The 115343-nt window shown below is 65.5% G+C and carries 98 protein-coding genes, 4 tRNA genes, 1 pseudogene and 1 riboswitch (2 of these 104 cut by a window edge); of the genes and pseudogenes, 34 read left to right on the forward strand and 69 right to left on the reverse strand.

Annotated features, from left to right (window positions below; genetic code table 11):
- Both AC56LU_RS06900 and AC56LU_RS06905 read right to left on the reverse strand, forming a co-directional pair.
- Positions 1 to 12 carry the start of a GH36-type glycosyl hydrolase domain-containing protein gene (locus AC56LU_RS06900; protein WP_497174853.1) on the reverse strand. The gene continues 8148 nt to the left of window position 1, outside the view, so 12 of the gene's 8160 nt are visible here — the first part of the coding sequence; it begins with the start codon at positions 10 to 12; its stop codon lies off the left edge, out of view.
- 193 nt (positions 13 to 205) lie between these two features.
- A complete protein-coding gene (locus AC56LU_RS06905; RefSeq protein WP_497174854.1) occupies positions 206 to 2191 on the reverse strand; it encodes an aminotransferase class V-fold PLP-dependent enzyme in 1986 nt (661 codons plus the stop codon).
- 150 nt (positions 2192 to 2341) lie between these two features.
- On the opposite strand from AC56LU_RS06905, the gene AC56LU_RS06910 reads away from it, so the two are divergent.
- The 6 genes from AC56LU_RS06910 (at position 2342) to AC56LU_RS06935 (ending at position 10010) form a co-directional block, all read left to right on the forward strand.
- Positions 2342 to 2827, forward strand: coding sequence for an Lrp/AsnC family transcriptional regulator (locus AC56LU_RS06910; protein WP_497174855.1), 486 nt, complete (start codon positions 2342 to 2344; stop codon positions 2825 to 2827).
- Positions 2828 to 2885: 58 nt separating this feature from the next.
- Positions 2886 to 4010 carry a branched-chain amino acid ABC transporter substrate-binding protein gene (locus AC56LU_RS06915; protein WP_497174856.1) on the forward strand — a complete coding sequence of 375 codons (1125 nt, stop codon included), beginning with the start codon at positions 2886 to 2888 and terminating at the stop codon, positions 4008 to 4010.
- Between the two features lie 16 nt (positions 4011 to 4026).
- Positions 4027 to 5832 (forward strand): DUF885 domain-containing protein, encoded by a 1806-nt coding sequence (locus AC56LU_RS06920; protein ID WP_497174857.1) that lies wholly within the window; start codon positions 4027 to 4029, stop codon positions 5830 to 5832.
- Positions 5833 to 6381: 549 nt separating this feature from the next.
- Positions 6382 to 7518, forward strand: coding sequence for a non-hydrolyzing UDP-N-acetylglucosamine 2-epimerase (gene wecB / locus AC56LU_RS06925; RefSeq protein WP_497174858.1), 1137 nt, complete (start codon positions 6382 to 6384; stop codon positions 7516 to 7518).
- The gene (wecC, locus tag AC56LU_RS06930) at positions 7502 to 8779 is read left to right on the forward strand and encodes a UDP-N-acetyl-D-mannosamine dehydrogenase (protein ID WP_497174859.1); all 1278 of its coding nucleotides are present in this window, start codon (positions 7502 to 7504) and stop codon (positions 8777 to 8779) included. Before wecB ends, wecC begins: the two co-directional genes overlap by 17 nt.
- A 16-nt stretch (positions 8780 to 8795) precedes the next feature.
- On the forward strand, positions 8796 to 10010 hold the full coding sequence (locus AC56LU_RS06935) for a TIGR04063 family PEP-CTERM/XrtA system glycosyltransferase (protein ID WP_497174860.1): 1215 nt from the start codon (positions 8796 to 8798) through the stop codon (positions 10008 to 10010).
- Between the two features lie 46 nt (positions 10011 to 10056).
- Here AC56LU_RS06935 and AC56LU_RS06940 read toward each other — a convergent pair whose 3' ends face one another.
- Genes AC56LU_RS06940 through AC56LU_RS06955 form a run of 4 tightly spaced genes read right to left on the reverse strand, consistent with a single transcriptional unit; the run spans position 10057 to position 14903 of the window.
- A complete protein-coding gene (locus AC56LU_RS06940; RefSeq protein ID WP_497174861.1) occupies positions 10057 to 11745 on the reverse strand; it encodes a M14 family zinc carboxypeptidase in 1689 nt (562 codons plus the stop codon).
- Positions 11746 to 11762: 17 nt separating this feature from the next.
- Positions 11763 to 13286: a sensor histidine kinase gene (locus tag AC56LU_RS06945; protein WP_497174862.1), complete on the reverse strand. Its 1524-nt coding sequence runs from the start codon at positions 13284 to 13286 to the stop codon at positions 11763 to 11765.
- The gene (locus AC56LU_RS06950; RefSeq protein ID WP_497174863.1) at positions 13283 to 14245 is read right to left on the reverse strand and encodes a hypothetical protein; all 963 of its coding nucleotides are present in this window, start codon (positions 14243 to 14245) and stop codon (positions 13283 to 13285) included. The genes AC56LU_RS06945 and AC56LU_RS06950 overlap by 4 nt, the downstream gene beginning before the upstream one ends.
- A 7-nt stretch (positions 14246 to 14252) precedes the next feature.
- Positions 14253 to 14903, reverse strand: a complete 651-nt coding sequence (locus tag AC56LU_RS06955) for a response regulator (protein ID WP_497174864.1) — start codon at positions 14901 to 14903, stop codon at positions 14253 to 14255.
- Between the two features lie 335 nt (positions 14904 to 15238).
- Between AC56LU_RS06955 and AC56LU_RS06960 the strand changes: the two genes are divergently transcribed.
- From AC56LU_RS06960 to AC56LU_RS06970, 3 genes are all read left to right on the forward strand, one after another.
- Entirely contained in the window at positions 15239 to 15910 is a 672-nt protein-coding gene (locus tag AC56LU_RS06960) for an energy transducer TonB (RefSeq protein ID WP_497174865.1), read from the forward strand.
- Positions 15911 to 16001: 91 nt separating this feature from the next.
- Entirely contained in the window at positions 16002 to 18284 is a 2283-nt protein-coding gene (locus AC56LU_RS06965) for a M28 family peptidase (protein WP_497174866.1), read from the forward strand.
- A 65-nt stretch (positions 18285 to 18349) separates the two neighbouring features.
- On the forward strand, positions 18350 to 20002 hold the full coding sequence (locus AC56LU_RS06970) for a M28 family peptidase (protein ID WP_497174867.1): 1653 nt from the start codon (positions 18350 to 18352) through the stop codon (positions 20000 to 20002).
- A gap of 37 nt (positions 20003 to 20039) precedes the next feature.
- Here AC56LU_RS06970 and AC56LU_RS06975 read toward each other — a convergent pair whose 3' ends face one another.
- From AC56LU_RS06975 to AC56LU_RS07090, 24 genes are all read right to left on the reverse strand, one after another.
- A complete protein-coding gene (locus tag AC56LU_RS06975; protein ID WP_497174868.1) occupies positions 20040 to 20981 on the reverse strand; it encodes a bestrophin family protein in 942 nt (313 codons plus the stop codon).
- 112 nt (positions 20982 to 21093) lie between these two features.
- Positions 21094 to 21798, reverse strand: coding sequence for a LamG-like jellyroll fold domain-containing protein (locus AC56LU_RS06980; protein WP_497174869.1), 705 nt, complete (start codon positions 21796 to 21798; stop codon positions 21094 to 21096).
- A 57-nt stretch (positions 21799 to 21855) separates the two neighbouring features.
- Complete coding sequence (sodC, locus tag AC56LU_RS06985) at positions 21856 to 22377, reverse strand: superoxide dismutase [Cu-Zn] SodC (protein WP_497174870.1); 522 nt, start codon at positions 22375 to 22377, stop codon at positions 21856 to 21858.
- A gap of 101 nt (positions 22378 to 22478) precedes the next feature.
- On the reverse strand, positions 22479 to 23468 hold the full coding sequence (locus AC56LU_RS06990) for a helix-turn-helix transcriptional regulator (RefSeq protein WP_497174871.1): 990 nt from the start codon (positions 23466 to 23468) through the stop codon (positions 22479 to 22481).
- A 74-nt stretch (positions 23469 to 23542) separates the two neighbouring features.
- Positions 23543 to 26308 carry an ATP-binding protein gene (locus tag AC56LU_RS06995; RefSeq protein WP_497174872.1) on the reverse strand — a complete coding sequence of 922 codons (2766 nt, stop codon included), beginning with the start codon at positions 26306 to 26308 and terminating at the stop codon, positions 23543 to 23545.
- Between the two features lie 107 nt (positions 26309 to 26415).
- Positions 26416 to 28035 carry a hybrid sensor histidine kinase/response regulator gene (locus AC56LU_RS07000; protein ID WP_497174873.1) on the reverse strand — a complete coding sequence of 540 codons (1620 nt, stop codon included), beginning with the start codon at positions 28033 to 28035 and terminating at the stop codon, positions 26416 to 26418.
- Positions 27998 to 28801 carry an alpha/beta fold hydrolase gene (locus AC56LU_RS07005; RefSeq protein WP_497174874.1) on the reverse strand — a complete coding sequence of 268 codons (804 nt, stop codon included), beginning with the start codon at positions 28799 to 28801 and terminating at the stop codon, positions 27998 to 28000. Before AC56LU_RS07005 ends, AC56LU_RS07000 begins: the two co-directional genes overlap by 38 nt.
- Positions 28802 to 28953: 152 nt before the next feature.
- On the reverse strand, positions 28954 to 33201 hold the full coding sequence (rpoC, locus tag AC56LU_RS07010; protein ID WP_497174875.1) for a DNA-directed RNA polymerase subunit beta': 4248 nt from the start codon (positions 33199 to 33201) through the stop codon (positions 28954 to 28956).
- Between the two features lie 225 nt (positions 33202 to 33426).
- Entirely contained in the window at positions 33427 to 37536 is a 4110-nt protein-coding gene (gene rpoB, locus AC56LU_RS07015; RefSeq protein WP_497174876.1) for a DNA-directed RNA polymerase subunit beta, read from the reverse strand.
- 323 nt (positions 37537 to 37859) lie between these two features.
- A complete protein-coding gene (gene rplL, locus AC56LU_RS07020; protein WP_497174877.1) occupies positions 37860 to 38234 on the reverse strand; it encodes a 50S ribosomal protein L7/L12 in 375 nt (124 codons plus the stop codon).
- A gap of 63 nt (positions 38235 to 38297) precedes the next feature.
- The gene (gene rplJ, locus AC56LU_RS07025) at positions 38298 to 38828 is read right to left on the reverse strand and encodes a 50S ribosomal protein L10 (RefSeq protein WP_497174878.1); all 531 of its coding nucleotides are present in this window, start codon (positions 38826 to 38828) and stop codon (positions 38298 to 38300) included.
- Between the two features lie 270 nt (positions 38829 to 39098).
- On the reverse strand, positions 39099 to 39794 hold the full coding sequence (gene rplA, locus AC56LU_RS07030) for a 50S ribosomal protein L1 (RefSeq protein ID WP_497174879.1): 696 nt from the start codon (positions 39792 to 39794) through the stop codon (positions 39099 to 39101).
- Positions 39794 to 40225 (reverse strand): 50S ribosomal protein L11, encoded by a 432-nt coding sequence (gene rplK, locus AC56LU_RS07035; protein ID WP_027868021.1) that lies wholly within the window; start codon positions 40223 to 40225, stop codon positions 39794 to 39796. The genes rplA and rplK overlap by 1 nt, the downstream gene beginning before the upstream one ends.
- A gap of 107 nt (positions 40226 to 40332) precedes the next feature.
- Positions 40333 to 40956 carry a transcription termination/antitermination protein NusG gene (nusG, locus tag AC56LU_RS07040; protein ID WP_497174880.1) on the reverse strand — a complete coding sequence of 208 codons (624 nt, stop codon included), beginning with the start codon at positions 40954 to 40956 and terminating at the stop codon, positions 40333 to 40335.
- Complete coding sequence (gene secE, locus AC56LU_RS07045) at positions 40956 to 41345, reverse strand: preprotein translocase subunit SecE (RefSeq protein ID WP_497174881.1); 390 nt, start codon at positions 41343 to 41345, stop codon at positions 40956 to 40958. The genes nusG and secE overlap by 1 nt, the downstream gene beginning before the upstream one ends.
- A gap of 36 nt (positions 41346 to 41381) precedes the next feature.
- Positions 41382 to 41457: transfer RNA gene (locus AC56LU_RS07050), tRNA-Trp, on the reverse strand.
- 100 nt (positions 41458 to 41557) lie between these two features.
- A complete protein-coding gene (gene tuf / locus AC56LU_RS07055; RefSeq protein ID WP_497174818.1) occupies positions 41558 to 42748 on the reverse strand; it encodes an elongation factor Tu in 1191 nt (396 codons plus the stop codon).
- 85 nt (positions 42749 to 42833) lie between these two features.
- Positions 42834 to 42908 (reverse strand) — tRNA-Thr (locus tag AC56LU_RS07060).
- A gap of 35 nt (positions 42909 to 42943) precedes the next feature.
- Positions 42944 to 43017 (reverse strand) — tRNA-Gly (locus AC56LU_RS07065).
- Between the two features lie 41 nt (positions 43018 to 43058).
- A tRNA-Tyr gene (locus AC56LU_RS07070) sits at positions 43059 to 43143 on the reverse strand.
- 161 nt (positions 43144 to 43304) lie between these two features.
- Positions 43305 to 44855, reverse strand: a complete 1551-nt coding sequence (locus AC56LU_RS07075; RefSeq protein ID WP_497174882.1) for an HDOD domain-containing protein — start codon at positions 44853 to 44855, stop codon at positions 43305 to 43307.
- 33 nt (positions 44856 to 44888) lie between these two features.
- Positions 44889 to 46547, reverse strand: a complete 1659-nt coding sequence (locus AC56LU_RS07080) for a response regulator (RefSeq protein ID WP_497174883.1) — start codon at positions 46545 to 46547, stop codon at positions 44889 to 44891.
- A 161-nt stretch (positions 46548 to 46708) separates the two neighbouring features.
- Entirely contained in the window at positions 46709 to 47701 is a 993-nt protein-coding gene (locus AC56LU_RS07085; RefSeq protein ID WP_497174884.1) for a J domain-containing protein, read from the reverse strand.
- A gap of 93 nt (positions 47702 to 47794) precedes the next feature.
- A complete protein-coding gene (locus tag AC56LU_RS07090) occupies positions 47795 to 48943 on the reverse strand; it encodes a class I SAM-dependent methyltransferase (protein WP_497174885.1) in 1149 nt (382 codons plus the stop codon).
- 59 nt (positions 48944 to 49002) lie between these two features.
- Here AC56LU_RS07090 and AC56LU_RS07095 point away from each other — a divergent pair, with 59 nt between their 5' ends.
- From AC56LU_RS07095 to AC56LU_RS07120, 6 genes are all read left to right on the forward strand, one after another.
- A complete protein-coding gene (locus tag AC56LU_RS07095) occupies positions 49003 to 49794 on the forward strand; it encodes an SDR family oxidoreductase (protein ID WP_497174886.1) in 792 nt (263 codons plus the stop codon).
- Positions 49795 to 49804: 10 nt separating this feature from the next.
- Positions 49805 to 50203 (forward strand): dihydroneopterin aldolase, encoded by a 399-nt coding sequence (locus tag AC56LU_RS07100; RefSeq protein ID WP_497174887.1) that lies wholly within the window; start codon positions 49805 to 49807, stop codon positions 50201 to 50203.
- Positions 50200 to 51120, forward strand: a complete 921-nt coding sequence (ttcA, locus tag AC56LU_RS07105; protein ID WP_497174888.1) for a tRNA 2-thiocytidine(32) synthetase TtcA — start codon at positions 50200 to 50202, stop codon at positions 51118 to 51120. Before AC56LU_RS07100 ends, ttcA begins: the two co-directional genes overlap by 4 nt.
- 83 nt (positions 51121 to 51203) lie before the next feature.
- Positions 51204 to 51713, forward strand: a complete 510-nt coding sequence (locus AC56LU_RS07110) for a phosphoglycerate mutase family protein (RefSeq protein ID WP_497174889.1) — start codon at positions 51204 to 51206, stop codon at positions 51711 to 51713.
- A gap of 123 nt (positions 51714 to 51836) precedes the next feature.
- Positions 51837 to 53054, forward strand: coding sequence for a helix-turn-helix transcriptional regulator (locus tag AC56LU_RS07115; protein ID WP_497174890.1), 1218 nt, complete (start codon positions 51837 to 51839; stop codon positions 53052 to 53054).
- Complete coding sequence (locus AC56LU_RS07120; RefSeq protein ID WP_497174891.1) at positions 53051 to 54013, forward strand: GlcNAc-transferase family protein; 963 nt, start codon at positions 53051 to 53053, stop codon at positions 54011 to 54013. Before AC56LU_RS07115 ends, AC56LU_RS07120 begins: the two co-directional genes overlap by 4 nt.
- A 13-nt stretch (positions 54014 to 54026) precedes the next feature.
- Here AC56LU_RS07120 and AC56LU_RS07125 read toward each other — a convergent pair whose 3' ends face one another.
- The 3 genes from AC56LU_RS07125 to AC56LU_RS07135 form a co-directional block, all read right to left on the reverse strand.
- Complete coding sequence (locus AC56LU_RS07125) at positions 54027 to 55787, reverse strand: M14 family metallopeptidase (protein WP_497174892.1); 1761 nt, start codon at positions 55785 to 55787, stop codon at positions 54027 to 54029.
- A gap of 110 nt (positions 55788 to 55897) precedes the next feature.
- Complete coding sequence (locus tag AC56LU_RS07130; RefSeq protein ID WP_497174893.1) at positions 55898 to 57469, reverse strand: S41 family peptidase; 1572 nt, start codon at positions 57467 to 57469, stop codon at positions 55898 to 55900.
- A gap of 158 nt (positions 57470 to 57627) precedes the next feature.
- Positions 57628 to 61197 carry an indolepyruvate ferredoxin oxidoreductase family protein gene (locus tag AC56LU_RS07135; protein ID WP_497174894.1) on the reverse strand — a complete coding sequence of 1190 codons (3570 nt, stop codon included), beginning with the start codon at positions 61195 to 61197 and terminating at the stop codon, positions 57628 to 57630.
- A 171-nt stretch (positions 61198 to 61368) separates the two neighbouring features.
- Here AC56LU_RS07135 and AC56LU_RS07140 point away from each other — a divergent pair, with 171 nt between their 5' ends.
- Positions 61369 to 61884, forward strand: coding sequence for an Lrp/AsnC family transcriptional regulator (locus AC56LU_RS07140; protein WP_036246406.1), 516 nt, complete (start codon positions 61369 to 61371; stop codon positions 61882 to 61884).
- Here AC56LU_RS07140 and AC56LU_RS07145 read toward each other — a convergent pair whose 3' ends face one another.
- Together AC56LU_RS07145 and AC56LU_RS07150 are read right to left on the reverse strand one after the other, a co-directional pair.
- Positions 61885 to 63204: a sensor histidine kinase gene (locus AC56LU_RS07145; RefSeq protein WP_497174895.1), complete on the reverse strand. Its 1320-nt coding sequence runs from the start codon at positions 63202 to 63204 to the stop codon at positions 61885 to 61887.
- Positions 63201 to 63962, reverse strand: coding sequence for a response regulator (locus AC56LU_RS07150; RefSeq protein ID WP_497174896.1), 762 nt, complete (start codon positions 63960 to 63962; stop codon positions 63201 to 63203). Before AC56LU_RS07150 ends, AC56LU_RS07145 begins: the two co-directional genes overlap by 4 nt.
- On the opposite strand from AC56LU_RS07150, the pseudogene AC56LU_RS07155 reads away from it, so the two are divergent.
- Positions 63924 to 64103: pseudogene (locus tag AC56LU_RS07155) on the forward strand (alpha/beta hydrolase); the annotation flags it as partial. The gene AC56LU_RS07150 and the pseudogene AC56LU_RS07155 overlap by 39 nt on opposite strands.
- Positions 64104 to 64136: 33 nt before the next feature.
- On the opposite strand, the gene AC56LU_RS07160 reads toward AC56LU_RS07155, so the two are convergent.
- The 6 genes from AC56LU_RS07160 to AC56LU_RS07185 all read right to left on the reverse strand — a co-directional run bounded on the left by AC56LU_RS07160 (position 64137) and on the right by AC56LU_RS07185 (position 71657).
- Positions 64137 to 64799: a GNAT family N-acetyltransferase gene (locus AC56LU_RS07160; RefSeq protein WP_497174897.1), complete on the reverse strand. Its 663-nt coding sequence runs from the start codon at positions 64797 to 64799 to the stop codon at positions 64137 to 64139.
- 50 nt (positions 64800 to 64849) lie between these two features.
- The gene (locus AC56LU_RS07165; RefSeq protein WP_497174898.1) at positions 64850 to 66397 is read right to left on the reverse strand and encodes a DAHL domain-containing protein; all 1548 of its coding nucleotides are present in this window, start codon (positions 66395 to 66397) and stop codon (positions 64850 to 64852) included.
- A gap of 181 nt (positions 66398 to 66578) precedes the next feature.
- Positions 66579 to 67811 (reverse strand): multifunctional CCA addition/repair protein, encoded by a 1233-nt coding sequence (locus AC56LU_RS07170; protein ID WP_497174899.1) that lies wholly within the window; start codon positions 67809 to 67811, stop codon positions 66579 to 66581.
- Positions 67812 to 67814: 3 nt separating this feature from the next.
- Positions 67815 to 68534 carry a glutathione S-transferase family protein gene (locus AC56LU_RS07175; protein ID WP_497174900.1) on the reverse strand — a complete coding sequence of 240 codons (720 nt, stop codon included), beginning with the start codon at positions 68532 to 68534 and terminating at the stop codon, positions 67815 to 67817.
- Between the two features lie 42 nt (positions 68535 to 68576).
- Entirely contained in the window at positions 68577 to 69545 is a 969-nt protein-coding gene (locus AC56LU_RS07180) for a complex I NDUFA9 subunit family protein (RefSeq protein WP_497174901.1), read from the reverse strand.
- A 51-nt stretch (positions 69546 to 69596) separates the two neighbouring features.
- Positions 69597 to 71657: a lytic transglycosylase domain-containing protein gene (locus tag AC56LU_RS07185; protein ID WP_497174902.1), complete on the reverse strand. Its 2061-nt coding sequence runs from the start codon at positions 71655 to 71657 to the stop codon at positions 69597 to 69599.
- A 95-nt stretch (positions 71658 to 71752) separates the two neighbouring features.
- Here AC56LU_RS07185 and AC56LU_RS07190 point away from each other — a divergent pair, with 95 nt between their 5' ends.
- Positions 71753 to 72295, forward strand: a complete 543-nt coding sequence (locus AC56LU_RS07190; protein WP_497174903.1) for a 5-formyltetrahydrofolate cyclo-ligase — start codon at positions 71753 to 71755, stop codon at positions 72293 to 72295.
- A 206-nt stretch (positions 72296 to 72501) separates the two neighbouring features.
- On the opposite strand, the gene metF is transcribed toward AC56LU_RS07190, so the two are convergent.
- The 4 genes from metF to metK form a co-directional block, all read right to left on the reverse strand.
- Positions 72502 to 73332, reverse strand: a complete 831-nt coding sequence (metF, locus tag AC56LU_RS07195; RefSeq protein ID WP_497174904.1) for a methylenetetrahydrofolate reductase [NAD(P)H] — start codon at positions 73330 to 73332, stop codon at positions 72502 to 72504.
- Positions 73319 to 73675 (reverse strand): phage holin family protein, encoded by a 357-nt coding sequence (locus tag AC56LU_RS07200; RefSeq protein ID WP_497174905.1) that lies wholly within the window; start codon positions 73673 to 73675, stop codon positions 73319 to 73321. Before AC56LU_RS07200 ends, metF begins: the two co-directional genes overlap by 14 nt.
- 102 nt (positions 73676 to 73777) lie before the next feature.
- On the reverse strand, positions 73778 to 75190 hold the full coding sequence (gene ahcY, locus AC56LU_RS07205; protein ID WP_497174906.1) for an adenosylhomocysteinase: 1413 nt from the start codon (positions 75188 to 75190) through the stop codon (positions 73778 to 73780).
- Between the two features lie 28 nt (positions 75191 to 75218).
- A riboswitch (S-adenosyl-L-homocysteine riboswitch) is annotated at positions 75219 to 75291 on the reverse strand.
- 93 nt (positions 75292 to 75384) lie between these two features.
- Complete coding sequence (metK, locus tag AC56LU_RS07210) at positions 75385 to 76551, reverse strand: methionine adenosyltransferase (RefSeq protein WP_497174907.1); 1167 nt, start codon at positions 76549 to 76551, stop codon at positions 75385 to 75387.
- Between the two features lie 189 nt (positions 76552 to 76740).
- On the opposite strand from metK, the gene AC56LU_RS07215 reads away from it, so the two are divergent.
- The 4 genes from AC56LU_RS07215 to AC56LU_RS07230 all read left to right on the forward strand — a co-directional run bounded on the left by AC56LU_RS07215 (position 76741) and on the right by AC56LU_RS07230 (position 79837).
- A complete protein-coding gene (locus tag AC56LU_RS07215) occupies positions 76741 to 77592 on the forward strand; it encodes a lysophospholipid acyltransferase family protein (protein WP_497174908.1) in 852 nt (283 codons plus the stop codon).
- Positions 77589 to 78452 carry an LpxL/LpxP family acyltransferase gene (locus AC56LU_RS07220; protein WP_497174909.1) on the forward strand — a complete coding sequence of 288 codons (864 nt, stop codon included), beginning with the start codon at positions 77589 to 77591 and terminating at the stop codon, positions 78450 to 78452. Before AC56LU_RS07215 ends, AC56LU_RS07220 begins: the two co-directional genes overlap by 4 nt.
- Before the next feature lie 51 nt (positions 78453 to 78503).
- The gene (gene dapF, locus AC56LU_RS07225; RefSeq protein WP_497174910.1) at positions 78504 to 79355 is read left to right on the forward strand and encodes a diaminopimelate epimerase; all 852 of its coding nucleotides are present in this window, start codon (positions 78504 to 78506) and stop codon (positions 79353 to 79355) included.
- An 86-nt stretch (positions 79356 to 79441) separates the two neighbouring features.
- Positions 79442 to 79837, forward strand: coding sequence for a hypothetical protein (locus tag AC56LU_RS07230; protein ID WP_497174911.1), 396 nt, complete (start codon positions 79442 to 79444; stop codon positions 79835 to 79837).
- Between the two features lie 7 nt (positions 79838 to 79844).
- Here the strand turns inward: AC56LU_RS07230 and AC56LU_RS07235 are convergent, their stop codons facing one another.
- Positions 79845 to 81440 (reverse strand): tetratricopeptide repeat protein, encoded by a 1596-nt coding sequence (locus AC56LU_RS07235; protein ID WP_497174912.1) that lies wholly within the window; start codon positions 81438 to 81440, stop codon positions 79845 to 79847.
- A 346-nt stretch (positions 81441 to 81786) separates the two neighbouring features.
- Here AC56LU_RS07235 and AC56LU_RS07240 point away from each other — a divergent pair, with 346 nt between their 5' ends.
- From AC56LU_RS07240 to AC56LU_RS07290, 11 genes are all read left to right on the forward strand, one after another.
- Positions 81787 to 82839, forward strand: a complete 1053-nt coding sequence (locus tag AC56LU_RS07240) for a porin (protein WP_497174913.1) — start codon at positions 81787 to 81789, stop codon at positions 82837 to 82839.
- 213 nt (positions 82840 to 83052) lie between these two features.
- Positions 83053 to 84333 (forward strand): porin, encoded by a 1281-nt coding sequence (locus tag AC56LU_RS07245; RefSeq protein WP_497174914.1) that lies wholly within the window; start codon positions 83053 to 83055, stop codon positions 84331 to 84333.
- 108 nt (positions 84334 to 84441) lie between these two features.
- Positions 84442 to 85107 (forward strand): DUF484 family protein, encoded by a 666-nt coding sequence (locus tag AC56LU_RS07250; RefSeq protein ID WP_497174915.1) that lies wholly within the window; start codon positions 84442 to 84444, stop codon positions 85105 to 85107.
- A gap of 5 nt (positions 85108 to 85112) precedes the next feature.
- Positions 85113 to 86069 (forward strand): tyrosine recombinase XerC, encoded by a 957-nt coding sequence (gene xerC / locus AC56LU_RS07255; RefSeq protein WP_497174916.1) that lies wholly within the window; start codon positions 85113 to 85115, stop codon positions 86067 to 86069.
- A gap of 127 nt (positions 86070 to 86196) precedes the next feature.
- Positions 86197 to 87267, forward strand: a complete 1071-nt coding sequence (locus tag AC56LU_RS07260; protein WP_497174917.1) for a CobW family GTP-binding protein — start codon at positions 86197 to 86199, stop codon at positions 87265 to 87267.
- A gap of 238 nt (positions 87268 to 87505) precedes the next feature.
- Complete coding sequence (gene dksA / locus AC56LU_RS07265) at positions 87506 to 87958, forward strand: RNA polymerase-binding protein DksA (RefSeq protein WP_497174918.1); 453 nt, start codon at positions 87506 to 87508, stop codon at positions 87956 to 87958.
- A 173-nt stretch (positions 87959 to 88131) separates the two neighbouring features.
- Complete coding sequence (locus AC56LU_RS07270) at positions 88132 to 89475, forward strand: STAS domain-containing protein (RefSeq protein ID WP_497174919.1); 1344 nt, start codon at positions 88132 to 88134, stop codon at positions 89473 to 89475.
- Positions 89476 to 89585: 110 nt separating this feature from the next.
- The gene (gene hslV / locus AC56LU_RS07275) at positions 89586 to 90122 is read left to right on the forward strand and encodes an ATP-dependent protease subunit HslV (RefSeq protein WP_497174920.1); all 537 of its coding nucleotides are present in this window, start codon (positions 89586 to 89588) and stop codon (positions 90120 to 90122) included.
- Positions 90123 to 90136: 14 nt separating this feature from the next.
- Positions 90137 to 91474 (forward strand): ATP-dependent protease ATPase subunit HslU, encoded by a 1338-nt coding sequence (gene hslU, locus AC56LU_RS07280; RefSeq protein ID WP_497175132.1) that lies wholly within the window; start codon positions 90137 to 90139, stop codon positions 91472 to 91474.
- A gap of 25 nt (positions 91475 to 91499) precedes the next feature.
- Positions 91500 to 91703, forward strand: a complete 204-nt coding sequence (locus AC56LU_RS07285; RefSeq protein ID WP_497174921.1) for a hypothetical protein — start codon at positions 91500 to 91502, stop codon at positions 91701 to 91703.
- A 157-nt stretch (positions 91704 to 91860) separates the two neighbouring features.
- Positions 91861 to 92595, forward strand: a complete 735-nt coding sequence (locus AC56LU_RS07290; protein ID WP_497174922.1) for a helix-turn-helix domain-containing protein — start codon at positions 91861 to 91863, stop codon at positions 92593 to 92595.
- A gap of 77 nt (positions 92596 to 92672) precedes the next feature.
- Here AC56LU_RS07290 and AC56LU_RS07295 read toward each other — a convergent pair whose 3' ends face one another.
- The 7 genes from AC56LU_RS07295 to AC56LU_RS07325 all read right to left on the reverse strand — a co-directional run bounded on the left by AC56LU_RS07295 (position 92673) and on the right by AC56LU_RS07325 (position 98855).
- On the reverse strand, positions 92673 to 93287 hold the full coding sequence (locus tag AC56LU_RS07295) for a hypothetical protein (RefSeq protein WP_497174923.1): 615 nt from the start codon (positions 93285 to 93287) through the stop codon (positions 92673 to 92675).
- Between the two features lie 135 nt (positions 93288 to 93422).
- Positions 93423 to 94244 (reverse strand): hypothetical protein, encoded by an 822-nt coding sequence (locus AC56LU_RS07300; protein ID WP_497174924.1) that lies wholly within the window; start codon positions 94242 to 94244, stop codon positions 93423 to 93425.
- 405 nt (positions 94245 to 94649) lie between these two features.
- Entirely contained in the window at positions 94650 to 95207 is a 558-nt protein-coding gene (locus AC56LU_RS07305) for a TMEM175 family protein (protein ID WP_497174925.1), read from the reverse strand.
- Positions 95204 to 95884 carry a YoaK family protein gene (locus AC56LU_RS07310; RefSeq protein WP_497174926.1) on the reverse strand — a complete coding sequence of 227 codons (681 nt, stop codon included), beginning with the start codon at positions 95882 to 95884 and terminating at the stop codon, positions 95204 to 95206. The genes AC56LU_RS07305 and AC56LU_RS07310 overlap by 4 nt, the downstream gene beginning before the upstream one ends.
- Before the next feature lie 9 nt (positions 95885 to 95893).
- Positions 95894 to 97771 (reverse strand): amidohydrolase, encoded by a 1878-nt coding sequence (locus tag AC56LU_RS07315; protein WP_497174927.1) that lies wholly within the window; start codon positions 97769 to 97771, stop codon positions 95894 to 95896.
- Positions 97772 to 97831: 60 nt separating this feature from the next.
- On the reverse strand, positions 97832 to 98524 hold the full coding sequence (locus AC56LU_RS07320) for a hydrolase (RefSeq protein ID WP_497174928.1): 693 nt from the start codon (positions 98522 to 98524) through the stop codon (positions 97832 to 97834).
- Positions 98525 to 98594: 70 nt separating this feature from the next.
- Positions 98595 to 98855, reverse strand: coding sequence for a XapX domain-containing protein (locus AC56LU_RS07325; protein ID WP_497174929.1), 261 nt, complete (start codon positions 98853 to 98855; stop codon positions 98595 to 98597).
- Positions 98856 to 98890: 35 nt separating this feature from the next.
- Between AC56LU_RS07325 and AC56LU_RS07330 the strand changes: the two genes are divergently transcribed.
- Entirely contained in the window at positions 98891 to 99091 is a 201-nt protein-coding gene (locus AC56LU_RS07330; protein ID WP_497174930.1) for a hypothetical protein, read from the forward strand.
- Positions 99092 to 99203: 112 nt separating this feature from the next.
- Here the strand turns inward: AC56LU_RS07330 and AC56LU_RS07335 are convergent, their stop codons facing one another.
- From AC56LU_RS07335 to AC56LU_RS07410, 16 genes are all read right to left on the reverse strand, one after another.
- A complete protein-coding gene (locus AC56LU_RS07335) occupies positions 99204 to 100481 on the reverse strand; it encodes a Xaa-Pro dipeptidase (RefSeq protein ID WP_497174931.1) in 1278 nt (425 codons plus the stop codon).
- Positions 100482 to 100663: 182 nt separating this feature from the next.
- Positions 100664 to 101407, reverse strand: a complete 744-nt coding sequence (locus tag AC56LU_RS07340) for a hypothetical protein (RefSeq protein ID WP_497174932.1) — start codon at positions 101405 to 101407, stop codon at positions 100664 to 100666.
- Positions 101408 to 101428: 21 nt separating this feature from the next.
- Positions 101429 to 102649: a type II secretion system inner membrane protein GspF gene (gene gspF / locus AC56LU_RS07345; RefSeq protein WP_497174933.1), complete on the reverse strand. Its 1221-nt coding sequence runs from the start codon at positions 102647 to 102649 to the stop codon at positions 101429 to 101431.
- Between the two features lie 11 nt (positions 102650 to 102660).
- Complete coding sequence (gspE, locus tag AC56LU_RS07350; protein ID WP_497174934.1) at positions 102661 to 104094, reverse strand: type II secretion system ATPase GspE; 1434 nt, start codon at positions 104092 to 104094, stop codon at positions 102661 to 102663.
- Between the two features lie 6 nt (positions 104095 to 104100).
- The gene (gene gspD / locus AC56LU_RS07355; RefSeq protein ID WP_497174935.1) at positions 104101 to 106488 is read right to left on the reverse strand and encodes a type II secretion system secretin GspD; all 2388 of its coding nucleotides are present in this window, start codon (positions 106486 to 106488) and stop codon (positions 104101 to 104103) included.
- Positions 106488 to 107261: a type II secretion system protein N gene (gspN, locus tag AC56LU_RS07360; RefSeq protein ID WP_497174936.1), complete on the reverse strand. Its 774-nt coding sequence runs from the start codon at positions 107259 to 107261 to the stop codon at positions 106488 to 106490. The genes gspD and gspN overlap by 1 nt, the downstream gene beginning before the upstream one ends.
- On the reverse strand, positions 107258 to 107788 hold the full coding sequence (locus AC56LU_RS07365; protein ID WP_497174937.1) for a type II secretion system protein M: 531 nt from the start codon (positions 107786 to 107788) through the stop codon (positions 107258 to 107260). The genes gspN and AC56LU_RS07365 overlap by 4 nt, the downstream gene beginning before the upstream one ends.
- On the reverse strand, positions 107785 to 109041 hold the full coding sequence (gene gspL / locus AC56LU_RS07370; RefSeq protein WP_497174938.1) for a type II secretion system protein GspL: 1257 nt from the start codon (positions 109039 to 109041) through the stop codon (positions 107785 to 107787). The genes AC56LU_RS07365 and gspL overlap by 4 nt, the downstream gene beginning before the upstream one ends.
- A 16-nt stretch (positions 109042 to 109057) precedes the next feature.
- Positions 109058 to 110137 carry a type II secretion system minor pseudopilin GspK gene (gene gspK, locus AC56LU_RS07375; protein ID WP_497174939.1) on the reverse strand — a complete coding sequence of 360 codons (1080 nt, stop codon included), beginning with the start codon at positions 110135 to 110137 and terminating at the stop codon, positions 109058 to 109060.
- Positions 110137 to 110760, reverse strand: a complete 624-nt coding sequence (locus AC56LU_RS07380) for a PulJ/GspJ family protein (RefSeq protein WP_497174940.1) — start codon at positions 110758 to 110760, stop codon at positions 110137 to 110139. The genes gspK and AC56LU_RS07380 overlap by 1 nt, the downstream gene beginning before the upstream one ends.
- Positions 110757 to 111137, reverse strand: a complete 381-nt coding sequence (gspI, locus tag AC56LU_RS07385; RefSeq protein ID WP_497174941.1) for a type II secretion system minor pseudopilin GspI — start codon at positions 111135 to 111137, stop codon at positions 110757 to 110759. Before gspI ends, AC56LU_RS07380 begins: the two co-directional genes overlap by 4 nt.
- Positions 111138 to 111150: 13 nt before the next feature.
- Positions 111151 to 111639: a type II secretion system minor pseudopilin GspH gene (gspH, locus tag AC56LU_RS07390; RefSeq protein WP_497174942.1), complete on the reverse strand. Its 489-nt coding sequence runs from the start codon at positions 111637 to 111639 to the stop codon at positions 111151 to 111153.
- A gap of 9 nt (positions 111640 to 111648) precedes the next feature.
- The gene (gspG, locus tag AC56LU_RS07395) at positions 111649 to 112092 is read right to left on the reverse strand and encodes a type II secretion system major pseudopilin GspG (RefSeq protein WP_497174943.1); all 444 of its coding nucleotides are present in this window, start codon (positions 112090 to 112092) and stop codon (positions 111649 to 111651) included.
- Between the two features lie 136 nt (positions 112093 to 112228).
- Positions 112229 to 112984 (reverse strand): HesA/MoeB/ThiF family protein, encoded by a 756-nt coding sequence (locus tag AC56LU_RS07400; RefSeq protein WP_497174944.1) that lies wholly within the window; start codon positions 112982 to 112984, stop codon positions 112229 to 112231.
- 156 nt (positions 112985 to 113140) lie between these two features.
- Positions 113141 to 114628 carry a S41 family peptidase gene (locus AC56LU_RS07405; protein ID WP_497174945.1) on the reverse strand — a complete coding sequence of 496 codons (1488 nt, stop codon included), beginning with the start codon at positions 114626 to 114628 and terminating at the stop codon, positions 113141 to 113143.
- A gap of 30 nt (positions 114629 to 114658) precedes the next feature.
- Positions 114659 to 115343: the end of a murein hydrolase activator EnvC family protein gene (locus tag AC56LU_RS07410; protein ID WP_497175133.1), read on the reverse strand. 758 nt of this gene lie beyond the right edge of the window; only the last 685 of its 1443 coding nucleotides appear in the window; the start codon falls outside the window, past its right edge — the gene reads right to left on this strand; it ends in the stop codon at positions 114659 to 114661.

Consider the following 115343-nt stretch of genomic DNA (forward strand, 5'->3'; position numbering starts at 1 on the left):
CTCTTGCTTCAACAGCAACCTCGCAGGGACTTCGACACAGAGGCGCGCGCTGTCGACCGCCGGCACGCTGTGCGCCTGAAGCAGGTCAATGGGAAGGGAAACGCAGGGCGCGCACGGCCACCGCCATGCTAGAAGAAGCCAGCGGTAGCTACTGTGCGGTGACGTACACAGGGAGCGGATCCGCCCAGCCGGCAGACGCCGGCATCTACCCGGCCAGCGCCAGCCCGCCGGTGACGTGCCAGGCCTGGGCATGGCCGAGGCGGCGCAGCAGGCGTGCGGCGCGCGCGCTGCGGTTGCCGCTGCGGCACAGGAATACCAGCGGACGCGGCTCGCGCAGCCAGTGCGCGGCCTGTCCGGCCAGCTGCGACAGCGGCACGTGCTGTGCCGCGCGCCCGCGCAGCTGGGCGCTGCCGGCCACATGCTCCGTGAGCTCGCGCACATCCACCAGCAGCGCCTCCGGGTGGGCCGCCAGGTAGGCGGCGGCCGTGGTGGCATCGAGGTCGATGCCCTCGTCCGCCAGCGCAGCAGCCTTGACGTGCGACACGGCGGGCTCGCCGGCCCGGTGGCAGCACAGGGCCGCATCCAGGCCGGCATCGGACGGCACCGCACCGAACACGAAGCGCACCGCATCGGCGGCCAGCGCGCCATGTTCCGGACGCCCCAGCAGGTAGCCGTCGCCGGCTTTCGCCAGCACGTCCTGGCCGAGCGCGATGGCGTCGAGCGTGCGTCCGGCGAACCGCACCTGCTGGGCCGGGTCTGCATGATTCGGCCAGCCCGGCGTCATTCCCAGGATGTCGCACAGTGCATCGGCGCCACTGGCCCCCATGCCGGTATCGAAACAGGCCAGCAGGCGGCAATCGCGCGTACACAGGTCGGAAGCGATGCGCGCCGCCAGCGCCGCCGGCGGATCGATCGCGATGCAGTGCCGGCCTTCGTCATCGAACAGCAGCCAGCCGCTGGCGCCGCCCGCCTCTGCCTGCTGCAGCCGCGCCGCCGAATGCGCCGCGGACTTGGCCTGTGCCAGTGCGCGGCCGCAGTGTGCGATACGCGCGCAGGCGTCCTCGATAAAGGCCTCGTCCGCCAGTGGGCCGAACGAGAGGCGCACGGCGGACTCGCTGCGCTCTACCGGCACGCCCATGGCATCCAGCACGTAGCTGGGCGCCGCCTTGGCGGCCGAACAGGCCGAGCCCGCGCTGACGCGCAGGCCGGCCGCGTCGAACAGGTCGAGCAGCTCCTTGCTGCCCAGGCCCGGCACCGAGAAATTCAGCGTGGTCGGCAGCGCGTGCTCGAACGGGGCGTTGAAACCCAGGCCAGGGAAGGCATCCACCAGGGCGGTGGCGAGGCGGCCGCGGTAGTCGCGCAGCTGGGCGTGGGTGCGGAAAGTGCCGCCTTCTTCCAGTGCGCCGAGCACCGCGCCGAGGGCGGCGATGCCGCCCATGTTTTCGGTGCCGGAACGCTGCCCCGCCTCCTGGCCGCCGCCGCACATCAGCGGCGTATAGGGGGCGCCTTCGCGCACATACAGCAGGCCGATGCCTTTCGGGGCATACAGCTTGTGGCCGGAGAACGGCGCGTAGTCGATGCGGGTGGCGTCGAGGTGCAAGGGCAGCTTGCCGAGCGCCTGCACGCAGTCGGCCATCCACAGCGCCGGACTGCCGGTTTCCTCCAGCACGCGCGCGATGCCGTCCAGGTCGGACACGACGCCGGTTTCGTTGTTGGCGGCCATGGTGCAGACAAACGCGGCGCGCGGCGCCAGTTCGCGCAACACGTCCAGGCGATGGCGGCCGTCGCCGTCGACCGGCAGCATCCGCAGTTCCAGCCCGGTGCCCAGCAGGCGGTTCCAGTGCGCCAGGCTCTCCGGCACGGCCTTGTGCTCGGTGGCGCCGACCAGCAGCAGGTTGCCGCAGGCTTCACCGCGCTCCCTCCGCTCGCGCACCGCGCACAGCGCCGACAGCACGGCGGTCTGGATGCCTTCGGTCGCGCCGCTGGTAAACATCACCCGCCCCTTGGAGGCGCCCAGCACGCGGCGTGCCCTGGCCCGGGTGGCGTCCAGCAGCGACCTGGCGCGCAGGCCGCAGGCATGGCTGCTGCTCGGGTTGCCGAAACAGGCCTGCATGGCGGCCGTTGCAGCCTCGATGGCTGAAGGCAGGACAGGCGACGTGGCATTGGCGTCGAGGTAAAGTTCAGTGTTCATGATGACAATTACAAAAAAGTAATTAGTTGCTTCGGATCGTGTTATCGTAAGTAAGTATGTTACGGAGCCGTGCCGGTAAGCGCATTCCATTTTGTTCGTTTTATCGCACGGAATTGGCATGTGCATTCTCGATATATCGACATAGTGAAAATGAACTCACTCGACAAGTTTGACTGCGCTATTCTTGCTGCATTACAGGCAGATGCCACCCTCTCCATTTCCGGCCTCAGCGAAAAGGTCGGCCTGTCCAGTACGCCGTGCTGGAAGCGCGTCAAGCGCCTCGAGGAAGAGGGTTACATCGAAAGCCGGGTCAGCATCGTCAACCGCGAGAAGGTGGGCCTGCCGGTGACGGTGTTCGTCAGCGTGCGCACCACCGAACACGACGAGAAATGGCTGGCGCGCTTCGCCGCGGCCGTCGTCGCGCTGCCGGAAGTGCTCGAGTTCCACCGCATGAGCGGCGACGTCGACTACCTGCTCAAGGTGGTCACCACCGACATCGCCGGCTACGACCGCTTCTACAAGAAGCTGATCAAGACCGCACGCCTGACCGGCGTGTCGTCGGCGTTCTCGATGGAGCAGATCAAGTGCAGCACGGCGCTGCCGCTGGAGCTGATTTCGCACGGCTTGCCTGCTTAACCCCTGGCGGGTTTCATGCGATGATGGCGTCCGTTAGAACACAACGGAGATACCCTGAATGCCATCCAAACTGCACCTGGCGCCGCTCGCGCTGGCACTGTTAGCCATCCACGCCGGCGCCGCCGAACAAGTCGTCAAGATCGGCGTCAGCGGCCCGCTGTCGGGCGCTAACGCCTTTGCCGGCAAGGACAACGAGAACGGCGTGCGCCTCGCCATCGAGGAACTCAACGCACAGAAGCTCCAGGTCGGCGGCAATACGCTGCGCTTCGAGCTGCAGTCCGAAGACGACCAGGGCGATCCGAAACAGGGCGTGAACGTGGCGCAGAAGTTCGCCGACGCCAAGGTGAAGTTCGTGCTCGGCCCCTACAACTCGGGCGTGGCCATCCCTGCTTCGCGCGTCTACAACGACAACGGCATCCTGATGTCGACCGTCGGCACCAATCCCAAGATTACCCAGTCAGGCTACCCGACGGTGTTCCGCATCGTCGCCAGCGACACGCAGGTGGGCGGCTCGGTGGCGGCCTATGCGGCCAAGGAGCTGAAGGTGAAGAACGTCGGCGTCATCGACGACCGCACTGCCTTCGGCCAGGGCATCGCGATGGAGTTCAAGCGCCAGGCGCAGACCAACGGTATCAAGGTCGCGGGCCACGAGTACACCACCGACAAGGCCACCGACTTCGCCGCCATCCTCACCTCGCTGAAGGCCAAGCGCGTGGACGCGGTCTTCTTCGGCGGCTATGCCCCGCAGGCTGCGCCGATGGCGCGCCAGATGAAGGCGCTCGGCCTGAACGTGCCGCTGCTGGGCGGCGACACCCTGTGCAGCCCCGAGATGGCCAAGCTCGGCGGCCCGGCCGTCGGCGAGAACGTGCGCTGCGCCCAGGCCGGCGCCATCGTCGCCAAGCAGCCGGGCGGCCCGGCATTCATCAGCGCCTACAAGGCCCGCTTCAAGCGCGACCCGGACGTCTACGCGCCCTCGTTCTACGACCAGACCAAATTCATCGCCCAGGCCATGAAATCGGCCAACTCGGTCGATGCCGCCAAGGTCGGCGCGGCCATGCACACCATCAGCTACCAGGGCGTGATCGGTACCTACGGCTATGACCCGAAGGGCAACCTGAAGAAGACCGCCGTCACGGTCTACACCTTCAAGAACGGCGCATTGACGCCGCTGGCCAGCTACTGATTCACAAGGAAACACCATGAATGCCATGTTCAAGCTCGCAGCCCTGGCTGCGGCGGCGCTGCTCGTGTGCGCGCCGGCCGCAGCGGCGCAGGCCGACAGCCCCAAACCCGCCGCCGCCGCGGCGACGCTGGAAAGCCGCCAGATCAACGCCCTGGCCGACGAATACTACGAATCGCTGGCGCGCTTCGAGCCGGTCTGGGCCACCGAGAACGGCGACAGCCGCTTCAACGACAAGCTGGGCCTGTCGATCTCGCCCAAGCTGCGCGCGCAGCAGTTCGCGCTGTACCGCAGCTATCTTGCGCGCCTGTCGACAATCCCGCGCGAACGCCTGGGCAGCCGCGACCAGACCAGCTACGACATCCTCAAGTTCGACCTGGACAGCGCACTGCGCCTGGCCGCCTTCCCCGAGCACCTGATCCCGATCGACCAGATGGTCAGCATGCCGGTGATCCTGGCGAACTACGCCGGCGGCCAGGGCGCCCAGCCCTTGAACACCCCACGCGACTACCGCGCCTACCTGAACCGCCTGGCGCAGCTGGTGCCGCACATCGACCAGTCGATCGCCAACATGCGCGAAGGGGTCAGGCGCGGCATCGTCCAGCCGCGCGAGCCGATGAAGTCCGCGCTACCGCAATTCAAGCAACTGGTGGCGGCCAAGACCACGGACAGCATCTTCTACACGCCGATCAGGAACATGCCGGCGTCGTTTACCAGGGCCGAGAAGCGCAGCCTGACCGACGCCTACCGCAAGACGATCGCCAACAAACTGAATCCGGCCCTGAAGCGCCTGTCGACCTACCTGGAAAAGGACTACCTGCCGAAAACGCGCACCAGCGCCGGCTGGGCCGCCCTGCCCGGCGGCGCCGCCTGGTATGCGGCGCGCGCGGCGGCGATGACCACGACCAATCTCACGCCGGAGCAGATCCACGAGATCGGCCTGAAGGAGGTGGCGCGCATCCAGGGCGAATACGCCGTGACCGGACCGAAGATGGGCTACACCGGCCCCGCCGCCGGCCTGCCGCGCTGGGTGTCGGAACAGCCGAAGTTCAAGCCCTTCACCTCCGACCAGCAGGTGATCGCCGTCTACCGCGACCTGGACGCCAGGGTGCGCGCCAAGCTGCCGGCCCTGTTCACCTTGATGCCGAAGGCGCCGCTCGACCTGCGCCTGGAGCCCGAACTGTCGCGCGCCACCGCCTCGGACCACTACACCCCGCCGGCTGCGGACGGCTCGCGTCCCGGCGTGTTCTGGTCGGTGGTGAACGATCCGAAGCTGTACGGCAGCACCGGCATGGTGACGCTTTACCTGCACGAAGGCCAGCCGGGCCACCATTTCCACATCGCGCTGGTGCAGGAGCTGGGCCTGCCGAACTTCCGCAAGTTCGGCGGCAACAACGCCTTTACCGAAGGCTGGGCGCTGTATGCAGAGACCCTGGGCAAGGAGATGGGCCTGTTCGAGAAGCCGGAAGACTATTTCGGCCACCTGAACGACGAGATGCTGCGCGCGGCGCGCCTGGTAGTGGATACCGGCCTGCATGCGAAAGGCTGGAGCCGCGCCAGGGCGATCCGGTATTTCCAGGACACACTGGGCTACTCGGAAGCCGAGGCGCGCGCGCAGATCGAGCGCTACATGGTGTGGCCGGGGCAGGCGCTGGGCTACAAGATCGGGTCGCTGAAGATCATGGAATTGCGCAAACGCGCCGAAGCGGCAATGGGCGCGAAGTTCAGCCTGCCGAAGTTCCACGAGATCGTGCTGGGGGAAGGCACGCTGCCGCTGGCGGTGCTGGAGGCGAAGGTGGATCGGTGGATTACCGCGAACAACTAATTCCGTGCTGAGCCTTGCCTGTCCACCCAGGCCGCACGGCGCAACCGCGCCTACCTTCGACATGGTCCTAGCTTGGCTAATTCAGGCATCAATCGACTCGGCGCGCGTCTGCTTTGATTCTGCTCGCTTGACGATCAACGATCACCAGGCCCAGAACCTTACTTTAATGCACCCCAACCAGACGCCAGTCTTGCGAAAAAACATCTACACTATTGATTCAAATCAACTCATGATGTAGCTGCATGGCATGGAGGATTGGTTCTGAAAGTTGCATTTTATGCAGGTATGCAGACTTAAAACGTTGCATATACGCATACAAATAATGCTTTCGATGGTGCGGGAGTGACTTTCTGGCACCCGTCAGTGTAGAGTAGTAAAAGCGATTTTTGTTGCGATACGGAAAGCATGTGATACTTTTGACAATCCCATGCTTTTCAGGGACAATGTACCGATCAGTTTACTTAAATATATAAAAAGCAACATTGTTGGGTAGTCGAGCTTGCCTTGAATACCTGCGCTAATCACAACGCACATAACCAGTAATAGCAGATGACCCTCAGGATACTCACCGTCTTCGGCACCCGGCCAGAGGCGATCAAAATGGTGTCGGTAGTGCGTGAACTTGCTGCCGCTCCCGACTTCGACGTCAAAGTCTGTGTCACCGCCCAGCACAGGTCCATGTTGGATCAGGTACTCGAGCTGTTTTCCATCAAGCCTGATTTCGATCTCGACATTATGACTCCCGGTCAGGACCTTTCCGACATCACCGGCAAAGTACTGACCGGAATGCGCACCGTGCTGCGCGAGTGGCGGCCGGATTATGTATTGGTGCATGGCGATACCACGACGACCATGGCGACCAGCCTGGCAGCGTATTACGAGCGCATCGCCGTCGGCCACGTGGAAGCCGGACTACGGACCGGGAATATATATTCCCCATGGCCAGAAGAAATCAACCGTAAGCTGACTGGGGCAATTGCCAAAGTGCATTTTGCACCGACTGAGCATGCAAAACAGAACTTGCTCAACGAAGGCGTTTCCGCACAAAATATTTGCGTCACTGGCAACACCGTCGTGGATGCCTTGCTGGATGTTGTCCGGCGCCTGGAGACCGACCCAGCGCTCCGGCGCCAGATGGAATCGCAGTTCAGTTTCCTCAACAGCAAGAAAAAACTGGTACTGGTGACTGGTCATCGCAGAGAAAACTTTGGTACAGGGTTTGAGAACATCTGCCGAGCGCTAGACGAAATCAGCCAGCTTGATGACGTAGAGGTTCTGTATCCGGTGCATTTGAATCCCAATGTGCAGGAACCGGTACAACGCATCCTGAAGGGCAATCCCAATATCCACCTGATCGATCCGGTCAGCTACCTGCCTTTCGTCTACCTGATGAACCGCGCCTCCATCCTGCTGACCGATTCCGGCGGCATCCAGGAAGAAGCGCCATCGCTGGGCAAACCGGTGCTGGTCATGCGCGATACCACCGAACGTCCCGAGGCCGTGGCCGCAGGCACCGTGCGCCTGGTCGGCACGTCCGTCCGTTCGATCGTCGACGGCACGCGCGTCCTGCTGACCGATCCCGCTGAATACACCCGAATGAGCAACGCCGCCAATCCCTATGGCGACGGTACTGCCGCTTTGCAAATCGTAAACTTTTTAAGAGAAAATCATGACCAGCTCGTTTGATACTATCGCAATGATTGGCTTGGGATACATTGGTCTCCCCACGGCTGCAATGTTTGCTTCTCGCAAGAAGAATGTTATCGGCGTCGACATCAACCAGCATGCGGTCGACACCATCAACAGCGGCCAGGCCCATATCGTCGAACCCGATCTGGACATGATCGTCAGCGCCGCGGTCAACCAGGGATATCTCAAGGCCACCACCACCGTGCAGCCTGCCGATGCCTTCCTGATTGCCGTGCCGACCCCATTCCGCGACAATCACGAGCCGGATATTACCTATGTCGAAGCCGCGGCGCGCTCGATCGCCCCGGTGCTGAAAAAAGGCGACTTGGTCATCCTTGAATCGACCTCGCCGGTCGGCACGACCGAGAAACTGGCGGAATGGCTGGCTGAAGAGCGCCCCGACCTGAAGATTCCCCAGGGTCCGGACGACGCCACCGATATCAACATCGCTTACTGCCCTGAGCGCGTGCTACCAGGCAAGGTCATTCACGAACTGGTCTCGAACGACCGCATCATCGGCGGCATCACCAAGGATTGCTCGGCACGCGCCATCGCGCTGTACCAGACCTTCGTGCAGGGCGAGTGCATCGAAACCAATTCGCGCACCGCGGAGATGTGCAAGCTGACCGAAAACTCCTTCCGCGACGTGAATATCGCGTTCGCGAACGAGCTGTCGATCATCTGCGGCAAGCTGGGCATCGACGTATGGGAACTGATCGCACTGGCCAACCGCCACCCGCGCGTCAACGTGCTGCGTCCGGGCCCGGGCGTGGGCGGACACTGCATTGCCGTGGACCCGTGGTTCATCGTGCACAGCGCGCCGGAAGAGGCAAAGCTGATCAAGGCCGCGCGCGAGGTCAACGACCACAAGCCGCACTGGGTGCTGGAAAGCGTCAAGCAGGAAATCGACCGCTTCGTCGCCGCCCATCCAGGCCGCCAGGAATCCGACGTCACCATCGCCTGCTTCGGCCTGGCATTCAAGCCGGACATCGACGATCTGCGCGAAAGCCCGGCACTGGACATCGTGGCGGCCATCACCGCGGCGCACAACTGCCGCGTCATCGTGGTCGAGCCGAACATCTCCGCGCTGCCGGCCAGCCTGGACAAGGGCGAGTTGCGCACGCCGCAGGATGCGCTGGCGCGCTCCCAGATCGCGGTCATGCTGGTCAACCACAAGCCGTTCCTGGCCCTGAAGCAGGAACTGTTCGCGGGTAAGGTCGTCGTCGACACCTGCGGCTACGCCAGCACCCGCCGCTGAGTGAAGAAGAACTGATATGCGCGTCCTCCACGTACTGGATCACTCGATACCACTGCATAGCGGCTACACCTTCCGTACCCGCTCGATCCTGCGCGAGCAACGTGCGATGGGTTGGGAAACCTTCCATGTCACCGGGTCCAAGCAAAATTCCGATAGCGCACTGGAAGAAACCGTGGACGGCCTGCATTTCTATCGTACGCCGGCCAGCGCGGGCTTCCTGGGCAAGCTGCCGGTACTGAACCAGAAACAGGTCATCGATGGCCTGGAGCGCCGCCTCGCGGAAATCATCCCGGCCATCCGCCCGGACGTGCTGCACGCGCACTCCCCGTCGCTGAACGCGATCGCCGCGCTTCGCGCCGGCAAGAAGTTCGGCATCCCGGTGGTATATGAAGTGCGCGCCTTCTGGGAAGACGCCGCGGTGGACCATGGAACGGCCACCGAGAACGGCCTGCGCTATCGCCTGACGCGGGCGCTGGAAAGCTACGCATTGAGGCGCGCCGATGCCGTGACCACGATCTGTGAAGGCCTGCGCCGCGATATCGTCGCGCGCGGCATCCCGGCTGACAAGATCACGGTGATCCCGAATGCCGTCGATATCGACAAGTTCGCCGTCGGCGGCGTGGCCGACCAGGACCTGAAGGCGAAACTGGGCCTGACGGACGCGCGCCTGATCGGCTTCATCGGTTCGTTCTATGCCTACGAGGGCCTGGACATCCTGCTGCGCGCGGTTCCCGCGCTGAGCGCCGAGCGGCCCGACCTGCGCGTGCTGCTGGTGGGTGGCGGCCCCGAAGACGCGCGCCTGCGCCAGATGGCAAAGGACCTGGGCATTGCCGACAAGGTCGTCTTTACCGGCCGCGTGCCGCACGACCAGGTGCAAAAATACTACGACCTGCTCGACGTGCTGGTGTATCCGCGCCTGTCGATGCGCCTGACCGATCTGGTCACGCCGCTCAAGCCGCTCGAAGCGATGGCCCAAGGCCGCGTGCTGGCCGCGTCCGATGTCGGCGGCCACCTCGAATTGATCGTGGACGGCAAGACCGGCGTGCTGTTCAAGGCGGACGATCCACGCGCGCTGGCCGACAAGGTCGGTGGACTGGTAGATGCCCGGACCGAGTGGCCGAAGCTCCGCGCCGCCGGCCGCGAGTACGTGGAAACCGAGCGCAACTGGAAAGCCAGCGTCAATCGTTACAGCGGAATCTACGGCCGCCTGACCGGGGCCGACGCTTCATGAAGATCCCTCGCCAGGGCCGGCGGCCGGCCCTGGCCTGAGGCCCCAGTCAGGCCAGCATGAAGACCGGATAGCGCCTCCACTCCGGCTCGCGATAGCGCTCGCAATTCGCGAAGATGAAGTCCAGCACCGCCTCCTGGTTCGACAGCAGCGCCGGATTCGCCTCCTTCCACGCAACGAACTTGACCGCCAGCGCCGGCTCGTCGTTGAGCAGTTCGGCGGCGTGGTCCTCGAACACGTAGTCCGAATACGCTTCTTTTTTCTCCAGCACGCTGTTGAAGAAACCCCAGCGGAAGAAGCTGTCGTGACCCAGCGGCTCGAGCGTTTCGACCGCGTAGCGCGCATTGTCCTGGTCGAGCGGCACGATGAAGTCGCCCGCACGCAGCGTTACCTGTCCGCGGCGCTTTTCCAGCACCACGTCGTCATGGAACATGTGGCCCTCGTAGGCATTCGGGCGCGAGGTCACGGACACGATGTGGTAATAGTCCACCTCTTCCACGCGATCGGCTTCCACGCGCTCCATGCGCACACCGTTCCACTGCAGGCGCTCGATCGCCTCACGCCACTGCTGCGGCACGACATAGGCGCGTGGCGCCCGCACGTGGATGTCGGCCGGGAAGCGGTTGTACCAGGCGATGTCGCGCTCCCACGGCTTGGTGCGGTCGTACCACAGGCGCGAATACGTCCCCAGCACGCTCGGTTTGTACCCGGCTTCGTAGCCCTTGAAGCGGAAGCTGTCCGGGTTGGTCTCGTCCATCGCCCAATGAATCGGCCACTCGCGGCGCGCGCCGCTGGCCTGCTTCGCCGCACGGCGCAGCGCCTGAATCCGATCCGCATGACGCACCGTGAAGTCGAGCGCAGTCTCCACCAGCGCACGCATCGACTCGTAGCGGTCCTTGAACGGCTTGAGCATGTGCGTCTCCGGCATGAAGCCGATCGTGTGATGCAGGGCCGCGTAGCCGGTCGAGAAGCGTGCGGTCTCGAGGAAGTCGGCGATGCCGTCGTCCGGGCTGTCCTTGACCGGGTTCACATACGGGCAGGTCGGCCAGCCGCGCGCTTCCATGCCGGCGTACATGGCCGGCAGCATGGTCGAACGCAGGAACTCGCCCAAGTCGCCGCCCAGCTTGTCCGGCTGGGTATGGATCAGGGTCATGGTGTAGCTGTAGTCGGCGCCGTTGGAGGTGTGCGTGTCCACCATGACGTCCGGGTCCCAGGCCGTGAACAGCCGGTTGAACACCTGCGCGGTCAGGCTGTCGCACTTGATGAAGTCGCGGTTCAGGTCGAGGTGGCGGCTCATGCCGCGGAAGCCGAACTGCTCCGGGCCGTCCTGGTTCACGCGCGAGGTGTCTGCGCGATTCAGGCTGCCGTCGACGTTGTACAGCGGGACGAACAGGAACACGGTCTGCTGCAGCCCCGCCAGGCGCTCGGGCTGGGTGCAGAAGTCGCGCACCAGCGCCATGCAGGCGTCCACGCCTTCCGGTTCGCCCGGGTGGATGCCGTTGTTGTTGAAGAAGACCGGGCGGCCGGCGGCCTTGATGGCCTCACGGTCGAACACGCCGTCGCTGCTCACCACGCCCGCGTGGATCGGCACGCCGGCGTCCGACACGCCCACCTGCTGGAAGCGCAGCACGTTCGGATGACGGCGCGCGAGCTCGTCGTACCAGGCGATGCAGTCGGCATGCGTGGTGGTCTGGTTGAGATTGCCCTTCTCGTAGGGCGTCAGCAGTTCAATGGACATAATGATTCGTAGTTGGGTTAAACCGTAGGAACAGGCAGGACGGTCGCCGGCGCATGCAGCGGCAGGGTGATCGCCAGCACCGTGCCGCCGCCCGGGCTGGAACGCACGTCCATTACCCCGTGCACGGCGTACACGCGCTCGCGCATGCCGATGATGCCGATGCCTTCCGAAGCGCTGGCCGGGTCGAAGCCGTTGCCGTCGTCCGCAACCACGATGCGCAGGGTCTGGGCGCCTTCGTCCAGCACCAGGCGCACCTGGGCCGACGTGGCCTGGGCGTGCTTCATGACGTTCGACAGCGCTTCCTGCACGATGCGGTAGGCGGAAATCGCCAGTTCGTTCGACAGGCGCGAAAAATCGCCCTCGCCGTGGAATTCGAAACCGCAGCCCGAGCTGCCGTCGTAGTGGCGCACCATCTCTTCCACCGCGCCGTGCAGTCCGAGCATGTCGAGCACCTCGGGGCGCAGGCGCCGCACCAGCCGGCGGCCGTTGGCGTACAGGTCGAGGGCCAGCTTGGTGATGGCCTGCGACTTGCGCCCGATCTCTTCGATCTCCGGGGTCGCTGCCACCTTGGCTGCCTTGGCGGCCAGCGCGCCGATGGCCTGGGCCTCGAGGCGCGCGGCGATCAGGGACGCGTTCAGTTCGTCGTGGATCTCGACCGCGATGCTCTTGCGCTCGTCCTCGATGATCGAGTTCACCTTCTGGATCAGCTTGCGCTTGTCGGCGTCGGCGCGCAGCGCCTCGTTGCGCGAGGCCAGCAGGTCGCGGGTGCGCTCGGCCACCTTGTTTTCCAGGTCGCGCTTGGATTCCTCCAGCGCCAGCGACATCTGGCCGATCGAGGCCTGCAGCTCGCCGACTTCGCCGCCGGTCTTGACCGGCAGGTGTACGCGGAAATCGCCGTTGCGGATGCGGCTCAGCGCGCCGATCGCCTCGCGCAGCGGCACCGTGAGCGAGCGCGCCAGCACCCATGCCATCACGCCGCTGGCAGCCAGCGCCAGTGCGGCCATGCCCACCTCGAAACGGAAGCGGCGGGTCTGCTTGGCCATCATGTTCGAGGGCGACATCGTGACCCGCACCCAGCCCACGATCTCGGTGGTGAGGGTGGGCGGGCGCAGGTCGCTCGAGGCCGAGACGTGCGGGGTGCCGTTGTCGGTGAACAGGTTGATCCACACCACCTGCTTCTTGATCGGCGCCTCGTAGTGGTGCGACTGGGCGTCGATGGCCGACTCGGAATCGACCCGCACGGCCTGGGTGCCGTCGGTGCCGGTCACCTCGATGCGGTAAATGCTGCTGTCGGACTGCACCAGGCCGTTGATGGTCAGGCGCAGGTCGGACAGGTTGCCGGAGATGACGTTGTATTCGCTGGTCTCGGCCAGCGCACGCGCCAGGGTGCGTCCGCGCTCGGCCAGTTCCTCGGCCACCTGGGCCCGGTGCGAATAATACGAGTACCACACGAAGGAGGTGAACAGGAAAGTCACCGGCAGCATGGTGATGAAGGCCATGCGCCGGCCGATGCTCCAGCCGCGCCAGAAACGCAGCGTCATGGCCGGGGCGCCAGTCGCGCGGTCGGGCGCGCAGGCAGTCGTGTAAACCTGCGCGCATTGTCGGTCACCCGCACGTCGAGCGAGCGCGCCACGCCTTCGTTGACCACGGTGCGGAAGTAACGCGGAAATTGCGGCGGCGGCAGGTCGCCGGTGATGACGAAGGCGGCCGCGATCTCGGCCACCTGGGTGTTGATGTCCTCGATCTCGGAATAGGTTGTGGCGAGCGCGCCGACCTTCACCATGTCGGCCGAGAAGCCGATCACGCCCTGCTTGCGGCGGTAGGTCGAGAGCAGGATGTTACGCACGTTCTCGGGGTTGTAGACGTCGCCGTCGGGCATCGCCAGCAGCACCTCGGCGCGCGTCATGCGGTTGAGCGTGTGGTTGATGTCGTCGCCCGGGGCGATCGATTGCACGTCGACCTCGGCTTCGAGCGCCGGGCGCAGGAAGGCGGTGTCGCCGCCGAGGATGGCGCCGACCCGCACCGGCCGGCCGTACAGCAAGGTGGCCAGGCGCAGCTGGTCGGCCGGCGCCGGCTCGGCATACACGGCGGTGATCAGGCCGGCGCGCGCGACCGGCGTCTTTTCGGTGAGCGCGCGCCACACCTGGCTCGAGGTGAAGGCCGAGATGATCACGCAGTCGCAGTTGCGCGCCACGGCGTCGCGCAGCGCAGCCGGGCCGATCGCCACGTACAGCATGCGGCGGCGCTGGCCCAGTTCGGTGCGGAAGGCGGCGAAGGTCGGCACCAGCCGCTTGTACAGGTCTTCGGCAATGCGGCGCGTGACCTCGCTGTCGTCGCCGGTGAGGATCTGGAAGCGAAAGCCGGTCACTTCCTCGTCCTTGGGCGCGCCGGCGCCGTCCGCCAATTGGGGAGCGCCTGCCTGCGCGGCGGCGGCGTGCGCCGGCGCGGCAAGGAACGCAAGCGCGGTAGCTGCCGCGCACAGGAAGCCCAGGTGACGCATCAAGACCTCAGGGCTCGATCAGGCCGTGCTTCACGGCCAGCAAGGTGATGTTGGCCTGGCGGTGCACGCCCAGCTTTTCCTTGATCGACTGGCTGATGTTGCTGATGGTCTTGGTCGACAGATCGAGTTTCTCGGCGATCTCGGCATTGGTCATGCCTTCGGCCATCAGCTTGAAGATCTCGAGTCCGCGCTCGTCCAGCTGCGACTGCGGCGTCACGTCGCCGCGCACCGCCATGCTGGCCAGGCGCGAGGCGATCTGCGGCAGGAAGTACAGCTTGCCGTCATGGGCATGGCGCACCGCCGTCACCAGGTCGGACGGATCGCAATCCTTGGTGACGAAGGCGTGTGCGCCCATGCGATAGGTTTCCTTGATCAGGCTGTCCTGGTCAAACTGGCTCAGGAAGATGATCTTGGCGCGCGGATCGTCCTTCAGGATGCTCTGCGCGGCATCCAGGCCGGTCAGCTCGGTGCCGAAGCGCATGTCGAGGATGACGACGTCGGGCTGCTGCGCCGCATACAGCGCCACCGCCTCGCTCGGGGTCTTGGCCTGCCCTACCACCTGCATGCCGGCCGCTTCGAGCGACATGGCGAAGCCGGTCATGACGATCGGATGGTCGTCCGCAAGCATCACGCGGATCGGTTTTTTCTGTTCGGACACCACTTTCACTCCTGTGTATCACCCGCCCATGCGGCGCACGTATTTGCACATTGTCGTTCGCTTACCAATCTCTGGCAGGACACTGTGCCAAGCGACAGAAAGCAAGCGGGTTGTACGAGGATTATTTCATACAACGGGCCGCGACGCGAGACCCCATCCATTCCCTCTTGTGCGCCAAGAAGACTGACAACCGGAAGCAAAATTACTACGAATTAGCTTTACACACTACCAAGCCCTAGCATATATTAATTCCATCAACTGTCGGATGCATATCTTTCCCTAGGCACTAATTCCTGCGATCCACTCGCCGGAACCAACAAGAAGAGGAGATCGCCATGCACTTCACGCAACTTAACGATGGAACCGGCGGCAAGGCGGGCAAGTTCGCCCTGGTCACCGGCCTGCACGTGCTGGTGGGGCTGGGGCTGATCAACACCCTGGATTCGAAGACCATCAGCCTGCCCAAGCTGATCGACGATGCCACGGTGTGGATCCAGCCTCAAACGCCACCACCGCCCCCGCCGCCGCAACCACCGCAGCCGCGGGTAGAGGCCGTCAAGCCGCCGATCGTGGTGCCGGCGCCGGAAATCGACATCCCGCCGCCTCCGGTGGAGCAACAGGTGCAGGCCACTACCGAAGCCCAGCCGACCGTCGAACAGGCCCTGCCCGCGACCGTCGAGGCGCCCCCGGCCGAACCGGCACCCGCCGCCAGCAGCGGCGCCGGCCAGATGGGCAGCGCGGTGCTGGCCAGCGCCGACGGCTGCGCCAAGCCGGACTACCCGGTGAGCGCGGCGCGCAACGGCGACACGGGCACTGTCACGCTGGCGCTGCTGGTCGGCCCTGACGGCCGCGTGCAGGATGCGCGGGTCCAGAAGTCGAGCGGCCACCGCGAACTGGACCGCGCCGCCGTGAACGCCCTGAGCCTGTGCCAGTTCAAGCCGGCCATGAACAACGGCGTCGCCCAGGCCGGATGGGGCCAGATCGCCTATGTCTGGACGCTCGACTAAGTCTTACCGTTTCCCTTTTCCACCCGCATTCCACCGCGGGTTTTTTTTCGCCCGCGGCACTGACAACAATACAAATAACGAGGAGAGACCCATGCTTACCGCTGGAATACCGACGGCGCCGTCGCGCGCCCTGCCTTGGGTTGCGCTTGCCGCCGCCGTGCTTGCGGTGCTGGCCTGGAGCGCCATCCGCGCGCCGGTACCCACGCAGACCGCGCCGCCGGCGCTGGACCGGATGATGCGGCACGTGTCGGCGCTGGCCGCGCAGCCGCGCCCGATCGCCACCGCCGCCAACGCCGGCGCGCGCGACTACATCCTCAAGCAGCTGCGCGGCATGGGCCTGCAGCCGCAGGTGCAGACCACCACGGTGCAGAAGTCCACCATCCGCTTCTGGGGCGGCACCGACGTGACGCTCGGCGTCGTGCACAACATCGTGCTGCGCCTGCCCGGTAGTGCGCCGGACCGCCAGCGCCGCCCGGCGCTGCTGCTGGCGGCACACTACGACAGCGGCCTGGCCACACTGGGCGCGGCGCGCGGCGCGGCGCAGGTGGCGGCGATGCTGGAGGTCGCGCGCAAGCTGCACGCCGGCCCGGCCCACCCCAACGATATCGTGATGCTGTTCGCCGACGGCGAGGAGGTCGGCGGCCTCGGCGCCAAGGGCTTCGCCGAGCAGCACCCGCTGGCGCTTCGAATCGGCCTGACGCTGAAGTTCGACGCCGCCGGCAGCGCCGGTCCGCTGGTGCTGTACGCCGCCAGCGGCGCGGGCGGGGGCGCGCTGGGAGGCTGGACAGGGGCGACGCCCAACATAGCCGGATCATCGCTGATGGCGCGCTTCTACAAGATGCTGCCGGACACACCGCGCATCGGTCCGCTGGCCGGCATCGATGCCCCGGTCCTGCTGTTCGTGAACACCGGCCATCGTTTCGACGGCGCCCGCACCCTGGATTCCGTGGAACGGCTCGACCCGGCCATGCTGGCCCACCTGGGCGACACCATGCTGCGCCTGGCGCGCCACTTCGGGGCGGAATCGCTCACCCGCGGCACGCGCCAGCCGCGCGCGTATTTCGCCCTGCCGCTGGCTGGCAACGTCCAGCATTCGGCCATCCTGTGCTGGAGCCTGGCGGCGCTGGCCGGCCTGCTGCTGGTGCGCGGCTACCGGCGGGCGCTGGGCGAGACCGGCACCACCGTGGCGCCGCTGGTGCAGGGCTTCTTCGGCATGGCGCTGATCTTGCTGGCGGCGCGGATGCTGCTGTGGGAGCGGCGCGCCGAACTGGGCGCGCTGGCGCTGGCGCAGGCGCAGGACGCCAGCCAGGCGGTGGTGTTCCTGGTGGCCGGGGGCTGCCTGTTCACGGGTGCGCTCTATTTGCTGCGCAGGTTCACGGGCGCACACGCCGTGTTCCTGGGGGCGATGGCCTGGCTTGGCATCGCGCTGCTGCTCGCCCTGTTGTCGGCGCCCGAGGCAGCCTGGCTGCTGGCCTGGCCGCTGGCCGCCGCGCTGGTGGCCTATACCTTGTTGCAAACGCCGCGGCCCTTCGCGCTGCGCCTGCTGATCCTGGGTGCCGGCCTGCTCCCTGCGCCGCTGCTGTTCGTGCCGGCCCTGCGCGACGCCTGGACCCTTGCTCCGCAAGGCCTGTACGTGCTGGCGGTGGTCATGGCGCTCATGCTGCTGTGCTTTGCCAGCCTGTTCCTGCTGCTGCCGCTGGGGCGCCTGGTGGGCGTCGGGGTGGCGGCCTCGCTGGCCGCCTGCATGGCGCTGCCGGGCCAGGCTTCCGCTCCGGCCCCGCAGGAGCGACCCGGCCTCGAGCCGAACCGGCTGGTCTATTTCAAGGACATGAACAGCTGGCGCGCCTACTGGCTGCTGCCGCCGCAGCCATTGGACAGCTGGTCGAAGCAGCTCTTTCCCACGCTGGACAAGCCCGCGATCTACGTCGACGTGTTCGGCTGGCACAGTCCGCGCCAGTGGTTCTCGATCGCGCCGCGCGATGACGGCATCGCCTTCCCGGAAGCCTATATGCTCAGGAACCCGGCGCTGGCCCTGCCCTCGCTGAACCCTCCGCTGCGGCGGGTAGAGTTCACGCTGCGCTCGAAGAACCGGGCGCCGCACGTCAAGATGTGGGTGGCCGGCACCAAGCCGCACCGCTCCACCCTGAACGGACGCGTTTTGACGTCGAAGGAAAGCCCGTGGTCGCTGTCGCTGTACGGCATGGAAGACCGGGTGCTGCGCTTCACGATCGACGCCCCGGCGGACGACGTGCTGGCGGTGATGGTCCACGAACGCATGCCCGGCCTGCCGGAGCACCTGCTGCCGCCCGGCGCGCCGCCGCGCATGCCGGGAACGGGGATGACGGTGTCGGCGGATGTGTTGCGGTTTTACTGAGCGCTTGGCATACAATGGTCGGCGCACGCCGTGCACTACCCAATCAACCCAAGCAGCAGGAAGCCATGCACAAGATCGTCTCCTCCGTTGTCCTTACCGCCCTCGCAAGCAGCCTGGCACTGGCCTACCCGGCCATCGCCGCCGGCGCTGCCGACACGCCGCAGCCAGCACAGGCTACAGCCGTCAAGGAAGCGCCGCTGCGCGCCCACCTCGCCTTCCTGTCGTCCGATGCCGTCGAAGGCCGCGGCACCGGCCAGCGCGGCGGCGAACTGACCGTCACCTATCTCGAAACCCAGGCCGCCGCGGCCGGGCTGCTGCCGGCCAATAACGGCAGCTTCCGCCAGCCGGTCAAGATCGCCGGCGTGCGCTCGCTGCCGCAGAAGAGCAACATCGCCCTGGTCGCCGGCGGCAAGAAGCTGCCGCTGCAGTTCGGCGCCGACTGGGTCTGGGGTCCGGGCGATGCGAAGGCCGACCACAACCTGGATTCGGAGCTGGTCTTCGTCGGCTATGGCATCAATGCGCCGGAAGAAGGCTGGGACGATTTCAAGGGCCTGGACGTCAAGGGCAAGGTGCTGGTGATGATGGTGAACGATCCGAAGCCGACCGCCGCGGAGCCGAAGCGCTTCAACGGCGACGGCCTGACCTACTACGGCCGCTGGACCTATAAACTGGAAGAAGCGGCGCGCCAGGGCGCGGCCGGGGTCCTGCTGATCCACACCGACGCTTCGGCCTCGTACGGCTGGAGCGTGGTGCAGAACAGCTGGGCCAATGCCGAGCGCTTCCAGCTGGCCGAGGGCAAGCTGGGCACCGGCCTGCAGGGCTGGATGACCGACGCCACCGCGCGCAAGCTGTTCGCCGCCGGCGGCCAGGACCTCGACAAGCTGCGCGCCGCGGCCGAAGACAAAGGCTTCAAGCCGGTGGCACTGAAAGCCCGCGTCAAGGGCCAGGCGCGCGCCGAGGTGCGCACGCTGAACGAATTCAACGTGGCCGGCATCGTGCCGGGCACCGATCCGGCGCTCAAGGACGAGCTGGTGGTGTACAGCGCGCACTGGGACCACATGGGCAAGCAGGGCAGCAGCGGCGACACCATCTTCAACGGCGCGGTCGACAATGCCTCCGGCACCGCCGCCCTGCTGGCGATGGCGCAGGAAGCGGTGCGCAACCCGGCCAAGCGCAGCCAGATGTTCCTGTGGGTGGCTGCCGAAGAACAGGGCCTGCTGGGCAGCGCGGCCTATGCCGCCAAGCCGCTATGGCCGATCGAGAAGACCGTCGCCAACCTGAACCTGGACAGCCTGAACTTCGTCGGCCTGGTCAAGGACGTGAATACCCCGGGCAGCGAGCGCACCGACCTGGGCGAGATGGCAGCCGCCACCGCGCAAAGCATGGGCCTGAGCATTGCCCCGGCCAAGCCTGACCTGGGCGGCGGCTACTTCCGCAGCGACCACTTCAGCTTCGCCAAGGCCGGCGTGCCGGCATTCTCGGTGGGCGCGGGCCACGGCTGGGTGAAGGATGTGGAGGCCAGCAACGCCAAGCAGAAGGCCTACCGCGAGCGCTACCACCAGGTGAGCGACGAATACGATCCGGCCTGGGATCTGGCGGGCATGGTGCAGCAGGCGCAGTTCACGCTGAACCTGGGCCGCATGGTGGCCGATTCGCCGAAGGCGCCGGCATGGAAGGCGGGCGATCCGTTCGGCAAGGCGCGTACGGCCGCCAAGTAAGCAGTTGCAGGGCGCACGGTCGCCGTGCGCTGCGTTCTTACATCAGGCAGAAATCGACCGGCACCAAAGGCGGCGGGATGTCGTCGTCTTCCAGCGCGGTGCGCAGGTCGATCTCGATCGCGCGGCAGATGGCGTCCAGCGGCAGGTCGTTGGGCTCCATGCCGAACGGCTCCTCGAGCTCGTCTCCCAGCGCATCGAGGCCGAAGAAGGTGTAGGCCACGATCGCCACCACCACCGGCGTCATGAAGCCGATCGTGTCGACCAGGCCGAAGGGCAGCAGGAAGCAGTACATGTAGGCAGTGCGGTGCAGCAGCACCGAGTACGAGAACGGGATCGGCGTGTTCCTGATGCGTTCGCACGCGGCGCCGGCGGCCGTCATCGCGGACAAGGTGGCGTCGATGTTGGCGGCCAGGCAGGCGTCGATGCGGCCATCCTTCACGCACTGGCCGAGGTCCTGGCCCATCTGCCGCATCAGGTAGTCGGGCTTGTTGTGCTGCCGCTGCATGCGCTCGAACTCGCATGGTGCCAGCAAGTTGCCCAGCACCGGGTCGCCTGGCCGGTTGCGCAGCTGGTCACGCAGGCTGCAGCAGAAAGCGAGGCCGCGCAAGACCATGCGTACCCGCACGTCGTGCATGCCGTTGCGGGCCAGCGCCGGCCCGTCGCCCGCGATGAGGCCCGTGCACTGGCGCGCCAGGCTGCGGCTGCGCAGCACCAGTTCGCCCCATTGCTTGCGCCCTTCCCAGAAGCGGTCGTAGGCCGAATTGTTGCGGAAACCGAGGAAGATCGCGATCGGCAGGCCGATCAGGGTGAAGGGAATGGCGGTCACCGTGATCTTCAGGCCGCCGAGCACCCCATGCGTCCAGGTGACCAGGATGGCGATCGCCACGTTGACCGCAAGGGTGGGCAGGATGCGCGGCAGGACCGAGCCGCGCAGCAGCAGGAACAGCTTGAGGCCGGACGGCCTGTCTCGGATAATCACGATCGATGTCGCTGATATGTTCGCAAGTTAATCACGAACATCTTAGCGCGAACTGTGTGAGCTGTGCCATATCCCGAACCCGAGCATGGCCCCTGCCCTGCCCTGCCCTGGCTTACTTGCGGCGGCGCCGCGTCCAGCCCATCATGGCCAGGCCGGCGCCCAGCAGGCCGTAGGTCGCCGGCTCGCTGACGTCGGTGGACGGCGGCGCCAGCACCTTCACCTCATCGGCGCTCAGCGCCGTGCTGTAGATGCGGATGTAGTCGACGGCGCCAGGATTTGCCTCGTTGCCGTTTCCGCCATTATTGTCGCGGAAGAACCAGGCGACGTTCTGGCCGAAATCGGTGATGTTGTTGGGGTCCGAGACGCTCAGCACCAGTTCGCCGTTCTGGTACACCTTGAACATCTTTGCAGCGTCACGGGTAAGCGTGACGCGGCTGTCCACGTTCGCCGTGAGATAGCCGTTGCTGCCGGTGACCGGACCAGTGGAGCCGAAGACGCGGAAGATGTGGTTCTGCGCGTAGAAACCGTTATCGCCGACCAGGTTCGTGAAATTGAGGATCCGGCCGTAGTTGCCGAAGCTGTCGAAGTGGAACGCCATGTCGATGGTGTACTCGCCGCCCAGTTGCGCATCGAGGCGCAGTCCCTCGTTGGCGTCGAAGACGTAGGCGCTGGCGGTGAGCTGGCCATCGCCCTGCAGCGTTGCCGTTCCTACTGAATCGTTCAGTGAGCCATCCAGGTTGAATTGGTGGATCAGCGCCGCATGGCTGCTTGATGCCGCGCACAGCAATGCCGCCGCGATCAGGGAGTGAAATTTCATTTCGTTTTAACCCTATAATTGAAATTTTATTTCATCCCTGACCGTGCCAGGGATGGCTTACTGAATGACGCCGCAGGCCATCCGCCCGCCCCCGCCGCCGAGCGGCGCCGGGTGGTCGGCGTGGTTGTCGCCGCCCGCGTGGACCATCAATGCCTTGCCTTTGACGTCCGCCAGCTTCAGGCGCGGCGCCAGCACCGGGTTGGTGGCGGCGCCCTTGTCGTCGACCGTCAGGGCCGGCAGGTCGCCGAGGTGGCCATCGCCCCAGGGCAGACCGTGCTTGGCGGTCTTGGCCGGGTCGAGGTGGCCGCCGGCGGCGCCCGCGGGCACCGTCTTGCCGTCCTTCTGGTTCGGTCCGCAGCTGCCGTTTTCATGCACGTGGAAACCATGCAAGCCGGCCGGCAGCCCCTTCAATTCCGGGGTGAACACGAGTCCGTAACGCGTTTCGCTGATGGTCACGGTGCCGATCCCCTGGCCCTCTCCCTTCTCGGTCGCCATCTTCATGGTGACCTTCATGTCGGCAGCATTGGCAAGAGCACAGGTAGCGCCCAGCGCGACAGCGCACATCCATCGAATGTTCATACAAACCTCCTTGGGAACGGTTGAGATAATAGACAGCCAGGCAAGTGTATTCCATCCCCCTTGGTGGGGGATGTTCAGGAGAACACGCGCGCGAACGCAGCTTACATGCGCGAGATGGCGGGACGCAGGATGGCCAGCAGGCCGGCTTCGGACGTACAGCCGAACTTCTCGTAGACCGCCTTCACGCAGTCGCGCAGCACGGCGTCGCTGACGTCCATGCGGCTCCGGGCAGCGTCGCGGCCGCCGCCCAGGCCCATCCAGAACGCCACTTCCATCTGCTGCGGCGACAGCTCGACGCTGCCGAGCGCGCGCCAGATCCGCAGCGGCATGGGGACCACGAATTTCAAAAAGATGCCGACGGTGCGGCTGTGGATGGCATCGTAGGAACCGGCGCTCATCCACTGCGCACGCGCTTCCAGCACGCCGCCGGCCAGCTCCAGCGTGCCCGCCGGCAGGCGCCAGGGATAGCGCTCGCCGTACACCACCGATTCCACCAGGCGCAGGCAGAACGGCGGCAGCGTGCGGCGGTCGAACACCTGCTGCTCCTGCGAAGCCAGCTGGCCGAGCAGCGCGCCGGCCGAATCGCTCAGGAACAGGATGTCGCCACCGGTCGTGGCCAGCAGCATGGCCTCGTCCTCGATCACGCCACTCAGGCCGTTGCCGGCCGTGACCGCGTTGCGCATCGCGTGGTCGAAATAATTGGCGACGCGCCCCAGGTCTTCCTCGTCATCAAGGTCGAAGGGCGGGCCCTCGTCGCGCAGCAGGGTCAGGGTGCCGAACGGGTTCGATGCCGGGCCGAGGCGCACTTCGAGCACGTGGGCCGCACGCGCCCGCGCTTCACTCGGGGCCACACCGAAGTCGACCGAATCGCCATAGAAGTAGCCGTTCGGCGGCGGCAGCACGCCCAGCACGTTGGCTTCCTGCACGTCTTCCGGCGCGCGCGCGGCGAGCAGGAACAGCTGGGACGCGCTGTTGGGAATCAGCTCGCGCACCAGCTCCAGTGCATCGGGAATGAGGGTCATCAGGTGCAGGCCGCCGGAACACAGGATTCGCAGGCGCGCCCACTGGCGGCTGTTCTTTTTACGGGACACGGCTTGGTACGGATGATGTCGGGGATTTAACAATAGTGCTGACTAATAGAAATAAAGTCAAGACAACGAGAATTTCAGCTGACGCCGGCAATATCCGCTTCTTTTGGCCTGTTCGCCGCCGGCTGGCACTGCGGCAGCCTGGCCAGGATATCGGCCAGGGCACGGAATTCCACCGGTTTCACCAGATGGTGGTCGAAACCGGCCTGCTTCGACAGGTCGCGGTCGCGCGCCTGGCCGTAGCCGGTGAGCGCGATGAAGCTGGCGTCCGGGTGCTCGCGGCGCAGGCGGCGCGCGAGTTCGTAGCCGGTCATGTCGGGCAGGCCGATGTCGAGGATGAAGGCGTGGGTGTGAAGGATCTCGCTGGAGGCGAGCGTGCGCATGGCGCCGTCGAACACGTGGACGGTGTGACCCTGCTCGCGCAGCAGCACCGCCAGCGACTGAGCCGCGTCGACGTTGTCGTCGACGATGGTGAGCGTGCATGGCGCCACCGGACGCGTATTCGCTTTTGGAAGCAGCGCCGCAGGGGCCGTGCGTCCTTCGGTTTCGGAAGCCTCGGTTGCCAGCGGCAGCAGCACCGACACCGACGCCCCCAGATTCGGTCCGTCGCTGTGCGCCTCGACCTGGCCGCCGTGCATCTGGACGATGGTCTTCACCAGCGCCAGGCCGATGCCGAGGCCGCCCTGCGAGCGGTCCGGCGTGCGCTCTGCCTGGGTGAACAGGTCGAACACGTGCGGCAGCAGCTTGGCGTCCATGCCGGCGCCGTTGTCGATGACGCTCAAGCGCGCCTGTTCGGGGCCGGCCTCGAGCCGCAGGGTGATCCGCCCGCCGGCCGGCGTGTACTTGGCCGCGTTGTTCAGCAGGTTGACCAGCACCTGCACCAGGCGCGTGCGGTCGCCGACGACCTCTACCTTCCGCAACGGCGCTTCCACGCTCAAGAGGTGGTTCTTGGCCTCGATGTGCGGGCGCGCCTGCTCCACGGCGGCGCGCAGCACGGCGTTCAGCTCGAGCGTTTCGGTGTCGAGTTTTACCAGGCCGCGGGTGACGCGCGAGACGTCCAGCAGGTCGTCCACCAGTTCGGTCATGTGGCGCACCTGGCGCGAGATGATGCTGCTGGCCTTGAGCCGCAGGTTCTCGTCCACCGTGGGCATGCGCAGCAGCTGGGCCGCATTGGTGATGGGGGCCAGCGGATTGCGCAGCTCGTGCGCCAGCATGGCCAGGAACTCGTCCTTCATCTTGCTATGGCGCTCGGCCTCGGCGCGGGCGGCGCGCTCGCTGGCCAGGATGCCGTCGCGCTCCTTCGCCGCACGTTGCGCCAGGTCGTAGAGGCGTGCATTGTCGATCGCCACCGCGGCCTGCGCCACGAAGCCGGAGATGAGCTGCTCGGTGCGCTCGTCGAACATCTTCGGCTGCGAATGACCGAAGAACAGGCCGCCCAGCACCTCGCCCGAGCGCGAGCTGACCGCGGCGGCGAGATAGCTGCGCACCGGCAGGTGCCCCTTCGGCATGCCGTGGTGCGGGCCCATGCGGCCGTAGCGCGGATCCTTGGTGATGTCGTCGCTGCGGATCGGCGCGCCGCCGTTGAAGGTGGGCGCGAAGATCGCGGTCGGACGCGGATGGCCGAAGTTCTCGAAGGCTTCGCGCGGGGCGCCGGAGAGCGTGTACAGCAGGTAGGCGTCGCCGTTGGCGTCCTGGCCGTTGTAGAAGAAGGCGCCGAATTCGGCGCCGGTCAGCGCGGTGGCGGCGTCGGTGAGCGACTGCAGCAGGGTGTCGATGTCGAGCGTGGACGCGAGCACGCTGCCGGCGCGGTTGAGCAGTTCGAGCATGCGCGTCTCTTCGCGCAGCGCTTCCTCGGCGCGGATGCGGCGCAGCGCTTCCCAGGTGCGGCGCGCCAGGTCTTCGGCCAGGGTGCGCTCATCAACGGTCCAGCGGTAGGGATGGTCCTTGTACAGGAAGCCGGCGCCATGCAGGCGGTCGCCGTCCTTGAGCGGGATGACCACCACCGAATGAATGCCGAGCATCAGGCAGGGCTTGGCCACCGCCGCGCATTCGGGGTCGGTCGAGACGTCGTCGATGCAGATCGTGATGCCGGCACGCAGCGCATCGAGCTGCGCCGGCGACAGCATGTCGACCGGCAGCGTACCCTGCGCACCGCCGGTCTCGACACCGTCCTTCCACTCTTCTTTCACAGTAAAGGTGCGCTTCTGCTCATCCAGCTCGACGTAGGCGACGTTGGAGCCGGTGAAGTACTCGCTGGTGAGGTGGATGGTCGCCTTCAGCATCGGGCCGAATTCGGTCTCGCGGCGCAGCGTGTCGGCCAGCTTGAGCTGGTAGGCCTGGCGCCGCTCGCCCAGCACGGCCTTCGTAGTTTCGACGCAGGTGGCCAGCAGGCCCTCGGCACGGCCGGTGTCGCCGTACACGGGGCTGTACGAATGGCTGAAGTAGCAGGTTTCGGGGTAGCCGTTGCGGTGCAGCGTGATCTGGAATTCGTCGTCGCCCAGCGGCGTGCCCTGGTACACCTGCTCCCACAGGGGCGCGAGCGTGGGCCAGGCTTCGGGCCAGGTGACGCGGGTGTCGTTGCCCAACGCGCCCTCGAGCTTGGTGCCGAGAATGGGAATGTAGGCGTCGTTGAAGAACTGGACGTATGAGTCGCCCCAGGCGAGATAGGCCGGCATGCGCAGGTCGAGCACGGTGCGCACGACCTGTTTCAGGCTGTGCGGCCAGTCCGCCACCGGGCCGACGGCCGTGGTCTCCCAGGGAAAGGCGCGCATGCGGCGCTCCATCTCCGACATGGTGGTGGAGGCGCTCGGGGCGTCCAGGGTCGCGTCAAAGGGCCAAGGCATGGTGCTCGCGGGGCAGGAAATATGGATAAACAGCTAACTCAGCTGCGAATCATAGCAGTCATTACGCGGGATGCGTGTTCGGATGCGTGACGTGCGCAACAGACCGGTCATCCGCGCTTCAATGCCAGCAGGGAGCGCAACTGCGCGACATCGATCGGTTTGGTCAGGTGGTGGTCGAAGCCGGCGTCGAACGCCAGCTGGCGGTCCTTTTCCTGGCCCCAGCCGGTGGTGGCGACCAGGGTCATGCGCGCCCCCGCCTCGGTCGCACGCAGGCGCCGCGCCAGTTCGTAGCCGGTCATGTCGGGCAAGCCGATATCCAGCAGCGCGACCTGCGGCCTGGAAGCGGCAGCCATGTCCAGCGCGGCGCTGGCGCTGTGCGCCGCCTGCACCTGGCAGCCGACGTGCTCCAGCGCCATCGCCAGCATCTGCGCGGCATCTTCGTTATCGTCGACCACCAGGATGCGCAGGCCGCTCGGGATCGCCTCGTCCGACGGCCCGGCCGGCCGGCAAACCGTTCCCTCCGCCAGCGGCAGGCGCAGCGAGAACCGGCTACCCATGCCCGGACCCGCGCTGTCGGCGGCCACCGTGCCGCCATGGAGTGCGACGATGCCGCGCACCAGGGCCAGGCCGATGCCCAGGCCGCCCTTGGCACGCACCAAAGCCGGCTCCAGCTGGGAGAACATGTCGAACACGCTCCCCAAGGCATCCGCCGGGATGCCGATGCCGTTGTCGCACACCCGGATCTCGGCATGGCCGCCCTCGCACAGCAGCGCGAGCTCGACCTCGCCGCCATCCGGCGTGTACTTGGCGGCGTTGGTCAAGAGGTTGAGCACGACCTGCAGCAGCCGCGTAGCGTCGCCGTTGACGATGACGGGCGCCGGCGCCACCGCCAGGTGCAGCGTATGGCGCGCCGCGGCCATGAGCGCCGCGACATCCTGGGCGGCGCTGTGCACCAGCGCGCTGAGCTCCACCGGCTCGCGGCGCAGCTGCATGCGTCCCTGCGTGATGCGCGACACTTCCATCAAGTCGTCCACCAGCCGGGTCAGGTGGCGCAGCTGCCGGTCGAATGCCGACAGGAGCCGCTCGTCCGCCAGGCCCTGGAACTTCATCGTCAGGATGTCGAGCGCGCTGCGCATCGGCGCCAGCGGATTGCGCAGTTCGTGCGACAGCGTCGCCAGGAACTCGTCCTTGCGGCGGTCCGCCGCGGACAGCTGGTGATTCAGCGCCTGCAGCTGCGCCTCGGCTCCGTGGCGCGCTTCCAATGCCGCCTCCGCAGCCTTGCGTGCGGCCAGCAGCTCGCGCTCGTACTGGCGCCGGTCGGACGCCTTGAACAGCGCCCAGTGGTCATGGGTGCCGGCGCCGTCCTGCAGGCGCAGGATGTTGACCAGCATCGGCAGGCGCTCGCCCTGCCGGTTGCGCAGGTCGATCTGGACTTCGGCCACCGAGCCCTGGACCTGCAGGATCGGCAGGCAATGGGTGTGATAGAACAGGCGGGCGCCGACCGGCAGCAGCTCGAGCATGCGCAGCTTGCCCACCAGCTCGCCCGCTTCAAAGCCGAGCCAGCGCAAGGCGGTGGCATTGGCTTTCAGGATCAGGCCATTCGTGTCGGTGAGTACCAGCGCACAGGCGGCGCTCTCGAACAGCAGCTCGCTCGACGGGAGCGCGATATTCTCGCACCCCGCCCCGGCCTCAGCGCAGGGTAGCGGCGAGGAAGGCGTCGATGGCACGTGAACTCTCGGTGGGCGCGCTCATGTGCGGGCAGTGGCCGACGTTCTCGATCACATGGAGGGTGCTCTTCGGTAGATGACGGTGGAGATAATCGCCCACGCTGCGCGGCGCGATCAGGTCATCGCTGCATTGCAGGATGAGTGCCGGCACCGTCGACAGCGGCACGTCGGCGCGGTGATCGGACAGGAAGGTCACGCGCGCGAAGTGCTTCGCGATCTCCGGGTTGTTGCGGCAGAAACTGTTCGTCAGCTCCTCGCCCAACTCGGGCTTGTTCGGTGCGCCCATGATGACCGGCGCCATGCTGCTGGACCAGCCGAGGTAGTTGGCCTCGAGCGTCTCGAGGAGTTCGTCGATGTCGTCGCGGTTGAAGCCGCCGAGGTAGTCGCCGTCGTTGATGTAGCACGGCGATGGCCCGACCATGACCTGGGCCACGAAGCGCTCCGGCGCCTTGATGCTGGCGAGCAGGCCGATCATGGTGCTGACGGAATGGCCGACGAACACGACCGGGCCGGTAGCGCACTCGTCGAGGATCTCGAGCAGGTCGTCGGCGTAGCCGTGCAGCGTGCCGTATTTGCTGCGGTCGTAGGCGCTGAGGTCGGAACCGCCGCTGCCGACCAAGTCGAAGGTGATCGTGCGGAAGCGTTCGCTGAAGGCGGGCGCCATGAATCGCCACATGGTCTGGTCGCAGCCGAAGCCGTGGGCGAAGACCATGGTCGCAGCGCCGCTGCCGGCGATCTGGACGTTATTTCGGGTGATGACGGACATGGGCTTTACCGAGAAGGGGAAACGATGACAGGACAAGCAAAGGCGATTGTACTGGGAAAGGGATGAGTGCGGTCACACGCGAGATGATCATTCGACCATAAAAAAACGGCACCCCGCAGGGTACCGTCTTCATTTTCCGCTAGCTACAGCGATTACTCGCCATCCCCATGATGCTGCTCCGCCGGAGCTGCAGCATTCTGCTGGTCTTCCATCGCCTGCAGTTCGGCAGCCATGTTGGCCTTCTCCTGCTGCAGCAGTGCCTGGCGCTCTTCCGCCTCCCACACTTCCTTCTCTTTACGAGCGCGGTGGAATGCCAGGCCGGTACCGCCTGGGATCAGGCGGCCGACGATGACGTTTTCCTTCAGGCCGCGCAGACCGTCGCGCTTGCCCATGATCGCCGCTTCGGTCAGCACGCGGGTTGTTTCCTGGAACGATGCGGCCGAGATGAACGAATCGGTCGACAGCGATGCCTTGGTAATACCCAGCAGTACGTTCTCGTAGGTTGCCGGCAGCTTGCCGGCGGCGTTCATGCGGTCGTTCTCTTCCAGCAGTTCCGAACGCTCCACCTGCTCGCCGACGATGTAGTCGGTGTCGCCGGCTTCGACGATCTGTACGCGGCGCAGCATCTGGCGAACGATCACCTCGATGTGCTTGTCGTTGATCTTCACGCCCTGCAGACGGTACACGTCCTGCACTTCGTCGACGATGTAACGTGCCAGCGCTTCGATACCCAGCAGGCGCAGGATGTCCTGCGGATCGGCCGGACCATCGACGATCATCTCGCCCTTGTTCACGACTTGACCATCATGGACCAGAACCTGCTTGTCCTTGGTGATCAGGAACTCGTGCTTGTTGCCGTCCATGTCGGTGATTTCCAGGCGCTGCTTGCCCTTGGTCTCTTTACCGAACGCGACGGTACCGGTGACTTCCGCCAGCATGCCGGCGTCTTTCGGCGAACGTGCTTCGAACAGTTCGGCAACGCGCGGCAGACCACCGGTAATGTCACGGGTCTTCTGCGATTCGGTCGGGATACGTGCCAGCACTTCACCCACCGTTGCCTGCTGGCCGTCCTTGACCATGATCAGCGCGCCGACCTGGAAGCCGATCGTCACGGCGTGCTCGGTGCCGGCGATCTTCACTTCCTGGCCTTCTTCGTTCAGCAGCTTGACCTGCGGACGCAGGACCTTGCCCGAACCGCGGCGCTTCGGATCGATTGCCACCAGGGTCGACAGGCCGGTCACTTCGTCCACCTGGCGAGCGACGGTGACGCCCTCTTCCACGTTTTCGAACTTGATGGTACCTGCGTACTCGGTGATGATCGGACGGGTCAGCGGATCCCAGGTCGCCAGGGCGATACCGGCCTTCACGACCTGGCCATCCTTGACGATCAGGGTCGCGCCGTACGGCACCTTGTGACGCTCGCGCTCACGGCCGTGGTCATCGGTGATCAGGACTTCGCCCGAACGCGAGATGACGATCTGCGAACCCTTGCCGTTGGTGACGTAACGCATGGTCGCGGTGAAGCGGACCGTGCCGTTTGACTTGGCTTCGACCGACGATGCCACCGCTGCACGCGATGCCGCACCACCGATGTGGAAGGTACGCATGGTCAGCTGGGTACCCGGCTCACCGATCGACTGTGCCGCCACGACGCCGACTGCTTCGCCGCTGTTTACCAGCATGCCGCGGCCGAGGTCACGGCCGTAGCACATCGCGCACAGGCCGAAGCGGGTGTCGCAGTTCAGCGGGGTGCGGACCTTCACTTCGTCGATGCCGAGGCGTTCGATCTCTTCGACCATGTCTTCGTCCAGCAGGGTGCCGGCTTCGAACACGGTTTCCTGGGTTTCCGGATTGACGACATCGTTGCCGGTCACGCGGCCGAGGATACGGTCGCGCAGGGCTTCGATGACTTCACCACCTTCGACCATCGCCTTCATGTGCGTGCCGTTGTTGGTGCCGCAATCGTCCTCGGTCACCACCAGATCCTGGGTCACGTCGACCAGGCGGCGGGTCAGGTAACCCGAGTTCGCGGTCTTCAGCGCGGTGTCGGCCAGACCCTTACGGGCGCCGTGCGTCGAGATGAAGTACTGCAGAACGTTCAGGCCTTCGCGGAAGTTCGCGGTAATCGGCGTTTCGATAATCGAACCGTCCGGCTTGGCCATCAGGCCTCGCATACCGGCCAGCTGGCGGATCTGGGCTGCCGAACCGCGGGCGCCCGAGTCGGCCATCATGTAAATGGCGTTGAACGATTCCTGGGTGCCTTCGGTGCCGTCACGCTTGGTGACCGGCTCCACTTTCAACTGGTCCATCATCGCCTTGCCGACTTCATCGGAGGTCTTGCCCCAGATGTCGACGACCTTGTTGTAACGCTCGCCGGCGGTGACCAGACCCGAGCTGTACTGCTGCTCGATCTGCTTCACTTCCGCTTCGGCGGTCGCGATCATGCCCTTCTTGACGTCCGGGATCTTCATGTCGTCGACGGCGATCGAGATACCGGCGCGGGTCGCCAGGCGGAAGCCCGACTGCATCAGCTTGTCGGCAAACACGACGGTGGCACGCAGGCCGCACTTGCGGAACGACGTGTTGATCAGCTTCGAGATTTCCTTCTTCTTCAGCGAGCGGTTCAGCACGCTGAACGGCAGGCCTTTCGGCAGGATCTCGGACAGGATGGCGCGGCCGACGGTGGTCTCGTAGCGCGTGACGGTACGATCGAAGCCGCCTTCGGCGTTCTTCGGGAATTCGACGATACGCACGGTGATGCGGGTCGCCAGTTCGACTTCCTTGTTGTCGTACGCGCGGATCACTTCCGACACGTCCGGGAACAGCATGCCCTCGCCCTTGGCGTTGATCGCCTCGCGCGATGCGTAGTACAGACCCAGCACGATATCCTGCGACGGCACGATCGACGGTTCGCCGTTCGACGGGAACAGGATGTTGTTCGACGCCAGCATCAGGGTACGCGCTTCCATCTGCGCTTCGATCGACAGCGGCACGTGGACTGCCATCTGGTCACCGTCGAAGTCGGCGTTGAACGCCGCGCAGACCAGCGGGTGCAGCTGGATGGCTTTACCTTCGATCAGGACCGGCTCGAACGCCTGGATACCGAGACGGTGCAGGGTTGGTGCACGGTTCAGCATGACCGGGTGTTCCTTGATGACTTCTTCAAGGATGTCCCAGACCACCGGTTCCTGGATTTCGACCAGCTTCTTGGCGGCCTTGATGGTGGTCGCGAGACCCATCAGTTCGAGCTTGTTGAAGATGAAGGGCTTGAACAGTTCCAGGGCCATCAGCTTCGGCAGGCCGCACTGGTGCAGTTTCAGCTGCGGACCGACCACGATGACCGAACGGCCCGAGTAGTCGACGCGCTTGCCCAGCAGGTTCTGACGGAAACGGCCGCCCTTACCCTTGATCATTTCAGCCAGCGACTTCAGCGGACGCTTGTTGGCGCCGGTCATCGCTTTGCCGCGACGGCCGTTGTCCAGCAGCGAGTCCACTGCTTCCTGCAGCATGCGCTTCTCGTTACGCGTAATGATTTCCGGCGCGCGCAGTTCCATCAGGCGCTTCAGGCGGTTATTACGGTTGATGACGCGGCGGTACAGGTCGTTCAGGTCGGAGGTCGCGAAACGGCCGCCGTCCAGCGGGACGAGCGGACGCAGCTCCGGCGGCAGGACCGGGAGCACTTCCATGATCATCCAGTCAGGCTTGATGCCCGAACGCTGGAACGCCTCGAGCACTTTCAGGCGCTTGGCGTATTTCTTGATCTTGGCTTCGGATTTCGATTCTTTCAGCTCGACGCGCAGGGCTTCGGCATCGCGGTGGATGTCGATCGAGCGCAGCAGTTCACGGATGCCTTCGGCGCCCATGAATGCGGTGAAGTCGTCGCCGTATTCTTCGTACTTGGCGGCGTAGTCGTCTTCCGACATGATCTGCGACTTCTTCAGCGGGGTCATGCCGGGATCGGTCACGACGTATGCTTCGAAGTACAGCACGCGTTCGATATCGCGCAGGGTCATGTCCAGGACCATGCCCAGGCGCGACGGCAGCGACTTCAGGAACCAGATGTGGGCGGTCGGCGAGGCCAGCTCGATGTGGCCCATGCGCTCACGGCGCACCTTGGCCAGCGTGACTTCGACGCCGCACTTCTCGCAGATGACGCCGCGGTGCTTCAGGCGCTTGTACTTGCCGCACAGGCATTCGTAGTCCTTGATCGGGCCAAAGATCTTGGCGCAGAACAGGCCGTCGCGCTCAGGCTTGAAGGTGCGGTAGTTGATGGTTTCCGGCTTCTTGACTTCGCCGTAGGACCACGAACGGATTTTCTCGGGCGACGCCAGGCCAATCTTGATGGCGTCGAAGGTTTCGTTCGTTTGAACTTGCTTGAATAGATCGAGCAGTGCTTTCATGTATCACTCCAGGTGATTGAATTCTTTACTGAGTACTACTGCCGCCGCTTCTCACCGATTTTCGCCGGTGCTTGCTGAGCTGCTGCCCTTGAAAGCGTCATCCCCGCACAGGCGGGGATCCAAGTTTGCCAGCTTTTCCGCTGGGCTTGCGCCACGGCCTGCGCCGGGGCGACGTGTCAAGGACAGCAGGCCCAGCCCGAAGGCTGGCGGCCATGCTGGCCCTGCTTAGTTGCGCTCGAGATCGATGTCGATACCCAGCGAACGGATTTCCTTCACCAGCACGTTGAACGATTCCGGCATGCCGGCATCGATCACGTGATCGCCCTTGACCAGGTTCTCGTACACCTTGGTACGGCCATTCACGTCGTCCGACTTCACAGTCAGCATTTCCTGCAGCACGTAGGACGCGCCGTAGGCTTCCAGTGCCCACACTTCCATCTCACCGAAGCGCTGGCCACCGAACTGGGCTTTACCGCCCAGCGGCTGCTGCGTCACCAGCGAGTACGGGCCGGTCGAACGCGCGTGCATCTTGTCGTCCACCAGGTGGTGCAGCTTCAGCATGTGCATGAAGCCGACGGTGACCTTGCGCTCGAATGCTTCGCCGGTACGGCCGTCGAACATCGTGACCTGGTTCTTCGACGGGGTCATGCCGAGGTTGGCGGCGATGTCGTCCGGGAAGGCCAGGTCGAGCATGCGGCGGATTTCGGTTTCGTGCGCACCGTCGAACACCGGGGTCGCGAACGGCACGCCGTTCTTGAGGTTGTTCGCCAGGGTCAGGATCTCTTCATCGCTGAAGCTGTCGAGGTCTTCCTTGCGGCCGGTCTCGTTGTAGATCTTGCCCAGGAAGCCGCGCACTTCTTCTGCCTTCGCCGAGGCGCGCAGCATGTCACCGATACGCAGGCCCAGGCCCTTCGCCGCCCAACCGAGGTGGGTTTCGAGGATCTGACCGACGTTCATACGCGACGGAACGCCCAGCGGGTTCAGCACGACGTCGGCAGGCGTACCATCCGCCATGAACGGCATGTCTTCCACCGGCACGATACGCGAGACCACACCCTTGTTACCGTGGCGGCCCGCCATCTTGTCGCCCGACTGCAGGCGGCGCTTGACGGCCAGGTAGACCTTGACCATCTTCTGCACGCCAGGCTGCAGCTCGTCGCCTTGCGTCAGCTTCTTGCGCTTCTCTTCGAAGGCCAGGTCGAACTGGTGGCGCTTCTCGTTGATCGATTCCTTGATCGCTTCCAGGGCGTTCGCGGTGTCGTCGTCGCTTGGGCGGATGTCGAACCAGTGGAACTTGTCCAGGTCCGCCAGGTATTCGGCGGTGATCGCCGCGCCCTTGGCCAGCTTCTTCGGACCGCCGTTGACCACTTTACCGATCAGCATGCGCTCCAGACGCTGGAAGGCGTCGCCTTCCACGATACGCATCTGGTCGTTCAGGTCCAGGCGGTAGCGCTTGAGCTCATCGTCGATGATCTGCTGGGCGCGCTTGTCGCGCTGGATGCCTTCGCGGGTGAACACCTGCACGTCGATGACGGTGCCGACCATGCCCGAAGGCACGCGCAGCGAGGTATCTTTAACATCCGACGCCTTTTCACCGAAAATTGCGCGCAGCAGCTTCTCTTCCGGGGTCAGCTGGGTCTCGCCCTTCGGGGTGACCTTACCGACCAGCACGTCGCCAGCCTGCACTTCGGCGCCGATGTACACGATGCCCGATTCATCCAGGCGCGCCAGCTGGTTCTCGGCCAGGTTCGAGATGTCGCGGGTGATTTCTTCCGCGCCCAGCTTGGTGTCACGTGCGACGACGCTCAGCTCTTCGATGTGGATCGAGGTGTAGCGGTCGTCCTTGACCACGTTTTCCGAGATCAGGATCGAGTCTTCGAAGTTCAGGCCGTTCCACGGCATGAACGCCACCAGCATGTTCTGGCCCAGGGCCAGCTCGCCCAGGTCGGTCGAGGCGCCGTCGGCGATGACGTCGCCGCGGGCCACGCGATCGCCCACTTGCACGATCGGACGCTGGTTGATGTTGGTGTTCTGGTTCGAACGGGTGTACTTGATCAGGTTGTAGATGTCCACACCGACTTCGCCGGCTTGCGCCTCGTCGTCGTTGACGCGGATGACCACACGGCCCGCATCGATGTAGTCCACCACACCGCCACGCAGCGCCTGCACGGTGGTGCCCGAGTCGACTGCCACGGTGCGCTCGATGCCGGTACCGACAAAGGCTTTTTCCGGACGCAGGCAAGGCACGGCCTGGCGCTGCATGTTGGCGCCCATCAGTGCACGGTTCGCGTCATCGTGCTCGAGGAACGGAATCAGCGAAGCTGCAACCGACACGATCTGGCCTGGAGCCACGTCCATGTACTGGATGCGCTCTGGCGAGACCAGGATGGTTTCGCCGGCTTCACGTGCCGACACCAGTTCGTCGACCAGCTGGCCTTCTTCATTGATCGCGGCGTTCGCCTGCGCGATGATGTAGCGGCCTTCTTCGATCGCCGACAGGTATTCGATCTTGTCGGTGACCTTGGAGCCGTCGACCTTGCGGTACGGGGTTTCCAGGAAGCCGTATTCGTTCAGGCGGGCGTACAGTGCCAGCGAGTTGATCAGGCCGATGTTCGGGCCTTCAGGCGTTTCGATCGGGCACACGCGGCCGTAGTGGGTCGGGTGCACGTCGCGCACCTCGAAGCCTGCACGTTCGCGGGTCAGGCCGCCCGGGCCAAGTGCCGAGACGCGGCGCTTGTGGGTGACTTCCGACAGCGGGTTGGTCTGGTCCATGAACTGCGACAGCTGCGACGAACCGAAGAATTCGCGGATCGCGGCCGAGATCGGCTTGCTGTTGATCAGGTCGTGCGGCATCAGGTTGTCCGCTTCGGCCTGGCCGAGGCGTTCCTTGACGGCGCGTTCCACGCGCACCAGGCCGGCACGGAACTGGTTTTCGGCCAGTTCGCCGACGCAACGCACGCGGCGGTTACCCAGGTGATCGATATCGTCGACTTCGCCGCGGCCATTGCGCAGCTCGACCAGGATCTTGATCACGGCCAGGATGTCTTCGTTCGACAGGGTCATGTCGCCCACGAGTTCGTCACGGCCGATACGGCGGTTGAACTTCATGCGGCCGACAGCCGACAGGTCGTAGCGTTCCGGCATGTAGAACAGGCCGTTGAACAGCGCTTCGACCGATTCTTCGGTTGGCGGTTCGCCAGGACGCATCATGCGGTAGATCGCCACGCGTGCGGCGGTCTGGTCGGCGGTGTCGTCGGTGCGCAGGGTCTGCGAGATGTAGCCGCCCTGGTCCAGGTCGTTGGTGTACAGCGTCTGGATGTCGGTCACGCTGGCGTCGCGCAGCTTGCCCAGCAGCTCTTCGGTCAGCTCGTCGTTGGCGACGGCGATGATCTCGCCGGTGTCCTGGTCGACGATGTTCTTGGCCAGCACGCGGCCCAGCAGGTAGTCTTCAGGCACCGAGATGCTCTTGATGCCGGCAGCTTCGATGTCACGGACGTGCTTGGCGTTGATACGCTTGTCCTTGGTGACGATGGTCTTGCCCGACTTCGGATCGACGATGTCGAAGCGCGCAACTTCGCCGCGCAGGCGTTCGGACACGAACTCCAGCTCGCCGCCTTCACTGCGGAGGGTGAAATTGTCGAAGACGAAGAAGTTCGCCAGGATCTGCTCCGGCGTCATGCCGATGGCCTTCAGCAGGATCGTGACCGGCATCTTGCGGCGGCGGTCGACGCGGAAGAACAGGATGTCCTTCGGGTCGAACTCGAAGTCCAGCCACGAGCCGCGGTAAGGAATGATACGGGCCGAGAACAGCAGCTTGCCCGACGAGTGGGTCTTGCCGCGGTCGTGTTCGAAGAACACGCCAGGCGAGCGGTGCAGCTGCGAGACGATGACGCGCTCGGTACCGTTGATGACGAACGAACCGTTCGTGGTCATCAGCGGCAGTTCGCCCATGTACACTTCCTGCTCTTTCATTTCCTTCACGACCGGCTTGGTCGGCGATTCCTTGTCCAGGATCACCAGACGCACCTTGGCGCGCAGCGGCGACGCGAAGGTCAGGCCGCGCTGCTGGCACTCTTTCACGTCAAACGCAGGGTCGCCCAGCACATAGGACAGGAACTCGAGGCGCGCAAAACCATTGTGCGAAACGATAGGGAAGATGGAGCTGAAGGCCGACTGCAGGCCCTCGTTCTTGCGCACGGAGGGAACGGCGTCCGCTTGCAGGAAATTCTCGTAGGATTCGAGCTGGGTAGCCAGAAGATAGGGAACGTTGTGAACGTTGGCGCGCTTCGCGAACGACTTGCGAATGCGCTTCTTCTCAGTAAATGAGTAGTGCATGGACACTCCGTGAGTGACAGAAAGGATGAGAATTCAGGAATTGCCAGTGGTGGAGTCACCACACGCAAGGCCTGAAGCCTCTGCTTTCCCGCCAGATGATTAAGACAGCCGTACTGCTGTGTTACGATATTTCTGAAGCCGGTGCTGCTGGGTGTTGCCTGAACCTGCTTTTTTACTACCGGTGATACGGAACACCCGGATGTCGTTTGCGTTTGCCGCAGGGACGACAAAAGAGCCAAAGCAGCTTCCCCTTCCTTTCGGAAAGTTCCGCAAGCTTTGACTCCCGCGCTGGGCACCCATCAAGAGTGCCCAATGCATATGTATTACTTCAGCTCGGCCTTGGCGCCAGCTTCTTCCAGCTTCTTCTTGGCGGCTTCAGCGTCTGCTTTCGGCAGGGCTTCTTTCACGGTCTTCGGTGCGCCGTCGACGACGTCTTTGGCTTCCTTCAGACCCAGGCCGGTGATTTCGCGGACTGCCTTGATGACGCCGACCTTGTTGGCGCCGACTTCGGTCAGGACCACGTTGAACTCGGTCTGCTCTTCGACAGCAGCAGCAGCAGCGCCGCCGCCAGCTGCCGGTGCTGCCATTGCAGCTGCCGACACGCCGAACTTCTCTTCGAATGCCTTGACCAGTTCGTTCAGGTCCATGACGGACATTTCGCTCACTGCGTTCAGGATATCGTCTTTGCTAATTGCCATTTGAAACTCCAAATATGTTGTGTGTGTAGTTCAGGTTGGTACTTGAGAAAAAAGGCGCGGCTATTAAGCTGCGGCGGTTTCTTCGGCTGCTGGAGCAGCTTCCGAACCTTCGCCTTTTTTCGCTGCCAGGGCAGCCAGACCACGTGCAAAGCCCGAAACCGGTGCCAGCATGACGCCCAACAGCTGCGAGATGAGGACTTCACGGGACGGGATGCTTGCCAACGCGGTAACGCCAGCTACATCGAGCTGCTTACCTGCGTAGTTACCGGCTTTCACGACCAGCTTGTCGTTGGTTTTAGCGAAGTCATTGATGACTTTTGCTGCAGCAACGGCGTCGTCCGAGATCGAATAGATCAGCGGACCGGTCATGGAATCAGCCAGCGAGGCAAACTGCGTGCCTTCGACAGAGCGACGAGCCAGCGTGTTCTTCAGAACACGCAGGTACACGCCCTGGGCACGTGCGGTTGCACGGAGCTTGGTCAAGTGAGCAACCTGGATGCCACGGTACTCAGCCACGACGATCGTTTGCGCGGTTGCTACTTTCGCGCTCACTTCTTCGACGACGACCTTTTTGTCATTCAGATTAAGACCCACGGTCAATCTCCTTAAATGATGCAAGCAACAGCGCCTGCATCGGTTCGAACACGGCGTCCGAAGTTAAGAAGCCAATCTGACGCGGATGCACTCACGCAGCGTGGACTACAAAACTTGTTCGGGTACACCATCTGCGTTGGGTGGTCTATTAACCTCCAGCCTGCCTGCTGCCTTTGGCCCAACGGTCTTTGACTGCCTGGCGAGACGTTGCCGCCTCACCAGCCCAAAGATGCGCTTCGCCATTTCTGGCGAAGACTGAATTCAATACTATTAAGCAGCGATCGAAGCGTGATCGACACGGACGCCAGCGCCCATGGTCGACGACAGGGCGACCTTGCGCAGGTACACACCCTTCGAGCTTGCCGGCTTGGCCTTGTTCAGGGCTTCCAGCAGTGCCGACAGGTTGGTCTTCAGCTGCTCGTCCGAGAACGACTTGCGGCCGATCGTCGCGTGGACGATACCTGCCTTGTCGGTACGGTACTGGACCTGACCGGCTTTGGCGTTCTTGACGGCGGTTGCGACGTCCGGGGTCACGGTGCCGACCTTCGGGTTCGGCATCAGGCCGCGTGGGCCCAGGATCTGGCCCAGGGTACCGACGATACGCATGGTGTCTGGCGAAGCGATGACGATGTCGAACGGCATGTTGCCGGCCTTGACCATCTCGGCCAGATCTTCCATACCGACGATGTCGGCGCCGGCTGCCTTGGCAGCTTCAGCCTTGTCGCCCGAAGCGAAGACAGCGACGCGCACGGTCTTGCCGGTGCCTGCTGGCAGAACGACCGAACCGCGGACAACCTGGTCCGACTTCTTCGGGTCCACGCCGAGCTGGATCGACACGTCGATCGACTCGTTGAACTTGGCGGTTGCGAATTCCTTGATGATCGACACTGCGTTGTCGAACGCGTAGACCTTGTTACGGTCCACTTTTTCTTTCATTGCCTTGACGCGCTTGGACAGCTTAGCCATTACACACCCTCCACCGTGATGCCCATCGAACGTGCCGAACCGGCGATGATACGCACTGCGGCGTCCATGTCGGCTGCGGTCAGGTCCGGCTGCTTGGTTTTTGCGATTTCTTCAGCCTGGGCACGGCTCAGCGTGCCAACCTTGTCGGTATGTGGCTTCGGCGAACCCTTGGTGATGCCAGCGGCTTTCTTGATCAGGTAGGTTGCCGGTGGGGTCTTCATCACGAAGGTGAAGGACTTGTCGGCGAACGCGGTGATCACGACTGGAATCGGCATGCCCGGCTCGAAACCCTGGGTCTGGGCGTTGAACGCCTTGCAGAATTCCATGATGTTCAGGCCGCGCTGACCCAGTGCTGGGCCGATCGGTGGGGATGGGTTTGCTTTACCGGCTGCGACTTGCAGCTTGATAAAGCCAATAATCTTCTTTGCCATGGAGTGCTCCTAGATTGGCTTTGAGTAGTAGCGCCCCACCACTACTACTCTGGCGGGGCTCCTCTTACCGGATTCCGCCTTACTGCGCGACGCTCCGATTACAGCGTTTAAACCTTTTCTACCTGCCCGAACTCCAGCTCCACCGGAGTCGCGCGGCCGAAGATGGTGACAGACACCCGCACCTTCGATTTTTCGTAGTTCACTTCCTCGACGTTGCCGTTGAAGTCGGTGAACGGGCCTTCCTTGATGCGAACCTGCTCGCCCACTTCGTACAGCACTTTCGGACGCGGCTTTTCGACGCCTTCCTGGACTTGCTGCATGATCTTGTCGATCTCGCGCGCCGGGATCGGCGTCGGCTTGTTCGACTTGCCGCCGATGAAGCCGGTGACTTTCGAGGTGTTCTTGACCAAGTGCCAGGTCTCGTCGGTCATTTCCATCTCAACCAGGACATAGCCCGGGAAGAAACGACGCTCGGAAACTGCCTTGGTGCCGTTGCGCATCTCGACCACTTCTTCGGTCGGGACCAGGATCTGGCCGAACTGCTGCTGCATGCCGGCGCGCTCGATGCGCTCCATCAGGGCGCGCATCACGCTCTTTTCCATACCGGAGTAGACGTGGACGACGTACCAGCGCTTGTTGTTCACCGGGGTGCTCACAGGAGCGCTCTCTGGCGTACCAGCGTCTTGCGCCGGGTCACTGCCCGGCGCATTGTCTTGCACGTTTTCGCTCATCAGTTTTTCCATCCCAGGATCAGGTCGTACAACAGGAACTCGAGAACCTTATCCGTGCCCCAGAGGAAAATCGCCGTAACGACCACAAAGGCGAACACGATGCCGGTGATCTGGGTAGCTTCCCGACGGGTCGGCCAAACAACTTTCTTGGTTTCGCGCACCGACTCCTTGGCGAAGCTCAGGAAATCACGACCGGTAGTGGAGGTCCACAAAAGCAGGACAGCAAAAACTAAACCAGCCACGAGGGCGCCGGCGGCGACCAAGGCTGGTTTGTTCTGGCCTTTCAGGTAAAAGAACCCGACAACGCCTGCAATCGTGGCAACCACCGCCAGGGCGACCTTGAACTTGTCATTCGAGGTGCTGACAGTTTGCACGGATTGATTGGACATCTTCTTTACTTTCGGTGCCTACGCACCAGAATTCGGTGGCAGGGGCGGAGGGAATCGAACCCGCGACCTTCGGTTTTGGAGACCGACGCTCTGCCAATTGAGCTACACCCCTACGAAAACTTCTCGCTGAATCCAGCATTATACATGGTACGCGTGTACCAGACAATGCTGTTCGAGGGAAGCGTTGTTTCGCTTCCCTCTTACACTACCTATTAGGCAATGATCTTGGCAACCACGCCGGCGCCGACGGTACGGCCACCTTCGCGGATTGCGAAGCGCAGGCCTTCTTCCATCGCGATCGGGTTGATCAGCTTGACGGTGATCGACACGTTGTCGCCTGGCATGACCATTTCTTTGTCCGCTGGCAGCTCGATCGAACCGGTCACGTCAGTCGTACGGAAGTAGAACTGAGGACGGTAGTTATTGAAGAACGGGGTGTGACGGCCGCCTTCGTCTTTCGACAGGACGTAGATCTCACCGGTGAAGTGGTTGTGCGGCTTGATCGAGCCCGGCTTGGCCAGAACCTGGCCACGCTGGACGTCTTCACGCTTGGTACCGCGCAGCAGCAGGCCGACGTTGTCGCCAGCTTGACCCTGGTCCAGCAGCTTGCGGAACATTTCCACGCCGGTGCAGGTGGTCTTCACGGTGTCGATGATACCGACGATTTCGATCTCTTCGCCGACCTTGATGATGCCGCGCTCGACACGACCGGTCACCACGGTACCGCGGCCCGAGATCGAGAACACGTCTTCAACCGGCATCAGGAAGGCGCCGTCGACGGCACGTTCCGGAGTCGGGATGTAGGTGTCCAGGGCTTCAGCCAGCTTCACGATGCACTCTTCGCCCATTTCGCCTGGCTGGCCTTCCAGCGCCATACGTGCCGAACCCTTGATGATTGGCAGGTCGTCGCCTGGGAACTCGTACTTCGAGAGGAGCTCGCGGACTTCCATTTCGACCAGTTCCAGCAGTTCTGCGTCGTCGACCAGGTCGCACTTGTTCAGGAACACGATGATGTACGGAACGCCAACCTGACGCGCCAGCAGGATGTGCTCGCGGGTCTGTGGCATTGGGCCGTCAGCGGCCGAGCACACCAGGATCGCGCCGTCCATCTGCGCGGCACCGGTAATCATGTTCTTGATGTAGTCGGCGTGGCCTGGGCAGTCGACGTGCGCGTAGTGACGGTTCGCGGTTTCGTATTCGACGTGCGCGGTGTTGATGGTGATGCCGCGTGCTTTTTCTTCCGGAGCCGCGTCGATCTGGTCGTATGCCTTGGCTTCGCCGCCGAACTTCTTCGACAGGACGGTTGCGATTGCTGCCGTCAGGGTGGTTTTGCCGTGGTCAACGTGACCGATGGTGCCGACGTTGACGTGCGGCTTGGTCCGTTCGAATTTACCTTTTGCCATTTGAGACTCCTAAGATCTAACGATTTTTTTGAGAATTACCAGGCACGACTGACGGACAAGCGCTACGGACTGCCGTACAAAATTCTGGTGCCCTTGACGTGGATTGAACACGTGGCCTCTCCCTTACCAAGGGAGTGCTCTACCACTGAGCTACAAGGGCTTATTTGTGCAGTGTTGAAACACACCGCGAATCACTGGAGCGGGTGAAGGGAATCGAACCCTCGTCGTAAGCTTGGAAGGCTTCTGCTCTACCATTGAGCTACACCCGCGAGGTACAACTTCTTTCAATTCACTTCACGACTCTTCTTTTTGGTGGTGGGGGCTGGATTCGAACCAGCGTACTCAGAGAGGGCAGATTTACAGTCTGCTGCCTTTAACCACTCGGCCACCCCACCGCGAAGAACCGCAGAGTATGAAGCAAGCTCAACATAGTGTCAACTATGATTCACCGGACTTTGTCCGCTTCGCATAGCAGCGTTGCTTCGGGGCGTGATTGTAACGGGCGGGATGCAAAACCACAAGGGTGATTTTGCGGGAATTGCAGGGGATGGAGAAATTACGGCGCCAGCGCCGCCAGCACCTGCCCCTTGAGGGCCTTGATCAAGGCCGTTTCGTCCGGCGGCACGCCCTCTTCCGCGCTCAAGCCGCGGTCCGCATAGAACAGGCCCAGTTGCACCTTGCCCACCACCAGCGGCAGCACGATGAAGCTGCGCGCATCCGGCAGCAGCCGGCGGTGCCATTCGGGCAGCAGGTCGCGGATCTTCGGGCTGGACGCGTCGGAGATCATCAGGTCGGCGTCGTTCTCCATCGCCAGGTGGAACAGGTCACGGTTCGACGTTACCGGGAAGGCGAAGCCGGCCTGCAGCCTGCCGCTGTCTTCGCCCAGCACGGCGCGCGCCCGGTACTGGCCGCTCTTCGCATCCTTCAGGCACACGGTGGCGAAGCGAAAGCCCAGCGCACCGTACAGGGTCTCGAGCACGGCCAGCACCACGTCGTTGACCTTGCTGCCGGAGGCGCGCATCTGGGTCACGTCCTGCACCCCGGCCAGCAGCAGGTCGCGCGCGTTCTTCGGCTTGCCGCTCGGGTGCGTACCGACCTGCTCTTCTTCGCCCGCGTCCAGCGTGGCCAGCTGCAGGACGTTGGGAAGCCCGCCCTGCAAGCCGGAGCCGCCATCCGGCTCGCTCCTGGGCGAGGGCTGCATGTTCATGCTCTCCATCAGGCCGCGCATGCCTTCCTGCACCGACGACATCAATCCGTCCATGCGGTCCCGATCGAGGTCGAGCGCGTCGCCGTAGCGGGCCAGCAGCGCCGCCGCCTCCGGCGAGCCGGCCGGCTCGTGGGTCCGGGCCAGCAGGCGCGCCACGTCGAGACCGAGTGCGGCGACCTGGCGCATCCACTCGCCGCGGTTGCCGGCCACCCTCAGGCTGGCGTTTGGCAGTGCGGCCTGGGCGCGCACGATCACGTCCGGGATCTTCCATTCGGCCAGCACCGCCTGCGACAGCGCGTCGTAGCTGCAGCCCAGGATCATCTGCGAGGCCTGCCCCACCGTATGCTTGCCGCCCGCGACCAGGGCGCCGATCTCGCGGTAGCGCTCGTGCTCGTGGCTGGCCACCAGCAGCGGGCCCAGGTTCTTGAACAGCGCGCAGATCGCCGCTTCCTCGGCGCCCTGGTAGAAGCTGTGACGCGCCATTTCGCGCCCCACCAGGCTGGCGCACAGGGCCGCTTCCAGTTCCATGCGCACGCTGCCGGCGTGTTCGCTGCTGGCGAGCGCGTCGACCAGCAGCATCGCCAGCGCCGTGGTCTTGACGTTGTCGAAGCCGAGCAGCGAGATCGCGCGCGAGATCGTCGTCACCGGCGTGCCGCCCGCAGTGCGGTACTGGATGGTGTTGGACAGGCGCAGGATGCGCTGGGTGAGCGCGGGGTCGGACACCACGTAGTAGGCCAGGTCGTGGGTGCCGTGGTCGTCGCTCGATGCCATTTCGACCACGCGCGCGATCGAGGCGCCGAGGGCGAACATCTCTTCGTCGCCGCAGACCTTGTGCATCAGCGCGGCGCGCACGCGCCGGGTCGCGCCTTCCGGGGGACTCGAATCAAACATTGCTGCCATTACAAATCATCGCTTCTTTTCATCGCTTCTTTCTCAGGCCGCAGCGGCGGGCCTGGCCGGCTTGACCGGACGCCCCTGCGCGTTGCGCTCGTATTTCTTGAGTACCTGGTGGTGCAGGGCCGACAGCGCGCCCAGCTTCGGGTTGCCCGGGTCGAGCTTGCGCACGTTGCCGATCAGGCTGACGGCCTGCTGGCCGAGCTTGTCGTCCCAGCCGTCGTGCTCGAGGCAGCGCAGGGTCGCCAGCGCGGCATTGAAGGCCACCGCCGGGTTGTTCGGCAGCTTGCCCGCCGCTTCCAGCATCATGCCGACCGCGCCCTGGTAGTCGCCGCTGCGGGCGCGCGCGGCGCCGTCGGCCACCAGGTCGACCACGTGCTGGCGGCTTTCCTGCGCCAGCGTGCGCGCCAGGTCGGGAAAGCCCGCCCCTTCCAGCACGCCCATCGCACGCGCCATGGCGGCGTCGCTCGATGCATTGCGCATCACCTCGCGCACCAGCTCGGCGCCGCCCTCTTCCATGTCGTTCTCGAGGCAGGTGCGCGCCAGCTCCAGTTTCAGCTCGCTGGACAGCGCCGGCACGGCCGGGCAGGCGGCCAGCGCGGCGGCCAGCGATTCGTTCAGGCGCGCTTCGTTGCCGGTGTATTCGTGCAGCAGGGCCGAGGAGATCGCACTGCACAGCGCGGTCGCCGGGCGCCCGCCCATCGAGCGGTCGAGGTCGCGAATCACCGAGGCCGCGGCCACCGGGTCGCCCTTTTTCACCAGCGTGCGCACCAGCTTGACGTGGTCTTCGGGGTCGCGGAATTCGGAGTACTTGGCCTTGGCGACCACCTGCTTGAGCGCCTTGTCGGCGGCATCGAGGTCGCCGGCATCGAAAGCCGTCTCGCCCAGCGTGCGCAGGCGCCGCACCGCATGCGGCGACACCGCCACCGCGTCGCCCAGCACCGCCTGCGCCTTGCCCAGGTCGCCCACCGCCGCATGGGTGCGCGCCAGCCAGTCGTAGGCGTCGACGAAGTTGCGGTTGCTGTCCACCAGCTCTTCCAGCATGCCCTTGGCTTCGTCGAATTGCTTGCGCAGGAACAGGGTGCGCGCCAGGCCCAGGCGCGCCCAGGCGATGGCCTTGAGGTCGATGAGCGTGCGGTAGATCGGTTCGGCCTGGTCCGGCTCGCCGAGGAACACGTGCAGCTCGGCGCGCAGGCGCATGAAGTCGACCGCGTAGCGCGGATGCAGGCGCTCGCCCTCGATGCAGGCTGCGATCGCTTCGCGCTGGTCGCCCGCCTCCATCAGGGTATACACCGGCATGAAGGCGCGGCGGCGGTCGAGGGCGCGCGCGATGCGGTCCAGCAGGCGGTCGGCGGTGAAGGGCTTGAGGATGTAGTCGGTCGGCGCCAGCTCGGCGGCGCTGACCACCTTGCTGTGGTTGCCCTCGGCGGTGACCATGAAGAACATGGTCGACAGCGGCATCAGCTTGTGGTGGCGCGCATCTTCCAGCAGCTGCTGGCCGTCCTGGCCGCCCTCGAGATCGTATTCGCACAGGATCATGTCGAAGCTGCGCAGCCCGAGGTGCTTGACCGCCAGGTTGGACGAACTGGCGTGCTCGATCCGCGTCAGGCCACACATGTTGAGCATGCTGTGGATATTGGCGCGCATGCCCGAGTGGGGCTCGATGATCAGGGCCGTGAGGCCTTCCAGTTCGTTCATGGGTTCTTGGTTAGCCTGCGTTGGGCGTGGCGCAGCCGCTGCATTGGCACTGCATCGGGCCAGTATATTACGGCCGGGAACCAAAATAGTTAAATCGGGTAAAGACCTGGCGCAATCGGAAGTTGTTGCGCGGAAAAAACCACAAATGCTGGGTGGCGGCTTCAGCCGCCGGGCGCGAAAGCAGCGGCTGCCTGGCGCAGCGGGACGCGGCGGCCGTTCAGGCATTCGGTGGTGCTGTTCCCGATCAGGACGTTCTGGTAGCGGACTTCGTACTTACCGGCGCTCAGCTTGTCGATCAGGAAACTCGCGCGCGATTGCACATAGGCGTGGCGCACGTTCGAGCGGCGGTCGAGGTCGTAGAGCTTGACGAAGACCGGCGAGGGATTGGCGCTGTTGTCGATCATGACCTGCATCTCGTTGCCGCTGTTGCCGACCGGGTAGCCCGGCAGGTAGCCGGATTCGGCCGGCCACGGGTCGCCGCTGGGGGCGATCAGGGTTTGCAGGTCGGTGCCGCAGTCGGGGGCGCGCGCCGGCACCACCAGCTGGGTCACGGCGAGCGCCTTGATCTCGGGCGGCGGCGCCGATCCTTCGCCGCCGAAGCGGCGCGCCCAGCCTTCGGTGCTGGCGTCTGTGCCGAGCTCGTCGGGACGATCCGCGGGCACGGCGGGCACGGGATCGGGCTTGCCGGCCCAGGCCAGCGCCGCCGGCAGCTTGCCGCGCGGCGGCTCCAGCAGGTAGACGACGGCAGCGGCGCCAAGCACGAAGCAGCTCGCCAGGCCCAGCCACCAGCGCGGGTCGCGCATCAGGCCCGGACGCCGGCGCACCGGCGTGTCCGGGGCGCGCGGCTCCCAGGCGTCGGGGCGTGGGGCGCGGTTCGCCTGTCCGGCGCTCTCGTCGGCGCCGGTGCTTTCGAGCCACTCGACTTCCCACTCTTCCGAGGCAATCCACTCGTCGTGCTCCTTGCGGCGCACCGGGTCGGACAGGGTGTTGTAGGCGGTGTTGACGATCGCCATGATGCGGGCGGCCTTTTCGTCGCCCGGGTTCTTGTCGGGATGGTATTTCTGGCTGAGAGCCTTGTACGCCGCCCGAATGACTTCCGCCGGCGCGCCGCGCGCGACCTTCAGGTTGTCATAATGGGTATGGATCTTGGCCATGTTCTCGAAAGTGCGCGCCTGTTCCCCGGTGGGGACAAGCCGGGTGGTACAGCTTAGCCGGATTTGTATCCAGAGCGCAAGATGTCAAAAATTCTACAGGCGGTGGGAGCGGTCGGCCCGCACGATAGCGTCAGGCAAGTCCACACCCTGCCCCACCACCAGCACCTTGAACAGTTCGCCCATCTCGGCCGGCGACACCAGCTTCTGCACCGCCTTCGATTGCGGCAGGAAGCGGATGGCATCCGCGGGGTCGGTTTCCATCAGCAGCTCGCCGATGCCGCAGCCCAGCAGGAAGGAGGCCTGGTTCATGTAGGCCAGCACCGGCAGCCCGGCTTCCTGCGCGGCTAGCGCCATCGCGGTAAAGTCGACGTGGGCGGTGATGTCCTGCAGGCCCGGCAGGTAGAACGGATCCGGGTGGGAGTGATGGCGGTAGTGGCACATCAGGGTGCCGCCCATGCGCTGGTCGAGGTAGTACTCGCGCGCCGGGAAGCCGTAGTCGAACAGGAAGGCGGCGCCGCGCCCGCCCCGCATCATGGCAGCCAGCGAGGCCATGAAGCCTTCGGCCACCGGGTGGATCTCGGTGACATAAGCATCCGGCAGGTGCTCGGCGTCGGGAACCTGGCGCGCAAGGTGGAGCGCAAGCGCGTGCGGCAGCGCCTGCTGCACGAAGGCGAAAGCGCCATTTTCCACCGTCACCATCTGGCGCTGCCAGCGCCCGTCCTTGCGGATCACCAGTTCCACCGGCATCGCATCGAGCACCTCGTTGGCCAGCACCACGCCGCTGAAGGTGTCAGGCATGCCGTCCAGCCAGCGGACCTGCGGCAGGTCTTGCAATGCTTCCTGCTGGCGCGCGCGCAGTTCCCCCGACAGTTCGATGATGGTGTACGAGCGCACCGTCACGCCCATCCCGTTCAGCGCGGTGAGCACGTCGCGCGCCAGCTTGCCGGTGCCCGCGCCGAATTCGATGATGTCGGGCGCGCTTTGGGCGATAATAGCGGCTGCCGCGCGCGCCAGCGCCGCGCCGAACAGCGGCGAGATCTCGGGCGCGGTGGTGAAATCGCCGCTCGCGCCCAGCTTGGATGCGCCGCCGCTGTAATACCCGAGCCTCGGTGCGTACAGCGCCAGTTCCATGAACCGTGAAAACGCCATCGCCCCGCCAAGCTGTTCGATCTCGGCGGCGATCAGGTGTTGCAGGGATTGGGACGCGGCGAGCGCGTCGGGAGCGGGTAGAGGCAGGGACATGCCGGCATTGTAGCGAAACGGCACACAAGCAGCATAACAACCCCAGCATAGTTCAACGCATGATGGAAACCGCACACATTGCCCCGAAGGTCGCCCTGGTGACCGGCGCCGGCCGCCGCCTGGGCCGCGCAATCGCGCTCGGCCTGGCCGCCGCCGGCTGGGATATCGCCGTGCACTACCGCCATTCCGAGCATGAGGCGCAAGAGACGGCGGAGGCTATCCGCGCCCTCGGCCGGCGCGCCGCCCTGTTCCCCTGCGACCTGCTGATCGAGGACGCGGTGCGCGCCCTGCCCGGCCGCGTCGCCGCGGAACTGGGCGTGATCAATTGCGTGGTTAATAATGCATCGTTGTTCGAATACGACAGTGCAACGAGTTTCTCGCCGGCCTTGCTGAGCACCCACATGGGCGCGAACCTGACGGCGCCGCTCCTGCTGGCGCAGGCCCTGCACGCCGCCACGCCGGCTGGCAGCCAGTCGGTCGTGATCAACCTGCTGGACCAGAAACTGTACAATCTCAACCCGGATTTTCTGTCGTACACGCTGTCGAAAGCGGCGCTGCACGCGGCCACCACGATGCTGGCGCAGGCGCTGGCGCCACTGGTGCGCGTGGTCGGCGTGGCGCCGGGCATCACGATGGTGTCGGGCGAGCAGAGCGAGGAAGGCTTCGCGCAGGCGCACCGCATGACGCCGCTGGGCCGCTCCTCGACCCCGCAGGACATTGCCGACGCGGTGGTGTATGCCGCCGGCGCGCGCGCCCTCACCGGCACCACCCTGCTGGTGGATGGCGGCCAGCACCTGGCGCCATCGAACCGCGACGTGATGTTCCTGACCGAACCCAATAAACTTTCATAAGGCTTTACCCATGTTATCCGCCCTGATTCACCCGAGCTTGCGCAACTGCCGCCGGCTGTTCCTGCGCAATTACGAAGTGATGATCAACATCGGCGTGCACGATTTCGAGAAAAAGGCGGAACAGCGTGTCATGATCAACGTCGACCTCTACATCCCGCTCGAGCAGTCGACCCCAAAGGCCGACCAGTTGTCGGAAGTGGTCGACTACGACTTCATGCGCGAAACCATCGCCAGGCGCATCTCGAAGGGTCACATCCACCTGCAGGAAACCCTGTGCGACGACATGGTCAAGGCCATGCTGACCCACCCGCGCGTGCGCGCCGCGCGCGTCTCGACGATGAAGCCGGACGTGTACCCGGACTGCGAAGGCGTGGGCGTGGAAGTGTTCCAGATGAAGGAAGAAGCATGAGCGAAGCGGATTTCGACCAATTGAACGCGGATGCCGCCAAGAAGGCGGAAAAAGTCACGTTCGAAAACAACAAGCTGCACAAGCGCCTGTGCCGCCTGGTCGGCCAGGCGATCGGCGACTTCAACATGATCGAAGACGGCGACAAGGTGATGGTCTGCCTGTCGGGCGGCAAGGACAGCTACGCGCTGCTGGACATCCTGATGACCCTGCGCGAACGCGCGCCGATCCACTTCGACATCGTCGCCGTCAACCTCGACCAGAAGCAGCCGAACTTCCCGGCCGACATCCTGCCGGCCTATCTCGACAAACTCGGCGTGCCGTACCACATCGAGAACCAGGATACCTACAGCATCGTCAAGCGCCTGGTCCCGGAAGGCAAGACCACCTGCTCGCTGTGTTCGCGCCTGCGGCGCGGCATCCTGTACCGCGTGGCAGATGAACTCGGCTGCAACAAGATCGCCCTCGGCCACCACCGCGACGACATTCTCGAAACCTTCTTCCTGAACATGTTCTTCGGCGGGAAGCTGAAGGGCATGCCGGCCAAGCTGGTCTCGGACGACGGCAAGCACATGGTGATCCGCCCGCTGGCCTACGTGAAGGAAGCCGACACCGAGCGTTACGCCGAAGTGAAAGGCTTTCCGATCATCCCGTGCGACCTGTGCGGCTCGCAGGAAAACCTGCAGCGCAAGCAGATCAAGAACATGCTGCGCGAGTGGGAAAAAAAGCATCCGGGACGCGTGGAGAACATCTTCTCCTCCTTGAGCACCGTGGTGCCGTCGCACCTGCAGGACCGGAACCTGTTCGGCTTCGTCGACCTGAAGACCGACGGCGTGGCGAATCCGCTGGGCGATATCGCGTTCGATGAGGAGCCGTGCTCGACGCCGGTGGCGAATACGATCTCGCTGACGCAGTTGTAATGGCTGGCGAACGGCAGCGTTAACAGAAAGGCAGGGGCATGCTACCCTGCTTTTTTTTCGTCCCGACCTACAAGAGGATTCCCATGAGCCTGCCCGCCCGCCTGTTCCGCTGCCTGTCCCTCAGCCTTGCCATTCTCGCGCCCGGCGCCGCACTCGCCGAGCCGAGCGCGGTCTACCTGGTGCGCCATGGCGAAAAGGCGAGTGTCGGCCAGGATCCGGAGCTGACCCCGCAGGGCCAGGCGCGGGCGCAGGCGATTGCCGCCATCCTGGCGCGCACCGGAATCACGAGCATCCACAGCTCGACGACCCAGCGCACGCGCCAGACCGCCCAGCCGCTGGCCCAGCGTCTCGGGCTCGAGGTGCAGCTGTACGATCCGCGCGCTCCGAAGGCTTTGGTCGAGAAAGTGAAGGCGCTGTCGGGACCGGTGCTGGTGGTAGGCCACTCGAACACCCTGCCGGAACTGGTGCGCCTGTTCGGCGGCGCGCCCGGCGCCGACATCGGCGACGACGAATACGACCGCCTGTACCAGCTCACGCCAGCCGGCGGCGGCGCGGTCCGGACCGTCTTGCTGAGCTCCCCTTCAGCTCCCTAGCGTTCCCACGCCTGTTGACGATATTTCTATGTTGAAATATTGTCGTGACCAGGTTACAACCAGTAGTTTCAATACTTCTTTGTATCAGTTACGATGCGTACGGATTATTGAACGGAGTAAATCTTGGACTTGTCGCAGGCGCGCTTCGACCATACTGTCAACCTCATCTACGACACGCTGGACCGGCGGGCGGCCTGGCGCGGTGTGCTCGAATGCGTGCACGAGGCCGTCGGCGGACGCGCCATCCACCTGCTCGCCTTCGATGCCCAGCACGGCGCCCTGTCGTACAGCGACGGCGCCGACATGGCGCCGCAGATCGACCTGGAATACATCCAGAAATACCAGTTCGTCGATCCACGCGTCGGGCTGATGCGCACCCAATGGACGGAAGACTGGCTGCACTGCCATGAACATTTCGACGATGCCTTCGTCGCCAGCGACCCGTTCTACCAGGAGTTCCTGATCCCGCACGGGGCGCGCTACCTGACGGCCTGCAAGCTGGTCGAGAACGACGAGGCCACCGTGCTGCTGGCCTGCCTGCGCCGCCCCACGGAAGGCCCGATGCCGCCCGACGCCCTGGCCTTCCTCGACCGCCTGCGCCCGCACCTGCAGCGCGCGGTGCGCATGGGCCTGGCGCAATTCGTGTATTCGGCCCAGGCCCTCGTGGGCCACGCGCTGGTCGACAAACTGCGCCAGCCGGTAATGCTCCTGACCACCAGTGGCGACATGGTGCTGGCCAACGAGGCGGCGCGCTGCCTGCTCGGCTCGACCAGCCTGGTGCAGGTGCTCGAGAATCGCCTGGTGCTGCCGCAGGCCTACCGCCAGACCTTCCTCGACCAGTGCGCTGAATTGGAGCACCAGGTGCGCTTCGGCCTCGCATCCGAAGCGGCGGGGGGCGAAGCCGCCGGCAAGGCGTTCCGCTCGCTGCACATGAGCAGCGAGCCCGGCGCCGCGCAGGATGACCTGTACGGCTTCTTCACCCTGCTGGTACCGGAACGCACCATGGGCAGCTTCGGCCTGCGCCCGCTGGTGATGCTGTTCTTCTACCACCCGACCTCGGCCCAGGTCATCGACTCCGACCTGCTCACCGCCGCCTTCGGCCTGTCGCACGCGGAGTGCCGGGTGGCCTCGCTGCTGGCCGACGGCCTGCCCCTCAAGAGCATTGCCGACACGCTCGGCGTACAATACGACACGGTGCGCAAGCAGCTGATGTCGATCTACCAGAAGACCGCCACCAACCGCCAGCCGGAACTGGTGCGGCTCCTGATGAACCTTCCCGCATCGGCGGTGCAGCGCGCGCTCAAGGCAGACGCCGGCCCCTTCCATGGAATCACCGCGTGAGCATCCTGACCAGCCCGACGATCTTCATCAGCATTGCGTCCTATCTCGACCCGATGCTGTTCTTCACCCTGAACGACGCGGTGACGAAGGCCGCTCGCCCGGAGCTGCTGTCGCTGGGCGTGGTCGACCAGCACGTGGAGGACCAGCGCGCCGCGATCGCGGCCCTGCCCTTCGCGCGCCAGGTACGCTATGTGCACCTGCATCCGCAGGACACGCTGGGGGTGAGCTGGGCGCGCAGCGCCGCGTTCTCCCTGTACGACGGCGAAGGCTTTTTGCTGCAGGTCGATTCGCACACCCTGTTCGAGCCGGGCTGGGACGAGCAGCTGCGCCAGCTGCATGCGCGGCTGGTGGAGCGCTCGGCCAAGCCCATCATCAGCACCTATCCCTACCGCTTCGACATGGTCGACGGCAAGCCGCAGTACACCCCGAGCGAAGGCCGCACCGCGCTGGTGCTGCGCCCGCATCCCGAGAAGAACCTGGCGCCCGACGACGCCGTGCTGCGCTTCATGGCGCGCCACCTGTTCACGAACGAGCCGGTGATGGGTTGCCACGTGTCGGCCGGCTTCCTGTTCGCCGCCGGCAGCTTTGTCGAGGAAGTGCCCTACGATCCCTGGCTGTACTTCCACGGCGAAGAGCAGAGCCTGGCGGTGCGCGCGTTCACGCGCGGCTGGGACGTCTTCCACCCGCTCACCACCCCGGTCTACCACCTGTACAAGACCGAGGGCACGCCCTACGAGACCCACCACTGGCACGGCGAAACCGACGCACGCCGCGCCTTCCAGTCCACCTATCTCACCGAGCGCGCCAGGCGGCGCCTGAACCGTCTGCTGATGGGCGACGGCCTGCCCGGCGCCTATGGCCTCGGCACGGTGCGCACGATGGCGCAGTACGCGGAGCTGAGCGGCATCGACTACGCCAGGCAGACCATCAGCGATCCGTTCGGCGGCCAGCTCTGCTAGCCGCCGCTGCGTTTCAAGGCGCTGCGTTGGTGCGCAGCACCGGATACAGGTTGAAGCGCTCGTCCCACGAGGCGTGGCGCCGGGCGAAGAACTCGAGGCGCGCGTGCGGATTTTTTGCAAAGGCCGGGTCGGTCTCGACGCGGCGCTTGAATTCGGCGGCGAGCGCCGGGTCGGCGGCCATCTGCTCGCGCGCCACGTCCTCGGCCACGTATTCTTCCATGTACTCCTTGCGCTCGTAGGCGTTGTTGAACATGCCCCAGGCCAGCAGCGAGTCCGGCGCCTGCGGCTCCAGCATGGCCACCACCAGGCGCGCCTTCGGCTGGTTGACCGGCACGAACAAGGAACCGCGCAACACGGCGCGCGCTTCCGGCTTCCAGGCGCCGTCGACGCTCAAGCGCTGGTGCGACTCGAAGGACGTGGCGCTGAAGCTCGCCTTGTCGGCGCGGAAGGTCTCGACCCGGGCCTCCGCCATGGCCTTGTCCAGCTTGCGGAAGGCGATGCCATGCAGCGCCAGCTTCTTCGCCACCATGTCGGCCCAGGCCGCCGGCACGATGTAACCGGCGCGCGGGGCCGTCACCTGGCGGTCGGGCACGACCTCTTCGCGCAGCGGCACGCGCCACACCTGCGGCCGGCTTTCGTCGTAACGCGTCATCAGCATGCCCGACACGTCGGACTGGGTGCGGGTGTACGCGTAGCCCTGGAAGTCGACCATCTCGGTCTTGTCGGTGGTGCGGTAGCTCAGGGCGACCTCGGTACCGGCCAGCTTGGCCGCGCGCGCGTCGGCATCCAGCGCCGCCTGGCGCCAGGCCTTTCCGTTCTTCGCGACCTGGTCGAGGATCGAGATCACGGTGTTGTGGGTCACGCGCACGCGGGTCGGATAGTCCTTCCACGAATGGGTTTCGACCAGCAGGGCCATGCGGTTACGCAGCGGGAAATAGCCGGTCGAGAAGCGCGGATCCGAGACGCTGTCGATGAAGCCCGATTGCGGATCGTCGGTCTTGGCAAACGACATGTAGTAGGACTGCGGCATCGAGCCTTGCTTGGCGATGTCGGCGATTACATTGGCGCGCAGGGCCAGGCCGGCCTTGCGGAATTCCGGGTCGCCCGAGTACACCGGCTCGACCTGGATCGAGACGTCGTGCTGGAACTTGGCGCCATCGGTGACGTGCAGGTCGACGTAGGTCAGCGGGTCCCAGGCATCCACAAGTTTCAGCATGGCCTGCATTTCCGGCGCGTCGGCCTTCACGTAGTCGCGGTTGAGATTGAAGTTCTGGGCGGTGGTGCGCCAGCCCATCTCGACCGGACCGCGCTGGTTCGGGCGGTTCCACTTGCCGAAGCGCTCGTGGCCGTCGACGTTGAACACCGGGACGAAGACCAGCACCTGCTTATCCAGGGCGCCCTTGGCCAACTTGCCGTCCAGGCTTGCGCGCAGGGCCAGGAAGCCGGCGTCCTTGCCGTCGATCTCGCCGGCGTGGATGCCGCCCTGGATCAGGGTCACCGGCAAGCCCTGCTTCTTCACTGCCTGCGGGGTGAAGGCGCCGGTATTCGAGACGACCAGCGCCAGCATCGGGCGGTTCTCCGGCGTGCGGCCGAACTCGATGCACTTGACCTGCTTCGGGTAGGCCTTGGCAAACTCGCCGCACAGCTTGATGACTTCATCGTAGCGGCCGGTGGTCTGGAAGCCGGAACGCTCCGAGATGGTCGTCAGGTCTGGCGCAGCGTGGGCGAGGGGGACGGCGGCCAGCATGGCCAGCAGCAAGGCAGAACGCATCATCAGGAAAACTCCGGCAATCGATCGGTGGCAAAGCCGAGGATTATAGACCTGTTTCCATAATGAAAAGAGCCACGGACAGTCCGTCCGTGGCTCTTTTTGTCAGGCGAAGCTCAGGGTCGCGGCTTCGTGTAGATGGAGATTTCCCGGGCCGGATGACGCACGATTTCCATCGGCACCTGGCGCGCACGGCTGGCCGGCGGACAGGTGCCGGTTTCGCGGTAGGTCAGCGCTGCGGCCAGCAGGCCTTCGCTGCGATCACCCAGCGGTTTCGACAGGTCGTCGGCCACGGTGCAGGTGGCCGCCAGGCCGTCCGAGAAGTCGCCGAAGCCCTTGTTGTTCACGCCCTTGAACTCGATCGAGAAATAGGTGGTGCCGCAGTTCGGCACCGGCGTGAAGCCATACGGCTTGCCGCAGGTCTGGCTGCCGATCACGTCGACCTGGACGTCGGCGCCGCGCAGGCCGTTGATCAGCGCTTCGCTGGCCGAGCAGGTGCCCGAGGTGGTCAGCACGGTGACGCGCTTCAGGCCGAGGTAAGGCAGCGGCGTGCCGGCCCGCACCGGGTTCGGCGAGCTGAAGCCCCAGGCCGTGTTCAGGAAGGGGATGGCCGGCTGTTGCGGCGTCTTGTCGTTGTACTGCGGGCGCTCGAAGATCTTGCCGGCGGTCTGGTCCGGGCCCGCGATCATGTAGGACAGCTCACTGGCGACGTACAGCAGTCCGCCGCCGTTGTAGCGCAGATCCAGCACCAGGTCGCTCACGCCGGCCTGCCGCAAGGTGACGAAAGCATCCACCAGTTCCTTTTCGGAGACCGCGTTGTGGGTCTCGAAGCCGAGGTAGCCGACCTTGCCGGTCGCAGTGTCGAACACCTGCACGTTCTTGACCGGGTCGATGCGCACGTCGGCCCCCGTCATCGACACGTCGAAACTGGCGCCGGCGCGCTGCAGGGTGAACTGGTGCGCCACTCCGGCCGTCTCGGGGAACAGGCCGGCATTGATCTGGGCAACCTGTGCGGCCGTGCCGCCGTTGACGAAGTCGACGCCATCCACCCGGAGCAGCATGTCGCCGCGGCGCAGGCCGGCAACCGCTGCGGGCGAACCCGGCTCCACCTGGGCGACCAGCCAGGTGCGCGGCACGGTGGCGCTGTTGCGCTTCCAAGTGATGCCATAGCCCAGGTCGATACCGGAATTCTGCAGCTTTTCCCACTCCTCGGTGGCGTAGGTGAAGTGGTATTTGTCCTTAGGCTGGCCCGACTCGGTCAGGGCCGAGGTCTTGAGCACGTTGAAGTAGTCGACCGGGTTGGTGAAATCCGCCATCCGGTAGGTGTTGGGGATCTCGTTGTACCAGAGGTAGTACTGGTTCGACCAGGCGCGCAGGAACTTCAGCTCGTCGAGCAGCGTGCCCTGGCGGTCCGGGAAAGGCTTGCCATTGCTGTCCAGTCCTGTGCGCGGCTTGGCGCACAGGTTCCAGTAGGTGGAGAAGGCATCGCCCAGCAGGTTGGGGTTGAGGTCTTCCGGCGTCGCCGCGCCGGTCGGCGGGACGGGATTGGTCGGCGTGGTCGGCGTAGGCGGCTGCTGTCCGGCCTGGCCCGAGTTGCTGGCACCGGGTGAACCTCCGCCGCCGCCGCATCCGGCGAGGACGAATGCGGCGGCGAGCAGCGACGCGATCAGGCGAGGTGCGGTCGACACACGACCATGTGCATATGGCGAGTTCATGCGGACGATTATAGACGCGGCTGTCAGGCCGGAGTGCAACCAACTGTAACAGTCGGGTCTGACGGACAACAAGAAATGTTAATGGGCATTAAAAGACACGGCCGGGCTGTGCCGGCCGTGTCTGTTTGTCATCAGGCCGCGCGCGGGGCGGCCGTGGCCGGCGCGTGGAAGGCCGCGACCAGGGCGGCTTCCTTCTGCTTGGCCGCCTTCAGGTGACGTTCCTTCACGTGGCCGTAGCCACGGATGTCTTCCGGGATGCTGGCGATCGCCACCGCCTGGGGAAGCTTGTCCGGCGAGAGTTTCGGCAGCAGGGCTTCCACGGTCTGGCGATACTGGCCAATCAGCGCGCGCTCGGTACGGCGTTCGGCGGTATAGCCGAACACGTCGAACGGGGTGCCGCGCAGGCCTTTCAGTTTCGCCAGCAGACCGAACGCACCCATCATCCACGAACCGTATTCCTTCTTCAGCGCGCGGCCTTCCTTGTCGTGCTTGGCCAGCAGCGGCGGCGCCAGGTGGAACTTCAGCTTGATGTCGCCTTCGAACATGCCGGCGATCTTCGCCTTGAAGGCCGGGTCGGTGTGCAGGCGGGCGACTTCGTACTCGTCCTTGTAGGCCATCAGCTTGTAGAAGTAACGCGCCACGGACTCGGTCAGGCGGGTTCCCTTGCCCAGCTTTTCCTCTTCGGCGCGCACCTGGTCCACGAAGGCCTTGTACTGCGCGGCGTAGGCTGCGTTCTGGTAAGCGGTCAGCAGTTCCACGCGCCGGTTGACGACGTCGTCCAGCGACTGGCTGCGCTTGAACTCGATCACCTGGGCCGGGGTGGTGAGCCTGGTCACCGACGCCAGGTCGTGGGCGGCCGTGCGGCCCCAGTTGAAGGCCGCCTTGTTGAAGGGGACCGAGACGCCGTTCAGTTCGATCGCTTTCAGCAGCGAGGCCTCGGCAAGCGGCACGCGGCCCTTTTGGAAGGCATAGCCGAGCATGAACATATTGGTCGCAATCGCGTCCCCCATCAGGGCGGTGGCGATCTTCCCGGCATCGACGAAGTCGACATTGTTCGCGCCGCAGGCCTGCAGGATGGCGCCTTTCGACCCCTCGCCCGGGAACTGCCAGTCCGGGTTTTTCACGAACGCCGCGGTGGTCGAACCGGTCGCGTTGACGGCCGCCCAGGTACGGCCTTCGCCCATGCGGCTCAGCGCATCGCGGCTGGCGGTCACGATCTGGTCGCAACCGATCACCAGGTCGGCGCTGCCGGTACCGACACGGGTCGAATGCAGGTCGGCCTGGTGTTCGGCCAGGCGCACGTGCGACATCACCGGGCCGCCCTTCTGGGCCAGGCCGGACTGGTCGAGCACGAGGGCGCCCTTGCCTTCGACGTGGGCCGCCACCGCCAGGATCTGGCCGACGGTGACGACACCCGTGCCGCCGACGCCGGCGATCAGGATGCCGAAGGGTTCGGCGACCGACGGGATGCTCGGCATCGGCAGGGCCGGCGGAGCGGCATCGGCGGTTGCCGCTTTCTTGGGCTTCTTGAGGCCGCCGCCTTCGACGGTGACGAAGCTCGGGCAGAAGCCGGAGACGCAGGAAAAGTCTTTATTGCACGAGGACTGGTTGATCTGGCGCTTGCGGCCCAGTTCCGTTTCCAGCGGCTCGACCGACAGGCAGTTCGACTGTACCGAGCAGTCGCCGCAGCCTTCGCACACGGCTTCGTTGATGACGGCGCGCTTGGCCGGGTCGGGGAACTCGCCTTTTTTCCGGCGGCGGCGCTTTTCGGAGGCGCAGGTCTGGTCGTAGATCACGGCGGTCACGCCCGGCATCTCGCGCAGCGCTTTTTGAACGTCCATCAGCTCGGCGCGGTGGCGCACGGTGACGCCCGCGGCCCAGGCGTAATCGTCCGGGTATTTTTCAGGCTCGTCGGTGACGACGATGATCGTGCCCACGCCTTCCGCGGCGATCTGGCGCGTGATCATGCCCGGGTCGAGCGGGCCATCCACGTTCTGGCCGCCGGTCATGGCGACCGCGTCGTTGTACAGGATTTTATAGGTGATGTTCACCTTCGCCGCCACGGCCGCGCGGATCGCCAGGATGCCCGAGTGGAAGTAGGTGCCGTCACCGAGGTTCACGAACACGTGCTTCTCGTCGGTGAACGGCGCCTGGCCGATCCAGGTCGTGCCTTCGCCGCCCATCTGGGTGAAGGTCGAGGTTTCGCGGTCCATCCACAGCACCATGTAATGGCAGCCGATGCCGGCCATGGCGCGCGAACCTTCCGGCACCTTGGTCGAGCTGTTGTGCGGGCAGCCCGAGCAGAAGTAGGGGATGCGGTCGGTTTCCGGATTGGCCTTGGCCGGGATGTTCTTCAGCACCAGCTCTTTCGCTTCCAGGTAAGCGATGCGCTCTTTCACGCGCTGCTCGACCGGGTGGCCGGCGCAGTAGTGCGAGATGCGCGAAGCGATGGCGCGGGCGATCTGGGCCGGGTTCAGCTCATACGTCGCCGGCAGCAGCCAGTCGCCGTGGCCCATGCGGTCCTTGTTGCTCCACTCGCCGGTGTCGTCGAACTTGCCGACCACGCGCGGACGCTCGCCATCGGGCAGGTTGTACAGCGCTTCCTTGAGGGCGTATTCCATCACCTGGCGCTTCTCTTCGACCACCAGGATCTCGTCCAGGCCGCGCGCGAACTCGTGCACGCCTTCGGATTCGAGCGGCCAGGTCATGCCGACCTTGTACAGGCGCAGGCCGATGTCGCGCGCCGCTTGTTCGTCGATGCCGAGATCGGCCAGCGCCTGGCGGGTGTCGACATAGCTCTTGCCGGCGGTGATGATGCCGATTTTCGGTGCCGGGCTGTCCCAGATAATCCGGTTCAACTTGTTCGCGCGCGCATAGGCCAGCGCGGCATACCACTTGAAGTTGCTCATGCGGACTTCCTGGTCCAGCACGGCGTCTGGCCAGCGGATGTTCAGGCCGCCGGCAGGCACTTCGAAGTCGGTCGGCAGCGCGATCTGCACGCGGTCCGGATCCAGGTCGACCACCGCGCCCGATTCGATGATGTCGGTGACGCACTTCATCGACACCCACAGGCCGGTGTAGCGGCTCATGGCCCAGGCGTGCAGGCCAAAGTCGAGGTATTCCTGCACCGAGGACGGGTACAGCACCGGGATGCCGCAGTGGGTCAGGATGTGGTCGGACTGGTGCGCGGTCGAGGACGACTTGGCCGCGTGGTCGTCGCCGGCCAGCACCAGCACGCCGCCATGCTGCGACGAGCCGGCGTTGTTGCCGTGCTTGAAGACGTCGCCGCAGCGGTCCACGCCCGGGCCCTTGCCGTACCACATGGCAAACACGCCGTCGTACTTGGCGTCTTTATAGAGATTCGTTTGCTGGGTGCCCCAGACGGCGGTCGCCGCCAGGTCTTCGTTCATGCCTGGGTGGAACTTGACGTGGTGCGCCTCGAGGTGCTTCTTCGCCTTCATCGCGGTCTGGTCGACGGCGGTGACGGGCGAGCCGCGGTAGCCGGTGATGTAACCGGCGGTGTTCAGGCCGGCTTTCAGGTCGCGCTCGCGCTGGAGCATCGGCAGGCGCACCAGCGCCTGGGTACCGGTCATGAACGCGCGGCCGCGCTCGAGCGTCCACTTGTCGTCGAGGGTAATATCGTGGGTGTGCTGCGCGTGCTGGGGCTGCGCCAGGTCGGTGCGCTCGAGGGGTGCGTTCATGCGGTGTCTCCGTAAACTATCGCCAGGGATACAGGCGCGGCTCTTCATGGCCGGTCTTCCCGTACGTCGCACAGTATATTCCTGGCACCCCAGCATTAAATTCCAATCAATTCCCCCAACAGGCGATTTGCGCAATAAAATTGCCGGGTTCGCGAATTCACCGAGGAAAACATGTCAAAAATCGAGCTCGACAAGACTGACCGCAAGATCCTGGCGGTGCTGCAGACCGACGGCAGGCTGTCGAACCAGGACGTGGCCGAGCGGGTCAACCTGTCCCCTTCCCCCTGCCTGCGCCGCATCAAGCGGCTGGAAGAAGCCGGTGTGATCCGCCAGTACGTGGCGCTGGTCGACCCTGACAAGATCGGTCTGGGGCTACTGGCCTACGTCAACGTGCGCCTGGAGAAGCACAGCGAAGTGGCGGGCGGCGCCCGTGGCGCCCCGGGGCTGCCGGCAACCTCGCCGCGCAACGATTTCGCGGTGTCGGTGGGCACGTGGCCGGAAGTGGTGGCCTGCTATGCGATGACCGGCGAGATGGATTTCCTGCTGCGCGTGCACGTGGAAGACATGGACCACTTCTCGCGCTTCATGATGGGCACGCTTCTCAAGCATCCGGCGGTGCTGGATGTGAAGTCGAGTTTTGCCTTGCAGAGGATTAAGGAAACCACGGCGCTGCCGGTGGCCGGCTAGTCAGGTTTTTCCGTCCGGGTCGCGCAGCACCAGGCGCGCCTCCAGGCCGCCCTGCGGATGATTGCGCAGGGCGAGCGTGGCGTCCATCGCCGCCGCCAGCTGCCTGGCGATGGCCAGGCCGAGCCCCGTGCCGCCGGTATCGCGGTTGCGCGACGCTTCCAGGCGATAGAAGGGCTCGAACACCCGTTCCAGTTCGGCGTCGGGGATGCCCGGCCCGCGGTCCCTGACGCTGATCTGCAGCGCGCCGTCGCGGCGCTCGACCGCCACCTGCACCGCTTCGCCGTACTTGAGTCCATTGTCGACCAGGTTGCCCAGGATGCGGCGCAGCGCCTGGGGCCGGGCGGCGATCGTGGTCCCGGCCCGCCCCTGCAGGTCCACCTCGTGGCCGGCGTCGCGGTAGTCGGCGGCCAGGCTTTCCAGCAGCGCATCCGGATCGATGCGGCACGGCGCCTCCAGCGTGCCGTGCAGGGTGCGCGCATACGCGACCCCGTCGCGCACCAGCGCTTCCATCTCGCGCAGGTCGCGGTTCATCTTCTCGCGCACGACCTCGTCGTCCAGCATGTCGGCCCGCATGCGCATGCGGGTAATGGGAGTCTGCAGGTCGTGCGAGATCGCAGCCAGGATCTGGGTGCGCTCGGCCATGTAATGCTTGAGGCGGGCCTGCATGGCATTGAAGGCACGGGCCGCGTGCGCCACTTCGAGCGGGCCGGCTTCCGGCAGCGCTTCCAGGCCCAGGTCGGGGCCCAGGCTGTCGGCGGCACTGGCCAGGCGCGCCAGCGGCTGGGTGGCCAGACGCACCGCGAGCCAGGTGAACAGGCCCAGCAGCGCCAGCTGGCCTGCCAGCACGGCGGGCAACCAGTCCGCCACCGGCATGCCATTGGGCCGCATGTCGATCGTCAGCGGGGCCCCATCGCCCAGCGTCACCTGCGCCTGCACGCGGTCCGGATAGCCCGGCACGGCGTAGGCTTTCACCGGATAGTGCTTGCCGATCGCCGCGACGAAGACGCCGGCGATGCGCTCTGAATGCGCGGTATCCGGCGCATGGCCCGGGTCGCCCGGCTGCAGCGAAAACTGGTAATTGCGGCGCGCGAGCCGCGGCAGCCATGCGGCGCGCTCGGCGGCCGGCAGGCGGTCCAGCAGGGCGACCGAGCTGGCCACGTCCCGTTCCAGGTAGTCCAGCATCAGGCCGACGGTGGCTTCGCGCCGCTCGCTCATGATCAGCACGAAGGACAACGCGTGCGCAGCCGCCAGGCCGACGCACAGGATCAGCATCAGGCGCGCGAACAGGGTGTGCGGCCAGGACAGGCGACGCACGCTCATCCCGGGCCGTCCGCAACGTCCACCGACGACGAGAACACGTAGCCTTCGCTGCGCAGGGTCTTGATGTAGCGCGGCTCGCGCGCATCGTCGCGCAGGCGCTGGCGGATGCGGCTCACCAGCAGGTCGATCGAGCGGTCGAACAGGTCGGCTTCGCGGCCCTGGGTGAGGTTGAGCAGCTGGTCGCGCGTCAGCACACGCTGCGGATGGTCGAGGAACACCCGCAGCAGGCGGTATTCGGCGCCGCTCAGGGCCACCAGCGTGCCTTCGCTGTCCAGCAGGTGGCGGCCGACGGTGTCGAGTTTCCAGTCGCCGAAGTGCAGGAACTGTCCCGGCTCCTTCAACTCCAGGTTCGGCGGCAGCATGCGCGCGCGCCGAAGCAGCGAACGGATGCGAGCGAACAGCTCGCGCACCGCGAAGGGCTTGGTGAGGTAATCGTCCGCGCCCATCTCGAGGCCGACCACGCGGTCGGTCTCTTCGTCGCGCGCGGTCAGCATCAGGATCGGGATGGTGCGCCACTTGCCGGCGCGCAGGTCGCGGCACAGCGCCAGGCCATCTTCTCCCGGCAGCATCAGGTCGAGCACCACCAGGTCGACCTGGTGCTGCTCCATCAGGCTGCGCATCTCGCGCCCATTGGCGGCCAGCGAGGCACGCATGCCGTTCTTGTCCAAATAGGCAGCGAGCAGTTCGCGGATCTCGCGGTCGTCGTCGACGATGAGGACAGCATCAGCATGGAGGGCGACGCCAACGGCGCCCCGCATCCTAACCCGAAGGATTACGCCAGGCGCTTCACCGGCAAGTATGCACATCGCCACCTGACGGGCGGCATCGGCCACAACCTGCCACAGGAAGCGCCGCGTGAATTCGCCCAGGCCATCCTGGACGTTGCCAAATGGCTTTAACTTCAGTGGCGTGGCGAACGTGGTGACACTGCGCTACTTCTTCGGTGTCAGCCACTTGACAGCGGCCCGGGCGTTGGCCTTGACGTTGTAGTCGATCATGGCCCACTGCTCCTCCAGCGCCTCCGCCATCACGCTCGCCGGGCTCGGTGGCGGCAGCTGCAGGTAGGCGTCGGCCTCGCCGTATTCGCGCTTGATCTCCATGCCCGCCTTGCGCGCGATGTGCATCATGGTCTGGTTCGAGGTCAGGCATTGCATGTAGAGCGTATCCACGTCGGCGTTGCGGCAGTGGATCGCCGCGCGCTGGAACAGGCGCGAGCCGACGCCCTGCCCGCGCGCCGAGCGCGAGACCGATACGCCGAACTCGGCCACCCGCTCCTTTTGCGTCGGCTTGTCCTGGTCGGCCTTGGCAAAGGCCAGGTGGCCGACGCCCACCAGCTGGAACACGCGGTTCACCACGCCGAACACGATGTCGTGTCCGAAGTCGATCTTCTCGACGTACTTGGCGATCGCATCGTCCGGAATGACGCTGCCGAAGCGCAGCAGGCGGTCGTCGTCGTCCAGCGCCAGGAAATGGCGCAGGATGCGGCGGCGGTCGCGCTCGCCGAGTTCCTTCACGTGCACGGTCGGACGGCCGGGTTTGCCACGGTCATTGCCGCCGAGACCCTTCAGCCAGCGGGCCAGGGGATTGTCCAGCATCTTGTCATCCTATTGTGCAGTGCAACATCGGCGGATTGTAGCGGATCCCGCTATTTCGTGCCGCTCTGGGACGGCACGATCCATTGCGATGCCGGACTGAACACGAATACGCCCTTGCCCGCCCCCTTGGCCTCGTACATCGCCTTGTCGGCCTCGGCCAGCAGTGCCGCCGAGCCGCGCGCGGCGCCGGCATGGCCGCGCGCGCTGGAAATGCCGATGCTGGCCGAGATCGAAACCGGATTACCGTCGGCCTCGGTCACCGAGCGGATCTGGTCGAGGGCCAGCTGGGCCACGCGCAATGCGCCTTCGCGCGAGGCGACCTCTTCCAGCATGATGACGAACTCGTCGCCGCCCAGGCGCGCCAGCGCATCCTCGGCGCGCAGCTTTTCCTGCACCCGGCGCGCGACCATCTGCAGCACCAGGTCGCCGGTGGCGTGACCATAGGTGTCGTTGACTGCCTTGAAGCCGTCCAGGTCGATGAACATGATGACCACCACCGAGTCGCGCCGGTTGGCCCGCGCCAGCGCCCGCTCCAGCAGGCGGGTCAGCTGGCGGTAGTTGATCAGGCCCGTCAGGCTGTCGTGCTGGGCCAGGCGCTCGAGCTGCTTCGACTGCGTTTCGAGTTCGGCGGTGCGCGCGGCGACGCGCTGCTCGAGGTTTTCGTTGGCTGCCTTCAGCCGGTGGTTGACCTCGCCGATGATGCGGTAGCTGCGCCGCAGCCGCATGCCGGCATAGGAAAGCAGGAGCAGCAGGAAGACCGAGTAGCCGAGCAGGTAGCCGCGGTAGCGCTCGCGCACCGCCAGGGCGGCGTCGAACGAGCGGTCAAACTCGCCGCCCAGGCGGTCGAGCGTGGCCCCGACGGCGGTGGCGGCGATCTGGGCTTCGAGCCGGTTTTCCAGCGGGCGTTTCTCGAGGATCACGCGGGAAGCCTTGATGATGGCGTCCATCTTTTCGACCACGGCCGGCGAGAAGGCGATTTCCTGGGCCGCGATGTCGCCCAGGATCTCGTTGATGCGCGCGGCCAGCGGCGGGCTCGGTGCGACGTTGTAGCGCAGGACCTCGGTCAGCAGCGCGTTCAGCGAGGCGTCGAGCCGCACCACCAGGCGCGCCGGCGCCAGCGCGCCTTCGATGCCGCCCAGCTCGGTCTTGAGGTCGGCCACGGCCGGCGGCAGGTAGGCAAGCGCCTCGCGCAGCGGCGGATTGTGGCGTGCGAACTGGGCGGTGATCAGTTCCTTGCGCTGCAGGGCGTCGCGCAGCTGGGTGTAGGCCGTGTTCACCGCCGCGCCGGATGCCTCGGGCACTGCTGCGCCGATGCGGTTCAAGAGCTCGCGCATGCGCGGCAGCTGGGTGGTCAGTTGCGCGGTGGCCGGCGCGCGGCCGATGTGGGCGCGCAGGATGTTGGCATCCCATTCGGCATCGAGCTTGCCGAGCTCGCGCAGGTTGAGCATCACGTCGTTGCGGACCTCGGGATCGGTCGCTTCCGAGCGTATATAGAAAAAAGCGAGCAGCAAGGTCAGCAGCAGCACCGCCAGGCCGGCGAGTTGCAGGCGGCGACGCGGTTTCAAGCTCGCTACGCGCTGCGCCAGCACGGCAACCATCTTTCCTCCGTTACATCATGTTGTCTTACTTGTCCGGAGAGCATAGCAAAAGCTGGCGGAACAGCCGTGCACTGTAGGGTGGGCGGCTTCGCCGCCCACGCGGTGATTGCCGACGGCTCCGCTCTCGCGCCGGATGATCTCGCTGCGAACGATCACCGCGTGGGCGGGAGACCCGCCCACCCTACGGTTCTCTCAACGCCGCTTTCACCGCCGATACCCGCGCCGCATGGACCGCTTCGGGAATCCGGTCGCGCTTGTCGGCGAAGCGCGCCGCGACTTCGCCCGCGTTCACGGCGCGTGCCGCGTCCAGCGCGCGCGCCAGGTGGGGCCGCTGCGGATAGTCCTGGAAACGCATCGGGTGCTGCTCGTGCCCGCGTCCGCGCGCATCGCACTCGGAGGCCAGCAGCATCTGCAAAAAGCGCTCCGGCTTGCGGAAGGCGTCGCAGCGTTCGAACAGGGTGACGATGGTGTTGGCGCGCAGCTGGAGGGCGCGGCTGACGTTGCCGTGCTCGCGCGCCGTCATCAGGGCCAGGTCGCGGCATTCGTTGGGCACCTTCAGGCGCTTGCACACGGCCGTGACCAGCCTGGTGCCTTCGAACTCGTGGCCGTGGTGGGCCGGCCAGGTGTCGCTGGGCGAGACCCCCTTGCCCAGGTCGTGCACCAGGGCGGCGAAGCGCAGCTCGAGCGGAAGGCCTTGCGAAGCCGCGTAGTCGATCACCAGCATGATGTGCACGCCGGTGTCGACTTCCGGATGGTGCAGCGGCGGCTGCGGCACGCCCCACAGCGCGTCGAGCTCGGGCAGGATGCGGCCCAGTGCCCCGCAGTCGCGCAGCACCGCGAACATGCGCGAAGGACGCTCTTCCATCAGGCCGCGCGCCAGCTCCTGCCAGACCCGCTCGGGCACCAGGGCGTCGACCTCCCCCGCTTCGACCATGCTGCGCATCAGCGCGAGGGTGGTCTCGTGGACGCGGAAGTCGGGGAAACGCGCGGCGAAGCGGGCCAGGCGCAGGATGCGCACCGGGTCTTCGGCAAAGGCGTTCGAGACGTGGCGGAACACGCGGTCGCGCAGGTCTTGCTGGCCGTTATAAGGGTCGACGATACTGCCGTCGTCGGCGCGCGCCATGGCGTTGATGGTCAGGTCGCGCCGCACCAGGTCGTCCTCGAGCGTGACGTCCGGTGAAGTGTGGAACACGAAGCCGTGGTAGCCGGGCGCGGTCTTGCGCTCGGTGCGGGCCAGCGCGTATTCCTCGTGCGTGTCGGGATGCAGGAAGACCGGGAAATCCTTGCCGACCGGGCGGAAGCCCTGCGCCACCATCTGCTCCGGCGTGGCGCCGACCACCACGTGGTCGCGGTCGGTCACGGGACGCCCGAGCAGCTCGTCGCGCACCGCGCCGCCGACCACATAGCTGCGCATCGCTTACTCCTGCGGCAGGTCGAGGTCGTGCAGCGGGGTCGGATCGCTTTCCCGCATCGCCTCGTCGACCCAGCGCGCCACCGCCGGGTGGGCCAGCACGCGCTCGCAGTAGGCCTGCAGGGCCGGGGCCAGCGCCACGCCATAGGTCTTGAAGCGGCACACCACCGGCGCGTAGAAGGCGTCGGCGATCGAGAACTCGCCGAACAGGAAGCCGTGGTGGCCGAAGCGCGCCAGGCAGTCTTCCCAGATCTCGCAGATGCGGCCGATATCGGCCTGGGCGCCCGGCGTGCGCCCACGCCCCGGCAGGCGCGCCTGGATGTTCATCGACATCGCATTGCGCAACTCACCGAAGCCCGCGTGCATCTCGGCCACGATCGAGCGCGCCAGTGCGCGCGCGGCGACGTCCTGCGGCCACATGTGCTTGTCCGGGAACTGCTCGGCCAGGTATTCGACGATGGCCAGGCTGTCCCAGATCGTCATTTCGCCCGCCAGCAGCACCGGCACCCGGCCCGCGTGCGAATAGCGTGCGATGTTGGCGGCGGTATCGGGCTTGTCGAGCAGGACGCGGATCTCGGTGAACGGGATCCCGAAGGCTATCGCCGCCACCCAGGGCCGCATCGACCACGACGACACGTTCTTGTTGCCGATGACGAGGGTCAGGCCCGGCTGGCGGGCCTGGTCGAGGGTGGAAGACAGGGTCGGGTCGAGTTCGATGGTCTGCATGGTGTCCTGTGGTTGTACGGTATCAGAATACAGTATGAGAAATCAGCGGCCGGCGTGCTCACGGTAATCGTCGAGGCCGCGGGGTGTCGCCAGGTAGTGCGGCGCGGCGGCTTCGAGCGACGTCAGCTTGATTCCCAGCGCCTCCGCTGTCAAGGCTTGTGTTTGCGGATCGACCACATTATCCGTCTTCATCGAATCGAGATTGTCGCGCGAGATGAGCGGGTCGCCCGGCAGCAGCTCGAACAGCCTGGCCTCCAGGCGCGCGGCCCAGTCGGGCAGCTCGAGCACATGGCGTTCGTGGCCGGCATAGCGCCCGGCCAGGTGCACCAGCTGTTCCAGGGTATACACCCGGGGGCCGCCCAGTTCGATGACGGCGCCGCGCGTGCGCGGCTGCGACTCCTGCAGCGCCAGCGCGAAGGCGGCGGCGACGTCGTCCACATGGACCGGCTGGAAGCGTGCCTGTGCACAGGCCAGCGGCAGTACCGGCAGGCGCTGCTGGAGCCTGGCGAACACGGTCAGGAAATGGTCGCCCGGGCCGAACACCACCGAGGGACGGAAGATGGTGCTGGCCACCCGCGGCTGGCTGCGCGCGGCCAGCTCGCCATCGGCCTTGGAGCGCTGGTACATCGATGCCCCACGCGGGCTCGCACCGAGCGCGCTCATGTGCAGGTAGCGCGGTACGCCGAGCTCGGCGCATGCCTGGACGATGCGGCGCGGCAGCTCCACGTGCAGGCGCCGGAAGCCGGGGCCATACGGCTCCCCATGGCCGCCGTGCAGCACGCCGACCAGGTTGATGACGGCGTCGCGCCCCGCCAGCAAGCGGCGCAGCGTGGCATCGTCGTGGATGTCGGCCACCTCCAGGTCGAGGTAAGGCAGGGTGGTGAGTTCCTTGGCGCGTTCGTAGTGGCGCGCTGCTACCAGCATGTTGACGCCGTCCGACGCCAGGCGCGCCAGCAGGTGGCGGCCGATGAAACCCGTACCGCCGATGACCACGACATTCTGGTCGCGCATGCTTGCTCTCCTCGCGGGCCCAAAGCGTGCTCAAAGCGGGACCCAGTGCATTCAGGGGAGGATGGACGAGCGTTCGCGTGGCTGTACCGGGCGCACCCGGGTGCGGATCGATTGCGGCTTGTTCTCGAACACGGCGGCGTAGTTGGTGGCGTTGGCCAGCACATTGCGCACGTAGCCGCGGGTTTCGGAGAACGGGATCGATTCGATGAAGACCGCCCCTTCCATCGGCTGGTCCAGCCGGCCGCGCCAGGCGCGCGAGCGCGATGGCCCGGCGTTGTAGGCCGCCGTGGCGAGGATTTCGTCGCCATCAAAATTCTCCAGCACCATGTTCATGTAATTGGCGCCGAGCGTGATGTTGGTCCGCAGGTCGTTGAGCATGCCATGCACGAAGTTGTCCATCCCGATCTTGGCCGCCACCCATTTGCCGGTGGCGGGCATTACCTGCATCAGGCCGGAGGCGCCGACGCCGGAGCGCGCATCGCTGATGAAGCGCGACTCCTGGCGGATCAGGCCGTAGACCCAGGCCTTGTCGAGGCCCAGGCCCTGCGCAGTCGGGTGCAGGACGTCCAGGTGCGGCGCCGGGAACCGTTGCGCGTAGTCGAGTTCGGTACGGGTGCGCAACGAGGTCTCGACGGTACGGTCGAGCAGGTCGTTGCGGCGAGCGAGTTCGCCGGCGGCCAGCAACTGACGGTCAGACATGCCGCGCAGCGCCCAGTTCCATTCGCGGTTGCCGTCCGGGCGCAGGCGCAGGGCGTAGAACTTCAGCGCGCGCTGCAGGCTCGGGTTGGCGCCGGCCTGGGCCAGCTCTTCGCTACTGACGGGCTGGACCGGGGGCGGCGCCACCACCTGGCGGCCGAGGTCGTCCAGCGCGAGCTGGCCATAGAAATGGTGCTGGCTGGCGATGCGTTCTAAGCCGGCATTGGCTTCCACCATCTTGCCGTCGTGCTTGTCGGCGCGCGCCAGCCAGTAGACCCAGGCGCTGTCGGCACGCAGGCTGGGAGGCATCGCGTCGATGGTGGCGCGGACCTGCTTCCAGTCGCCGCGGCGCAGGGCGATACGGGTCTTCCACTGCAGTTGCTCGTTGGTCAGCTGGATGCCGCCCGTGCGCTGCCAGTAGGTGGCGGCATCGGGCGACAGGGCGATCGAGGCGGCATGCGCGATGCTGGCCCAGCCGACGGCGCGTTCTTCCGAGCTCAGCCGGGGGCTGTTCTTCTGCAGGGCGACCGTGGCCAGCTTGAGGCTGGTGCGCGCCATGCGACCGACCGCCACCAGGTAGATGGCGCGCTCGGCGCGGGTCTTGCCGATGCCGCGCGCCATCGCAACCGCCGGCGTGTCCACCGCCTGGGCGGCGCGGATCTCGGTCGCCCCCAGCAGGGCGGCGGTGCGGCGTGCCGGACCGGTCGCATTGGCCTCGCCCGCCAGGCGCAGCTGCCACAGCAGGTCATCCTCGGTGAACTGGCGGCTTTGCGCCAGCTGGGTGATCAGTGCGGCGCAGGCTTCACCGTAATAATCCGGACCGAGCAGCAGCGCGCGGGCTTCCTGCGCCACCGCTTCGCCGCGGCTGGCGCGCGCCAGCAGGGCATAACAGCGGAGTTGCAGGTTGCTGCCGGCCAGTTGCCCGACTTCGCGCTCGAACCCGGTCCAGTCGCGCCGGCGGCCCATCTCGAGCAACCACTCGCTGCGCATCAGCTCGGCGGCGGCGCTGCCCTCGTGGCGGCGCAGTACCTCGCGGATTTCCTCGGCCGTGGCGTCGCCGCCGGCGCCGCCGGCGCCGCTTATTTTGGGTTTCAGACGATAATAGTCGACGTAGGACGCCAGCGGATATCCGGGCGGCAGGCGCGATGCGAGCGCGTTGGTGCGCGCCGCGTCGTTCTGGCGCGCGGCCTCGCGCAGCAGCAGGAAGGTGTCGTCGGCGGCGCGGCTGTCCGGCACCGGCGAAGCGGCAGGAGCACCGGCAGGTGCGGCGGGAACGGTCGGGGCGCCGCCTGGTACCGGCGGGACCGTGGCCGGCGCGGCCTGGGCGTGGGCTGTGCCGGTAGGCGGCGTCCACAATGCAAACACAAGGGCAAGGGCGACCGGCAGCGAGCCGGTTGTCAATCTCGATTGAAACATCCACAACTCTCAAAGTACGCTGCATTCAAACCATGACCGGCGAATCAAGAATACCATGTGCCCCCGGGCTGCTGCCAGACGCTGACGCAAGCGCCATGCCCGATAAACCACAGTTGCGCCGCACGCTCAAGGAGCGGCGCCGCGCCATCGACCCTGCCACGAAACGGGCCTGGGACGACCGCATCGGGGCACGCGTGCTGGCCTGGTGGCGAGCCGATCCGAAGCGCGCGCTGGCCGTGTACTGGCCGCTCGCCGGGGAACCGGACTTGCGTCCAGCCTACGCGGAATTGGCCGAGGCAGGCGTACGGCTGGCCTTACCCGTCGTACTGGCGCGCGACGCGGCGCTCGGATTCGCCGAGTGGGTGCCGGGCGAACCGACCGTGGCGGACAGCCTGGGCGTGGCCGTGCCGGCGGAATTGCGCATGGTGGAACGGCCGGATGCGCTGCTGGTGCCCTGCCTGGGCTTCGATGCGCGCGGCTACCGGCTGGGGTATGGGGGCGGGTTTTATGACAGGACGCTGGCGGCGGCGCCGCGTCCGAGGACGCTGGGCATCGCGTATGCGTGCCAGCTGGCGGAATTCGCGATCGGGGAATATGACATTCCGCTCGATCAGATCGTCACGGAACGCGACCTGTAACGTCCTGTTTTGTTGGAACATCACGGACACCTAGGGTGGGCGGCTCCACCGGGCAATGCGCGAGACGGCGCCGTCTCGGCCGCCCACGCGTTCAAACCGTGGTGATGCTGCCCGTGCGTCTGCCCACCCTCTGGCTGAACGCGTGAGCGGGAGACCCGCCCACCCTACGGACCGCGGCCATTTCAGCGCCGCGGCCGAAGGGCCAATTATTTCACCAGCCGTTGCCAAATGGCGGTGGTCGCCGCCGCCTGGTTCATGCTGTAGAAATGCAGCCCCGGCGCGCCGCCGGCCAGCAGGCGTTCGCACAGCGCCGTCACCACGTCCAGGCCGAAGGCCTTGATCGAGGCCGAATCGTCGCCGAAGCTGGCCAGCTTGTTGCGCACCCAGCGCGGGATCTCGGCGCCGCACATATCCGAGAAGCGCATCAGCTGCGTGTAGTTGGTGATCGGCATGATGCCTGCCACCACCGGCACGTCCACGCCCAGCTTGCGCGCATTGTCGACGAAGTCGAAATACGCGTCCGCGTTATAGAAATACTGGGTGATCGCGGCATTCGCGCCGGCCTGCACCTTGCGTGCAAAGGCCTGCAGATCGTCCTGGGGCGAACGTGCCTGCGGATGCATTTCCGGATAGGCCGCCACTTCGATGTGGAACCAGTCGCCGGTTTCCTTGCGGATGAACTCGACCAGCTCGTTGGCGTAGCGGAATTCGCCACCGCCGCCGTAGCCGCTCGGCAGGTCGCCGCGCAGCGCGACCACGCGGCGGATGCCCTTGTCCTGGAACTGCTGCAGGATGGCGCGCAGCGATTCCCTGGTGCCGCCGACGCAGGACAGGTGCGGCGCCGCATCCATGCCTTCGGACTGGATCTCGAGCACCGTCTGCAAGGTACCCTGCTGGGTGGTGCCGCCGGCGCCGAAGGTCACCGAGAAATACTTGGGCCGCAAGTCGGCCAGCTTCTGGCGCACGACGCGCAGCTTCTCGGCGCCCTCTTCGGTCTTCGGCGGGAAGAACTCGATACTGAAATTATGGGTTTCCATCTTTGTCTCTGAGGATCAAGGTAGAAAGCGCCCACGAAATGATGCTGTACAGGATGGCTGCCAGGAAGGCGGACCAGAATCCGGCCACTTCGAAGCCGTCGATCCACTCCGACACCAGCCAGAACAGGACCGCATTGATGACGAGGATGAACAGGCCCAGCGAAATGACGGTCACCGGCAGGGTCAGGAGCACCAGCACGGGACGGATCAGGGTATTGACCAGCCCCAGCACGAGCGCAGCGATCAGCGCGGTCGTGAAATTGGTGACGGAAACGGAGGACATCAGGTAAGGCAGTGCCATCAGGGCAAGGGCATTGATCAGCCAGGTTACAAGCAGGCGCATCGCATCGACTTTCGTGGTACGCGGGCGCTCGGGGAGCGCCCGGCTGGTAAAAAAAGGGCGCGGGGTTCATGAAACGCCGCGCCCGCTATTAACGTCTACCGATTAATAACGGTAGTGGTCCGGCTTGTACGGACCTTCCTGCTTCACCGAGATGTAGGCGGCCTGCTCTTCGGTCAGCGTGGTCAGCTGGGCGTTGAGCTTCTTGAGCTGCAGGCGGGCGACCTTTTCGTCCAGGTGCTTCGGCAGGGTGTAGACGCCGACCGGGTAGTTGGCGGTGTTGGCGAACAGTTCGATCTGGGCGATGGTCTGGTTCGCGAACGACGAGCTCATCACGTACGACGGGTGGCCGGTACCGCAGCCGAGGTTCACCAGGCGGCCTTCGGCCAGCAGGATGATGCGCTTGCCATCCGGGAAGATCACGTGGTCGACTTGCGGCTTGATGTTTTCCCACTCGTACTTCTTGATCGCGGCAACTTCGATTTCATTGTCGAAGTGGCCGATGTTGCAGACGATCGCCTGGTCTTTCATGCGCAGCATGTGCTGCTCGGTGATGACGTGGTAGTTGCCGGTGCAGGTAACGAAAATGTCGCCGTGTTCGGCAGCGTAGTCCATGGTCACGACGCGGTAGCCTTCCATCGCGGCCTGCAGGGCGCAGATCGGGTCGATCTCGGTGACCCACACTTGCGCCGACAGCGCGCGCATGGCCTGGGCCGAGCCCTTGCCCACGTCGCCGTAGCCGGCGATCACGGCGATCTTGCCGGCGATCATGACGTCGGTCGCGCGCTTGATGCCATCGACCAGCGATTCGCGGCAACCGTACAGGTTGTCGAACTTCGACTTGGTGACCGAGTCGTTGACGTTGATCGCCGGGAAGGCCAGCTTGCCTTCCTGGTGCATCTGGTACAGGCGGTGCACGCCGGTGGTGGTCTCTTCGGTCACGCCCAGGATGCATGGCAGGCGCTTCGAGTACCAGGCCGGGTCACGCGCGAGGCGGCCCTTGATCGAGTTGAACAGACAGATTTCTTCTTCCGAGCCCGGCTTGTCCAGCACCGAGATGTCCTTTTCCGCACGCACGCCCAGGTGCAGCAGCAGGGTCGCATCGCCGCCGTCGTCGAGGATCATGTTGGCATGGTTGTCGCCCGGCCATTCGAAGATGCGGTGGGTGTATTCCCAGTACTCGTCCAGGGTTTCGCCCTTCACGGCGAACACCGGGGTGCCGACTGCGGCGATGGCGGCGGCGGCGTGGTCCTGGGTCGAGTAGATGTTGCATGATGCCCAGCGCACGTCGGCGCCCAGGGCTTCCAGGGTGCGGATCAGGACCGCGGTCTGGATGGTCATGTGCAGCGAACCGGCAACGCGCGCGCCCTTCAGGGGCTGGGCGGCGGCGTATTCCTCGCGGATCGCCATCAGGCCCGGCATTTCGGTTTCCGCAATGCGGATTTCCTTCTCGCCCCAGCTTGCCAGGGAGATGTCTGCGACGTGGAAATCGTTGAGGTCTTTGAGTACGGCGTTCATCACGCCCTCCTTTCAATGGTTGAAAAAAGTAACGTGAGCGCAGTGTTGATGATCCGAGCCTGGCAAAGAGGAATCTCTTTGTCGCAACGCTCCTCGGAATCGGTGAGTTTACCACGAGTGGCGGCGCATGGGGCCGCCACTGTTGTTCACCTGCCCCGCCCGCAGCCGTGACGGCCGGGGCGGAGACGGCCGGGTTAGGCCAGGCCGGCTTCGGCGCGCAGCAGCGCCGCCTTGTCGGTGCGCTCCCAGGTGAACTCCGGCTCTTCGCGGCCGAAGTGGCCGTAGGCGGCGGTCTTGGCGTAGATCGGGCGCAGCAGGTCGAGCATCTGCACGATGCCTTTCGGGCGCAGGTCGAAGTGTTCCATGACGAGCTGGGCGATCTTCTCGTCGGAGATGACGCCGGTGCCTTCAGTGTACACGGTAATGTTGATCGGGCGGGCCACGCCGATCGCGTAGCTGACCTGCACCTGGCACTGGCGCGCCAGGCCGGCGGCCACGACGTTCTTGGCGACGTAGCGCGCAGCGTAGGCTGCCGAACGGTCGACCTTGGACGGATCTTTGCCCGAGAACGCGCCGCCGCCGTGCGGGGCTGCGCCGCCGTAGGTGTCGACGATGATCTTGCGGCCGGTCAGGCCGCAGTCGCCCTGCGGGCCGCCGATGACGAAGCGGCCGGTCGGGTTGACCAGGAACTTGGTATCTTGCAGCCACTCGCGCGGCAGGGTCGGCTTGATGATCTCTTCGATGACCGCTTCTTCGATCTGCGAATGGGTCACGTCCGGATGGTGCTGGGTGGAGAGCACCACGGTGTGGACCGACACCGGGCGGCCGTCGACGTAGCGCAGGGTGACCTGCGACTTGGCGTCAGGGCGCAGCCATGGCAGGCGGCCGTCCTTGCGCAGCTGCGACTGGCGCTCGACCAGGCGGTGCGAATAATAGATGGCGGCCGGCATCAGCTCCGGGGTCTCGTCGCAGGCGTAGCCGAACATCAGGCCCTGGTCGCCGGCGCCCTGGTCCAGGTCGAGGCCGGCGCCTTCGTCCACGCCCTGGGCGATGTCCGGCGACTGCTTGTCGTAGGCGACCAGCACGGCGCAACCCTTGTAGTCGATGCCGTATTCGGTGTTGTCGTAGCCGATGCGCTTGATGGTGTCGCGCGCCACGCCGATGTAGTCGACGTTGGCGTGGGTGGTGATTTCACCCGCCAGCACCACCAGGCCGGTGTTGCACAGGGTTTCGGCGGCGACGCGCGCGCGCGGATCCTGTTCCAGGATGGCGTCGAGGATGCTGTCGGAAATCTGGTCGGCAACCTTGTCTGGGTGGCCTTCAGAAACGGATTCGGACGTAAAGAGATAATCGTTGGACATAATGGCTCCGGTTACTGCTGAGTGTTGTATGTGCCGCAGCAACGGATGCCTGCGACGCTTTAGCGACATTTATATTCCGCTTCGCAAGTTGTCTATTAACTCGGCGGATCCTGCATAAAGTGGTATTTTACGCTTCCTTTGAGAATTTTGCTCTACCAAGCCCTGCTCTCTTCAACCCTGGTCAATCGCATGTTAGTTTCTTTATTCCGTGCATTATCGGTATTTCCATTGCCGTTTTTGCATGCCCTTGGCGCAGCCCTCGGCTGGCTCGTCTATTTGTCATCCGGATCGTATCGCCGGCGCCTGCGCGCCAACCTGGCCCAGGCCGGCTATGAGGCGCACCTGAACGCGGCCGTCGCCGAAGCCGGCAAGGCCATCATCGAACTCGCTTTTGTCTGGTGCGCCGACCCGCAGCGCGTCGCCCGCCACGCCAGCGTGGAAAACTGGGAACTGGTGCAGCAGCGCCTGGATGCCGGCCGCGGCATCGTGTTCCTGACCCCGCACCTGGGCTGCTTCGAAATGACGGCGCAGCAGATCGCCCTGCAGACGGCGCTGACCGTCATGTACCGCCCGCCGCGCAAGAGCGCCCTGAAACCCCTGGTCGAAGGGGCGCGCGCGCGCCACAACCTCAAGCTGGCGCCGGCCACGCTGTCCGGCGTGCGCATCCTGGCCAAGACCCTCAAGAGCGGCGAACCGATCGGCCTGCTGCCCGACCAGGTGCCGCAGGAAGGCGAAGGCGTGTGGGCGCCGTGGTTCGGCCGCTCCGCCTACACCATGACCCTGCCTGCAAAACTGGCGCAGCTGGGCAAGGCCGATATCCTGCTGGTGTATGCCGAGCGCCTCGCGCACGGCCGCGGCTACGTGGTGCGCTTCGTGCCCTTCGAGGGCGAGCTGTCCGGCAGTGCGGCGGACCAGGCGGCCAGCATCAACCGCGCCATGGAGCAGCTGATCGCGCGCTGCCCGGCGCAGTACTTCTGGAGCTACAACCGCTACAAGCAGCCGGACGGCGTGGCCGGCCCCGAAAGCGAGGCCGCGGCATGAGGCTCCTGCTCGGTATCATGTGGCTGCTGCATTTCCTGCCGCTGCCCATCCTCGGCCGCCTCGGCGAAGCCGTCGGCAGCCTGATGTTCCGGGTCATGGGCAAACGGCGCCGCATCACCCTGACCAACCTGCGCCTGTGCATGCCCGAGAAATCCGACGGCGAGCGCCACGCGATCGCGAAGCAGCATTTCCGCGCCTACGCGCGCAGCATCTTCGAGCGTTCGATCCTGTGGTGGGCGCCGGAAGCGCGCGTGCGCAGCTATATCCACGTCGAACCAGGCGTACCGCAGGCCGAGATGGAAGCCGGCCCGACCATCCTGCTGTGCCCGCACTTCGTCTGCCTGGATGTGGCCGGCGTGGCCGCGCGCGTGATCCCGGTGTGCAGCATGTACGTGCCGCAAAAGAACGCCGACTTCGACAAGCTGCTGCGCCACGGCCGCGAGCGCTACGGCCCGGTGCGCCTGGTGACGCGCAAGGAGGGCATCAAGCCGATCCTGCGCGCGCTGCGCGACGGCCTGCCCTACTTCATGCTGCCGGACATGGATTTTGGCGAGAAAGATGCCGAGTTCGTGCCCTTCTTCGGCATCCCGGCCGCCACGCTTACCGCGCTGGGCCGCATCGCGGCCACCACCGGCGCCAAGGTGATCCCGGTGGTCGCCACTTACCTGCCGAACTACCAGGGCTGGCGTGTGCGTTTCTATCCGGCGTGGGAGAATTACCCGGGCGACGACATGGTCGAGGCGACCCGCCGCATGAACGCCTTCATCGAGGAGCGCGTGCGCGAAGCGCCGGCCGAGTACTTCTGGACCCATAAACGCTTCAAGACCCGGCCGCCGGGCGAAGCGTCGTTCTACGATTAATTAAGCTGGGCTAATCCAATCTGAATTTGGATTAGCGGAACTGAATAAGCGATGAAACTGAAATTCACCAAGATGCACGGCGCCGGCAACGACTTCATCGTCGTCGACGCGATCCACCAGGACGTGAACCTGAGCCCGGAACAGTGGCGCCGGTTGGCCGACCGCCGCTTCGGCATCGGCGCCGACCAGATCCTGGTGGTCGAGCGGCCGGTGAGCGAAGGCTGCGACTTCCGCTACCGCATCTTCAACAACGACGGCGGCGAAGTCGAGCAATGCGGCAACGGCGCGCGCGCCTTTGCCCGCTTTGTCAGCGACAAGGGGCTGTCGACAGAGCGCAGCATCCGGGTCGAGACCATGAAGGGCATGATCGCCCCGCGACTCGAGACGGATGGCAGCGTGACGGTGGACATGGGCGCGCCGCGCCTGGATCCGCTCGAGGTGCCGTTCGACAGTGCCGGCCTGGACGGCCGGGCCGAGGGTGAAGACAGCACCTGGCCGCTGCCGCTGGGCGGCAAGACCGTGTTCGTGTCGGTGGTCTCGATGGGCAATCCGCACGCGGTGCAGGTGGTGGAGAACGTCGATACCGCGCCGGTGGAGAGCATGGGCCCGGCGATCGAGACGCACCCGCGCTTCCCGAAGAAGGTCAACGCCGGCTTCATGCAGGTGGTGGACCGCCACCACATCCGCCTGCGCGTGTTCGAACGCGGCGCCGGCGAGACGCTGGCCTGCGGCACCGGCGCCTGCGCGGCGGTGGTGGCCGGCATCCGCCGCGGCCTGCTCGACTCGCCGGTGCGCGTGTCGGCGCGCGGCGGTGAGCTCAGCATCGCATGGGCCGGCGTGGACCAGCCGGTCTATCTCAGTGGGCCGGCAGTCACCGTGTTCGAAGGCGAAATCGAGCTCTAGGCCGCCGTGACATTTGGCGCACTTTGACGGCGGGACGGGGTGATATTGTTAAGCATTATCATCGGCAGCTTCGAACGACAAGCACCATGAATCGCCTCACCTGGATCGCCACCGCCGGTCTTCTCTGCGCCGCATCCACCGCCAACGCGGCCTCGCCTGAAGAAAACCGCCTCATCGGCGCCTGGCAGGAAGGGAAGTCGGGCGCGATGATGGTCTACAAAGCCGACCATCGTTTCGAGCTGCACCCGCCATGTGGTCCGAAACAGGACGATTTGCGCAAGGTGGGCCTGCCGTTTGTCCCGGGAACCTGGCAACTGAGCGACTCGGGTGAATTGACCGTGACGATCAGGGCCAGGAAACGCAGTTTCGTCACCCAGGGAAAGTTGCAGTGGACCGGCGGCCAGATGAACTGGGTAGGCAAGGATGGGCGCTTGCTGCAGAGAGCCGGCACATACAAGGGCCCCTTGCCGCCGGCATGCTGATAGCCGGCTAGGCCGCCAGGCCGATCTCGGCTGCATCGCCTTCATCGCTGCCCCTGGCAGGCGCTCCCAGCAGCGTACGCAGCCGGTACAAGCGCTGCCGATAATTTCCCTCCGGTCCCGACGGGCCGCAATCGATCCCTTCGAACAAGCGTGCAATGCGGTCGAGTGCATGGCGTTCTTGCGCCGTGTCGACCAGCACCAGCCGGCGCTTGCTGCGTCCGTAGCTGGCGCGAATATCGATCACCAGGCAATGGCCGTGGTCGGCGGCCGGCACGTCAAGCAGCAGCGCTTCGGCCCGCGACAGCCTGAACAGCGCGGCCAGCTCCAGCCGCGCATGCAGCAGCGGGTGCGCGTGCAGCGCTTCTTCGTGTCCGTCCAGCAGCTTACCGATTTCGACATAGGGCGGCGTGCCCAGGCGCGGAGCGATCTTGCGCAGCAGCGCCAGCGCCTCGGCGCTGCCCTGGGCGGCGGCCTTCTGCAACCAGTAGGCGGCGCGTACGTCATTGCTCTCGTTCTCGCGGCGCGCGCGCCAGGCATTGTGGCCACATTCGAGCTGGGCATCGCGGTAGCCCATCTCGGCCGCGCGCTCGAGGTAGCGCTGGGAATCGGCGACGTTACGCTGCGAGAACTCGGGCTTGATATAGATGCGCGACAGGGCGTACCAGGCCTGGGCCAGCCCCTGCTCGCCCGCCAGGGTCAGCCAGCGGATCGCCTTCTTGAAATTGGCGGCCCCGCCGCCGCCGGCGATGCGGCGGCCGTCGACACCCATGCGTGCGCAGCGCAGGCCCAGCGCCAGCTGGGCGTGGCGGTCGTGCTCGGCCGCGGCGAGCTCCCAGAAGCACAGCGGTTCGTCCGGCGCCAGCGCCCTGCCGTCGTGGACGGCGTCGCCCCCCTTCCCGTCTTCGTCGAGCAGGCGCGCCACGCGCGACAGGAGCGCGATGTCGCCCGGCGCCAGCCGATGGACCCCGTCGTGGCTGGCGGCCGAGCGCACGACCTCGCGCGCCAGCGGCAGCGCGCGCGCCAGGTAATCGTCCCAGTTCCCAGCGTCCCAGGCCTGGTCGAGCACGGTGGAGCGGGCCTCGGCCACGCCGCTGTCGGCCGCGCGCCGCAGCCAGCTTTGGGCCGAGACCGGCGCTGAAACGGCACCGGCAGCGGGCGGCCGCGCCGTCGCGGCATCGCGGCGGCGCGCCAGCAGCCATTGCGCGTCCGGGAAACCTGCGCGGGCGGCGTCTTCGAGCGCGTGCAGCGCCTTGTTCAGTACCGGCGCGTCCGCCGGATCGGCCTTGGGACTGCCATCGCCCAGTACCAGTTGAGCGAACACGAGCCCGGCATGCACGCTGCCATCGTCGTAGGCCCGCTCGTACCAGGGGGCGAGCGCCTGGGCGCTGGCTTGCGCCAGCGCCAGTGGAATATGGTTGCCGATCAGTTGCCAGGCCTGCCGACAATCCTGGCGGGCGGCGCGCTCGAGCCAATGCAGTGCGGTTGGCAAGCTCTGCGGCAAGCCGGCGCTGCCGAACAGGTAGAGCTTGCCCAGCTCGAGCTGGGCAGCGGGTTGCCCGGCACGTGCGTTGCGGATGATCGCCAGTTCTTCGCGGTTAGCCATCTTGCTTGTCTTGGTGTGGGATCGGTTTGACGCAAAGTCTACGGCGTCATCTGGCCCGCACCGGCGTAATCCCCGGCTTCCTTGAGGCGGCGCAAACGCGTCGGCTAGCCACATCAAAACCTATCTCTGAAGCAATTTGTTACATCCTCATGAATCGCGTTTCAAAAATACAACAACACAATTGGTTTTATTGGCTTTCGACCAACTCCGCCATTCATAATTGACAAACCCGACAATCTTGACGAGTCAAGCATTTAAGGTACAGCTAACCCGGCATGCATTTTTTTACGCCTCCATGCCTCGGATAGCTGAGATTCACCTGAGAAAAGAAAAAGGAAACACAAGCATGAAACACTCCGTCCTGGCCATCGCACTGCTTGGCGCATTCGCTGCCGGCACCGTGCACGCACAATCCTCGGTCCAGATCTACGGCACGGTCGACGCCGGCCTCATCAAGCGCAGCGGCGAAAGCCTGAATATCGGCAAGCGCGCGTCGAATACCCTCGGTTTCAAAGGCACCGAAGAACTTGGCAACGGCCTCAAGGCACTGTTCCAGCTGGAAATGCGTTACGAGCCGGACACCGGCACCCGGGAAGTCGGCGCCAACGGCAACCAGCGTCCGCTGTTCCAGGGCCAGACCCGCGTCGGCCTGCAGGGCGACTTCGGCATGGTCCGCATCGGCCGCGGCCTGACCCCGTTCCACGAAACCGTCGGCGCCTTCGAGCCCTTCCACGCTTCGCCGAGCCCGGCTGGCTTCTGGACCGACCTCGCCGTTGCCGGCTACAACTCGCAGCCGCTCGACGAGCAAGGCTATTCGGGCAACCGTTTCTCGAACGGTGTCTGGTACAACTCGCCGGTGAGCAGCGGCTTCCAGCTGAACGCCGCCATCGCCACCAAGGAAGGCGGCGGCGGCCCGGCCGTCATCGGCCGCGGCACCCCGGCAGCCCCGCAATACCCGGTGGGCGCCGAAGCGTCGGCCAACCCGTTCTCGATCACCGGCACCTACAACAACGGTCCGGCGGCCTTCATGGCCGGCTACGAGCGCAATGCCATCGAGTCGAAGGTCTGGTCGATCGGCGCGTCGTTCGCCGCCACTCCGGAACTGAAGCTGATGGGCCTGTACTCGAAGCAGGACCAGGAACACAACCGCTTCGCCAACGCCAACACCAAGGCCTGGGTGCTGGGCGCGAACTATACGATGGGCCCAGGCAAGTTCCTGGCTGGTTATGGCGAGAAGGACACCGACGGCCTGCAGACGGTCAAGCAGCTGTCGCTCGGTTACGAATACAGCCTGTCGAAGCGCACCTACCTGTACCTGGACGCATCGCGCAAGAAGGGCACCCCCGCCAATCCGTCAACCGTCAATCATTACGACGTCGGCGTGAACCACTCGTTCTAAGCCATCTGGAAAACAGGCCGCGGCCTGTCTTTCCACCGGGGCGGACATGGGCAAGCATGCCCGCCTTTTTTACCCCCTGTTCTGTAGTTTTTAAACAACGCCTGCCGGGGCGCCGCCCCGTCCTGCCTTCGTGCCCTGTACAGTGCACGGAAGCAATGGCATATTGGCAAAGCGCGTAACTAAACGCTCGTTCGCAAATAATTTGGAGACCCAATGAAGAAAAGTATCCTGGCCGCGCTGCTCGGCACCTGTTTCGCAACCTCGGCCTTCGCGCAGACCAGCGTGCAGATCTACGGCATCGCCGACGCCGGCATCATGTGGCAAAAAGGCGGCCCGACCAAGATCTACAGCGGCGGCGCCGACGGCTCGCGCATCGGTTTCAAGGGCACCGAGGATCTCGGTAACGGCTACAAGGCCATCTTCAATCTCGAAGCGCGCGTCGAACTCGACACCGGCACCCAGCAGCCGACCCTGATGAACGACAATCCGGGCACCTACCTGCTGCGCGGCATGACCGGCATCCCGCCTGCGATCCTGTCGCGCCTGCAGACCCTGATCCAGCCGCCGGGCGGCCCGGCCGTCAACCAGGAACGCGCGCTGTTCGACCGCACCGCGATGGTCGGCCTGATCACGCCGGTGGGCGCCGTCCTGCTGGGCCGCATGTACACCCCGGGCTATGAAGTCTTCAACAAGGCCGACACCTTCGAATCGGGCACCGGCGGCACCTGGGGCCACGTGACCGGCGGCACCGCCGGCTTCACCGCGCTGGGCGCAGACATCCGCTCGCAGGAAGCCATCCAGTACCGCATCGCCCTGCCGAACGGCATCGGCGGTTCGCTGATGTACGGCCCGAAGGGCTCGGGCTACCTGGGCCGCTACAACAAGTTCCGCGCCGGCGCCGTCACCTATACGGCCAACGGCTTCGACGTCGGTATCGGCTACAACCACGGCTACGACCAGCAGAACCGTCCGAGCCTGCGCACCACCACCGTGGGCGGTTCCTACCAGCTGAACGAGACCTGGAAACTGTTCGCCGGCTTCCACAGCCAGCGCAACAGCAACTCGGTCCTGATCGCCGACTACACCGCCGGCTGGGACGCGGGCGTGACGCCGGTCCTGGCGGCACAGGGCATCCCGGCTGCGACCCAGGCTGCGCTGCGCGGCATCTTCACGCGCGCAATCTCGGCCAACACCCAGCAAGACGCCAACAGCCATCAGGTCGGCGTGCACTTCAAGGTAGGCAGCGGCCGCATCATGGCCCAGTACGCGCACCAGAACGACCGTACCGCGACCGACAGCGACGCCAACCTGTACGCGATCGGCTACGACCACTTCCTGTCGAAGCGCACCGACCTGTACACCGTCGCGTCCTTCATCAAGAACGACGGCCTGGCCCAGTACTCGCCGGGCACCTCGGGCAACCCGGGTGGCTTCACCAAGTCGCCGGGCGAAGACGGCCGCGCGCTCCAAATTGGCATTCGCCACCGCTTCTAAAGCGCTGCCAGTTCCAGAAGACGCCCTGCGGGGCGTCTTTTTTTATGTCTGCCGACTTCTAGCCGTCAGGTAAAATGACGGACGAACTTTTCTCACTTTGCCCATTTCATGACCACCGAAACGCTGGACGCCAACGCCGTTGCCCAATACCTCATCGACCACCCGCAATTCTTCGAGGTGCACGCCGGCCTGCTGGGCGAAGTGAAGCTGTCGAGCCCGCTGACCGGCCGGGCCGTGTCGCTGCAGGAGCGCCAGATGGAGGTCATGCGCGACAAGTACCGCATCCTCGAGCTGCGCCTGGCCGAGCTGACCCGGCGCGCCGAGGAAAACCACGCGATCGCCAACCGCTTCCACGCCTGGAACCAGGCCTTGCTCGCATCCAGCGGCGGCGCCGCCATGGCGCGCGACCTGGTCGACGCGCTGCGCACCGAATTCATGGTGCCGCAGGTCACGCTGCGCCTGTGGAACCTGGCGCCCGAGCATGCGGATGCCTGGTTCGCCAGCGGCGTGTCGGACGATGCCCGCCTGTTCGCGGCCAGCCTGCGCGCCCCCTACTGCGGCCTGAACAACGACTTCGAGGCGGTGCGTTGGCTCGACGACCCGGCCGCGGTGCGCTCGACCGTCCTGATGCCGCTGGGCGCCGGCGGCAAGACCTTCGGCCTGCTGGTGCTGGGCGCCCCGGACGATGAGCGCTTCACCGCGACCATGGCGACCGACTTCCTGGTCCACATCGCGGCCACCGCCAGCACCGCGCTGGCGCCGCTGCGCGGCTGAGCACCATGGCGGCGCAGGCTCGGCTCGACTCGGCTTGGCCCGCACGCTACCTGGGCGAGCTGGCCACCCAGCGCCAGCTGTCGCCGCACACCGTCGCGGCCTACCGGCGCGACCTGCAGGAACTCGCCCTGCTTGCCGGCCACGAAGACTGGCCGAAACTGACCCACCACGACATCCGCCGCTTCGCCGCAAAACTGCACGCCGGCGGCCAGTCGGCGCGCTCGATCGCGCGCAAGCTGTCCGGCTGGCGCGGCTTCTACGACTGGCTGGCGCGCCAGGTGACGCTGGGCGCCAACCCGGTCGACGGCGTGCGCGCCCCGCGCCGTCCGAAGACGCTGCCCAAGGCCCTGTCGGTCGATGACGCGGTGCAGTTGATGGAAGCCAATGCCAAAGGCCACGCCGAGCCGGCCGAATTGTGCGACCGCGCCATGTTCGAACTGCTGTATTCGAGCGGCCTGCGGGTGTCGGAACTCGCCGGTCTCGACGTGGTCTATACCGAAGGCGGCAATGGCATGCATGGCACGCCCACCCCGTCGCTCGGTTGGATCGATCTGCAGGCCGGCGAAGTGGTCGTCACCGGCAAGGGCCGGCGCATGCGGCGGGTGCCCGTCGGCGGGCCGGCGCGCACGGCGCTGTCCGCCTGGCTGGCGGTGCGTCCCGGCGCCCGCGACGGCAGTGCCGCGCTGTTCCTGTCAAACCGCGGCACGCGCATCACGCCGCGCGTCGTGCAGACCCGCCTGAAGGCGCATGCGCTGCGCGCGGGCACCCCGGTGCACGTTCATCCGCACGTGCTGCGCCATTCGTTCGCCTCGCACGTGCTGCAATCGTCGGGCGACCTGCGCGCGGTGCAGGAGCTGCTCGGGCATGCGAGCATTACCTCGACCCAGATCTACACGGCGCTCGATTTCCAGCACCTGGCGGCTGTTTACGACAAGGCCCATCCGCGGGCCAAGACGAAGTAGGCCGGCAGATCGCGAGATGCTGAGCTACGTCAAGACGTAGCACGGTTGATGGTGACATTGCACGAAATCCGGCATAATCGCCCGATTCTTCCGCCCTGATGCGGACCCAAGCGACAGCAAAGCGAACATGGAACCTATCCCAAGCACCATCCTCACCGGCTTCCTCGGTGCGGGCAAGACCACCCTCCTCAACCGCATCCTGCACGAGGAGCACGGCCTGCGCATCGCCGTCATCGAGAACGAATTCGGTCAGGAAAATATCGACAACGAAATCCTGGTGCGCGACACCGGCGAGCAGATCGTCGAGATGAACAATGGCTGCATCTGCTGCACCGTGCGCGGCGACCTGATCGTCGCGCTGACGAATCTGGCGCAGAAGCGCGCCGCCGGCGAGATCGCCTTCGATCGCGTGGTGATCGAGACCACCGGCCTGGCCAACCCGGGCCCGGTGGCACAAACTTTCTTCGTGGACGAAGAAGTGGGCGCTAACTACATGCTAGACGCCGTGGTGACCGTGGTCGACGCGCGTCATGCGATGGACCAGCTGGACCGCCACGAGGAAGCCCAGCGCCAGGTCGGTTTCGCCGACAAGATCCTGCTCTCGAAGACCGACCTGGTCGACGCCGCCACGGTCGATGCATTGCGCTCGCGCCTGCACCGCATCAATCCGCGCGCCCCGATCTCGACGAGCGACTTCGGCCGCGCGCCGATTTCGGAAGTGCTGGACCTGCGCGGCTTCAACCTGAACGACAAGCTGGAACTCGATCCGGACTTCCTGCGCGCCGAAGAAGGCCATGATCACGCTCATGAGCATGACCATGAGCACGGCGAACACTGCGCCCATGACCACGTCCATGACGAAGCATGCGCGCACCAGGATCACCATCACAGCCACCACACCGACGACATCGCCGCCTTCGTCTTCAAGAGCGAGCGCGCCTTCGATCCGGAACGGCTCGACCAGTTCCTGGGCAGCATGGTGCAGGTCTTCGGTCCGCAGATGCTGCGCTACAAGGGCGTGCTGTCCATGGAAGGCGCCGAGCGCAAGGTCGTGTTCCAGGGCGTGCATCAAATCATGGGCAGCGACCTGGGCGCAAAGTGGGGCGAAGACGAAATCCGTGGCAGTAAAATGGTGTTTATTGGTAAAAATTTACCAAAAGACGTATTTATCAGCGGACTCGAACAGTGTTTGGTATAAACTACATCAGTTTTGCGGGCGCGTCCGGGCCCGCCTGACGACCTGCCGCGACAGTTGGCAGGACGGGCGCCATGCGCATCCGGGCATCGTCCCACCCGCCGGTTGCATGCGGGCCAGGACAGGCAGTGAAGGACGGCGGTCGCCGTCCGGGCAGCGGCTCGCGCAGGAGCACCTGTTGCCAGGGTGTTAATGCTGAGTTTGCTGCTAAAATGAAAACCTCTGTCGTATCGAAGGCATCATGACTAAAACAACGAAACCGAATACCGCCGCGCAGCTCGAAGAACGCCTTCTGACGGAAGAAGAAATTCGGGCGATGAGCGACGACGACTACATGAATCCGGCACAGCTGGCGTTCTTCCGCAACCGCCTGCAGGAGCTCGAAAAGGAACTGCTGAAGAATGCCGGCGAGACCACCGAACACCTGCGCGAAACCGTGCTGGTGCCGGACCCTGCCGATCGCGCGACCATCGAAGAAGAACACGCGCTCGAACTGCGCACCCGCGACCGCGAACGCAAGTTGCTCAAGAAGGTCCAGCAATCGCTGCAGGCCATCGACAACGGCGAATATGGCTGGTGCGACGAAACCGGCGAACCGATCGGCGTGGCACGCCTGATCGCCCGCCCGACCGCGACCCTGTCGCTGGAAGCCCAGCAGCGCCGCGAACTCAAGCAAAAGCTGTACGGCGACTGATTCCCGTCCGCCTCCCACCGAAAAAAGCATGCACCGCAGGGCGCATGCTTTTTTCTTTTGTGCGCGGCAATCACTGTCGTGCAGCTGTTTTCGTTTCCGGTGGGATACACTGATGGTATGCATGCTGGCGACGCGTGTGCGCAGCACACGTCAAGCGCAGCCGTGCTACCGTCATGCTCGTTGCTGACCTGTTCATTCATCCGCCGGGGACCATGGGGCTGTTCTCCTTCCTGAAGAAAAAGAGCGACGCACCGGTCGAGGACGCATCTGCTTCGTTCCTCGCGGTCGACACGCGCCTGCGCGCGGGCGAACCGTCGCGCCTCGACAGTGAAGCTGAACGCGAGCGCCAGCGCGCCATCGCACGCGCCACTGCCGCCAAGATCGACGAGATCGAGCTGGAAATGACATCCGCCATCTTCGACGACGAGCCGGCCTGGGGCAGCGCGGCGCGCCGTCCGGCCGCGCTGGCGGCGGCCCCGCTGCACGACACGAGCGCCGACAGCAGCGCCGACAGCAGCGCCGACGCGCTGCCCGAGGCCGCCGTGCCGGCCACCGCACCGGCCGTCGAGGAAAGCGCCATCCTGTACGCCAACGGCCAGGCCGCCGCCGCCGAAAGCCTGCTGCGCGACAGCCTGGCCGGTTTCGGCCAGGCCGAGCGCCTGCCCTGGTGGATGCTCTTCGACCTCTACCAGGCCACCGGACAGGAAGCCCGCTTCGAGAGCATCGCCATCGACTACGCCAGCCATTTCGAGACGTCGCCGCCGGCCTGGCAGCCGCTCGCCCCGAGCCAGGACCCACCCCGGCCGGCCGGGGTGGATGCCAGCGAAAGCCTGGGTCCCGCACTCGACGCCGGCATCGCCCCGCAGCTGCAGCGCCTGCTCGCCGCCGAGGCGCCGCTGGTGCGCGTCGACCTCGGCACGGTGCGCAGCGCCGATGCCGAAGGCTGCGCCCTGCTGTTGAAGGCGCTGCAATCGCTGCGCATGACCGGGCGCGAGCTGGTGCTGGCCGGCGCCGACACCCTGATGGCGACGCTGCGCCCCATGCTGGCGGTGGGCGAGCGCGCCGCTGGCGAAGCGCCCTGGCTGCTGCTGCTCGAACTGCTGCTGCTGTCGAACCGCGAGAAAGACTTCGAGGAATCGGCGATGGATTACTGCGTCACCTTCGAGGTGTCGCCACCGTCGTTCGAGACGCCACGGCACGTCTCGACCGCCGCAGCGGCCCCGGTGGCCGGCGACCGCTTCGTGCTGCCCGCGCTCGCGCTGGGCGACTGCAGTGCGCTGCTGGATGCGATCGACGCTTATGCCGCCCAGCGCGAGCTGCTGGTGCTCGATTGCGCACGCCTGGCGCGCATGGACTATGCCTGCGCCACCGCGCTGCAGGGCCGGCTGCGCCTGCAGTCGGAGGCGGGACGCCGGGTCGAGCTGCGCGAACTGAACCACCTGGTGGCCGCCCTTCTCCGCCTGCTGGGCTATGCGCACGACGATAGCGCGATCCGTCTTTATCCGCATCGCTACTAAAATCCGGTCCTGAGACCGGTTTTCCTGCTCTACAGTTTTTGGCCGCGCTCGTCTTGCAATTTTGTGCACCCACCCCATCTGCGGGGTGCTAGACAACCACGAGGCTTAAAATGGAACAATTTCACGGCACCACCATCGTCAGTGTGAGGCGCGGCAGCCAGGTCGCGCTGGGCGGCGATGGTCAGGTCACGCTGGGCAACGTCGTCATGAAGGGCTCGGCGCGCAAGGTGCGTACCCTGTACCAGGGCAAGGTCCTGTGCGGATTTGCCGGCGCCACCGCCGACGCCTTTACCCTGCTCGACCGCTTCGAAGCCAAGCTCGAGAAGCACCAGGGGAACCTGCTGCGCGCCTCGGTCGAGCTGGCCAAGGACTGGCGCACCGACCGCATGCTGAGCAAGCTGGAAGCCATGTTGCTGGTCGCCGACCGCGAATCGACCCTGATCATCACCGGCAACGGCGACGTGCTCGAGCCGACCGACGGCCTGGGCGCCATCGGCTCGGGCGGCGTGTACGCCCAGTCGGCCGCCAAGGCCCTGTTTGAAAACACCGAGATGTCCCCGGCGGAGATCGTCAAGAAGTCGCTTACCATCGCGGGCGAGCTGTGCATCTACACCAATCTGAACCACATCATCGAGACCCTGGAATGAACCAGTCCCCCATCATGAACATGACGCCGCCCGAGATCGTCTCGGAACTGGACAAGCACGTGGTCGGCCAGGGCAAGGCCAAGCGCGCGGTCGCGATCGCGCTGCGCAACCGCTGGCGCCGCCAGCAGGTCGAGGAACCGCTGCGCCACGAGATCACCCCGAAAAACATCCTGATGATCGGCCCGACCGGCGTCGGCAAGACCGAGATCGCACGCCGCCTGGCCAAGCTGGCCGATGCGCCCTTCATCAAGATCGAGGCGACCAAGTTTACCGAGGTCGGCTACGTCGGCCGCGACGTCGACACCATCATCCGCGACCTGATCGACATCGGCGTCAAGCAGACCCGCGCCAGCGAACAGAAGAAGGTGCGCCAGCGCGCCGAGGATGCGGCCGAAGACCGCGTCATCGACATCCTGGTGCCGCCGGCGCGCGACTTCGGCTTCAACACCGGCAACGGCGTCGACGCCAAGGAAGGCGACACCACCCGCCAGACTTTCCGCAAGCGCCTGCGCGAAGGCTCGCTGGACGACCGGGAAATCGAGATCGACGTGGCCGATGCGGCCCCGCAGATGGAAATCATGGCGCCGCCGGGCATGGAAGAAATGACCGAGCAGATCAAGTCGATGTTCGCAGGCGTCGGCAACGCGCGCAAGAAGCCGCGCAAGATGAAGATCAAGGAGGCGATGAAGCTGCTGGTCGACGAGGAAGCCGCCAAGCTCGTCAACGAGGATGAGCTGAAGCAGAAGGCGATCGCCAACGTCGAACAGAACGGCATCGTGTTCCTGGACGAGATCGACAAGATCGCCACCCGTTCCGAACACGGCGGCGCCGACGTCTCGCGCGCCGGCGTGCAGCGCGACCTGCTGCCGCTGGTCGAGGGCACCACGGTGAACACCAAGTACGGCATGATCAAGACCGACCACATCCTGTTCATCGCCTCGGGTGCGTTCCACTTATCAAAACCTTCGGACCTGATTCCGGAACTGCAGGGCCGCTTCCCGATCCGCGTCGAACTGGAATCGCTGTCGATCGAAGACTTCAAGAGCATCCTGACCTCGACCGACGCCAGCCTGACCAAGCAGTACGAAGCGCTGCTCGCCACCGAAGGCGTGACAGTGGACTTCACCGGCGAAGGCATCCACCGCCTGGCCGAGATCGCGTTCTCGGTCAACGAGCGCACCGAGAACATCGGCGCACGCCGCCTGTACACGGTGATGGAAAAGCTGCTGGAAGAAGTCTCGTTCACGGCCGGCCTCAACCAGGAGCAGACGGTGACCATCGACGCGGCCTACGTCAACGCACGGCTGGACGCGCTCGCGGTCAACGAGGACCTGTCAAGGTACGTGCTGTAATTATCTGAAAGAAGGAGGACTGGCGATGGCGAACAAGGCACTGGCGACGCGGCAGAAAATGCGGCTGCGGATAGAGCCGTCCCAGACCTTCGGCAAGCCGCGCAACCCGATCGCGGCGCTTGCCAAGGCCAGGTCGGCCGGGGCCCACGCCAAGCCGCTCTCGAGCGAACGGCAGGAGGCCAAGCGCATGTTGAAGAAGGCCAAACTGGTCGCGGACGAGAATGACTGACTGAACAAGCCACCTCCCCCAATCGATTCCCCTTGGCGGGCCGCGCAAGCGTGCCCGCCTTTTTTACGTCCGTGTGCCTGCCCCCTCCGCCTGGCGATCTTGCCTGCGCAAGCGTTCACAGGTACATTCACTCGACATTACTGAACACAGGAAATCCATGAGCTCACCCGAACAGGTCCTCGACGTCCTGCGCGCCGAAATGCGCACCGCCAGCATCACCTACAAGGACCTGGCGACGCGCATCGGCGTGAGCGAATCGAGCGTCAAGCGCATGTTCGGGCAAAAGGACATGGCCCTGTCGCGCCTGGCCCAGATCTGCCATGTGACCGGCATCGCACTGGAAGACGTATTGCGCCGCGCCGCAGACGCCCGCCCACAGGCCGACGCCCTGACCCTGCCGCAGGAGACCTCGCTGGTGGCCAACCCGCGCCTGCTCCTGATGGCGATCTGCTGCCTCGGGTACTGGAGCCTGGAACAGGTGACCGAGACCTACCGCCTCACCGAACCGGAATGCATCACCTTGCTGACCCAGCTCGACCGGCTCGGGCTGATCGAGCTCAAACCCTTGAACCGCTACAGCCTTCGGGTCTCGAACGCCTTCCGCTGGCTGCCGGATGGCCCTGTGCAGCGCTTCTTCCGCGAGCACGTGGTGGAGGATTACTTCGCCGGCGGCTTCGACCGCCCGGGCGAAGCGCTGATGTGCCTGCCAGCACGCTTGTCCAGCGCCAGTGCGCAGGAACTGGCCCAGAAGATCGAACAGCTGGCCGGCGAACTGGCGCGCCTGCACCGCAACGACCGGCGCCTGCCCACGCAGGAGCGCGATGGCTATACGCTGCTGCTGGGCTTCAGGTCGTGGGAGTTTGCGGCGTTCACGGCCTTGCGGCGCGGGTAAGCCCCATCTATCTTGCAGCCATTCTCACCGAATTGAAGGCTTCGACAGGTGGGACTCTGGTAGGTGCCATGAAACCATCAAATGCTGAACACATAGTTGAAGAGCATGACCACTACGGCTCCACTAATGATCGCAAGTAGGCGAAGCGCCATCATCAAGCGAGCATTTCCCATATATTGGTGCGAGAACTTCCGGTCAGGCCGCTCCTGGTAAAGACAGAGGGAACCAGGGCCATGGCCTCCCGACGGAACGACAAGAAAAGGCTTGCGCAGAAGCTCCCATGCATCCATCGGCCAAAACAATACCGCCTTGGCAAGTTTTGGCGCTTGAGCAAGCCAGTAGCGCCGAGCGCTGTTCCGGAAATTGTGCAGAACGATCCAGGGATGCTTAAAGTCGATTTCAGCTTGCCTGTACACGACGCGGGCGACAACGAAGGCGAACGTGAAATAGATGATGAACACATCCTTTCCCCAGGCCGGCAGACTGTAGGGAAGCCAGATCAGCAATACATCAACACAAGTGTGGAAAACCACTTGATACGTCTTCAAAATATTCGCCAGAAGCTGCCCCAGCGGTAATTCGTACAAGTCCACTACGAAGCGCACTGTCGACAGGACCGCCATGACGAGGGTAATTTTCGCAACAACGCCCTTGACGGCGAACTCATATGCTTTTTTGAGCTCTGGATCCATAAACCCGATTTTCGTTTGACAACATTTTCATCATATCCGCGCCACGATGACTTGCTCACCCAAGTTTGGATGAATCAATTGCCCTCATATTGATACCCTGCCCGGATCCTGATCCATGACAGGATCAAGCGCTCGTCAAATTTTGAAGCACGGGACGCCGCTTTCCGTTGGACATAATCCAAGGACGGAGTTGGATGCATATTTCTTCCGCCGGACAGCCGCATCGACAAAACGTCCCGATGCCATGTGAATAGGCGTGGGCTGATAAGGTATCTCGATTGCAAATGCCGTGTTTGGTACATCTTCAAATTTAACGTTATGTGCTTTCTTGTAGAGGAAAATGACCAATCCGTCCTCTTTGGATCCAATTACGTCCACATGCACCGTACCCTTTGGTGTCTCCAGGAACGATGAGGTAGCGACTGCCGAAGCATTTTCAAACGAGAGATATGCGGTTGCGTTCTTGCCCTTCCCGGTCTTGACCGCTATCGCCTTTGGAGCGTGCTGGTAAGTCGCAGCGAGGAATATCGAAATTCCCTTATAAATCTTCGGAGCAGCACCATGATTCCCGAATACCGAATTCGCGCCGGTCTTTGCAAGCATGGGAAGTCGAATGGCACTATGCACATAGTTGTCAGACGTGTTTGCGTCCAATCGTATCGCAACGATAGAAAATTCAATCTTGTCGTCAAGGAGAAGATCGAAATCATCCAGGACTGCGTCGAGCGTTTCAACCTTTTCATTGCTCGCATACTTCAGTTCGATTTTTCTTCCAAAAACTTTTATGTCCCCATGCCCCGATCGGGTCGAAGGTATCTCCACGTTATTCGGAGAAATGAATTCATATAATGAAGAGCAAACCACCTGACGAAAATTATCCTCGTCTTTCGTTGACCGCGTCCACCTGGTATTCTCCAGTGTTTTAAGCAACACGCTATGCAATTCGGATTTGTACACTGGACCCCTCGAATTCGATATTTAACCTCAGACACTGCGACGCCTTGCCGAGCGCAGAAACATGCGAACGGCAAGCATTATTCAAGCCGCAAACCTTGCAACAGGGATAAGTGTAAAGCTACCACGCGTGCATTGGCAAGCAAGCCAGCATGCTTTTTTCGAATCTTCCCGCCCAACCTCATTTTGGCAATCCGCAGGCCCGTGCAATTGCCAAATAATGCAATGCGGATTTTTCGATTATCGATAATTGAATACTACCCGGTATGCCGGCAATACATTATCCACACCATTCCGGCGCAATGAAATATTCAAATCGAATATCCGCATTTTCCTGTGTACACGAGCTCGGCTATCGCGACAAGCGTGATAGAGCGTAGTGATGCTTTCTGTTGAAACAAGGCGCTCTCAGGCCGGTTCCCGGCTCCGGCGTCCTTCCGGCATCAGCCACAGCAGCGCCAGCACCACATGCACCGCCGCCCCGAGCGGCGCATACCACAGCGACAGCCCGATCGCCAGCGCATACAGCACGATCGACAGCCGGTTCTTGCGGCTGCCCCAGGACACCGCATGGCCGGTTTCCACGTCCAGCCGCCAGGACAGCAGCAGGAAGGAAATCGAGCACAGCAGCAGCACTGCGCCGTACAGCGCACCCGGCACCGCGGCGAAGGGATTCTCGCCGGCCCAGGCCGTCACGTAGGGAATCAGCGACATCCAGAACAGCAGGTGCAGGTTGGCCCACAGGGCGGCGCCGTCGACCGTCTTCACCCGGTCGAGCAGCGCGTGGTGGTTGACCCAGTAGATACCCACGTAGACAAAGCTGAGCGCGTAGCGCAGCCAGCCGGGCAGCACCTCGGCCAGGCTGGCTGCGGCCGTGTCATGCGGGGGCTTCAGTTCCAGCACCATGATGGTGATGATGATCGCGATCACGCCGTCGCTGAATGCTTCCAGCCGGTTCTTCTTCATGGCGCAGCCGGCTCCGGCAGTACCAGGTGCAGGCAAAGGATCGCGCAAGGCACGACCAGCGCCACGAAGCCGAAGGCGCGGTAGGCAAAGGCGGCGGCGGCACAGCCCAGCGCAAAGGCCAGCACCGGCCAGAAGAACTTGGCGCAGCGCGCCCTGGTTGCCGCGTCGGCGGCGCCGCGCAGGCGGTCGACCGTGTCGATCACGAGCTGGGTGACGTTCCCGGTCATCATCGAGGTCGGCGCCAGGTGCGTCAGCAACAGCTTGCTGGCGGCGCTGTGTGCGCCCATCGCTGCGGCGCCCAGCAGGCCGGCTGCCATTGCCAGCGCACCGACGCTGTTGCCGACCGGCTCGGCCAGCATGCCGCAGGCCATGAAGCCCAGCAGCAGCACCAGTTGAAGAGAATAGGACGGCTTGACTGCAGACGTGGCGCGCCGCTCGCAGCGGGCCACCAGCAGCCGGCTCGCGGCCACGCCCAGGATGAAAGCCGGAAAGGCCAGCAGTTTCAACAACGAGGGCGTCTGCGCCGGGTCGGCCAGCGACACCGCGATCAGCACGAAGTTGCCGGTGACGTGGGCGGTGAACAGGCCGAACAGGGCGACGAAGCCGAGGGTGTCGACATAACCGGCCAGGAAGCCCATGCCGATGCCCTGAAGCCGCTGGAAGTGTGGAGTCGTCATTCCAGGTCCTCAGAACGCGAAGCAGCTGCAGCCGAAGGCACCCCAGAAGCCGCCGAAGTCCGATACGGGAACCGTCGACTTGCGGGCGCGGTCATGGCTGTGCGCGTGCACGCCACAGGGGCCGCTGCACTGGTGCGGCAAAGCCATGTGCGACTGCTGCGGTTGTGGAGCAGCCTTGCGCCAGTGGCCCGGCACCTTCGAGACCGGCGACCATTCCGGCAGCACCGGGATCGGCGCCGGTCCCAGGTCGCTGAACTCGGCGGCGCCGTAGACCACCTTGCCGCCGACCAAGGTCAGCACCGATTCGATGGCCTTGATGTCTTCCGCGTCCACCGTGAAGAAGTCATCGGACAGCGCCACCAGGTCGGCCAGCATGCCTTCCTTGATCCGGCCCTTGCGGCCCTGTTCGTTGGAGAACCAGGCACTGCCCGAGGTCCACAGCTCGAGCGCGACGGCGCGGTCGAGCAGGCCCTTGTCGCCGTACAGCGGCAGGCCGCCGACGGTGCGTCCGGTGACCAGCCAGTACAGCGCGGTCCACGGGTTGTAGCTGGCCACCCGGGTGGCGTCGGTGCCGGCGCCGACCGGCACGCCCATCTCCAGCATCTGTTTCACCGGCGGGGTGGCGCTCGCGGCTTGCGCGCCGTAGCGCTCGACGAAGTACTCGCCCTGGAAGGCCATGCGGTGCTGGATCGCGATGCCGCCGCCCAGCGCTTTCACGCGCTCGATGTTGGCCTGGCTGATGGTCTCGCAGTGGTCGAACATCCAGTACAGGCCGTTGAACGGAATCTCGCGGTCGATCTTCTCGAAGACATTGAGCATGCGCGTGATCGATTCGTCATAGGTCGCGTGCAGGCGGAACGGCCAGCGCTCGCTCACCAGGTGGCGCACCACTTTTTCCAGCTCGTCTTCCATGCCGTTCGCCAGCTCCGGGCGCGGCTCCAGGAAGTCTTCGAAGTCGGCCGCCGAGAACACCAGCATTTCGCCGGCACCGTTGTGGCGGTAGTAGTCGCTGCCCTGCCCCGGCGTCACCATGCCGGTCCAGCGCTGGAAGTCTTCCAGCTCCTGGCCCTTGTTCTGGGTGAACAGGTTGTAGGCGATGCGGATGGTGAGCTGTTCGGCGCGGTCGAGTTCTTCGATGACCGAATAATCCTCGGGGTAGTTCTGGAAGCCGCCGCCGGCGTCGATCGCGCTGGTGATGCCGAGGCGGTTCAGCTCGCGCATGAACTGGCGCGTCGAATTCACCTGCAGGTCGTAGGGCAGCTTCGGGCCCTTGGCCAGGGTGGCGTACAGGATCATCGCGTTGGGACGCGCGATCAGCATGCCGGTCGGATTGCCGCTGGCGTCGCGCTGGATCTCGCCACCCGGCGGGTTCGGCGTGTCCTTGGTGTAGCCGACGGCGCGCAGCGCGGCGCGGTTGAGAAGCGCGCGGTCGTACAGGTGCAGGATGAACACCGGGGTGTCGGGCGCGGCGGCGTTGATTTCTTCCAGCGTCGGCATGCGCTTCTCGGCGAACTGGAATTCGTTCCAGCCGCCGACCACGCGCACCCATTGCGGATTCGGGGTGCGCAGGGCCTGTTCCTTCAGCATGCGCAGTGCGTCGGCGAGCGAGGGTACGCCTTCCCAGCGCAGCTCGAGGTTGTAGTTGAGGCCACCGCGGATCAGGTGCAGGTGCGAGTCGTTCAGGCCCGGGATCACGGTGCGGCCGTTCAGGTCGATGACCTGGCTGCCCGCTTCGCGCAAGCGCATCACATGCTCGCGGTCGCCCACGGCCAGGAACTTGCCGTCCTGGATGGCGACCGCGCTGGCCTGCGGCTGCGCGCGGTCGAGGGTGGCGAACTTGCCGTTGACGAGGATGAGCGGGGCGCTCCGGGTGGACTGTGCTTGCATGATTCGACTCCTGATGGGTGGCATGACGGCCCGCCGTGGGGCGGACCGGTTGGCTTCGGTTTAGCGGACCGGCGCAGGGACCGGGGCCAGCACTTCGTTCTTGCCCTGGTTGCGCGCCGCTGCCTTGTGCACCATGGTGTAGGCGTAGTCGACACCCATGCCGTAGGCGCCCGAGTGCTCGGTGACGATCTTCATCACGGCCTCGTAGGTGTCGCGGTGCGCCCAGTCGCGCTGCCATTCCAGCAGCACCTGCTGCCAGGTCACCGGCACCACGCCGGCCTGCACCATGCGCTGCATGGCGAAGTCGTGCGCTTCCTTGGTGGTGCCGCCCGAGGCGTCGGCCACCATGTAGATCTCGTACTCCCCCTCCAGCATGGCGCACAGGGCGAAGGTGGTGTTGCAGACTTCGGTCCACAGGCCGGCGACGATGACCTTCTTCTTGCCGTTCCTGGCCAGTGCGTCGCGCACTTTCTGGTCGTCCCACGAGTTCATCGAGGTGCGCTCGAGGATCGGGTGGTCCGGGAACACGTCCAGGATTTCCGGGTAGGTCTTGCCGGAGAAGGAATCGGTCTCGACGGTGGTGATGATGGTCGGGATATCGAAGGCCTTGGCCGCCTTGGCCAGGCCGACCACGTTGTTCTTCAGGGTCTGGCGGTCGATCGACTGCACGCCGAAGGCCATCTGCGGCTGGTGGTCGATGATGATCAGCTGCGAGTTTTGCGGGGTCAGGACTTCGAGTTTGGCGTTGCTCATGATGTTCTCCTTCAGGGTATCGGTTAAGGGTAATAGCTACAGGGACAACTTGAATCAATCGAAAGTCGTATCAGCCTGGACGGGATTCGTCGGCGGCTTCGGTGCCGGCGCTCGGGACGCCGGTGATGCGGGGCTTGCATTCGCTGGCGAACCAGGCTTTGGTAATTGGTGCGCCATCGATCATGCGCTTGGCGACCGGCACCACCTGTTCTCCGATCAGCATGCCCAGCAGCCCGACCAGGGCAATCGCGGGTGGCGCCGGCGAGCGGACATTGATCAAGCCGTAGACCACGCCGGCCAGGATGCCGGCGCCAAGGGAAACGAGGTACATGTCGTGCTCCTTTCTTTAATCCATCGAACACGTCGATGCTTCAGGAACCGCGCCTTGCCGTTCTCATCCACTCTTATGCTCGCTGCGATGAAGGCATTATGCGTGTACAGGACGCTAATGAAAAACGGATTATTTACAGCTATATCATCGAAATTTTCGACTATGTTTTTGTGGACGCGCCGGGTAGCGGCGTCGCTGCGAAGGGCGCAAAACCGGGTAGGCATGCGCCTGCCTGAACATGCTGCGACAGCTCTGTGTCGACGGCAAGTAAAGAAACGTTAATGCCAAAAGAATCGGGGCGCCGAAGCGCCCCGATCCATCGTCGAATCAGCCGTCCGTACTGCCGGGCTAGTTGCGCTTGACCACCGCGCCGCCCTGGATCACCACGGCCGGCGCTTCCAGCAATTGCACGTTGACCAGCGGGTCGCCCTGCACCGCCACCATGTCGGCGAAGCGGCCTGCCTCGACGATGCCGACATCGTTCCGGCCCAGCGCCTCGGCCGCGTTCAGGGTGGCGGCCTGGATCGCCTGCAGCGGCGTCATGCCGTACTTGACCATGACCGCGAACTGCCTGGCGTTGCCGCCGTGCGGGTGGACGCCGGCGTCGGTGCCGAAGACCATTTTTACGCCGGCCGCATGCGCCTTCCTGAAATTCTGGCGCTGGATCTCGGTCACTTCGCGGTCCTTGCGCAGGTTGTCTTCCAGCACGCCATTCTTCTTGCCCTCGAGCGCCGTGTAGTCGCCGTTGTAGATGTCCATCGACAGCCAGGTGCCATGCTTCTTCGCAAGCTGGATGCCCTCGTCGTCGATCAGGCTGGCATGCTCGATGGTGGTGATGCCGGCGCGGATCGCATCCTTGATGCCGGCCGCGCCGTGCGCATGGGCCGCCACCTTCAGTCCCCACTGGCCGGCTTCTTCCACCGCGGCGCGCAGTTCGGCGTAGTTCATCTGCTGCTGGCCGGGCTCGGTATTGCGCGAGAACACGCCGCCGGTGGCGCACACCTTGATCACCTGGGCGCCGTACTTGCGCAGGGCGCGCACCGACTTGCGCACTTCCTCGGGACCGTCGGCGTTGTACGGGTTCTTCTGCGCCATCGAGGGCGGGAAGTAGGTACTGTCGCAGTGGCCGCCGGTCGCGCCGAAGGACCAGCCGGCAGGAATAATGCGCGGGCCGCGCACCTTGCCGGCGGCGATGGCCTGGCCCAGGCCGACGTCGTTCCAGTCCGAGGCGCCGACGTTACGGATGGTGGTGAAGCCGGCGTCCAGGGTCTTGCCGGCATGGGCGACGGCGAGCGCCGACCAGAACCGGTCGTTGTATTCGAGGTAGCTGTAGCCGCCGTAGGTGGGGTCCGAATCGAGGTGGACGTGCATGTCGATCAGGCCGGGGACCAGCGTCATGCCCGGCAGCGCGATGCGGGTGCCGCCCTGCCCCACTGCAGCGGCGCCAGGCGCGGCGGCTGCCGGCTTGACGCTGACGATGCGGCCGTCACGCACCAGGATCTCGGGGTTCAGGATCATGCTGCCGGTGCGCACGTCCAGCAGGCGGTCGGCGGTGACGGTGACATCGGCGGCCTGGGCCGCGGACCAGCCGAGGGCGGCCAGGCAGGCCAGGGCGATCCGGGACACCAGACCATGGGAACGAAGTACAGGGGGACGATTCAAGCGCTACCTCCGGCATTGTGCATTTATCAGGATGCAACTTTATACCGGGATATGTTGTGCCCGTCCAGATGCGAGCGATACGGATTTACCTGGCAAAATTGGGTACCGGCCTTCGCCGGAGACGCCGCATCGAAGCGGCGTTTGTCTTACTGCGTCTCGTTCTGCTGCCAGGCCGGGTTGTTGTTTACCGGCCGGGGCGGTGGCGGCATCTGCACCTGGTTCGGCGGTGGAGCCTGCCCCTGCTCCGGCTGCCCCTGCTGGGGGCTCATGGTCGGGTCGGGCGGCGGCGATGCATCCTGCACCGGGATCGCGTTTTCCGGCGTGGTCGGGATACCGGCCGGCGCACCGCCCGGCGGCGGTACCGACTGCATGGTCGGCGGCACCGCCACGGCGCCCGGTGCGGTCTGGGGTTCGACGCCCGGCGCCGGCGCGGCGGCCACCGGCTGCGGCCCGGCCACCGGCGGTGCGGCCATGCCGCCCATCTGGTTCGATGTGCCCGTGTCGGGCGCCAGGTCGACGCGCTTCATCACCCCGCCTTCGGACAGCATCACGTAGCGCGGGTGCACTTCGGCCACCGTCACGCCCGGGACGATCTCGCGGCCGATCCGCACTGCTTTCGGCGGCGAACCGTCGGCGACCAGGATCACGGCGCTGTCGCGGCCGGCCGAGACGACGCCGGTCAGCTGGTAATTGGAAATCGCCACCGCCGTCGGCTGGCCGCCGAACAGGTAGGCGGCCGCCTCCGGGTTCGGCTCGACCTGGGCCACGGCGGGCGCCGGTGCCAGCGGGCGCTGCGCGGGCTTGTACAGCTGCAAGAACCAGTAGGCGATCGACGCCGCCAGCAGGATCAGCGCGAGCAGGGTGAAAAGGAGAGGCAGACGCTTGTTCATTGATGTCCTTGCTTGTTTTTTTTATTGCACCAACTGGTTGATTTCGATAATGGGCATCAATACCGCCAGCACGATCAGCAGCACCACCAGGCCCATGGCCAGGATCAGCACCGGTTCGAGCAGGCCGGCGATGGTGAGCGTGCGGCGCTCGAGGTCGGCCTGCTGCGAATTGGCCGCGCGCTCGAGCATGCTGGGCAGTTCGCCGGTGATCTCGCCGGCGCGGATCATGTGCACCAGCATCGGCGGGAACAGTTTTTGCGCCGACAGCGCGCGCGCGAGGCTCACGCCTTCGCGCACGCTGCCGGTGGCCTGGTCGACCAGTTCCGCCATTGCCACGTTCGACAGGGTATCGCGGCTGGTCTCGAGTGCGCGCAGGATCGGTACGCCGGAACCGGTGGTGATCGCCAGCGTGCTGGCGAAACGCGCCGTGTTCAGGCTGCGCTCGAACTTGCCGTACACCGGCGCGGTGAGCAGCCAGGTGTGCCAGCGGCGCTTCAAATCCGGGTTGCGCAGCGCGCGCCGCCACAGCCAGAACGCGCCGACCAGCAGGATGCCGACGTAGATGCCGTAGTCGCGCACGAAGTCGGACACCGCCAGCATCGCCACCGTCAGGAAGGGCAGCTTCTGCTTGGTGTTGGCGAACACCGAGACGATCTGCGGCACCACGTAGGTCAGCAGGAAGATGACGATGGCAAAGGCGACCACGGTGACGATCGCCGGGTAGGTGAACGCCAGGCGCACCTTCTGCACCAGCGCGTTGCGGCGCTCGATGTAGTCTGCCAGGCGCGACAGCACGCGCGCGAGCTGGCCGATCTGCTCGCCCGAGGACACCAGGGCGCGGTAGATCTCGGCGAAGTCGCGCGGGTGGCGCGACAGCGCGCTCGAGAAGGCCGAGCCGCCGATGACCTCGGAGCGGATCGAGGCGATCAGGTCGCGCACGTAGGGCCGTTCGGCCTGTTCGAGCAGCGCGGTGAAGGCCTGCTCGAGCGGCAGCCCGGCTTCGAGCAGGCTGGCCAGCTGGCGCGTGAACAGCGCCAGCTCGACCTGCGACAGGCGCTCGCCGAAGCCGCGCGAACGCGCCGCGCCGGAGGCGTCGAGCTGGTCCGCGATGTGCTCGACGGAGAGCGGCGTCAGGCCCTGGGTGCGCAGGTCGGCGCGCGCCGCGCGCGGGCTGTCGGCGTTGACCACGCCCTTCTTGGTCGCGCCGCCGGCGTCGACGGCTTCGTAGCGGAATGCTGGCACTGGTGAGACCTCTAATCCTTGGTCACGCGCACCAGCTCGGCGCGCGTGGTGGTGCCATCAAGCAGCCAGCGCTCGCCGTCCTCGCGCATCATCTTCATGCCGGACTTCTGGGCGGCGGCGCGGATGTCGGCTTCCGACGCCTGGTTGTGGATCTGGGCGCGGATCTGCTCGGTGGTCTCGAGCAGCTCGTACACGCCGACCCGGCCGTGGTAGCCGGTGTGGCCGCAGCGCTCGCAGCCCACCGCGTGCCAGCCGACGTTGCCATCCCTTGCGTCGCTGACCTTGCAGTGCACGCACAGCTTGCGCACCAGGCGCTGCGCCATCACACCCAGCAAAGACGATGAAAGCAGGAACGGCTCGATACCCATGTCCAGCAAACGGGTCACGGCCGAGGCCGCGTCGTTGGTGTGCAGGGTGGCCAGCACCAGGTGGCCGGTAAGCGAGGCCTGCACCGCGATCTGCGCGGTTTCCAGGTCGCGGATCTCGCCGATCATGATCACGTCCGGGTCCTGGCGCAGGATGGCGCGCAGGGCCTTGGCGAAGCTCATGTCGATGCGGGCGTTGACCTGGGTCTGGCCGACGCCGTTGAGGTCGTATTCGATCGGGTCTTCCACCGTCATGATGTTGGTGGTGGCCGCGTTCAGGCGCGACAGCGCGGCGTACAGCGTGGTCGTTTTGCCGGAGCCGGTAGGGCCGGTGACGAGCACGATGCCGTGCGGCTGGTTGATGAGCCGGTCGAACTGCGGCAGCATGTCGGGCGCCATGCCCAGGTGGCTCAGGTCGAGGCGGCCGGCTTCCTTGTCGAGCAGACGCAGCACCGCGCGCTCGCCGTGGCCGGTCGGCAGGGTCGAGACGCGCACGTCGACCGGTTTGCCGCCGATGCGCAGCGTGATGCGGCCGTCTTGCGGCAGGCGCTTCTCGGCGATGTCGAGCTGCGACATGATCTTGATACGCGAAATCAGGGACGCGTGGATGGCCTTCTTGGGGCGCACGATGTCGCGCAGCGCGCCGTCGACGCGGAAGCGCACGACCGAGGTCTGCTCGAACGGTTCGATGTGGATGTCGGACGCCCCTTCGCGCAGCGACTGGGTGAGCAGCGCGTTGATCATGCGGATCACCGGCGCGTCGTCGGAGGATTCCAGCAGGTCTTCGATGGCGGGCACGTCCTGCAGCAAGCGGGTCAGGTCGAGGTCGGAATCGAACTCGTCGACGACCTGCGAGGCGTCGCCGCCGGAGCCGGCATAGGCCTTGGCGATGGCGTCGTCGAGCTCGCCGCGCTCGAGGCGGCGCAGGGTGATGCGGCCGAAGCGGCGCGAGACTTCCGCGATCGCGCTCGGCGCCGTGGCGCCGGACACCAGCACCTCGACGGCCTGGCCCGGTTCGTCCCCGCCGCGCGCCAGCACGCCATGGTCTCGGGCGAAGGCGAAAGGCAACAAATTGGTCATGTCAGCTTATCTCTGGTTCGGTGGCGTCACCGGGCGGAACTGTGACTGCGGCTGCGGCAGCTGCTGGGCCGGCTGCGCCGGCTGGCGCTGCCGGCTATCCCGGATCTGCTCTTGCGTCGGCTGGCCGGAAGCGGCGCCCGGGGCGCTGCCCGCGGCCGGGGTCGTTTGCGCCGGCGCGGTTGCCATGGTGCCCCCGATCGGCGGCTGGCCGTTGACCAGCGGCGGCAGCAGCGGCGCGCCGAGGTCGCGGATCAGCATCGAGTCGTCGCGTACCTGGCCGGCGGCGCCGACGGCCCGCATGTAGTCATAGCGGTCCATGGCCAGCGAATTCGAGGCTTCCTTGCTGCGCACCACGACCGGGCGCAGGAACACCATCAGGTTGGTCTTGACCCGGGTGCGGTTGCGGTACTTGAACAGGTTGCCCAGTACCGGGATGTCGCCCAGGCCGCGTACTTTCTCTTCGCCGTTGCCCTCGGTGTCCTCGATCAGGCCGCCGAGCACGATGACCTGGCCGTCGTCGGCCAGCACATTGCTTTCGATGGCGCGCACATTGGTGGTCAAGCCCGAAGCCGCATTGCGGGTGGATGGATCGACGCTCGAATTTTCGTGGTAGATCGCCATCTTGATGGTGCCGCCTTCCGAGATCTGCGGACGCACTTTCAGCAGCAGGCCGACGTCGCGGCGGTCGACGGTCTGGAACGGATTGCCGCCGCCGGTGCTGGCGGTGGTCGTGTACGAACCCGTGATGATGGGAACGTTCTGGCCGACCTTGATCGTCGCCAGCTCGTTGTCCAGCGTGATCATGTTCGGTGTGGACAAGATGTTGGCGTTGCCGTCGTTTTCAAGGGCGCGCGCCACCGCGCCCAGGCCCAGCTCGCCGCCCACCTGGCGGAACAGGCCGAAGGTCAGGCCGCCCGGCAAGACCGGCGTGGTGGTGCCGGACAGGCCGTTGCGTGCAGCCGCGGCCAGGTTGACGATGCTGCTGCCCAGGGCCCCGCCGCTGAAGTTCTGGACGCCGCCCACGCGGTACTTGTCGTCCGAGTCGCCCGAGGCGCCGATCCATTGCACGCCGAATTCGGAGGCCTTGTTGGACGTGACTTCGACCACCAGCGCCTCGATGTACACCTGGGCGCGGCGCACGTCGAGCTGGTCGATGACGCTGCGCAGGTTGCGGTAGACCGCGTCCGGCGCGGTGATGATCAGGCTGTTGGTCGAGGCATCGGCCTGGATGAAGCCCGAGCCCTGGCCGCCGCCGGCGCCGCCCGCGGTGAGCTGGCTCTGCTGGCCGTAGGTGTTGCCGGTGCCGGCCATGCCGGTGCTGCTCTGCTGGCCTTGCTGGCCGCCGAGCCCGCCCTGGCCGCCGGTGCCGGTGGTGCTGCCGGCCTGGATCGAGCCGCCCGAGGTGCCCTGCTGCTGCACCGGCACCGCGGACGCATCTTGCGACACCACGGCGCGCAGGGTCTGGGCCACGCGGCTGGCGTCGGCATTCTTCAGGTAAACGACGTGGATATTGCCCTGCGACGAGGTCTGTTGGTCGAGGCGCGCGACCAGCGACTTGGCCAGGTTGGCCCGTGCCTGCGACGGCGCGCGCACCACGACCGAGTTGGTGCGCGGGTCGGCCAGCACGGTGACCCGGCCCGAGTCGCCGCCCGCGCTCGGCTCCATCAGGCGGGTGACCAGGGTGGCGATGTCGCTGGCGATCGCATTGCGGATCGGGATCACGTCGAGCTCGGCCGCCACCGGCGCATCGAGCGCGGCGATGATGCGGGCCAGTCGGCGCAGGTTGTCGGCGTAGTCGGTGATGACCAGGGTGTTGTTGCCCGGGTTCGCCATGATGGAATTGTTCGGCGAAATCAACGGGCGCAGCACGGCGGTAAGGTTCGCCGCCGATTCGTAGGAGAGATAAAACACCTGGGTGGCGATCTGGTCGCCGGTCGCCTTGCTGGCGCGCACGCCGCCGACCTGGGTCGGCGAGGACTGGGCCTTGGCTTCGGCTTCCGGCACCACCTTGGCGTAGCCGTCGCCGCTGGTGACCACGGCATAGCCCTGCAGGCGCAGGGTCGAGGTGAGCAGGCCGAAGGCCTGGGTCTTGGTCAGCGATTTTTCCGACACCAGGGTAATGGTGCCCTTGACGCGCGGATCGATGATGAAGGTCATGCCGGTGTAGTGGCCGATCGCCTTGATCACCGATTCGATGTCGGCATTGACGAAGCTCAGCGCGGCGGCGTTCGCACTCTCCTGGGCCAGGGCCGGCGCCGGGACGAAAGTGGCCGCGGTGGTCGCGGCGAAGCAGCACAGCATGGCGCCGGCGGCCACGCGGCGCAGGGCCGGCAGGCGAAGCCTGCTGCGGGCGGTGATGTGAAGTCCGGAGGTGGTGCGCATGTTATTGGTCATTATCTGAACTCGAGTGCGATTATGTTTTTGCCGTTCACCATACGGCGCTGGCCCAGCAGGTTGAGCATATTGCCCAGCGTTTGTTCATAGCCTTCGGCGGCGGAGGCCTGGCCGGAAAAGCGCAGCCGGCCATTTTGCAGCATACCCGAGCCTGTCAGTACGAGCGCACCGCGTACGGTGCGCAGGTTCAGGTCGGCCTGGTTGCCGCGCCAATCAAATGCCATTTCGTAACTTCCGAGGGGCCGGATGGGCGACATGCGCGAACCCATGTCGGTCATGGTTAATACTGTCCTGCCCTGCACCGCCACCGTATTGGGCTGGCGCAGCAAGTCGAGCGTATTCCAGACCAGACGGATGGTGCCGGACGGGGCCAGCGTATTGAGCGGCGCCCCCAGCCCGGCCAGGCCCTCGGCCGGCAGCAACAGTTCGCCGCTGCTCACCTGCCACTGCGACCAGCTGCCATCGATGCGGACCGGGCGCGCCAGCGCCTTCGGGTTTTCCAGTTCCATATGGACCTGGCCCAGCATCACCAGCGGCGACAGGCGCCATGCGAAGCGTCCCGGCAACAGTGGCGTGACGGCGCCACCCTCCCCCGGCGCCCCGCCCACAAAGGCTGAGCCGTTCCAGAGCGTACCCTGCGCATCCCCGAGAGTCAAACGGCCGCCGGTCTGCTGTTCGACCATTGGCCCCAGCCAGGAAGCGGGCAGGAAGGCCAGCACCGTGACGAGCACGGCCAGCACGACCGGCACCAGCCACAACAGCAGGCGCCTCATTGGGCCTGGGCGCTGGCCTGGCGCAGCGTGAGGCTCGCGTCGACCTGTCCCACCGCGGGGAGTGCGGTGAAGCTGGCGTCCTGCACCTGCACCCGGTTTTCGCGGCGCTGGGCATCCAGCCAGGCCACCAGGTTGGCGAAGGATACGCCGTTGAACTGGAGCTTGGCGTATTCGCCGGTCATGGTGACCGAGCCCGCCTTGAGGCCGCGCTGGGCCATGCTGGCGTTCAGGGCCTCCGCGCTCATGGGCGGCACCTGCGGCGCCGGATTGGCGGCCAGGGTCTGGGCTTCGGCGGCCAGGGTCTGCAACTGGGCGGCCTGCTGGCGCAGCGCCGGCAGCGATTGGCGCAGGCTGTCGCGCCCTTCGATGGCCGGCGCCAGCAGCAGCGCATAGACCAGCGATACCAGGGCCACGGCGCCGCCGACCGTCAGGAACTTGCGCTCCTGGTCGGTGCGCGACAGCCACCAGGCGAGCGCGCGCTCGCGAATTGCGCCGACCCGTGCACGGATGCTTGCGACTGCGTTCATGGTGCTGCTCCCGGGGTGACTGATTGCGTGGCCGATTGCGTGGGCGCCTGCGCCAGGCCGGCACTGCGGATGATCCAGGTGGCGGGTGCGCTTTCTTCCATGCGCATGTTGCGCGCCTCGAGGCTGGCGCGCAGCTGGACGGTCGTGGCAGGGTCGACGGTTTCGGGTTTGATTTTCACGGTGAGGGCGCGATCCCGGAACTCCATCGATGCAATGCCGGGCGGGCGCCCGAGGCCACGGACTGCTTCGCCGAGCTGGCCGGCGATCCAGCCGAATTCCTCCGGGCTGACCTGGCCACTGGCGGCCTTGGCGCGCACGATGTTCTGGCGCATCTGGGCGACCGGGTCGATGACCGGCTGGCCCGGGTAGGCGCTGCGGAAGATCTGCGTCATTTCCTGGCGCACCGCGTCGGCTTCGCGTTTCAGGCGCAGCCATTCGATGTTGACGCCGATGATGTTGACCACGATCGCGGCCAGCGCAAGGCGGATTGGCCAGCGCCAGCGGCTCCAGTCGCGCTGGGCGACGCCGGCGGTGCCGAGGCCCGGCACCAGGTCCAGCGTGCTGCTCTTCGACCCGGCGATCCAGTGCTCCCAGGAGTCGCTCTCCAGCGTGATGCCGGGGCCGGCTTCCGCCAGCAGGGCCTGGTATTCGCCGAGCTGGGCGTGCGGCACGTACAGGTTGAGGGGCGCGTCGCCCGCCAGCGCGCGTGCGGTCTGCAGCACCAGCGTCGGGTTGCCGTCCAGGGCCAGGCCGAGGCCGTCGTACTGGCCCTGGCGCAGCAGCAGTTCGTTGTTGCCGACGGCGGCGCTGACGCTGCCCGGCTGGAGTGGCAGGCACAGCTGCGAAGGCACGGCGCTGACCACCCGCGCGCCCATGCCGAGCAGGGCCTGCACCAGCGGCTCGAGCCAGTCGCGCTGCACCACGCCGACCGGGCGGCGGCCGTCCGGCAAGGCGGGGCCGGCCACCAGCACGCAGTCGAGCGGGTCGCCCAGGATATGTTCTTCGACCAGGGCCGGCAGGGCCGCGCGCAGGCGCGCGCCGGTGAGCGGCGGCGCCTGGACCGGCAGCAAGGTGACGTCGGCGCCGGCCAGCAGCACTACCACGCGGCGGCTGGCAGCGACCACGTCGCCCAGGTTGCCGAGCAAGCCTTCGCCCTGCTGCGCGATGGCGCCACCGTCGGCGACCACCGCGAAGCGGCACAGCGCGCCCTCGCCTTCTGCGCGGGCCGGGTGCCGGATATAAAGAGTAGTCAAACTGTCTCGCTTTCTTCTAGTTCTGGCGGGTCCAGATCACGCGGGTTCCGCCGCCGACGACGACCGCCTGAGTACGCTCGATCAGCGATTCCGCGTTCAGCGCCGCACGGTCGAGCCTGATACGGCTCTGTACAATAAACCAACGGCTCTTGATGTCCCAGGTTTCGGGCAATTCCTGGACACCTCCTCCTTGCGCCACCTGGCTTGAAAAATCCGCCGGCGTGCGCCAGGCGGCCGTCTTGCGGCGCGCCACCAGGCTGTTGGCCTGGGACAGCGACATCCCCGGCACAATCGCCGCCAGCAGCTCGGCCGGCACGGTATTCACATTCAGCTTCGTCACCTCGGCGCCGTAAGGCAGCACGATCAGGAAGGGGCGCAGCTGCGCCATCACTTCCGGCGTGACGCCCTGCACCGCCAGCAAATCGTCCACCTGCAGCACCGGGATCGGCACGCCGTTAACGGGCGGCACCGGCGGCAGCGTCGGTGGCAGTCCACCCTGGCCACCCTGGCCACCTTGGCCACCCTGGTCGCCCTGTCCACCCTGGTCGCCCTGTCCCTGCTGTCCCTGCGGATCCACCGGCACGCCGACCTGCTGCCCTTGCGCAACGAAATCCGCGATCCGGTTCGCCAGGCGCGCATCGAGGCGCAGGTTGTCCAGCAGCCGGCCGAAGATCCTGACCTGCTCCTCGTCCTTGACGCGATCCCTTGCCAGGTTGACCAGATTGTAACGCGCCGTGGCGTCAACAATGTTACCGGACAGTGTCGCATCAAACGTTTCGCCCTCGACCCGCTCACGTTCGATGTACTGGTCGAGCCGGGTCTCGGCCAGCGGCGTGGCCCAGACCTGGTCGAGCGAGGTGTACATCGAGGTGTAGGCGTCCTGGCGCAGCACCAGGCTGGCCCAGTCGAGGGCGCCGCGCAGGATCCATTTGGTCTGGAGCTGCAGGCGCTGGTTTTCCATCGAACGCACCTGGACCTGCTGCTGCCAGAACAGGCTGGCGACGATCGAGATCGCGAGCGTGGTCAGCAGCAGGGCGGTGACCACGGCGACGCCGCGCTGGCGGACACCGGTGCGGGGAAGCTGCGGCCTGCGCATCAGGTGCCTCCCAGCAGGAAGAACTTGATCATCGGTACTGGGCGGCCCTGGACCACCAGGCCGACCTGCAGCCCGCCCGGATCCTCGACCTGGGCGCCGTCGGCGATGGGCGCCGGCTCGGCACGCCAGACATTGCCCTGCCAGGCCATGATGGTCATCCCCACCAGGCCGGTCTGCAGCGCCACCGGCTGCGCCGATTCGGACGGGGCGTCGCTGGCGGCCGCCTGCCACAGCGCCTCGAGCTGGGCCAGGTCGCGCGTGCCGCGCGATTCGCGCCGGATCAGGGTGCCGTTCACCACGCGGTAGGTCACCACGGCCAGCTGCGAGGGCTCGTTCTCGTTGTAGATCTTGCGCACCAGCATGAAGCGGCCGTCGTCCCATTGCAGGTTGGGACGGCGGCCCAGGATCTCGCGCCCGGCCAGGTGCTCGCAGTCGCTCTGCATCTGGGCAAAGGCCAGCTGCATGCCGCGCGTGGTTTCCATTTCATGCGTGAGGGCGATACGGGCGCGCACGATGCCGTCCAGCCCGCGCCAGCCGAGCACGGCGAGGATGGCAAGGATGCTGATCGCCACCAGCAGCTCGACCAGGGTGAAGCCGCGGCGTTTGTGTATACCGGTTGTCATGTCCGCGCGGGCCTCAACACGAGCTGGACCAGTTTGACGATGCGGCGCGTCGGACGTTCGGCGTCGAACACCGACACTTCGATCCGGCGCAACTGGGGGTTCGGGCTGGTCAGCACTTGCTCTTCGCAGATCAGGTTCATCTCGCCTTGCGGGCAGGGAAAATTACGCTTGCCGACTTCGGGGAACTCCTTGCCGAGGCGGATCTGCACCAGGCGGTTCTCGGCCGACCAGGTGGCCATCATGGAGGCGCGCAAGCCGTCGCTGTTGGCGGTCAGGCTGCCGACGGCGCGCAGGCCGGCGCCGAGCGCGGTGCCGACGATGACGAGGGCGACCAGCACTTCGAGCAGGGTGAATCCGGCAGCCCGGGGCGCGCGCATGTTCATTCCCCGCTCATTCGACAGTAAAGTGGCCGATACCGTCGGCACGGATCGCGATCGCATTGCCGCCGGTGGCGAGGGTGAGCACAAAGGGCTTGTCGACCGGCTCGCGCCCGAAGGTGATGCGCACGGTGCTGGGGTCGCTGCCCATGGTCGGTTCCAGCTGCAGCTGCAGCGGAGCGCCGCGGAATGTGCGTTCGCGCAGCAAGTCGTCGCGCGTGACCGGCTCCCAGCCGGTATCGGTGCGCACCACGAAGCGGTAGCGCTCGCCGTTGGCCTCGAATGCGACCTGGCGGTTGCGCACGATGGCTTCGTCGCGCGCCAGCTGCAGCAGCAGGGCCAGGCGCTGGGCCTCCTGCTGCAGGTTCTGGCGCGGCGAGGGGATGGCGTTGAGCGAAGCGAGTCCCAGCGTGATGCCGATGATGACCATCACGACAAGCAGCTCCACCAGGGTGAAGCCGGCGCCGGCAGTGTTGCCGGGTGGGGCGCTCCGGGCCCGCATCGGGTTACCTTATTCCCAGGAACCGACGTCGGCATCCTCACCGGTGCCGCCGGGCTGGCCATCGGCGCCCAGCGAGAAGATGTCCACTTCGCCATGGATGCCTGGCGACAGGTACTGGTAAGCATTGCCCCATGGGTCTTTCGGCAGCTTTTCCATGTAGCCGCCGTCTTTCCAGCCGCTCGCCGACGGACCCGCGGTCGGCTTGGCGACCAGGGCCTGCAGGCCCTGCTCGGTGCTCGGATAGCGCTGGTTGTCGAGCTTGTAAAGCTTGAGCGCCTGCGACATGGTGGCGATATCGGTCTTGGCGGCGGTCACGCGCGCTTCACCGGTGCGGCCCAGCAGTTTCGGCACGACAAGGGCACCGAGGATACCGATGATGACCACGACAACCATGATCTCGACCAGGGTGAAACCGGCTGCGCGGCGCTGCTTACGTTGCGAATCAATGTGCATGGATGCTCTTTGCAAGAAGGTCGGTGTGGGCTGACAGTATAAGCCACCATGGGGGCACGGGCTACCGCGTGCACCGGAGAAATTGTAAACCGGTGGGCCGGTTTAATTCTGTCTTAAAGCGGTCTTGTTTTTGTAGTCATTTCTCACGGGCCGCGCAGACCGGGCAGGCTGGATTGCGCGCGACCTTGAGCGCGGTCCACTCCATGGCGCGGCCGTCAAGCAGGAGCAGGCGCCCGGCCAGCGGCTCGCCGATGCCCGCCACCAGCTTCAGGGCTTCAGCCGCCTGCATGGCGCCCACCACGCCGACCAGCGGCGCGAACACACCCATGGTGCTGCAGGCCACGTCTTCGAAGTTGCTGTCTTCGGGGAACAGGCAGGCGTAGCAGGGAGCTTCAGCTCGGCGCGTATCGAACACCGAGAGCTGGCCGTCGAAGCGGATCACGGCGCCGGACACCAGCGGCTTGCCTTCCGCGACACAGGCGCGGTTGACCGCGTGGCGGGTGGCGAAATTGTCGCTGCAATCGAGTACGACCGTCGCCGCGCGGACGAGTTCCCGCAGGCGCTCGCCGCCGGCGCGCTCGCGCAATGCGCTCACCTCGATCTCGGGATTGATGGCCAACAGGGCGGCGCGGCCGGAGTCGACCTTGGGCTGGCCGATGCGCGCGCTGGTGTGCATGACCTGGCGCTGCAGGTTGGTCAGGTCGACCTCGTCGTCGTCGACCAGGGTGATGCGGCCGATGCCGCTCGATGCCAGGTAGAGCGCGGCGGGAGAGCCGAGGCCGCCCGCACCGATGAGCAGGGCGTGGGCATCGAGCAGGCGCTGCTGGCCGTCGATGCCGATCTCGTCCAGCAGGATGTGACGGGAGTAGCGCAGGAGTTGGGTGTCGTTCATGGGCGCCGAATGAGAGCCGGGGAACCGTAGCGTGGGCGGGGTAATTTCGGGCAGTGCCCGGAATTACAAACGCCCACGCGGTAATAGTTAGGGCACGAACAGCCGGACGGGCGGCATGACCGTGATTTGAACGCGTGGGCAGGAAACCTGCCCACCCTACTTTTGGGGCGCCTTGATCTCCGGCGGCTTGGTCTCCGTCCCCGGCAAGGTCTTCGGCGCCGCCGGCTTGTCCGCTTCGAGCTCGGCCCTGGCCAGTTGCACCGGCTGCCCCTTGAAGTGATTGATCGCCTGCGCCAGCTGGAAGTCGTCCTTGCTGCCGTAGTCGAGCGGCTTGCGGTCTTTCAGCTGCGCTGCGGCGCGCTGTTGCGCTTCGATGGCTTCTTTCCGGCTTTTGGCGGTCGCGGTCTCGGTTTTCGCGCCCTCGCCTTCGCTGGCCAGGTGGCGCTGCAGGTCGGCCTCGCGCACGCGCAGCACGGCCAGCGCGTCACCCTCGGCGGTTTCATCGACCCGCATGTCGGGCACGATGCCGGTGGCCTGGATCGGGCGGCCCTTCGGGGTGTAGTAGCGCGCCGTGGTCAGCTTGACCGCGGTGTCGGCCGACAGCTGGCGCAGGGTCTGCACCGAGCCCTTGCCGAAGGTCTGGCTGCCCATGACGATGGCGCGCTTGTAGTCCTGCAGTGCGCCGGCGACGATTTCGGAAGCCGAGGCCGAGCCGCCATTGACCAGCACCACCATCGGCACGGTTTTCAGCCCGGCCGGCAGGCCGGCCAGCGGGTCGGGGCCGCGCTGCGAATAGAATTCGCGGCGGCCGTAGAACTGCTGGTTCGAATCCGGCAGCTGGCCCTTGGTCGAGACGATCAGTTGTTCCGGCTGCGGCAGGAAGGCCGCCGACACGCCGACGGCGCCCGGCAGCAGGCCGCCCGGGTCGTTGCGCAGGTCGAGCACCAGGCCCTTGATCTCCGGATTCTCGGCGTAGAGAAGCTTGGCCTTCTTGGCCAGTTCCTCGACGGTGTTTTCCTGGAACTGGCTCACGCGCAGCCAGGCATAGCCCGGCTCGATCATTTTCGCCTTGACGCTGGCGACCACGATTTCCTGGCGCGGCACCGTCACCACCCAGGGCCGGTCTTCGCCACGGCGCGCGATGGTGAGCGTCACCTTGCTGCCGGCCTTGCCGCGCATGCGCTTGATCGCTTCGTCGAGCGACATGTTGCGCACGGGGACATTGTCGATGCGGGTGATCAGGTCGCCGGACTTGATGCCGGCCTTGTGCGCGGGCGTATCCTCGATGGGGGCGACGATCTTGACATAGCCGTCTTCGCTGGCCACTTCGATGCCGACGCCGACGAACTTGCCCTGCACCGCCTCCTTCATTTCCCTGAAGGCTTTCTGGTCGAGGTAGCTGGAATGCGGGTCGAGCGAGGCGACCATGCCGCCGATGGCTTCGGACAGGAGCTTCTTGTCCTCGACCGGCTCGACGTAGTCGGTCTTGATCAGGCCATAGACGTCGGCCAGCTGGCGCAGTTCGTCGAGCGGCAGCGGCGCGCCGCCGACTTCTTTCTGCGCGTGGGCCGAGAACTGGAAGGAGGCAGCCACGCCGGCCACCATGCCCAGTCCGATCAACCCGACATTCTTTGCTTTGCCCATCGCTTTTCCACCCCGCTTAACCAACCATGTCTAGAATTTGATCCAGCTTGCAGGATCGAAGGCCTTGCCGCGATGCCTGAGCTCAAAGTATAGCCCCGATTCCTCGCTGCCGCCGGTATTGCCCGCGCTCGCGATCACGTCGCCCGCGCGCACCATGTCGCCGGGACGCTTCAGCACCGCCGAAGCGAAGCCGTAGGTCGACAGGTATTCGCCGCCGTGGTCGATGATGACCATGTTGCCCCAGCCGCGCATCCAGTCGACGTGCACCACCCGTCCCGGTCCGACGGCGCGCACTTCGGTGCCTTCCGGTGCGGTGAAGAACATGCCTTTCCAGGTCAGGCTTTCGGTGCGGCGCACGCCGAACCGGGCGCGGATCGTGCCGCTGATCGGCGGGCTCAAGCGTCCCTTGAGGGCGGCAAAGGCGCCGGCCGGCGCCGGCGGCGCCAGCGGCACCTCCTGCTCCACCGCGCTTGGTCGGGTTTCAGCCGATTTATCGGCGGGCTTCTGTTCCGCCACTTTAGGTGGCGGCGGTGCCTCCGGCTCCGGTTTGGGCGCAGGCTTGCCGCTCTGGCGCGCAATGCGCTCGCGCTCGGCCTTCTCGGCGGCGGCCCTGGCGCGGGCCAGGGCGCGCTCTTTCGCTTCCGCTTCGGCCTTGGCTTTCGCCGCGGCCAGGGCGGCCTGGCGGCGGCGCTCGGCCTCGGCCTGCTCGCGGATC

The sequence above is a fragment of the Telluria sp. PB2R4 genome (assembly GCF_059685695.1).

Excerpts from the sequence above, each read along its gene's own strand:
- AC56LU_RS06905 (WP_497174854.1), bottom strand. The coding sequence starts at position 2,191 with ATGAACACTGAACTTTACCTCGACGCCAATGCCACGTCGCCTGTCCTG.
- AC56LU_RS06910 (WP_497174855.1), top strand. The coding sequence starts at position 2,342 with ATGAACTCACTCGACAAGTTTGACTGCGCTATTCTTGCTGCATTACAG.
- AC56LU_RS06915 (WP_497174856.1), top strand. The coding sequence starts at position 2,886 with ATGCCATCCAAACTGCACCTGGCGCCGCTCGCGCTGGCACTGTTAGCC.
- AC56LU_RS06920 (WP_497174857.1), top strand. The coding sequence starts at position 4,027 with ATGAATGCCATGTTCAAGCTCGCAGCCCTGGCTGCGGCGGCGCTGCTC.
- wecB (WP_497174858.1), top strand. The coding sequence starts at position 6,382 with ATGACCCTCAGGATACTCACCGTCTTCGGCACCCGGCCAGAGGCGATC.
- wecC (WP_497174859.1), top strand. The coding sequence starts at position 7,502 with ATGACCAGCTCGTTTGATACTATCGCAATGATTGGCTTGGGATACATT.
- AC56LU_RS06935 (WP_497174860.1), top strand. The coding sequence starts at position 8,796 with ATGCGCGTCCTCCACGTACTGGATCACTCGATACCACTGCATAGCGGC.
- AC56LU_RS06940 (WP_497174861.1), bottom strand. The coding sequence starts at position 11,745 with ATGTCCATTGAACTGCTGACGCCCTACGAGAAGGGCAATCTCAACCAG.
- AC56LU_RS06945 (WP_497174862.1), bottom strand. The coding sequence starts at position 13,286 with ATGACGCTGCGTTTCTGGCGCGGCTGGAGCATCGGCCGGCGCATGGCC.
- AC56LU_RS06950 (WP_497174863.1), bottom strand. The coding sequence starts at position 14,245 with ATGCGTCACCTGGGCTTCCTGTGCGCGGCAGCTACCGCGCTTGCGTTC.
- AC56LU_RS06960 (WP_497174865.1), top strand. The coding sequence starts at position 15,239 with ATGCACTTCACGCAACTTAACGATGGAACCGGCGGCAAGGCGGGCAAG.
- AC56LU_RS06965 (WP_497174866.1), top strand. The coding sequence starts at position 16,002 with ATGCTTACCGCTGGAATACCGACGGCGCCGTCGCGCGCCCTGCCTTGG.
- AC56LU_RS06970 (WP_497174867.1), top strand. The coding sequence starts at position 18,350 with ATGCACAAGATCGTCTCCTCCGTTGTCCTTACCGCCCTCGCAAGCAGC.
- AC56LU_RS06980 (WP_497174869.1), bottom strand. The coding sequence starts at position 21,798 with ATGAAATTTCACTCCCTGATCGCGGCGGCATTGCTGTGCGCGGCATCA.
- sodC (WP_497174870.1), bottom strand. The coding sequence starts at position 22,377 with ATGAACATTCGATGGATGTGCGCTGTCGCGCTGGGCGCTACCTGTGCT.
- AC56LU_RS06995 (WP_497174872.1), bottom strand. The coding sequence starts at position 26,308 with ATGCCTTGGCCCTTTGACGCGACCCTGGACGCCCCGAGCGCCTCCACC.
- AC56LU_RS07005 (WP_497174874.1), bottom strand. The coding sequence starts at position 28,801 with ATGTCCGTCATCACCCGAAATAACGTCCAGATCGCCGGCAGCGGCGCT.
- rpoC (WP_497174875.1), bottom strand. The coding sequence starts at position 33,201 with ATGAAAGCACTGCTCGATCTATTCAAGCAAGTTCAAACGAACGAAACC.
- rpoB (WP_497174876.1), bottom strand. The coding sequence starts at position 37,536 with ATGCACTACTCATTTACTGAGAAGAAGCGCATTCGCAAGTCGTTCGCG.
- rplL (WP_497174877.1), bottom strand. The coding sequence starts at position 38,234 with ATGGCAATTAGCAAAGACGATATCCTGAACGCAGTGAGCGAAATGTCC.
- rplA (WP_497174879.1), bottom strand. The coding sequence starts at position 39,794 with ATGGCTAAGCTGTCCAAGCGCGTCAAGGCAATGAAAGAAAAAGTGGAC.
- rplK (WP_027868021.1), bottom strand. The coding sequence starts at position 40,225 with ATGGCAAAGAAGATTATTGGCTTTATCAAGCTGCAAGTCGCAGCCGGT.
- nusG (WP_497174880.1), bottom strand. The coding sequence starts at position 40,956 with ATGAGCGAAAACGTGCAAGACAATGCGCCGGGCAGTGACCCGGCGCAA.
- secE (WP_497174881.1), bottom strand. The coding sequence starts at position 41,345 with ATGTCCAATCAATCCGTGCAAACTGTCAGCACCTCGAATGACAAGTTC.
- tuf (WP_497174818.1), bottom strand. The coding sequence starts at position 42,748 with ATGGCAAAAGGTAAATTCGAACGGACCAAGCCGCACGTCAACGTCGGC.
- AC56LU_RS07075 (WP_497174882.1), bottom strand. The coding sequence starts at position 44,855 with ATGGCAGCAATGTTTGATTCGAGTCCCCCGGAAGGCGCGACCCGGCGC.
- AC56LU_RS07080 (WP_497174883.1), bottom strand. The coding sequence starts at position 46,547 with ATGAACGAACTGGAAGGCCTCACGGCCCTGATCATCGAGCCCCACTCG.
- AC56LU_RS07085 (WP_497174884.1), bottom strand. The coding sequence starts at position 47,701 with ATGGCCAAGATCCATACCCATTATGACAACCTGAAGGTCGCGCGCGGC.
- AC56LU_RS07090 (WP_497174885.1), bottom strand. The coding sequence starts at position 48,943 with ATGTCCCTGCCTCTACCCGCTCCCGACGCGCTCGCCGCGTCCCAATCC.
- AC56LU_RS07095 (WP_497174886.1), top strand. The coding sequence starts at position 49,003 with ATGATGGAAACCGCACACATTGCCCCGAAGGTCGCCCTGGTGACCGGC.
- AC56LU_RS07100 (WP_497174887.1), top strand. The coding sequence starts at position 49,805 with ATGTTATCCGCCCTGATTCACCCGAGCTTGCGCAACTGCCGCCGGCTG.
- ttcA (WP_497174888.1), top strand. The coding sequence starts at position 50,200 with ATGAGCGAAGCGGATTTCGACCAATTGAACGCGGATGCCGCCAAGAAG.
- AC56LU_RS07110 (WP_497174889.1), top strand. The coding sequence starts at position 51,204 with ATGAGCCTGCCCGCCCGCCTGTTCCGCTGCCTGTCCCTCAGCCTTGCC.
- AC56LU_RS07125 (WP_497174892.1), bottom strand. The coding sequence starts at position 55,787 with ATGATGCGTTCTGCCTTGCTGCTGGCCATGCTGGCCGCCGTCCCCCTC.
- AC56LU_RS07135 (WP_497174894.1), bottom strand. The coding sequence starts at position 61,197 with ATGAACGCACCCCTCGAGCGCACCGACCTGGCGCAGCCCCAGCACGCG.
- AC56LU_RS07140 (WP_036246406.1), top strand. The coding sequence starts at position 61,369 with ATGTCAAAAATCGAGCTCGACAAGACTGACCGCAAGATCCTGGCGGTG.
- AC56LU_RS07145 (WP_497174895.1), bottom strand. The coding sequence starts at position 63,204 with ATGAGCGTGCGTCGCCTGTCCTGGCCGCACACCCTGTTCGCGCGCCTG.
- AC56LU_RS07150 (WP_497174896.1), bottom strand. The coding sequence starts at position 63,962 with ATGCGGGGCGCCGTTGGCGTCGCCCTCCATGCTGATGCTGTCCTCATC.
- AC56LU_RS07160 (WP_497174897.1), bottom strand. The coding sequence starts at position 64,799 with ATGCTGGACAATCCCCTGGCCCGCTGGCTGAAGGGTCTCGGCGGCAAT.
- AC56LU_RS07165 (WP_497174898.1), bottom strand. The coding sequence starts at position 66,397 with ATGGTTGCCGTGCTGGCGCAGCGCGTAGCGAGCTTGAAACCGCGTCGC.
- AC56LU_RS07170 (WP_497174899.1), bottom strand. The coding sequence starts at position 67,811 with ATGCGCAGCTATGTGGTCGGCGGCGCGGTGCGCGACGAGCTGCTCGGG.
- AC56LU_RS07175 (WP_497174900.1), bottom strand. The coding sequence starts at position 68,534 with ATGCAGACCATCGAACTCGACCCGACCCTGTCTTCCACCCTCGACCAG.
- AC56LU_RS07180 (WP_497174901.1), bottom strand. The coding sequence starts at position 69,545 with ATGCGCGACCAGAATGTCGTGGTCATCGGCGGTACGGGTTTCATCGGC.
- AC56LU_RS07185 (WP_497174902.1), bottom strand. The coding sequence starts at position 71,657 with ATGTTTCAATCGAGATTGACAACCGGCTCGCTGCCGGTCGCCCTTGCC.
- AC56LU_RS07190 (WP_497174903.1), top strand. The coding sequence starts at position 71,753 with ATGCCCGATAAACCACAGTTGCGCCGCACGCTCAAGGAGCGGCGCCGC.
- metF (WP_497174904.1), bottom strand. The coding sequence starts at position 73,332 with ATGGAAACCCATAATTTCAGTATCGAGTTCTTCCCGCCGAAGACCGAA.
- AC56LU_RS07200 (WP_497174905.1), bottom strand. The coding sequence starts at position 73,675 with ATGCGCCTGCTTGTAACCTGGCTGATCAATGCCCTTGCCCTGATGGCA.
- ahcY (WP_497174906.1), bottom strand. The coding sequence starts at position 75,190 with ATGAACGCCGTACTCAAAGACCTCAACGATTTCCACGTCGCAGACATC.
- metK (WP_497174907.1), bottom strand. The coding sequence starts at position 76,551 with ATGTCCAACGATTATCTCTTTACGTCCGAATCCGTTTCTGAAGGCCAC.
- AC56LU_RS07215 (WP_497174908.1), top strand. The coding sequence starts at position 76,741 with ATGTTAGTTTCTTTATTCCGTGCATTATCGGTATTTCCATTGCCGTTT.
- AC56LU_RS07220 (WP_497174909.1), top strand. The coding sequence starts at position 77,589 with ATGAGGCTCCTGCTCGGTATCATGTGGCTGCTGCATTTCCTGCCGCTG.
- dapF (WP_497174910.1), top strand. The coding sequence starts at position 78,504 with ATGAAACTGAAATTCACCAAGATGCACGGCGCCGGCAACGACTTCATC.
- AC56LU_RS07230 (WP_497174911.1), top strand. The coding sequence starts at position 79,442 with ATGAATCGCCTCACCTGGATCGCCACCGCCGGTCTTCTCTGCGCCGCA.
- AC56LU_RS07235 (WP_497174912.1), bottom strand. The coding sequence starts at position 81,440 with ATGGCTAACCGCGAAGAACTGGCGATCATCCGCAACGCACGTGCCGGG.
- AC56LU_RS07240 (WP_497174913.1), top strand. The coding sequence starts at position 81,787 with ATGAAACACTCCGTCCTGGCCATCGCACTGCTTGGCGCATTCGCTGCC.
- AC56LU_RS07245 (WP_497174914.1), top strand. The coding sequence starts at position 83,053 with ATGAAGAAAAGTATCCTGGCCGCGCTGCTCGGCACCTGTTTCGCAACC.
- AC56LU_RS07250 (WP_497174915.1), top strand. The coding sequence starts at position 84,442 with ATGACCACCGAAACGCTGGACGCCAACGCCGTTGCCCAATACCTCATC.
- xerC (WP_497174916.1), top strand. The coding sequence starts at position 85,113 with ATGGCGGCGCAGGCTCGGCTCGACTCGGCTTGGCCCGCACGCTACCTG.
- AC56LU_RS07260 (WP_497174917.1), top strand. The coding sequence starts at position 86,197 with ATGGAACCTATCCCAAGCACCATCCTCACCGGCTTCCTCGGTGCGGGC.
- dksA (WP_497174918.1), top strand. The coding sequence starts at position 87,506 with ATGACTAAAACAACGAAACCGAATACCGCCGCGCAGCTCGAAGAACGC.
- AC56LU_RS07270 (WP_497174919.1), top strand. The coding sequence starts at position 88,132 with ATGCTCGTTGCTGACCTGTTCATTCATCCGCCGGGGACCATGGGGCTG.
- hslV (WP_497174920.1), top strand. The coding sequence starts at position 89,586 with ATGGAACAATTTCACGGCACCACCATCGTCAGTGTGAGGCGCGGCAGC.
- hslU (WP_497175132.1), top strand. The coding sequence starts at position 90,137 with ATGAACATGACGCCGCCCGAGATCGTCTCGGAACTGGACAAGCACGTG.
- AC56LU_RS07285 (WP_497174921.1), top strand. The coding sequence starts at position 91,500 with ATGGCGAACAAGGCACTGGCGACGCGGCAGAAAATGCGGCTGCGGATA.
- AC56LU_RS07290 (WP_497174922.1), top strand. The coding sequence starts at position 91,861 with ATGAGCTCACCCGAACAGGTCCTCGACGTCCTGCGCGCCGAAATGCGC.
- AC56LU_RS07295 (WP_497174923.1), bottom strand. The coding sequence starts at position 93,287 with ATGGATCCAGAGCTCAAAAAAGCATATGAGTTCGCCGTCAAGGGCGTT.
- AC56LU_RS07305 (WP_497174925.1), bottom strand. The coding sequence starts at position 95,207 with ATGAAGAAGAACCGGCTGGAAGCATTCAGCGACGGCGTGATCGCGATC.
- AC56LU_RS07310 (WP_497174926.1), bottom strand. The coding sequence starts at position 95,884 with ATGACGACTCCACACTTCCAGCGGCTTCAGGGCATCGGCATGGGCTTC.
- AC56LU_RS07315 (WP_497174927.1), bottom strand. The coding sequence starts at position 97,771 with ATGCAAGCACAGTCCACCCGGAGCGCCCCGCTCATCCTCGTCAACGGC.
- AC56LU_RS07320 (WP_497174928.1), bottom strand. The coding sequence starts at position 98,524 with ATGAGCAACGCCAAACTCGAAGTCCTGACCCCGCAAAACTCGCAGCTG.
- AC56LU_RS07325 (WP_497174929.1), bottom strand. The coding sequence starts at position 98,855 with ATGTACCTCGTTTCCCTTGGCGCCGGCATCCTGGCCGGCGTGGTCTAC.
- AC56LU_RS07330 (WP_497174930.1), top strand. The coding sequence starts at position 98,891 with ATGCTTCAGGAACCGCGCCTTGCCGTTCTCATCCACTCTTATGCTCGC.
- AC56LU_RS07340 (WP_497174932.1), bottom strand. The coding sequence starts at position 101,407 with ATGAACAAGCGTCTGCCTCTCCTTTTCACCCTGCTCGCGCTGATCCTG.
- gspE (WP_497174934.1), bottom strand. The coding sequence starts at position 104,094 with ATGACCAATTTGTTGCCTTTCGCCTTCGCCCGAGACCATGGCGTGCTG.
- gspD (WP_497174935.1), bottom strand. The coding sequence starts at position 106,488 with ATGACCAATAACATGCGCACCACCTCCGGACTTCACATCACCGCCCGC.
- gspN (WP_497174936.1), bottom strand. The coding sequence starts at position 107,261 with ATGAGGCGCCTGCTGTTGTGGCTGGTGCCGGTCGTGCTGGCCGTGCTC.
- AC56LU_RS07365 (WP_497174937.1), bottom strand. The coding sequence starts at position 107,788 with ATGAACGCAGTCGCAAGCATCCGTGCACGGGTCGGCGCAATTCGCGAG.
- gspK (WP_497174939.1), bottom strand. The coding sequence starts at position 110,137 with ATGCGCAGGCCGCAGCTTCCCCGCACCGGTGTCCGCCAGCGCGGCGTC.
- AC56LU_RS07380 (WP_497174940.1), bottom strand. The coding sequence starts at position 110,760 with ATGACAACCGGTATACACAAACGCCGCGGCTTCACCCTGGTCGAGCTG.
- gspI (WP_497174941.1), bottom strand. The coding sequence starts at position 111,137 with ATGCGCGCGCCCCGGGCTGCCGGATTCACCCTGCTCGAAGTGCTGGTC.
- gspH (WP_497174942.1), bottom strand. The coding sequence starts at position 111,639 with ATGCGGGCCCGGAGCGCCCCACCCGGCAACACTGCCGGCGCCGGCTTC.
- gspG (WP_497174943.1), bottom strand. The coding sequence starts at position 112,092 with ATGCACATTGATTCGCAACGTAAGCAGCGCCGCGCAGCCGGTTTCACC.
- AC56LU_RS07400 (WP_497174944.1), bottom strand. The coding sequence starts at position 112,984 with ATGAACGACACCCAACTCCTGCGCTACTCCCGTCACATCCTGCTGGAC.
- AC56LU_RS07405 (WP_497174945.1), bottom strand. The coding sequence starts at position 114,628 with ATGGGCAAAGCAAAGAATGTCGGGTTGATCGGACTGGGCATGGTGGCC.